This is a genomic window from Mucilaginibacter sp. SMC90 (assembly GCF_022811725.1).
In the GTDB taxonomy this organism is placed as follows: Bacteria; Bacteroidota; Bacteroidia; order Sphingobacteriales; family Sphingobacteriaceae; genus Mucilaginibacter.
Genome location: NZ_CP094527.1, coordinates 7,147,288 through 7,262,630 on the forward strand (window position 1 = coordinate 7,147,288; position 115,343 = coordinate 7,262,630).

Annotated in this window: 89 protein-coding genes, 3 tRNA genes and 3 rRNA genes (2 of these 95 only partly in view); 46 read left to right on the forward strand and 49 right to left on the reverse strand. The window is 42.5% G+C overall.

Annotation, left to right across the window (positions count from 1 at the left end):
* The 10 genes from MTO98_RS29785 to upp all read right to left on the reverse strand — a co-directional run.
* Positions 1–1,310: the 5' portion of a hypothetical protein gene (locus MTO98_RS29785; protein ID WP_243482722.1), read on the reverse strand. It extends 13 nt beyond the left edge of the window; the window shows 1,310 of its 1,323 coding nt (coding positions 1–1,310); its start codon is at positions 1,308–1,310; its stop codon lies beyond the left edge, outside the window.
* Positions 1,303–2,046 (reverse strand): type III pantothenate kinase, encoded by a 744-nt coding sequence (locus tag MTO98_RS29790; protein ID WP_243482724.1) that lies wholly within the window; start codon positions 2,044–2,046, stop codon positions 1,303–1,305. The genes MTO98_RS29785 and MTO98_RS29790 overlap by 8 nt, the downstream gene beginning before the upstream one ends.
* Positions 2,046–2,738, reverse strand: a complete 693-nt coding sequence (gene purQ, locus MTO98_RS29795; protein ID WP_243482726.1) for a phosphoribosylformylglycinamidine synthase subunit PurQ — start codon at positions 2,736–2,738, stop codon at positions 2,046–2,048. The genes MTO98_RS29790 and purQ overlap by 1 nt, the downstream gene beginning before the upstream one ends.
* Before the next feature lie 101 nt (positions 2,739–2,839).
* Positions 2,840–3,826: a DUF6427 family protein gene (locus MTO98_RS29800; RefSeq protein ID WP_243482728.1), complete on the reverse strand. Its 987-nt coding sequence runs from the start codon at positions 3,824–3,826 to the stop codon at positions 2,840–2,842.
* Between the two features lie 260 nt (positions 3,827–4,086).
* Entirely contained in the window at positions 4,087–5,076 is a 990-nt protein-coding gene (locus MTO98_RS29805; RefSeq protein ID WP_243482730.1) for a glycosyltransferase family protein, read from the reverse strand.
* A 121-nt stretch (positions 5,077–5,197) separates the two neighbouring features.
* Positions 5,198–6,052, reverse strand: coding sequence for a UDP-2,3-diacylglucosamine diphosphatase (locus MTO98_RS29810; protein WP_243482733.1), 855 nt, complete (start codon positions 6,050–6,052; stop codon positions 5,198–5,200).
* Positions 6,053–6,301: 249 nt separating this feature from the next.
* Positions 6,302–6,835: a DinB family protein gene (locus tag MTO98_RS29815; RefSeq protein ID WP_243482735.1), complete on the reverse strand. Its 534-nt coding sequence runs from the start codon at positions 6,833–6,835 to the stop codon at positions 6,302–6,304.
* A complete protein-coding gene (locus MTO98_RS29820; RefSeq protein WP_243482737.1) occupies positions 6,832–7,527 on the reverse strand; it encodes a YjjG family noncanonical pyrimidine nucleotidase in 696 nt (231 codons plus the stop codon). Before MTO98_RS29820 ends, MTO98_RS29815 begins: the two co-directional genes overlap by 4 nt.
* Positions 7,528–7,641: 114 nt before the next feature.
* Positions 7,642–9,930 (reverse strand): M60 family metallopeptidase, encoded by a 2,289-nt coding sequence (locus MTO98_RS29825; RefSeq protein ID WP_243482739.1) that lies wholly within the window; start codon positions 9,928–9,930, stop codon positions 7,642–7,644.
* A 111-nt stretch (positions 9,931–10,041) separates the two neighbouring features.
* Positions 10,042–10,686: a uracil phosphoribosyltransferase gene (upp, locus tag MTO98_RS29830; RefSeq protein WP_243482741.1), complete on the reverse strand. Its 645-nt coding sequence runs from the start codon at positions 10,684–10,686 to the stop codon at positions 10,042–10,044.
* A 133-nt stretch (positions 10,687–10,819) separates the two neighbouring features.
* Here upp and MTO98_RS29835 point away from each other — a divergent pair, with 133 nt between their 5' ends.
* The 8 genes from MTO98_RS29835 to MTO98_RS29870 all read left to right on the forward strand — a co-directional run bounded on the left by MTO98_RS29835 (position 10,820) and on the right by MTO98_RS29870 (position 19,400).
* On the forward strand, positions 10,820–11,317 hold the full coding sequence (locus tag MTO98_RS29835) for a GNAT family N-acetyltransferase (RefSeq protein ID WP_243482743.1): 498 nt from the start codon (positions 10,820–10,822) through the stop codon (positions 11,315–11,317).
* A gap of 10 nt (positions 11,318–11,327) precedes the next feature.
* Positions 11,328–11,807 carry a MarR family winged helix-turn-helix transcriptional regulator gene (locus MTO98_RS29840; protein ID WP_243482746.1) on the forward strand — a complete coding sequence of 160 codons (480 nt, stop codon included), beginning with the start codon at positions 11,328–11,330 and terminating at the stop codon, positions 11,805–11,807.
* 408 nt (positions 11,808–12,215) lie between these two features.
* Positions 12,216–14,240: an excinuclease ABC subunit UvrB gene (uvrB, locus tag MTO98_RS29845; protein ID WP_243482748.1), complete on the forward strand. Its 2,025-nt coding sequence runs from the start codon at positions 12,216–12,218 to the stop codon at positions 14,238–14,240.
* 236 nt (positions 14,241–14,476) lie between these two features.
* Positions 14,477–15,061: a Uma2 family endonuclease gene (locus tag MTO98_RS29850; RefSeq protein WP_243482750.1), complete on the forward strand. Its 585-nt coding sequence runs from the start codon at positions 14,477–14,479 to the stop codon at positions 15,059–15,061.
* A gap of 196 nt (positions 15,062–15,257) precedes the next feature.
* Positions 15,258–15,512, forward strand: coding sequence for a DUF4834 family protein (locus MTO98_RS29855; RefSeq protein WP_243482753.1), 255 nt, complete (start codon positions 15,258–15,260; stop codon positions 15,510–15,512).
* Positions 15,513–15,527: 15 nt separating this feature from the next.
* Complete coding sequence (locus tag MTO98_RS29860) at positions 15,528–15,821, forward strand: hypothetical protein (protein WP_243482755.1); 294 nt, start codon at positions 15,528–15,530, stop codon at positions 15,819–15,821.
* Positions 15,822–15,906: 85 nt separating this feature from the next.
* Positions 15,907–18,387 carry a hypothetical protein gene (locus MTO98_RS29865; protein WP_243482757.1) on the forward strand — a complete coding sequence of 827 codons (2,481 nt, stop codon included), beginning with the start codon at positions 15,907–15,909 and terminating at the stop codon, positions 18,385–18,387.
* Between the two features lie 149 nt (positions 18,388–18,536).
* On the forward strand, positions 18,537–19,400 hold the full coding sequence (locus MTO98_RS29870) for a hypothetical protein (RefSeq protein WP_243482759.1): 864 nt from the start codon (positions 18,537–18,539) through the stop codon (positions 19,398–19,400).
* Positions 19,401–19,675: 275 nt separating this feature from the next.
* Here MTO98_RS29870 and MTO98_RS29875 read toward each other — a convergent pair whose 3' ends face one another.
* Positions 19,676–20,428, reverse strand: a complete 753-nt coding sequence (locus tag MTO98_RS29875; protein WP_243482761.1) for a glycosyltransferase family 2 protein — start codon at positions 20,426–20,428, stop codon at positions 19,676–19,678.
* Positions 20,421–21,704 carry a glycosyltransferase family 4 protein gene (locus tag MTO98_RS29880; protein WP_243482763.1) on the reverse strand — a complete coding sequence of 428 codons (1,284 nt, stop codon included), beginning with the start codon at positions 21,702–21,704 and terminating at the stop codon, positions 20,421–20,423. Before MTO98_RS29880 ends, MTO98_RS29875 begins: the two co-directional genes overlap by 8 nt.
* A gap of 37 nt (positions 21,705–21,741) precedes the next feature.
* On the opposite strand from MTO98_RS29880, the gene MTO98_RS29885 reads away from it, so the two are divergent.
* The 4 genes from MTO98_RS29885 to MTO98_RS29900 all read left to right on the forward strand — a co-directional run bounded on the left by MTO98_RS29885 (position 21,742) and on the right by MTO98_RS29900 (position 29,476).
* Positions 21,742–24,930 (forward strand): S41 family peptidase, encoded by a 3,189-nt coding sequence (locus MTO98_RS29885; protein WP_243482765.1) that lies wholly within the window; start codon positions 21,742–21,744, stop codon positions 24,928–24,930.
* A 336-nt stretch (positions 24,931–25,266) separates the two neighbouring features.
* The gene (locus MTO98_RS29890; protein WP_243482768.1) at positions 25,267–27,534 is read left to right on the forward strand and encodes an aconitate hydratase; all 2,268 of its coding nucleotides are present in this window, start codon (positions 25,267–25,269) and stop codon (positions 27,532–27,534) included.
* 287 nt (positions 27,535–27,821) lie between these two features.
* On the forward strand, positions 27,822–28,259 hold the full coding sequence (locus MTO98_RS29895) for a hypothetical protein (protein WP_243482769.1): 438 nt from the start codon (positions 27,822–27,824) through the stop codon (positions 28,257–28,259).
* Between the two features lie 41 nt (positions 28,260–28,300).
* Positions 28,301–29,476: an aspartyl protease family protein gene (locus MTO98_RS29900; protein WP_243482771.1), complete on the forward strand. Its 1,176-nt coding sequence runs from the start codon at positions 28,301–28,303 to the stop codon at positions 29,474–29,476.
* 129 nt (positions 29,477–29,605) lie between these two features.
* On the opposite strand, the gene nagB is transcribed toward MTO98_RS29900, so the two are convergent.
* Complete coding sequence (nagB, locus tag MTO98_RS29905; protein WP_243482773.1) at positions 29,606–31,525, reverse strand: glucosamine-6-phosphate deaminase; 1,920 nt, start codon at positions 31,523–31,525, stop codon at positions 29,606–29,608.
* A 740-nt stretch (positions 31,526–32,265) separates the two neighbouring features.
* Complete coding sequence (locus MTO98_RS29910; protein WP_243482775.1) at positions 32,266–34,764, reverse strand: kelch repeat-containing protein; 2,499 nt, start codon at positions 34,762–34,764, stop codon at positions 32,266–32,268.
* 452 nt (positions 34,765–35,216) lie between these two features.
* On the opposite strand from MTO98_RS29910, the gene MTO98_RS29915 reads away from it, so the two are divergent.
* The 6 genes from MTO98_RS29915 to MTO98_RS29940 all read left to right on the forward strand — a co-directional run bounded on the left by MTO98_RS29915 (position 35,217) and on the right by MTO98_RS29940 (position 43,993).
* The gene (locus tag MTO98_RS29915; RefSeq protein ID WP_243482777.1) at positions 35,217–36,563 is read left to right on the forward strand and encodes a TolC family protein; all 1,347 of its coding nucleotides are present in this window, start codon (positions 35,217–35,219) and stop codon (positions 36,561–36,563) included.
* Positions 36,564–36,574: 11 nt separating this feature from the next.
* Positions 36,575–37,900 (forward strand): efflux RND transporter periplasmic adaptor subunit, encoded by a 1,326-nt coding sequence (locus MTO98_RS29920; RefSeq protein ID WP_243482779.1) that lies wholly within the window; start codon positions 36,575–36,577, stop codon positions 37,898–37,900.
* The gene (locus tag MTO98_RS29925; RefSeq protein WP_305852737.1) at positions 37,900–38,649 is read left to right on the forward strand and encodes an ABC transporter ATP-binding protein; all 750 of its coding nucleotides are present in this window, start codon (positions 37,900–37,902) and stop codon (positions 38,647–38,649) included. The genes MTO98_RS29920 and MTO98_RS29925 overlap by 1 nt, the downstream gene beginning before the upstream one ends.
* Before the next feature lie 11 nt (positions 38,650–38,660).
* Positions 38,661–39,878 (forward strand): ABC transporter permease, encoded by a 1,218-nt coding sequence (locus tag MTO98_RS29930; protein WP_243482781.1) that lies wholly within the window; start codon positions 38,661–38,663, stop codon positions 39,876–39,878.
* 526 nt (positions 39,879–40,404) lie between these two features.
* The gene (locus MTO98_RS29935; protein ID WP_243482782.1) at positions 40,405–43,206 is read left to right on the forward strand and encodes an outer membrane beta-barrel family protein; all 2,802 of its coding nucleotides are present in this window, start codon (positions 40,405–40,407) and stop codon (positions 43,204–43,206) included.
* A 7-nt stretch (positions 43,207–43,213) separates the two neighbouring features.
* Entirely contained in the window at positions 43,214–43,993 is a 780-nt protein-coding gene (locus tag MTO98_RS29940) for a GLPGLI family protein (RefSeq protein WP_243482784.1), read from the forward strand.
* A 178-nt stretch (positions 43,994–44,171) separates the two neighbouring features.
* Here the strand turns inward: MTO98_RS29940 and MTO98_RS29945 are convergent, their stop codons facing one another.
* From MTO98_RS29945 to MTO98_RS29965, 5 genes are all read right to left on the reverse strand, one after another.
* Entirely contained in the window at positions 44,172–44,960 is a 789-nt protein-coding gene (locus MTO98_RS29945; RefSeq protein ID WP_243482786.1) for an SDR family oxidoreductase, read from the reverse strand.
* 18 nt (positions 44,961–44,978) lie between these two features.
* Entirely contained in the window at positions 44,979–46,259 is a 1,281-nt protein-coding gene (gene fucP, locus MTO98_RS29950; RefSeq protein WP_243482788.1) for an L-fucose:H+ symporter permease, read from the reverse strand.
* A gap of 32 nt (positions 46,260–46,291) precedes the next feature.
* Positions 46,292–47,428 carry a DUF6786 family protein gene (locus MTO98_RS29955; protein WP_243482790.1) on the reverse strand — a complete coding sequence of 379 codons (1,137 nt, stop codon included), beginning with the start codon at positions 47,426–47,428 and terminating at the stop codon, positions 46,292–46,294.
* 83 nt (positions 47,429–47,511) lie between these two features.
* Positions 47,512–48,363, reverse strand: coding sequence for a fumarylacetoacetate hydrolase family protein (locus MTO98_RS29960; protein WP_243482792.1), 852 nt, complete (start codon positions 48,361–48,363; stop codon positions 47,512–47,514).
* Positions 48,363–49,535 carry a glycoside hydrolase family 172 protein gene (locus tag MTO98_RS29965; RefSeq protein WP_243482794.1) on the reverse strand — a complete coding sequence of 391 codons (1,173 nt, stop codon included), beginning with the start codon at positions 49,533–49,535 and terminating at the stop codon, positions 48,363–48,365. The genes MTO98_RS29960 and MTO98_RS29965 overlap by 1 nt, the downstream gene beginning before the upstream one ends.
* A gap of 285 nt (positions 49,536–49,820) precedes the next feature.
* Between MTO98_RS29965 and MTO98_RS29970 the strand changes: the two genes are divergently transcribed.
* From MTO98_RS29970 to MTO98_RS29980, 3 genes are all read left to right on the forward strand, one after another.
* On the forward strand, positions 49,821–50,405 hold the full coding sequence (locus tag MTO98_RS29970) for a Crp/Fnr family transcriptional regulator (RefSeq protein ID WP_243482796.1): 585 nt from the start codon (positions 49,821–49,823) through the stop codon (positions 50,403–50,405).
* A gap of 201 nt (positions 50,406–50,606) precedes the next feature.
* A complete protein-coding gene (locus MTO98_RS29975) occupies positions 50,607–51,323 on the forward strand; it encodes a pirin family protein (protein WP_243482798.1) in 717 nt (238 codons plus the stop codon).
* 4 nt (positions 51,324–51,327) lie between these two features.
* On the forward strand, positions 51,328–51,630 hold the full coding sequence (locus MTO98_RS29980) for a hypothetical protein (protein ID WP_243482800.1): 303 nt from the start codon (positions 51,328–51,330) through the stop codon (positions 51,628–51,630).
* A 9-nt stretch (positions 51,631–51,639) separates the two neighbouring features.
* On the opposite strand, the gene MTO98_RS29985 is transcribed toward MTO98_RS29980, so the two are convergent.
* The 6 genes from MTO98_RS29985 to MTO98_RS30010 all read right to left on the reverse strand — a co-directional run bounded on the left by MTO98_RS29985 (position 51,640) and on the right by MTO98_RS30010 (position 58,365).
* The gene (locus tag MTO98_RS29985; RefSeq protein ID WP_243482802.1) at positions 51,640–52,461 is read right to left on the reverse strand and encodes a hypothetical protein; all 822 of its coding nucleotides are present in this window, start codon (positions 52,459–52,461) and stop codon (positions 51,640–51,642) included.
* A 344-nt stretch (positions 52,462–52,805) separates the two neighbouring features.
* Positions 52,806–52,917: ribosomal RNA gene (gene rrf, locus MTO98_RS29990) — 5S ribosomal RNA — on the reverse strand.
* Between the two features lie 256 nt (positions 52,918–53,173).
* Positions 53,174–56,053: ribosomal RNA gene (locus tag MTO98_RS29995) — 23S ribosomal RNA — on the reverse strand.
* Between the two features lie 272 nt (positions 56,054–56,325).
* Positions 56,326–56,399 (reverse strand) — tRNA-Ala (locus tag MTO98_RS30000).
* Between the two features lie 92 nt (positions 56,400–56,491).
* Positions 56,492–56,566, reverse strand: a tRNA-Ile gene (locus MTO98_RS30005).
* A gap of 278 nt (positions 56,567–56,844) precedes the next feature.
* Positions 56,845–58,365: ribosomal RNA gene (locus MTO98_RS30010) — 16S ribosomal RNA — on the reverse strand.
* The 16S, 23S and 5S rRNA genes sit together here with 2 tRNA genes alongside, the layout of an rRNA operon.
* A gap of 764 nt (positions 58,366–59,129) precedes the next feature.
* On the opposite strand from MTO98_RS30010, the gene MTO98_RS30015 reads away from it, so the two are divergent.
* A complete protein-coding gene (locus tag MTO98_RS30015) occupies positions 59,130–60,536 on the forward strand; it encodes an RNA methyltransferase (protein ID WP_243482803.1) in 1,407 nt (468 codons plus the stop codon).
* Positions 60,537–60,653: 117 nt separating this feature from the next.
* Here MTO98_RS30015 and MTO98_RS30020 read toward each other — a convergent pair whose 3' ends face one another.
* Positions 60,654–61,337 carry a porin family protein gene (locus tag MTO98_RS30020; RefSeq protein ID WP_243482805.1) on the reverse strand — a complete coding sequence of 228 codons (684 nt, stop codon included), beginning with the start codon at positions 61,335–61,337 and terminating at the stop codon, positions 60,654–60,656.
* Between the two features lie 198 nt (positions 61,338–61,535).
* On the opposite strand from MTO98_RS30020, the gene MTO98_RS30025 reads away from it, so the two are divergent.
* Entirely contained in the window at positions 61,536–63,248 is a 1,713-nt protein-coding gene (locus MTO98_RS30025; protein ID WP_243482807.1) for a glycoside hydrolase family 3 protein, read from the forward strand.
* A gap of 34 nt (positions 63,249–63,282) precedes the next feature.
* Here MTO98_RS30025 and MTO98_RS30030 read toward each other — a convergent pair whose 3' ends face one another.
* Complete coding sequence (locus MTO98_RS30030) at positions 63,283–63,846, reverse strand: hypothetical protein (RefSeq protein ID WP_243482810.1); 564 nt, start codon at positions 63,844–63,846, stop codon at positions 63,283–63,285.
* 95 nt (positions 63,847–63,941) lie between these two features.
* Between MTO98_RS30030 and MTO98_RS30035 the strand changes: the two genes are divergently transcribed.
* The 4 genes from MTO98_RS30035 (at position 63,942) to MTO98_RS30050 (ending at position 71,034) form a co-directional block, all read left to right on the forward strand.
* Entirely contained in the window at positions 63,942–67,112 is a 3,171-nt protein-coding gene (locus tag MTO98_RS30035) for an ATP-dependent DNA helicase (protein WP_243482811.1), read from the forward strand.
* A 343-nt stretch (positions 67,113–67,455) separates the two neighbouring features.
* Positions 67,456–68,802 carry a M28 family peptidase gene (locus MTO98_RS30040; protein ID WP_243482813.1) on the forward strand — a complete coding sequence of 449 codons (1,347 nt, stop codon included), beginning with the start codon at positions 67,456–67,458 and terminating at the stop codon, positions 68,800–68,802.
* 111 nt (positions 68,803–68,913) lie between these two features.
* Positions 68,914–69,462, forward strand: coding sequence for a hypothetical protein (locus MTO98_RS30045; protein ID WP_243482815.1), 549 nt, complete (start codon positions 68,914–68,916; stop codon positions 69,460–69,462).
* 93 nt (positions 69,463–69,555) lie between these two features.
* Complete coding sequence (locus MTO98_RS30050) at positions 69,556–71,034, forward strand: rhomboid family intramembrane serine protease (RefSeq protein ID WP_243482817.1); 1,479 nt, start codon at positions 69,556–69,558, stop codon at positions 71,032–71,034.
* A 1-nt stretch (position 71,035) separates the two neighbouring features.
* Here MTO98_RS30050 and MTO98_RS30055 read toward each other — a convergent pair whose 3' ends face one another.
* The 3 genes from MTO98_RS30055 to MTO98_RS30065 are packed head-to-tail and all read right to left on the reverse strand — an operon-like array spanning position 71,036 to position 72,945.
* Positions 71,036–71,836, reverse strand: a complete 801-nt coding sequence (locus tag MTO98_RS30055) for an ABC transporter permease (protein WP_243482818.1) — start codon at positions 71,834–71,836, stop codon at positions 71,036–71,038.
* A 3-nt stretch (positions 71,837–71,839) separates the two neighbouring features.
* Complete coding sequence (locus tag MTO98_RS30060) at positions 71,840–72,739, reverse strand: ABC transporter ATP-binding protein (RefSeq protein ID WP_243482820.1); 900 nt, start codon at positions 72,737–72,739, stop codon at positions 71,840–71,842.
* Positions 72,733–72,945, reverse strand: coding sequence for a hypothetical protein (locus MTO98_RS30065; RefSeq protein ID WP_243482822.1), 213 nt, complete (start codon positions 72,943–72,945; stop codon positions 72,733–72,735). The genes MTO98_RS30060 and MTO98_RS30065 overlap by 7 nt, the downstream gene beginning before the upstream one ends.
* A gap of 387 nt (positions 72,946–73,332) precedes the next feature.
* On the opposite strand from MTO98_RS30065, the gene MTO98_RS30070 reads away from it, so the two are divergent.
* From MTO98_RS30070 to MTO98_RS30100, 7 genes are all read left to right on the forward strand, one after another.
* Positions 73,333–74,241 (forward strand): sensor histidine kinase, encoded by a 909-nt coding sequence (locus MTO98_RS30070; protein WP_243482824.1) that lies wholly within the window; start codon positions 73,333–73,335, stop codon positions 74,239–74,241.
* Positions 74,242–74,259: 18 nt separating this feature from the next.
* Positions 74,260–75,594, forward strand: coding sequence for a DUF1080 domain-containing protein (locus tag MTO98_RS30075; RefSeq protein ID WP_243482826.1), 1,335 nt, complete (start codon positions 74,260–74,262; stop codon positions 75,592–75,594).
* A 54-nt stretch (positions 75,595–75,648) separates the two neighbouring features.
* On the forward strand, positions 75,649–76,386 hold the full coding sequence (locus MTO98_RS30080; RefSeq protein ID WP_243482828.1) for a LytTR family DNA-binding domain-containing protein: 738 nt from the start codon (positions 75,649–75,651) through the stop codon (positions 76,384–76,386).
* A 645-nt stretch (positions 76,387–77,031) separates the two neighbouring features.
* A complete protein-coding gene (locus MTO98_RS30085; RefSeq protein WP_243482830.1) occupies positions 77,032–79,254 on the forward strand; it encodes an ATP-binding protein in 2,223 nt (740 codons plus the stop codon).
* A 2-nt stretch (positions 79,255–79,256) separates the two neighbouring features.
* Positions 79,257–79,676 (forward strand): response regulator, encoded by a 420-nt coding sequence (locus tag MTO98_RS30090; protein ID WP_243482832.1) that lies wholly within the window; start codon positions 79,257–79,259, stop codon positions 79,674–79,676.
* A complete protein-coding gene (locus tag MTO98_RS30095; protein ID WP_243482834.1) occupies positions 79,666–80,037 on the forward strand; it encodes a response regulator in 372 nt (123 codons plus the stop codon). The genes MTO98_RS30090 and MTO98_RS30095 overlap by 11 nt, the downstream gene beginning before the upstream one ends.
* A 14-nt stretch (positions 80,038–80,051) precedes the next feature.
* Positions 80,052–80,660, forward strand: a complete 609-nt coding sequence (locus MTO98_RS30100) for a biliverdin-producing heme oxygenase (RefSeq protein WP_243482836.1) — start codon at positions 80,052–80,054, stop codon at positions 80,658–80,660.
* 138 nt (positions 80,661–80,798) lie between these two features.
* Here MTO98_RS30100 and MTO98_RS30105 read toward each other — a convergent pair whose 3' ends face one another.
* The gene (locus MTO98_RS30105; protein WP_243482837.1) at positions 80,799–82,559 is read right to left on the reverse strand and encodes an ABC transporter ATP-binding protein; all 1,761 of its coding nucleotides are present in this window, start codon (positions 82,557–82,559) and stop codon (positions 80,799–80,801) included.
* Between the two features lie 73 nt (positions 82,560–82,632).
* A complete protein-coding gene (gene frr, locus MTO98_RS30110; RefSeq protein WP_243482839.1) occupies positions 82,633–83,196 on the reverse strand; it encodes a ribosome recycling factor in 564 nt (187 codons plus the stop codon).
* A gap of 152 nt (positions 83,197–83,348) precedes the next feature.
* Here frr and MTO98_RS30115 point away from each other — a divergent pair, with 152 nt between their 5' ends.
* Entirely contained in the window at positions 83,349–83,732 is a 384-nt protein-coding gene (locus MTO98_RS30115) for a hypothetical protein (protein WP_243482842.1), read from the forward strand.
* Positions 83,733–83,917: 185 nt separating this feature from the next.
* Here MTO98_RS30115 and cdaA read toward each other — a convergent pair whose 3' ends face one another.
* The 3 genes from cdaA to MTO98_RS30130 all read right to left on the reverse strand — a co-directional run bounded on the left by cdaA (position 83,918) and on the right by MTO98_RS30130 (position 86,333).
* Positions 83,918–84,709: a diadenylate cyclase CdaA gene (cdaA, locus tag MTO98_RS30120; protein WP_243482844.1), complete on the reverse strand. Its 792-nt coding sequence runs from the start codon at positions 84,707–84,709 to the stop codon at positions 83,918–83,920.
* 102 nt (positions 84,710–84,811) lie between these two features.
* A complete protein-coding gene (locus MTO98_RS30125; protein ID WP_243482846.1) occupies positions 84,812–85,282 on the reverse strand; it encodes a group II truncated hemoglobin in 471 nt (156 codons plus the stop codon).
* Positions 85,283–85,361: 79 nt separating this feature from the next.
* Positions 85,362–86,333, reverse strand: coding sequence for a polyprenyl synthetase family protein (locus MTO98_RS30130; protein ID WP_243482849.1), 972 nt, complete (start codon positions 86,331–86,333; stop codon positions 85,362–85,364).
* 259 nt (positions 86,334–86,592) lie between these two features.
* Between MTO98_RS30130 and MTO98_RS30135 the strand changes: the two genes are divergently transcribed.
* From MTO98_RS30135 to MTO98_RS30150, 4 genes are all read left to right on the forward strand, one after another.
* Positions 86,593–86,680, forward strand: a tRNA-Ser gene (locus MTO98_RS30135).
* A 250-nt stretch (positions 86,681–86,930) separates the two neighbouring features.
* Complete coding sequence (locus tag MTO98_RS30140) at positions 86,931–88,145, forward strand: site-specific integrase (RefSeq protein ID WP_243482852.1); 1,215 nt, start codon at positions 86,931–86,933, stop codon at positions 88,143–88,145.
* Between the two features lie 45 nt (positions 88,146–88,190).
* Positions 88,191–89,198: a YhcG family protein gene (locus MTO98_RS30145; protein WP_243482854.1), complete on the forward strand. Its 1,008-nt coding sequence runs from the start codon at positions 88,191–88,193 to the stop codon at positions 89,196–89,198.
* A 157-nt stretch (positions 89,199–89,355) separates the two neighbouring features.
* On the forward strand, positions 89,356–89,619 hold the full coding sequence (locus tag MTO98_RS30150; RefSeq protein ID WP_091220957.1) for a helix-turn-helix domain-containing protein: 264 nt from the start codon (positions 89,356–89,358) through the stop codon (positions 89,617–89,619).
* 328 nt (positions 89,620–89,947) lie between these two features.
* Here MTO98_RS30150 and MTO98_RS30155 read toward each other — a convergent pair whose 3' ends face one another.
* From MTO98_RS30155 to MTO98_RS30185, 7 genes are all read right to left on the reverse strand, one after another.
* Positions 89,948–91,237: an HlyD family secretion protein gene (locus MTO98_RS30155; protein ID WP_112575063.1), complete on the reverse strand. Its 1,290-nt coding sequence runs from the start codon at positions 91,235–91,237 to the stop codon at positions 89,948–89,950.
* A 1-nt stretch (position 91,238) separates the two neighbouring features.
* Complete coding sequence (locus tag MTO98_RS30160; protein WP_243482856.1) at positions 91,239–93,422, reverse strand: peptidase domain-containing ABC transporter; 2,184 nt, start codon at positions 93,420–93,422, stop codon at positions 91,239–91,241.
* A 10-nt stretch (positions 93,423–93,432) separates the two neighbouring features.
* Entirely contained in the window at positions 93,433–94,467 is a 1,035-nt protein-coding gene (gene gwsS, locus MTO98_RS30165; RefSeq protein WP_243482858.1) for a grasp-with-spasm system SPASM domain peptide maturase, read from the reverse strand.
* A gap of 128 nt (positions 94,468–94,595) precedes the next feature.
* Positions 94,596–95,561, reverse strand: a complete 966-nt coding sequence (gene gwsG / locus MTO98_RS30170; protein ID WP_243482860.1) for a grasp-with-spasm system ATP-grasp peptide maturase — start codon at positions 95,559–95,561, stop codon at positions 94,596–94,598.
* A gap of 64 nt (positions 95,562–95,625) precedes the next feature.
* A complete protein-coding gene (locus MTO98_RS30175; RefSeq protein ID WP_243482862.1) occupies positions 95,626–95,805 on the reverse strand; it encodes a bacteriocin in 180 nt (59 codons plus the stop codon).
* Positions 95,806–95,858: 53 nt separating this feature from the next.
* Positions 95,859–96,278 carry a hypothetical protein gene (locus MTO98_RS30180; RefSeq protein ID WP_243482864.1) on the reverse strand — a complete coding sequence of 140 codons (420 nt, stop codon included), beginning with the start codon at positions 96,276–96,278 and terminating at the stop codon, positions 95,859–95,861.
* Between the two features lie 11 nt (positions 96,279–96,289).
* Positions 96,290–97,222 carry a DUF6624 domain-containing protein gene (locus MTO98_RS30185; protein ID WP_243482866.1) on the reverse strand — a complete coding sequence of 311 codons (933 nt, stop codon included), beginning with the start codon at positions 97,220–97,222 and terminating at the stop codon, positions 96,290–96,292.
* Positions 97,223–97,488: 266 nt separating this feature from the next.
* On the opposite strand from MTO98_RS30185, the gene MTO98_RS30190 reads away from it, so the two are divergent.
* From MTO98_RS30190 to treY, 4 genes are all read left to right on the forward strand, one after another.
* Entirely contained in the window at positions 97,489–97,920 is a 432-nt protein-coding gene (locus MTO98_RS30190) for a hypothetical protein (protein ID WP_243482868.1), read from the forward strand.
* Between the two features lie 196 nt (positions 97,921–98,116).
* Positions 98,117–100,261, forward strand: coding sequence for a glycogen debranching protein GlgX (gene glgX, locus MTO98_RS30195; protein WP_243482869.1), 2,145 nt, complete (start codon positions 98,117–98,119; stop codon positions 100,259–100,261).
* A complete protein-coding gene (treZ, locus tag MTO98_RS30200) occupies positions 100,251–102,074 on the forward strand; it encodes a malto-oligosyltrehalose trehalohydrolase (protein WP_243482871.1) in 1,824 nt (607 codons plus the stop codon). The genes glgX and treZ overlap by 11 nt, the downstream gene beginning before the upstream one ends.
* 55 nt (positions 102,075–102,129) lie before the next feature.
* Positions 102,130–106,200 carry a malto-oligosyltrehalose synthase gene (gene treY, locus MTO98_RS30205; RefSeq protein ID WP_243482873.1) on the forward strand — a complete coding sequence of 1,357 codons (4,071 nt, stop codon included), beginning with the start codon at positions 102,130–102,132 and terminating at the stop codon, positions 106,198–106,200.
* Positions 106,201–106,307: 107 nt separating this feature from the next.
* Here the strand turns inward: treY and MTO98_RS30210 are convergent, their stop codons facing one another.
* The 5 genes from MTO98_RS30210 to MTO98_RS30230 form a co-directional block, all read right to left on the reverse strand.
* Positions 106,308–107,051, reverse strand: coding sequence for a DUF72 domain-containing protein (locus MTO98_RS30210; protein ID WP_243482875.1), 744 nt, complete (start codon positions 107,049–107,051; stop codon positions 106,308–106,310).
* A gap of 589 nt (positions 107,052–107,640) precedes the next feature.
* Positions 107,641–108,219 (reverse strand): cupin domain-containing protein, encoded by a 579-nt coding sequence (locus tag MTO98_RS30215; protein WP_243482877.1) that lies wholly within the window; start codon positions 108,217–108,219, stop codon positions 107,641–107,643.
* Positions 108,220–108,366: 147 nt separating this feature from the next.
* On the reverse strand, positions 108,367–109,353 hold the full coding sequence (locus MTO98_RS30220; RefSeq protein WP_243482879.1) for a cytochrome-c peroxidase: 987 nt from the start codon (positions 109,351–109,353) through the stop codon (positions 108,367–108,369).
* A gap of 7 nt (positions 109,354–109,360) precedes the next feature.
* Entirely contained in the window at positions 109,361–109,753 is a 393-nt protein-coding gene (locus MTO98_RS30225) for a hypothetical protein (RefSeq protein WP_146750121.1), read from the reverse strand.
* A gap of 252 nt (positions 109,754–110,005) precedes the next feature.
* Entirely contained in the window at positions 110,006–110,320 is a 315-nt protein-coding gene (locus tag MTO98_RS30230) for a hypothetical protein (protein WP_243482880.1), read from the reverse strand.
* Between the two features lie 314 nt (positions 110,321–110,634).
* On the opposite strand from MTO98_RS30230, the gene MTO98_RS30235 reads away from it, so the two are divergent.
* On the forward strand, positions 110,635–110,784 hold the full coding sequence (locus MTO98_RS30235) for a histone H1 (protein WP_243487961.1): 150 nt from the start codon (positions 110,635–110,637) through the stop codon (positions 110,782–110,784).
* Between the two features lie 314 nt (positions 110,785–111,098).
* On the opposite strand, the gene MTO98_RS30240 is transcribed toward MTO98_RS30235, so the two are convergent.
* Complete coding sequence (locus MTO98_RS30240) at positions 111,099–112,607, reverse strand: PAS domain-containing protein (RefSeq protein WP_243482883.1); 1,509 nt, start codon at positions 112,605–112,607, stop codon at positions 111,099–111,101.
* 490 nt (positions 112,608–113,097) lie between these two features.
* On the opposite strand from MTO98_RS30240, the gene MTO98_RS30245 reads away from it, so the two are divergent.
* The gene (locus tag MTO98_RS30245) at positions 113,098–113,556 is read left to right on the forward strand and encodes a DUF1003 domain-containing protein (RefSeq protein WP_243482885.1); all 459 of its coding nucleotides are present in this window, start codon (positions 113,098–113,100) and stop codon (positions 113,554–113,556) included.
* Positions 113,557–113,923: 367 nt separating this feature from the next.
* On the opposite strand, the gene MTO98_RS30250 is transcribed toward MTO98_RS30245, so the two are convergent.
* Entirely contained in the window at positions 113,924–114,454 is a 531-nt protein-coding gene (locus MTO98_RS30250; protein ID WP_243482887.1) for a hypothetical protein, read from the reverse strand.
* A 330-nt stretch (positions 114,455–114,784) separates the two neighbouring features.
* Here MTO98_RS30250 and MTO98_RS30255 point away from each other — a divergent pair, with 330 nt between their 5' ends.
* Positions 114,785–115,343, forward strand: partial view of a ParA family protein gene (locus tag MTO98_RS30255; protein ID WP_243482889.1) — the 5' portion only. The gene runs 47 nt beyond the window's last position; 559 of the gene's 606 nt are visible here — the first part of the coding sequence; its start codon is at positions 114,785–114,787; the stop codon falls past the right edge of the window.

Here is a 115,343-nt window from a genome sequence, read left to right on the forward strand (position 1 = left end):
TACCTGGTAAACCACTTATCGTTAAGTGTAAAACCAAGATGGATGTTTACGTAGTTTTCTTTAACTAAACCGTTAACCAATGAACCACGCTGGCCAACTTCGGCAGCGATATTGATTTTGTAGTAGCTTCCGTTATTTGAACGCAACGGTAAACCTAAACCTACAGTACCGGCATAGCGTTTAATTGTTGTGCCGTTGATGTGCATATAGGTTTGATCATATATTGCACCTATTCGATAATCAACTGTTGCAAGATAGTTTCTGATAGTTGAGATGTTTGGGGTATATGAACCACCGATATTGAAAGTTTTGCTATCCTGTAAACCCTGGTTTACACCGGCAATTGATAAATCAGACCATTTACCCATTGAATAATCGGCACCAACAAGAAACTTGCCGTCGCTTTGAAAAGAGATACCAAACCTGTTGATCTGCGGTAATTTCAATTTTGATTTGGGCCCGGTTGTGCTAACCACACTATCAGCAGCTATATCCTGATTTCCGTTTGAATCATTAAAATACTGGCTTACAACAAAGCTGCTTTGCGTGTGCAGCTTTGTACCGGCCGAGGCCGAATAGCCTAAAACAAGGTGCTTGGTTTCAGAAAAATCAAATGAATACTGCAAACCATAATCATAGTTAATGCCGCCTATAGCGTTGCTTGATTCAATTTTCGAATTTATAGCGCCTGCAAGGCCTGGTATTTCGGTAGTGGCAATATCTTTTATATTACCAAATATGTATGATACGTTTGCACCTAATAACAGGTGTTTGCCTATGCCAAAACCATATCCCAAATATGCTTTTGATAAGCTACCATCACCGCTATAGCTATAATTGGTTACGTTAGTATCGGCAGGTGAGCCGGATGTACCTAATTTATTTACCGATTTTGTATAGTTATAACCACGCTCGCTGTATGGCAATAAACCAAAGCTCAAGGCCGAACGTTTTGAAGTAGGAATAGCAAATGCAATATGGTTAAGCCTGAAATTGCTGTTTTTTTGGCTGGCCGAACCTGTTTGGCTCAGGCTTAAAAAGTTAGCATACAAACCAACATCAATAGTTGTTAAATTAACTGCACCGTATGAAGCAGGGTTTACAACGTTGATATTATTAAAAAAACCTATCCTATTGGTAGCTACGCTAATGCCGCCCATACCTATATTTTGGCCCATTAACTGAGGATCAATATCGCCTATACCGTAACGTGAATATGGAGAGCTTGAGGTTGCCGTTGATTGCGCATGTGCTGAAAAAGCGGCAACAGCCAATAAAAGTGTTATAAAAAACCGGGTATATTTAATCATTATGCTTTTGTATAGCTTCGTTTAAACCTTTTAAAACCAAATATGGTTCAATTTTTATGTAGCGGGCAAAGATGCTATTTTTCAGTAGAGTATCAAAAAAAATGCTGTCGCCCCCGCTTAGTATAATATTCAGTTGTTCGCCCATGGTTTTATAGCTTTCAATAAAACCGATAAGCTCATATTTTACTCCGTTTTGTACTCCCGAACGGATAGCGGTTGTTGTATTATTTCCGTATGGCGTATTAAAATCCGTATCCGCCTCAATAAGCGGCAAACCCGCCGTATAATTATTTAAAGCCTTATAACGCATATTTAAGCCCGGCGATATACTGCCGCCAAAATAATTTCCACCGGCATCAACACCATCATAAGTGATGGCCGTGCCCCCGGTAATTACAAGGCTATTTTGGCCGGGGAACATATTATATGCGCCGATAACCGCAGCTAACCTGTCAGGCCCAAGGGTTTCCGGTGTTAAATAGTGGTTACTTATTCCGCTGGTCATTAAAGTATTAAAATGTATCAGCGGAATTTTTTTTCCCAGCATGGCCTGCCATGCTTCTGTATGTTTCTTTACCGACGAGATGATTGCCTTAACAGGATTGTACTTGTTAAGCAAAGCATCCAGTACCGGCATATCAATGGTTTCATACTGGTTAGCCTCAAGCATTTCATCCAGTTTAAAAACTGCGATTTTGATGAGCGTATTACCGATATCAATAACCAGACTGGTCATCAAGCCCTAACTATTGACAATATAGATTCAAAAATAGCTAAACCATCCTCATTAGCCAGCAAACCATCGGCAGCACGCTCAGGGTGCGGCATTAAGCCAAATACATTCCTGGTTAGGTTTGTAACGCCTGCTATATTTTCCAATGATCCGTTAGGGTTTGAGTCGGCGGTGATATTACCTGCCTCGTCGCAATACCTGAACATTACCTGGTCGTTATCGTTAAGGGCTTTGATCACATCGGCATCAGCAAAATAGTTGCCTTCGCCATGTGCAATCGGGATCCTTAATGCCTGCTGCGGATCAAGCTGCGCAGTAAGTAATGAATTTGATGTTTGCGGTTTTAAGTAAATGTTGCGGCAAATAAATTTACGGTTAGTATTATGCAATAAAGCACCAGGCAACAAACCGGCTTCGGTCAAAATCTGGAAGCCATTGCAAATACCCATTACATAACCACCTTTTGCAGCAAACTGGACAACCTCCTGCATAATTGGCGAAAAACGGGAAATGGCACCTGAACGCAGATAATCGCCAAATGAAAAACCACCAGGTAAAACAACAAAGTCAACACCTTGCAGGTCATGATCTTTATGCCATAACCTCACTACTTGCTGACCCATTACCTTTTCTAATACGTATATGATATCTTCATCACAATTAGAACCGGGAAATATAACTACTCCAAACTTCATCAGAATTATTTAAAAAATTGGCGTTGAACCTAAATAGCTTATTGTTATAGTTTCAGGCTACAAAACTAACATAACCGCCGAAATAAGGACGAATGTAAAAGTTAAAATTTGTTAAACTGAAAGTAAATGATGCTGATAAACAACAGTAAATACAGGATTTCATAAAACCAGCGCCTGGTTGCGTACAAAAAATAATAGGCAAAAAACACGGTTGCCGGCACCGCACAAAGCAAAAAATGGCTCAGGCGAAATTCCGAATTAAGATAAAATGAGAGCGCTGTGATCAAAAAAATAAAAAACAACAGCTGAAATGTTTTGCGGATCTGCACGTAACTTTTAAAGAAATTTTGCTGCAGCTTAAAAAAACAAAGTACCAGTATCAAAATAACCGGCGCCAGCAACAGGTAATTGTAAGAATTTATGCTGATATGATCCGGAAATTTTTTGCCCAAAGGCGACCAGATATGGCTAAACCTGGGCAGCATATCATTCATAAAATAAATAACCGCCAGGAAAAAAAACACGGTTACATAACCCAATATTGAAATAACCCATTCGCGCCAGTTGAATGGCCTGTATATAATAAGTGCCACCCATATAGCCAGGAACAAATAAATAAAAGGGAAATAAACAAGCGAACCTACCGCTACGATCATGCCCACATCATAAGTTGCTGATTTAACATCATCGCCTTTATAAAGGTTAAACAATTTATACAGCATCCAAATGAGCAGAAAATTACAAATGAGTGGGGCGCTTAAGGTTAAAAATGGTGTAAACAAGCCCGACAGTGTGATATACATCAGCGCCGGCAAAAACGTTGGCTTGCCTAATAAGTTATGATGATTGATCAATGAGTTAAGCAGCAAGGCCTGTGCAAATACAAGTCCGCCGGCCAGTATCACATTAAGCAGGGGCGAAAACGCGTATTCATATTTTACGGGGACCAGCAGCCTCGCAAATGGTTCTACAAAAATAAACTCAACCTTTTCAGGAATTTGCACCATGAAACCTATCCGGAGCACAAGCAGCAAAATGGCCAGCCACACGATATTGAAGGGATTATAGTTCCGGAAAAGATTGATCATAATGTGCGGCCGTATTTGCGGTTGCAAAATTAGCAGAAAAATCTATCTGAATCAGAATTTACGGAATTAGAAGATTACCAGAACCTAATGTATTTTCACCGCATTAGCTCAAGTCCTGAATAAAGGCCTCTTTACTTTGGGGATTTGTGCTTTACGTAGGCTCATTGATCCATTACTTAAGCCCTACCCACAACACTTGCGCCAGAATGGGGGCTTGTGCTTGTTGTTATCATTAAGTGATCTGTTACTTTAGCCCTACCCTATCTTGCATATTGCTTTACCAATTTATCAACTATGGCGGCAGTTTCATCCGGAAAATCAACTACGATCTTTTTATTATCGTTGATCCAGTTATTTAAATGACCATTGAACTTATCATTTATTTCGCTCACCACCGGAACTCCCAGCTTAGAGGCCGAAAGCGCATTACACTGCTGCTCGTATTGCCCTTTCATGGGTATCATCATCACTTTTTTCTGTAAAAACAAGGCTTCGGCCGGGCCTTCAAAGCCGCCGCCGGTAAGCAGGCCGGTGCAGCTGGCCAGGCTTTTGTTAAAAGCTTCATTATTTACCGGGAAAATCTCTACGTTTCCGGATTGATAAGCTTGTTTTTGACGTTTCGAAAATACCTGCCATTTAACTTCTTTTTGAGCGCTCAGATATTTTACAAGGGTTTTATCATCATATGCCGGCAGGTAAACAGTGTAATGCCCCAAATCCGAAGTTTCCATCCTCCTGATCTCACCGCGGATCACCGGGGTATTGATAAAAGTATCATAGCGCTCAAAATGAAAGCCCACATGATAAGTAGTTGGCGAATAGTTTTTTAAAAGCCACTGTGCAAAGGGATCCTTTTTTTCGGGCCGCGGCGTGTTGGGCGATACAAATGAACATTGATGGCTTAAAGATACCGATGGTACACCGCGCAACTTACAGGCCCAGGCACTTACTGGTTCAAAATCATTGATGATGAGATCGTATTGTTTTAAGGGGAGACTTCGCAGATCGCGCTGAAACTGGCGCAGGTTCATGATTTTCCAGGTAGCCCAGTTATCTACCCCGCCATTGGTGCCAAATACAAAACTTACGCCATGAAAGCGATATTTGAGGGGCTGCGATAATGACACCTCGGCTTCGGTGCCGCTCACCAGCAGATCTACCTCGCCGTATTGCTGCAGCAAAGGAACAATTTCTCTTGCCCGGCTTATATGTCCGTTACCTGTTCCCTGTATACCAAACAGTATCTTCATTAAAATAATTTCTTTTCAAAAAGGATGATGCTTGTGCGGCAAAACATGTATTGACATGCTGATTTATCCGCACCAATATTAAGGGGGTTAATTTAGCAAAGAAAAACGTTTTCGGTATTAATTAATCATTTTCGTGCTTAAAACGCTCCAATAAATTTTTAACATCGAGCATCGCATTCAGGTCTTCCGAATCGGTTTTATCGTCTTCATCAGTATCTGTATTAAAATCGTCTGGTTTATATTTAAACACCTCCCATTTGCCATTGTAATATTCCAGCGCGCTTAAGCTTTCTACCCAATCGCCCGAATTGAGATAAAGTACTGAGCCCGTGTTTTGGGTTGATGTAATTTCCCTGATCTCGGCATGGTGAATATGCCCGCAAATCACATAGCCGTATTCCTTATCTACAGCCAGGTCGGCCGCTGTTTGTTCAAACTGGTTAATAAATTTTACGGCCTCCTTAAAACGGGCTTTCACTTTTTGCGAAAAACTCATTTTTTGCCTGCCGATAGCTGTTAGGAACCAATTTACAAAACTGTTGATCAAAATTAATGTATCGTACCCTACCGCACCTAATTTGGCCAGCCATTTGGAGTGCTGCATGGTAACGTCAAATACGTCCCCGTGAAAGATCCAGGCTTTTTTGCCATCGATATTTAACACCAGCTTATCAAGCAGCTGAAAAGTGCCCATGTTAAAATCGGTGAACTTACGCAGCATTTCATCGTGGTTGCCGGTTAAATAATAAACCGGGATGCCGTCGGTAACAAACTTAAGAATGCGGCGCACTACCTTCATATGGGCTTCGGGCCAGTACGATTTACTAAATTGCCAAATATCAATAATATCGCCGTTAAGGATAAGGATTTTGGGCTTGATGCTTTTTAAATATTTAAGCAATTCTTTTGCGTGACAGCCGTACGTGCCAAGGTGCACATCAGATATTACTACAATATCAACTTCGCGTTTTGCCATTAAATTAAGGGGTTATTTTACAGGCCGGCAAGGTATGCCGGAAAACAACATTTTTAATAAAGCAACGATTACTCGTCGTCCTCATCTTCGTTAACTGTCAATTCATATGGGCTGGCATAGAAGCAGCCGACAAGTATCAGCAACCCTATAACTACCAAGTAAGCATACTCAAAATTCATTACAAAGATTTTTACAAATGTCTGAAATTTAACATTATCCTACTGTTAAGACTACATTAAATATAAAAGGTTACTTTGCTGTGTTAAATTTATTTTTTGTTCTGTCGAGCTGTTTTAGGTGGTGCTGTAAGTGGATGCGGATAAACTTAAACCATTGTTTGGCATTAAGCATTCCCAGCCGCGGATGCTTGTATTTGCTTGCGTTAGAAGACGCCGGGATGAGCGGTGCGGTAGTATCAACACGCTTACGGCATTTAATGATGAGGTTTTTGGCATCCTCTTTACTGATCTTATTGGCAGCCATTTTATCATTAACCGCATTGGGAACTTTGGTTTTAACCGGCGGAAATTTACCCAGCAGCAACAAGATCCTTCCTTCCCAGTTAATACCCTTTTTAGTGGGTTCGCAATTACCATGTGTACAACGTTCAAGCGCTATTGACGAGCCAAGTGTAGCCTGCATGATATGACTATAAACTTCGGCGAACGACCAGCTGCCATCCGGAGGAGTAACGTCAAAGAGCTCATCCGGAATCAGGTCCAGTTGCCTGCGGTATTCATCAAGGGCTGCATCAATAGCTTTACGTTCGTTGGCAATACTCATAAAAGTAAAGTTAACTCTTTTAGATGAGCAATCTGCACGGGTACATCTTGGGGCTTTTCGGCGTTGAACGGGTTAAAATAAATGGCGTCTATACCAAAATTCAATGCCCCCCGAATATCGGCTTCAATGCTGTCCCCTATCATTACACTTTCTTCTTTTAATGCCCCGGCCAGGTCAAGTGCATGTTGAAATATGGCTTTATCGGGTTTATTAACACCCACATCCTCAGAAATAATGATGTTTTGAAAATACTTTGCCAAATCCGTTCCTGCAATTTTTATGCGGGTTGAATCTTTAAACCCGTTCGAGATCAGGTGCAGTGTATATTTTGATTGCAGGTATTGCAGCGTTTCATGCGCATGCGGAAACAAGTTGGTTTTGGTAGGGCAAAGTTTCACATAAGCATCCTCAAAATCAGCCGGCATCAAATCAGGGTGCAAACCAAGGTCAGTAAAAGTTGATTTGAAGCGGGCTTCCCGCAATTCATCTTTAGTGATTTCGCCAACGTGATATTGCGCCCAAAGGCGGTGGTTGTTGCGGGTATAAGTTTCAATGAATAACTCGGCGGACTGCAGGCCTATTTCAGCAAGCTGATGGATAACATATAGTTCATGCAGGGCCTCTTCGGCATTTTTATCAAAATCCCAAATGGTATGGTCAAGATCAAAGAAGATGTGCTTGTATTGTTTCATGTCGGATTTCGGAATTTCGATTTCGGATTGTTTATTTTTTGATTTAGAAATCGAAAATTCAAAATTAAAAAATCTTAATTGCTAAATCCGAAATCGAACATCCGAAATCCCAAATCAATATCCCTTTAATTCTTCCGGGAACCAGGGCTTAAAAGCCACAACCTGTTTTTTTGCAGTATCCGAAACCGGAATTTTCCATACATCAAAAAAATGGGTAAGGTTACTGTTAGTGGTTTTGCAAATGGTAGTAAACCATAGGTCGCGCTTATCCTGATCGGTTTTAGGATATTGACTTTTAGGTAAATTGCGGTAAACCGTATTGGCTTTTTTTATGGCATCCCATCCAAATTTGTCAATGATCTGGATATACATGCTTAAAGCAAGAAACGGATCATTGCTCCATTTATCGTAACTGGGATTATCTGCAAGGTATGCCTTGATCTTAGCCACTACATCGCCCATATTATTCATATCCCTATGGTTATACAGACCTTTATGTAAAACCTTATCAAAAACATACATGGTAAATAAATTCACTGTAACTTCTGTAGTGCCGGGAAAATCAAGTTCAAAGAATTGGTGCCGGTGACCTAACTCATGAAAATGGCCCCATAATCCTATAGAACGCATAAAGGCTTCATCAAGCATCTGTGCGCAGCTTTCATCATCGGGTGCAACTATCTTCTGCGGAATGGTAAACAAAGAGCCATATGCTGGCTGGACATCAATAATGATGCGCTCCTGGTGCACACGTTTCCGCGAAATAATGGCCAAATCGGCATCGGCATCCATTACCTCATCCCAAAACTGCATCAGTTTAACCGGATTGTTTAAATAACGAATCCGGTAAGACGGTACCGTAAACACAATATTATCTGTAGCCAGCTCGGCCCATGGGGCCGGATTATTACGAATGCTGTTGTTCCACTCCTGCTCGCTGGTTTCGCCCAGTTTAAAATAAGGGGATTTAACTGCGCCGTCAACTTTTATGCTAACTGTTTTCTGTTTAGTGGTATCACCAATGTTAATCAACAGCAAACCTCCATAAGGCGAATAAACTTCGGTAGTGTCTTTATCCAACTCAAAGATTTTGGTAAGAGCAACCGGGATACGCCTTATTTCATCAAGATGGGTAAGATCATCGTCATGAACACCTATCTGGGCCTTTAAATGTTGCTTAATGTCGTCATGGTTAATGACCACTTTAACTTTTTCACCAGCCGGTACATATAAGCCAGTACTATGTGGCCTGTAGTAAACAGATGGCATATCTAAAAGCCCCTGAGTGCCGACCCTTACAGGTATAGTGACGGTTTCATTTACCCTCGGCGCATTTTCAGGAACATCGCCAGGAAATGTTTTATAGCCCGCTGCTTTGGCTTCAGGATGATTATAAAAATCCTGCTTCACAGCGTATAACTTATAAGCTACGCGGGTTCTTGTTTTAAGCGCGGAACTATACGTTGGCACAGGCTTATCTGCCGACGGAACAGGCATTTCATCGGGCAGATTAAAAAATTCGTGGATATGTTTAATAACCGGCGAACCAGGCGGGCTATATTTATATATCAGGTAAAGGGTTGGATCAACAAAATACTGCCCTACATAAGGATCATACTTCTCTGTGTATTCGCTGAATAATCGTGGCAACATGCTATAAACACGCAGATAATCAGGTACGCTATCGGTAACAAGTTTATTATTGGTAGGTGCTTGTATGATTAAAGTTTGAGGATTAACCACTCCTGCTTTGGCAAGCAGTTTATTTATCCCCATAGTATAATACGGAAATTGTTTTGTTGTATCCCGATGAAGGAACATATCCGAATATGGCGATCCGAATATCAGCGTGCCACCATCAACAATAAAAGTTTCAATTTTATTCAACTGCACTGAATCGGTCACATCCGTATTCAATATTAAAACGTCTGTTTTCTTTTTAAAATCAAAATTTTTAATAGTGTAAACCGATGCCTTTTGCTTAATTAAAAAATCTCGAAAAGCACGATCTGTAGCTTTGGTGATAGCAACTTGAGGCTTTTTAACATTAGCACTGCTCCACTTCAGTCCATTGGTTAGCAATTGCGCCACGTTATTATTTTTCAGCATTCCATTCTTAAAATAAGCTGTAGCTCCAATTGCCAGTACCTTTCCTTTACCCAGAGTAGATGCAACGATCACGTTGGCTTTCAGATTTTCCCCTATCTCAAATTTGGTCATCGCTATAATTTCGGGCTGTTCATCAATCAGCGTAAAAAGCGAAACGCCTTCCGGCACAGGCGGCATAGGAATAGTGTCAACATTTTTTAAAAGAATAGCTTTTGTGGTTTGCGCCTTTGAGTGTAGGGTAACAGACAGGAGTAAGAAAAAAACAAACAGGTTACGGAAAAACTTGATAAGCATAAGGTAAATGGTTTTACCATAAAGTAACGGAATTAAAGTTTTAGATGTACTTCAATTCTATCATTTTAACATTTATTAACCAAATAGCATGCTTTTTTAGTAAACCAATCCTTACGCTTTTTCTCCGAAAGCCAAATCACCGGCATCTCCTAAACCAGGAACTATATAAGCTTTGCTGGTCATTTCGTCGTCAACGGCGCAAACCCAAATTTTGGCCTTGGGCAGGTTTGCTTTCACGTGTGCCACACCTTCGGTACTGGCAATTACAGCAGCAATGTGCAGCTCTTTTATTTTGTATTGGGCCATGAGCTCTTTACAAACGGCAACGATGCTTTGCCCGGTGGCCAGCATGGTATCGCACAAAATAAAGATCTTGTCATCAAGATTGGGAGTAGAAATATGATCAACCTGGATCAGAAAGCTGCCGTTGCGTTTCACCTTGCGATAGGCGGTGACAAATGCAGATGAAGCCTTGTCAAATATCTGCATAAAGCCCTGGTGAAAAGGTAGGCCGGCACGTAGTATGATCCCCAATACGGGTTCATCGGCAGGCATGTTAATGCTGGCAGTGCCCAGCGGGGTTTGAATTTCTTTGGTTTCGTAATGTAATGATTTGCTAAGCTCATAAGCCAGTATGGCACCCAGTTTTTCCTGGTTTCGCCTAAAACGCGCCTTATCCTGCTGAATAACGGCATCCCGCAATTCGGCCAGAAACAGGTTGGCAATAGTATCGGTTTTATTGAGAATGAAAATCATGCTTAAATTTAAGCGTTTTTTGAGCAATAGCATCACTATTTGTTTATTAAATGTCATATCGCTTTGCCAAATGAAAAACAAACTTTGAATATATGTAGTTAACTACGTAGATTTGTACATAAATATCAAAACAATGAATACAATACCAGTCATAAGTTCACTCAACAATACCTATTGCCAGCAAATCATTGACATTATATTACCGATTCAGCAAATAGAATTTAATGTCCCTATTACGCTTGAAGCCCAACCCGATTTGCAGGATATTGAAACAAACTACCATCAAACCGGTGGCAACTTCTGGGGAGCAATGTATAATGAGCAGCTTGTGGGCACTATAGCCCTAATTGCCTTCAATAATAACGCCGCCGCAATACGCAAAATGTTTGTGCGTAAGGAATACCGGGGCAAAGAATTGGGCATTGCGCAGTTACTGTTAGACAATCTTATTGCCTATTGCAGGCAAAACAACATTACAGACATTTATTTAGGCACAGTTGAGATGCTGAAAGCTGCCCATCGCTTTTATGAAAGAAATGGATTTACGCGCCTGGCGAAACATGATTTGCCAAAATCATTCCCGCTTATGGCTGCAGATACTATTTTTTATGAGTTACATTTGAAAAACTAACAGCGGGATAATGAATGTTATTGACGAATCGGGAATTTTAGCGATTTCAACAAGATTGCAACGCCTGGCCGAGCAGTTGCGAAAAGACGGCGTGCTCATATACAAGGCCAACAATATTGAATTTGAGCCCAAATGGTTCCCGGTTATTTACACTTTACATTTTAAATCAGTATTAAGCGTGGTGGAAATTGCCGCCGAAATTGGCTACACCCACCCTTCAACCATAAGCCTGTTAAAGGAGCTGGAAAAAGAGAAACTGATCCGCTCAAAAAAAGACAAAGCCGATGAAAGGAAGCGGCTCATCGTGTTGACCACAAAAGGCCAGGAGCTTATTGAACGCATGAAACCTGTTTGGGAAATCATGAAAGCCGCCGCCGCAGAAATTGCCGACACCCAAAATAACCTGATGAAAGCTATTACCGAAGCCGAAGAAAAACTAAAACAACAAAGTTTTCTTGACCGGGCCCTGCGTTTAAAGGCTGAGATGTAATTGATTTTAGTTTATGATCGTTGTGATCACACCGGCCAAAAGCCAAAAAAACGCCGCCGCTCGGCTCCAGCCGAGTGGCAACTATCCCCCGGCCTCCGGCCGTATACGCCAGATTCCAGCAAACTACCAACAGATTTGCTGCTTAATGGCCGTAGCTTAAGCATAACATATGAGCTTTGGCAAGCATTCGGCGGCCAGAGGCCGTGAAATAGCTGCCACTCGTCAGGAGCCGAGCGGCGGCGGGGGACTCTGTATAGCATGCGATTGCCACGCTATCGCTCGCAATGACATAACTTACTATTTTATTCCCCCTCATCCCAACAATGTTGACATACGGTTGTCATTACCATGTACTTATTTTGATTTACAAACCCTGTTCATCGATTATTTGTATTTTTACATAACAACATGGATTTTCAATTAACATCTCAATATAAACCTACCGGCGATCAGCCTGAAGCTATACGGCAGCTGGTTGAAGGTATCAACAACGGCGACCCTTATCAAACCCTTTTGGGGGTTACCGGGTCGGGTAAAACATTTACTGTTGCCAACATGATTCAGCAAACGCAAAAGCCTACGCTGATCCTGAGCCATAATAAAACACTGGCGGCACAATTGTATGGCGAGTTTAAGCAGTTCTTCCCCGAAAACGCGGTGAACTACTTTGTATCTTACTATGACTATTACCAGCCGGAGGCCTTCATCCCTACCACAAATACCTACATTGAAAAAGATCTGCAGATAAACGAGGAGATTGAAAAACTTCGTTTACGCACTACTTCGTCATTAATGTCCGGGCGGCGTGATGTGATCGTGGTATCGTCCATATCCTGCATTTACGGTATGGGTAACCCGGACGACTTTGCCGATTCGGTTTTCAAGTTTGCCGTAGGTACCCGCATCAGCAGGAATGCTTTTTTACATCGCCTTGTCGAAATTTTATACGCCCGCACCACCGCCGATTTTAAACGCGGAACGTTTAGGGTGAAGGGTGATACTGTTGATATTTTCCCGGCTTACCTGGATTACGCTTACCGCATCTCCTTTTTTGGCGATGATATTGAAGAGCTCAGTGCCTTTGACATCGGCACCGGTAAAACCATCGAAAAAATGACGCATATGGTGGTTTATCCCGCCAACCTGTACGTTGCTCCGCGCGAGCGTTTCCTCCAATCTATCTGGGCCATACAGGAAGAGCTGGAAATGCGCAAAAAGCAATTTATTGACGATGGCCGTTTTCTGGAAGCTAAACGCCTGGAAGAAAGGGTTAATTACGACCTGGAAATGATCCGTGAGCTGGGTTACTGCTCGGGTATCGAGAACTATTCCCGCTTTTTTGACGGTCGTAAACCAGGTGCAAGGCCGTTCTGTTTGCTTGACTATTTCCCTGATGATTACCTGATGGTAATTGATGAAAGCCACGTAACAGTTCCACAGATCAGGGCCATGTATGGCGGTGACAGGTCGCGCAAAATTTCATTGGTTGATTACGGCTTCAGGTTACCGGCCGCTTTGGATAACCGCCCGCTTAATTTCCAGGAATTTGAAAACCTGGCACCTCAAACCGTTTATGTAAGTGCTACACCCGGCGATTTTGAGCTGGAAAAATCTGGTGGCGTAGTGGTTGAACAGGTGATCCGCCCTACCGGTTTGCTTGATCCTGTTATCGACGTACGCCCGGTGATAAACCAGGTGGATGACCTGCTTGATGAGGTTGATAAAACCATTAAAATGGGCGACCGTGTACTGGTGACCACCCTCACCAAACGCATGGCTGAGGAATTAGCTAAATACATGGACAGGCTGGGCATTAAATGCCGTTACATTCACTCGGAGGTTAAAACCCTGCAGCGTGTCGAAATTTTACGGGGCTTACGCCTTGGTGAATTTGATGTACTGATAGGTATCAACTTACTGCGCGAAGGGCTGGATTTGCCGGAAGTATCATTAGTTGCCATTTTAGATGCCGATAAAGAAGGTTTTTTAAGATCGGAGCGTTCGCTGATCCAAACCATTGGCCGTGCTGCCCGTAATGACCGGGGCCGGGTGATCATGTATGCCGATAAAATAACCGATTCAATGCAGATCACGATGGATGAAACCAACCGCCGCCGTGATATTCAGATAGCTTATAATACACAGCATGGTATTACACCATTAACAGTAGGTAAATCTCGCGAAGAGATCATGGAGCAAACGTCGGTGGTCGACTTTAAGGGCGGCGTACAACAGGCCTATGTGGAAACCGATACAATTACCCTCGCCGCCGATCCGATAGTTCAGTACATGACCAAAGCCGATTTGAAAAAATCGATAGACAATACAAAAAAAGATATGCTTGCCGCCGCCAAGAACATGGACTTCCTGCTGGCTGCTAAGCTACGCGACGAAATGTTTGCTTTGGAAAAAATGATGGAGGAGAAGTTTTAGATTACAGATTTTAAATGTGCAGATTCCAGATGTGCAGATGAGTGGATTTCAAATGTGCAAATTTTAGATGTGCAGATGATAAATTAAAGAATTATGCCTTTCCTTTATTTGCATATCTGCACATCTGAAATTTGCACATCCTAAAATTATTTTTCATTTGCATATCTGCACATCTGAAATTTGCACATATAAATAATTTGCACATCTATCATTATCTTTGATTTAAAGTGAAGCTTATGCAATTATCAGATCTTGATCTTTCAAAAACTTATTCATACGCCGATTATCTTCAATGGACGTTTGAGGATCGGCTTGAATTAATTAAAGGGAAGATCTTCAAAATGACGCCAGCCCCGGCATCGAAACATCAATATATTTCATGGATCATTGCAAGTGAATTTTATGGGTATTTGAAAGGAAAAAAGTGCAATGCCTACCCAGCCCCCTTTGATGTAAGATTACCCCGGAAAAGAAATGATGACGACAAAAAGGTTTTCACCGTAGTTCAGCCGGATATTTGTGTGGTATGTGATCCATCAAAAATTGATGCGCGAGGTTGTACCGGTGCACCTGATATTGTGGTAGAAATACTTTCGCCGGGAAACAATCAAAAAGAACTGCGTAACAAGTATGAGGTTTACGAGGAGGCCGGTGTTAAGGAATATTGGATTGTATCGCCGCAGGATAAAACGTTTTTGAAATATACATTGATATCCGGTGCATATCAACCCTCAAGACTGATGACAACCGGTGATATCATCACTACAGAAATATTACCAGGCTTTGAATTAAACCTGGATACTGTTTTTGCCGATAATTGAAAGGGTGAGGACTTCTATAAATCTGAAATTTGCATATTTGTCTGTACCTGGAATTTTGGGGACTAATGGATTGACGGCTTTTTGATAGGTAAATCACCTGCACATTTGCACATCTAAAATCTGCAATCTACCTCAAATCATAATAAAACATTTTTAACGTTATATACCTTATATTTGTAAGCTCAAAATCATCAGTATGATTCTTATTCGTTTCCTGATCATATCTATTTGTATATTATACATTGTACGCAGCCTGGCGCGATACCTGCTGCCATTTCTTTTTGAAAGTGTTGTAAATAAAGCTCAGCAACAATATCAGCAACAAAAGCACAATTACAACGAAGGCCCAAAACCTGACGGACGCATCAGGATTGACCATATTCCACAGCCCAAAAAAGGCAGCGTGCCCGATAGTGAAGGTGAATTTGTTGATTACGAAGAAGTAAAATAACCATATCGATAAATTATGGACACCAACCCGGTATTCAACAGGCGTCATAATCACAATAATACGCCCGCTTCCGTTACCCTTATCATTACCAACTTCATTGTATTTGGCCTGTCCACCCAATTATTTACCTCATGTGCAGGCATCAATGCTTTTTTTTGGGTGGTTTTGGCCGCTTTGGCTATTTATAACTACTTTACCATTCGTAAATACCGCGAAGATTATGACAAACCCCAGGTCATAGCTTACGTGTTGAGCCTTGTTATAATGATAGGGTTATATTTCGTTTTGCGTTACTCCCAGCATTGCTAACAAATTCCGTAACAAAACTTATAATTCCTATTCTCATTGTAATTTCTATTTTTGAGGAATATAATATCCATTTCAAAAAATTTAAATGAATAACTGGTTTAAGCGTAACGGCATTCATTTTGCCATAGCTGCAATTTTCTTAGTGATCTGCTTTATATTTTTGACCCCGGCGTTCCAGGGAAAAACATTAGGCGGCAATGACGTTACAAGGGCACAGTCCACCCAAAAAGAAATTAATGAATATAAGGCCAAAGACACCACCATATTATGGACCAACCAAATATACGGCGGTATGCCTACCTACCAGGTATGGGCCCCTTATAAAGCCAATTTAACTACATGGGTGGTTACTGCCATAAATTATACTTTCCCAACCCCGGTTGGTACAGTATTGTTATTCTTATTAGGTACTTACTTTTTATTTATTGTATTAAAGGTTAACCCATGGCTTGCTGCAGCAGGTGCGGTGGCGTTTACTTTTTCATCGTATAATATTATCCTGCTCACTGCCGGGCATGCCAACCAGGCGTTTGCAATAGCATTTTTTGGGCCGATACTTGCAGGTATCATTCTTACCCTTCGCGGTAAGCATTTGTTAGGCTTTGCTGTAACCGCCTTATTCCTGGCATTAGAGATCAGGGCAAACCACGTGCAGATGACCTATTACCTGATGCTGGCCCTGCTTATCATGGTTGGTATTGAGCTTTACCATGCTATCAAAAACAAAACATTAAATGCCTTTTTAAAGTCGGTAGGTTATATAGCAGCCGCGGTTTTATTGGGTGTGGCAGTAAATGCATCTATACTTTGGAGCACTGCAGACTATGGCAACGAAACCATTCGCGGTAAATCCAACCTTACCCAGCATACTACCGAACCCAGCAATGGCTTACCAAAAGACTATGCTTATGAATGGAGCCAGGGTGTTGGCGAATGTATCACCTTCCTGATCCCGAACGCATATGGCGGCGGCGAACAAGGTTCTACCGATCCTGAATCTCATGTAATAAAAGCTTTAAATGCAAGCGGTGCCGATCCTAACCAGGTTACCGGTATTTCTGCCAACTATCTTCCGTTGTACTGGGGTAACAAACCTTTTACTGCCGGGCCGTTTTACTTCGGTGCAGTAATTTGCCTGCTGTTTGTATGGGGTTTAATGACTGTTAAAAACCGCATTAAATGGTGGTTGCTTGGCGCAGTGGTCTTAACCATGCTGCTGTCTTTCGGCCGGAACTGGCCTTATATCTCCGATCTGTTCTTTAACTATTTCCCGCTTTACAATAAGTTCCGTGCAGTTGAATCAATATTGGCTGTTGCAGGTTTCTGCTTCCCTATCCTTGCAGTGCTGGCGGTTAACGAAGCCATTGTAAATGAAGACAAGGCAAGCCTGTTTAAAAAATTAAAAATCGCACTTTACATTACCGGCGGCATAGTATTGATTGTAGCTGCAGTACCTTCCCTGCTTTTATCTTTCAGCGTAAGCGAGCAGCAGGCGGGTGTTATTACGCAAATAAGCCAGGCACTTAAAACTGATAGCTCGGCTATTACCCGCGCCTTAATTGCCGACAGGGAATCAATGGCCCAGACCGATGCTATCCGTTCACTGATATTCATTGCTATCGCATTTGGAATTGCATGGGCTTTCCTTAAAAAGAAAATCAACCCAACTGTTGCCTCACTTGCTTTCTTAGCCTTGATCCTGGTTGACCTTTGGGGTATCGACAAACGCTATTTAAACCATGACAGCTTTGCGCCAAAGCAGGATAATGAAACACCACAACCACGCGAGGTTGATCAGTTTATCATGAAAGATACTGACCCCGATTTCAGGGTGTTTGACGTTACACAATCAATAAAGGGCGATGGTTTTACTCCATTCTTCTACAAATCATTGGGCGGTTACTCGGCTGCAAGGTTAAAACGCTGGGAAGAACTTGTTGATAACCAATTTTCAAAAAGTATAAACCACGATGTATTGGATATGATGAATGTTAAATATATCATCACATCTGATCCTAAAACACAAAGCGTAGGCATGCAGAAAAACGAGACTGCCTGCGGCCATGCATGGTTTGTAAAAAGCATCAAATATGCTGATAACGCCGACCAGGAAATGGTAGCCATCAGCAGCTTTACACCAAAAGACGAAGCTATTGTTGATAAACAGTACAAAAGTGTTGTAGATGAAAAAACATTAGGAGCAGGAGCTGGCGAAGGCAAAATTGAGCTTACCAGCTACTCGCCAGATCATATGGTTTACCAAAGTGGTTCTACGGCCTCTCAAATTGCTGTGTTCTCTGAAGTATACTATAATAAAGGATGGAAAATGTATATCGACGGAGTTGAAAAACCTTACTTCCGCGCCGATTATCTTTTACGTGCCGCTCAAATCCCAATCGGTAACCACAAAATTGAGTTCATTTTCCACCCGGCATCATATTACACCGGCGAAAAAATTTCGTTAGCAGGTTCAATCCTGCTGGTACTTGCTTTAGGCGGTGCTGCATATACCGAAAACAAAAAGAAAGCTCTGGCTGCAAAACCGGCTGATAAGAAAAAAGCTTAATCAAAAGCATATTTTAAAGAAAAAGCGATGGGTTAATACTCATCGCTTTTTTTGTGGGCTATTATGCGCCAATACATGGTTATCAGAACAATATCATCCGTACGTATGCTTAAAAGATTGTAACTTTGAAATAACCATATCACAAAAAGATGAAAGAATTAATTCAGCAAAGCAAATTTGATGAGCTCAAATATGTTCTGCAAAGTTCCAATAGCCAATTAAAAATACATCAGGTCCTCTTGCAGTGTTTAAACGGTACCCATTTGGAAGAAACCGATTATGGTTTTGAAGCAAACATGTACCAGGAAGAATTTCTGGAAGGCTTTAATTTGTATAAGGCATTAAACACATCTGAAATTCCCCAAAACCAGCTTCAGGAGTATAAAACCGCATTAACATTCCTGGTATTCAAAATGGGAGGGTTTATCAAACTTTTGGCTGATAAAACCATGCAGCAAGGATTATATCTTTCACAAGTTGAAAACGTTTATAAAGTTAGCCCCAATTTAAGAAACGAACTACAGGCATTTATTGATTTGTTAAAAGAAACAGGTGATGTACAATCAATTGCAAATGTATCTGCCGCAAAAGCGCAGATCAGCCTATCGGTAGGCGACCTCCTTGAAAAGCACGAAATTGGGCAGGACATGCTGCAGTTTGCCAGGGGATATGAAAATGCCGGGTTAAAAGACCAGGCCGCCCGTATTTACCAAAACATACTATCGGATTTTGAATGTGAATCTGTAAGGGCATCAAGTAATTTATTTCCGGAGATCACTCACATCGATACCCGCAGCGATGAGGAGATAGCAGTTTTTGAAGCCGCTAAAAATGGCTTTGAAGCAATTACCGGCACTGATCTCCCCCTCGTAAAAAGAGTTAAACCTGATGCTGATGTTAATGCTGAAAAATTAGCCGGGAAGATAGATAAAACTGAAATACCGGCGGAAGATGAAGAAGAAGAAAATAATACTGTCAGCTTTTGGGGCAAGCTTAAAAGATTTTTTGGATAAGCAGAAGTAGCCATTACTCACAGGCCTCCCCTACATACCAATGTCATTAAGTTAGGGAAATCCCCCAGAGGGGGAACAGGTTTGTAGTAATATCATATACCGAAGATAACCGTGCCAGAGGTACGGAACACTCGGAGTTGTGTACCTCTGGCACACCAAGACAAACAAATCTTTAATTTCTACAAACCTTTTGCACCTCTGGTGCAACCTGTCAATCCCTTAACTTAATGACATTGCCCTACATACTTGTGCCAGATTTTTGATTTATTGATTATTTAATCATTCGTCCGTCTGTTTTTCAACCAATACCAGCCTAAATTAAAGGCGATAATAAAGTGATTAAAAACAGTAGGGATCAAGCCATAATTGCGCTTCATGATATCAAAACGCTCCATCAAACTTTGGCGATGTCTTTTCTTTGACATGCCGCCTACCAGGTATTTGGCCACATAACGGTTAACGTTAACTATCTTTTTGGCGTTTTTCGCAGCGCGGATTATCCAGTCGATATCCGAGCTCAATTGATAGCTGCGATCATATGGTTCGGCCAGTGAACGCCTGATGTAAATGGCCTGGTGACTAATACTCATACCATACTTAAAGCCTCTCCATGTAAACTTTGCCGGTGCTTTATGCCTGCGTTGCCCTAAACTGGTGCCGTTATCGGCAATCATTTCAGTTTCGCCGTAATAAATGTCAGCGTTATCTGCCGAAGCAAAAACCGTTGCAACAGTTTGATGATCGTAAAACTCATCGCCCGAGTTCATGAAAATCACGTAGTCGCCCGTTGCCAGGGCAAGGCCTTTATTCATAGCGTCGTAAATGCCCTCGTCTTTCTCGCTGATGAATTTAGCTATCCGGCTTTTATGCCGATCAATTACCTGCAAAGTACCGTCGTTAGATAAGCCATCAACAATGATATATTCAATATTGGTATATGTCTGATTAACTACTGAGCGAATAGTGCGCTCAATATCCCTAACGTTATTGTAAACAATGGTGATAACGCTTAACCGGGGATTAAACATTGCTACCTCCCTTGCTCAATAACTTTTGATATACCTCGATATGTTTTTGGGCAATTACTTCCTCCGAAAACCTATCCATAATGGTTTGCCGGGCCTGCTGGTTTAGCTTGTCTTTTTCAGGATGTTTAATGATCCACTCCATGCCATCAGCAAAACTTTCGGCCGAACGATAGGTAGCGAGGTAGCCACTATACTCATGCTGTACCATATCCGGGATGCCACCGGTTGTAAAAGCAATAACCGGCGTGCCGCAACTCAGGCTTTCCATTACGGTATAAGGCAAATTATCCTCAAGCGAGGGGATCAAAAAAGCATCGGCCGCGGCGTAATGCAGGGCCAGTTTTTCGTCGTTATTGATGGTTCCTAAAAAACTGGTTTTAAAAGGGAAGTCGGGCAGGTTTTCTGTACCACGGTTGCCAAACACCACCAGTTCTACCTGATCTGTATCTGCTCCTAAACGCAGCTTAAGTAGTTCCATACTTTCCAGCAGGTACTGGGTTCCTTTGTGCAAATCCTTACGCGATGGCATAAACCCACTTAAAAAAATAAATTTGTCTGTCGGCAGCCCGGCCTGTTGTTTTGCCTGTTGCTTATCAATGGGCTTAAAAACATCCGTTTCAAGCGTATTAGGGATATTATTAACGACCCTCCGCTGCATCAGGCTGCTTTTTTTTACCGACGCCTGCATCCACAAACTTGGTGCAACCACATCAAAATCAAGTTGCTGGTAGGCCTTATTTTTTTGCTGCCAGATACGGTGAGAAATATCATTGTCCCCGGCATTGATAAGCAGCGGGCAATTACCACATTCCTGCAGGTAGTGATCGCACGTATAACGCACATGGCAGCCGCCGGTAAAGGCGTTACTATCGTGAAAGGTCCACACCACAGGCTTTCCCAGCTTTTTAATTTCGGCTATATGTTTTGGATCTAAAAAACCATGATTGATCCAGTGCAGGTGAATGATATCAGCGTTTTTAACATCAGGGTGCTTAATTACCGAACGACCAAACCAGCTGAAAGAGAAGGGCGTACGGCTGTCGGACTTTAGAAACCGTTTGGCTAATATCCGCTCCAGGATAATGGTTGCCGCCGTATAAGATTTTTGAATAATACTACGGTTAAAAGTCTTTATCTCAGGATTATTTCCAAATTTATAATGTACTATAATTTTAGAATCGATATTTTGGCTAAGTAATGCACTATTAAGGCGTATGCAGGCCCTGCCTGCGCCGCCATTGCCGTCATACGTATTGAGGTGCACCACTTTTAACATGGCTCAAAAATACATTTATTCATAAAACTTAAACCATATGAAGAAACTATACATTGTATTGTTTTCGGCAGTATTGTATCAAACAAACCTTAAAGCCCAAACTACCGGAAACTATTTTACCTCCAACCCAACCCTTACCCCGGATGGTAAAACCGTAATTTTCAGTTACGAAGGCGACCTCTGGAAAGCCGATATCAGCAGCCCGGCTGCAACAAGGCTAACAGCTATGCAGGGCGAAGAAACCAGTCCGCGGGTATCGCCCGACGGGCAATGGCTGGCGTTTTCATCAAACCAGTTTGGTAATAACGATGTGTATGTGATGCCGCTTGCAGGCGGCGATATTAAACAGCTTACCTATAACGATGCCGGTGATAACGTAGATTCATGGAGCTGGGATTCAAAATCCATCTATTTTAACTCGTCGCGCTATAATGGTTTCAGCGAGTATAAGGTAGCGGCAACCGGCGGCACACCCGTACGGTTGTTCGGGCACTATTTCAATACCATACATGGCGTTGTTGAGCACCCGCAAACCGGCGAACTGTTTTTCAGCAATACCTGGGAGAGTATCTTTTTCCCTACGCGCAAGCATTATAAAGGCGCTTATAACCCCGATATTCAATCATACAATCCCAAAACCAAGGCTTATAAAAAATATACCGACTGGCAGGGGAAGGATTTCTGGACTACCATTGATCAGAAAGGGAACATCTATTTCGTATCAGACGAAGGTAACGAGGAGTATAACCTGTACACTTTTATCGATGGCAAAAAAACTGCGTTAACCCAGTTCCCTACATCTATCAAACGTCCCCAGGTTAGCGCCGACGGCAGCAAGGTTGTTTTTGAAAAAGATTACCAGATTTTTGTTTACGATATAGCATCCAAACAAACGCAGAAATTAACCTTAAACCTGTTCCGCAATAATGTACTACCTAAAGATCAATCATTTGAGGTAAGCGGCAAAATTGGATCGGCTGCGTTATCACCCGACGGTAAAAAACTGGCATTTGTATCCCGCGGCGAATTGTTTGTAAGCGATGCCGAAGGTAAATTCATCAAAAAACTGGAGCGCAACACCAGCGAACGCGTTACCGAAGTAAGCTGGATGAGCGACAATAAAACCTTGATTTTTGGTCAAACACTGGGTGGTTTTCCTAACTGGTACACTATAGCTGCCGATGGCACAGGTGATGAAAAACAACTTACTGCCGATAAAGGCAGTAACCGCTCGTTAAGCATAAATAAGGATGGTACACAGGCTATTTATTTGAGCGGCCGAAACGAGTTGAAGCTTTTGGACATGAAAGGGCTTACATCAAAAACTATCGTTACCGACGAGTTTTGGGGCTTTGAGAGTACCGCGCCAAGGTTTTCGCCAAATGGCGAGTATGTGATTTATAACGCATATCGGAATTTTGAAATGGATGTTTTTGTTTATGAGATAAAAACCGGAAAGATCATTAACCTGACCAACAGCGGTGTTACCGAAGCCGCGCCATTTTGGTCGCCGGATGGTAAGTATATTTATTTCACATCGTCACGTACACAGCCCGAGTATCCTTATGGCTCGAAGGATGCCCATATTTACCGCATGCCTTTGCAAAAGTATGATGATCCGTTTAAGATGGATAAGTTTACCGATTTGTTTAAGGATGAGAAAAAAGACTCGGACGATAAAAACAAAAAGGATAAGGATAAAAAAGTATCTAATAAAAAGAAACCTCTATCTGAGCAGCCAACTCCAAAAGCGCCTTCAGATATTACCATAGATACCGAAGAACTGATGAAACGGTTAGAGCGGATCAGTCCGGAGTTTGGTCAGGCACAAGGTTCTTACGTAATTCAGAAGGGTGATAAAACCCTGGTGTATTATGCATCCAACCACAGCGAGGGCAAAGCAGCACTTTACCGCACCACGCTTGAGGCATTTGAGCAACCTAAAACTGAAAAAGTTGGCGGCGGCGACTTTGGCAACTTTGATATTTTTGGCAATGGCGATAAATATTTCCTTACAGCTGGCGGCAATGTTTACACTTTAAATATTGATGCCAACAAAGTAGACAAGGTAGAGCTCAATTACAGCTTTACCCGCAACATGGCCGGTGAGTTTGCGCAGATGTTTGATGAAACCTGGGCCGGCCTGGATGAAAACTATTATGATGGCAGCTTCCATGGTGCCGACTGGAAAAAAGTTCATGATACCTACAAAACCTTTGTACCATACATTACCAACCGTGCCGATCTGCGCCTGTTGCTGAACGATATGCTGGGCGAGCTGAACTCGTCGCACCAGGGTTTTTACTCAAACGGCAGCGAGGAAAAGAAAACCATCTCCTACCGTACCATGGAAACCGGGATCATTTTTGACAACGATTCGCCATATAAAGTTAGTGGCATAGCTACCCGAAGCAATGCTGATAAAGCCGGGGTAGATGTAAAACCCGGCGATATATTGAAAGCGGTAAACGGCGTTACCGTTGACGAAAAGCAAGACCGTAACTACTACTTCAGCAAACCATCGCTTGATAAGGAAATTGAGCTCACCTTTAACCGCGGCGGCAAAGACATTAAAGTGAAGCTGCATCCAGAATCTACCGGCGATTTGTCAGGCAATCTTTACGACGACTGGATCAAAGCCAATGCTAAAACTGTTACCGAAAAAAGTAAAGGCCGCATTGCTTACTCTTATATGAAAAACATGGGCGACGGGGCCCTTGAAGATTTCCTGGAAGACATGGTTGATGATGCCTATAAAAAAGACGCACTGATCCTCGACCTGAGATATAATACCGGCGGTAACGTACATGATAATGTTTTGAAATTCCTGTCACAAAAACCTTATCTGCAATGGGCTTACCGCGACGGCAAAAAAACTCCACAACCAAACTTTGCACCGGCGGCTAAACCCATTATTTTGCTCATGAACGAGCAAACCCTGAGCGACGGCGAAATGACTTCGCAGGGATTCAAGCAATTAGGGTTAGGCAAGATCATCGGCACCGAAACCTACCGCTGGATTATTTTCACGAGCGGCAAAGGCTTGGTTGATGGTTCGTTTTACCGCATCCCGGCTTGGGGATGCTATACCCTTGATGGCAAAGACATCGAAAAAAATGGTGTATCACCCGATATCTATGTAAAAACAGATTTTGTTGACAGGATTGAAAACAAAGATCCGCAGCTGGACAGGGCTATTGAGGAGATTTTGAAGCAGTTGAAATAGCAAAGCTTATAAAACCGTCATTGCGAGGTACGAAGCAATCCCCGACTTACAGAGCCGCTCTGCATAGTTCGCGATTGCTTCGTACCTCGCAATGACGTTTTCATATTATACTTCTTTTTCGATTCGTCAACCACAACTGCCACTCTAAACTGCAACTGCTGCTAAACCACTCTCTAACCACTAACCTGCAATCACTTATTTAGAACATATCCAAATAACATTTGTATAAAGCACTAACCGCTTTCAAATGTTATTTTTTGTAAATTCGCCGCTCTAAGGCCAGTTAATGGGCTTAACGTCAATTTCTTTTACTTTTCACCTAAAAATCAAATACAAATGGCTTTTGATTTAGATATGATCAAAAAGGTTTACGACCGCTACAGCACACGTGTTGATGCTGCCCGTAAAGCGACCGGTAAACCCCTAACTTTAACCGAAAAGATTTTATATGCCCACCTTAGCGAAGGCGATGCCCAAAAAGCATTCGGCCGCGGGGTAGATTATGTTGATTTTGCACCAGACCGCGTAGCTATGCAGGATGCTACTGCGCAAATGGCCCTTTTGCAGTTTATGCAAGCCGGTCGCCCGCAGGTTGCCGTTCCGTCTACCGTACATTGCGATCACCTGATCCAGGCTAAAATTGGCGCTGTTGAGGATTTAAGTACTGCTGTTGACGTTAACCGTGAAGTTTACGATTTCCTGGCTTCAGTATCTGATAAATATGGTATTGGTTTCTGGAAAGCCGGTGCAGGTATCATTCACCAGGTAGTGTTGGAAAACTACGCTTTCCCTGGTGGTATGATGATCGGTACCGACTCACATACACCTAATGCAGGCGGTTTAGGTATGATTGCTATTGGCGTTGGTGGTGCTGATGCCTGCGACGTAATGGCCGGCTTACCATGGGAGCTTAAATTCCCTAAACTGATCGGTGTTAAATTAACCGGTAAACTTTCTGGCTGGACTTCAGCAAAAGACGTTATCCTGCGTGTTGCTGGCATCCTTACCGTAAAAGGTGGTACCGGTGCTATTGTTGAATACTTTGGCGAAGGCGCACGCTCAATGTCTGCAACCGGTAAAGGTACTATCTGTAACATGGGTGCCGAAATCGGTGCTACAACCTCTATCTTCGGTTACGACGAAAAAGCTGCTGCTTACTTAAAAGGTACTAAACGTGCCGATATCGCTGACTTAGCCGACGCTATTGCTGAACACTTAACCGGCGACGAAGAAGTTTATGCTAACCCTGAGCAATATTTTGACCAGGTTATCGAGATTAACCTGAGCGAGCTTGAACCACATGTAAACGGTCCGTTCACTCCGGATTTGGCATGGCCTATTTCTAAATTTGCTACAGCTGTTAAAGAAAACGGCTGGCCTACCAAATTAGAGGTTGGTTTGATTGGTTCATGTACCAACTCATCTTACGAAGACATCACCCGTTCGGCTTCTATCGCTAAACAGGCTATCGATAAAAAATTAAAAACTCAGGCCGAGTTCACCATCACTCCGGGCTCTGAGCAGGTACGTTATACTGTTGATCGTGACGGTTACCTTGCTACCTTCGCCGAAATGGGCGGTGTGGTATTGGCTAACGCCTGCGGACCATGTATCGGCCAGTGGGCCCGTCATACTGACGATCCTACCCGCAAAAATTCTATCATCACTTCGTTTAACCGTAACTTCGCTAAACGTCAGGATGGTAACCCTAATACTCACGCTTTCGTAGCGTCACCGGAAATTGTTACCGCTTTCGTTATCGCAGGCGATTTAACTTTCAACCCGCTTACCGACACTTTAACTAACGAAGCAGGTGAGCAGGTTAAATTTGACGAACCTCAAGGTATCGAATTACCGGTAAAAGGCTTCGCGGTTGAAGATGCAGGCTACCAGGCACCAGCCGAAGATGGCAGCAAAGTTGAAGTGATTGTTTCTCCAACTTCATCACGCTTGCAATTGCTTGAGCCATTTAAAGCTTGGGAAGGTACCGACATTACAGGCCTTAAATTGCTGATCAAAGCCAAAGGTAAATGTACTACCGACCACATTTCGATGGCCGGCCCATGGTTGAAATTCCGTGGTCACCTGGACAATATTTCAAACAACATGTTGATCGGTGCTATCAACTACTTTAACCTTACTGCCGATAGCGTTAAAAACGAATTAACCGGCGAGTACGGTCCGGTTCCGGCTACTCAGCGTGCTTACAAAGCAGCAGGTATCGGTTCGATTGTAGTAGGCGACGAAAACTATGGCGAAGGTTCATCACGTGAACACGCAGCTATGGAGCCCCGTCACCTTGGTGTACGTGCCATACTGGTAAAATCATTTGCCCGTATCCACGAAACCAATCTTAAAAAACAAGGTATGTTGGGTATCACTTTCGCTGATAATAATGATTACGACAAAATCCAGGAAGATGACATCATCGATATCACCGGCTTAACTACTTTTGCTCCCGGCAAACAGTTAACCGTTGTATTACACCACAAAGATGGTTCAACCGAATCATTCCCTGTAAACCACACTTACAATGCTCAGCAAATTGAGTGGTTTAAAGCAGGCGGTGCATTAAACATCATCCGCAAACAAATGGCATCTTAATTTCGGATATCGGAATTTTGATTTCAGATTTAATATTTGAAAGCCTTCCCTTTTGGGGAGGCTTTTTTTGTTGAACGACGTTTTACATATATACGTACTTGGACAATGAAATTAACGTTTCAACTACAAACCAATTCCTTATGAGATCAATAGCGTTAATCTTAATTCTTTTAATTATTTCGCCAGTTTGCGTAAGTGCACAATCGGCCCGGAATCAAAAAAATACATATAGCCAGCATCGTATTTCAAGCGTAAAACAACTCGGCGATTCATTAGCAATTAATCAAATGATCATTCTTGAAAACAAGAACCTTGATGCTTTTATACTCGATCTTAAAAAGTCTCACATAATATTAGATAAAAGCATAAAAGGAGTCCCTCCTGTGGTTAAGGATTTCTTAGCCTCTTTCAGCAAGGACGAGTTTTCCATAACGGATCCGGGCAAGGACTGGAATTGTTGTGATGGTAGTTGGGATGAACACCTCCCTCGTCGTCAACTGATCAGCGTCGGTGCAGACAGCAAGCTTTTTATAATTACCTACAAAACAGGAGGAATAGGCGTAGTGACGCATCTTATTCTGATAAGATATAACAATGATAAAATAATTGACTTTTGGGCGGGTATTGGGAGAGATGGTTTAAAAACTACCGCAGACATTCTTAAATACCTGGTTGCTAACAAGAACAAACATTGGAAGCTAAATACAAATATCATCAGTGTGTAGCGTTTAAAATTTTTCGCTAAATTTAAAGCCATACACCTAATATGAAAACAATTCTAACCTCAACCTTACTTTTATTAATCAGCACTTTTGCCTCTGCTCAGCAACCGTTTACCTTTAACCAGGGAGGAACAAGCGCTAAAAACTACTACGAAGAAATCCCCTACGAAAAACTATCCGGCAAGATGTTTATTACTGTAGAAATTGCAGGTAAACAACACCGCTTTTTATTTGATACCGGCGCACCTGTACAAATTACTCCCAGTCTTGCTGCCGAATTGAAGTCGCCCGGTATCAACCGCATGAACATATCTGATGCTACCGGAAGAAAAGACTCATTAAACGTAGTTAGCCTGGCCGAAATTAAGCTGGGCAGTACCACCTTTAATAATGTCCCAAGCCTCGTAACAAACTCTGATGCTTATACCTGCTGGCATATAGATGGTATATTGGGTAGCAATATTCTGCGGAAATCTATTGTGCAGATCGATCCTGAAAAACAGATAATCGTTATCACCGATAATACTAAAAAGCTATCACTAAGTAAAAAGAATGCAGCTCAATTAGTTGTCGATCCTATACAAAGCTACCCTTACATCCTTATAGGGAGCAAAGATCAGCTTTATTTTATGATTGGTTTTGATAGCGGGGAAAGCAGCCTCTTTGTGCCGGCCGAAAAAGACCTGGCGACGTCCGAAAAAGCCAACACTTTTACTACCATCAGCGCCGGCTACGGAACAGGTACCCGAAGCCTTTTCGGTTTACAGAAAAGCGACAGCACAAGGCGCATACTTTTTCCTGCCATTAAAATAGGAAAACATATATTCACCAATTTTACCGGCGAGACCAATAAAAGCAATATGACACGAATGGGCACCAAACTGCTCGACTATGGAGGCCTTACCTTAGATTTTATTCACCACCAGTTTTATTTCGATACAAAAGCAGATACCATACACGTCGAAAAAAACAGCTGGCCAATTAAACCAAGTGTATCGGGTAATCATTTTGTAGTTGGAACAGTTTGGCAGGAGTTAAAAGGCCAGGTTGAGCCGGGCGACCAGATATTGGCTGTTGATGACCAGAATACCGAAACCATAGATATTTGCGAATTGCTTAACAGAAAAACAGGAATACTTGATGGAAAGCTATCGACTGTTTTGACAATTAAAAACAGCAAGGGTGAAGTAAAGAAGATAATGATGAAGCGGGAGCTATGATCATTAGCAATTGTCATGAAAACGCCTCAATTTACGTTATAAAAAAAAGCGCCCGTGAAGACACGGGCGCCGGGGGAAATATAGTTTGTTGATCTATGAACCATCAACTATGATCCATGAACTAAAATATTAGAATTTATACCTTACAAACGCTTCCATAGCTTCATATTCGGCAAGGCCAAGGCGGTCGTAGCGTTGGGCGGTGTCGCGGGTGCGGTCTTCTGCCCTAACCCAAAACTCTCTTGCATCATCGCCTGGGAATACAGGTGTATCCTTCTGCGATTGGTGCTTGAAGATGGCGTTACGTTTACGGATCACTTCCTGTGGCGATAATGGTACAGCCATTTCTATCTCATAAGTTTCAAACTCATGCCATGCACCACGGTACATCCATAACCAGCAATCTTCTACCCAGGCTTCTTTACCTTTTAACCTATCCAGTGCTGCCAATATGATCTTGAAACATACCAAATGCGTTCCGTTAGGATCTGCAAAATCACCTGCCGCAAAAATTTGTTGTGGCTTTACTTTTTGAAGCAATTCTATTGTTAACTGGATATCTTCCTCGCCTACCGAGTTCTTCTTGGTTTTACCCGTTTCGTAGAATGGTAAAGCCATAAAGTGGATATGATCATCTTGCAGGCCTGCATATCTTGCGCCTGAAATAGCTTCTGTTTTCCTGATAAAGCCTTTTACATTCCTGATCTCCTGTGTATCGATCTCGTTTGGCTGTTTATTAGGGAAAAAGGCCCTCATATCTTCATATGATTGTTTCAGATGCGTGGTATCTTCACCAATACTATTGGTAAAATCTATCGCAAATTCCATATACCTCAGCACATCATCATCCCATACCGCGGTATTGCCCGAGGTTTGATAAGCTACATGTACATCATGTCCCTGATCTACCAAACGGATGAACGTTCCGCCCATGGAGATCACATCGTCATCAGGGTGTGGTGAAAAAATGATGCTTCTCTTTTTGGCAGGCAATGCCCTTTCCGGTCTTTGTGAATCATCCGCATCTGGTTTGCCGCCCGGCCAGCCGGTGATGGTATGCTGGATCTGGTTAAAAATATCTATGTTGATATTGTATACCGGCCCTTGCTCTACCGCCAATTGCGCCATACCATGGTTATTGTAATCTTCTTCGGTTAGTTTCAGTACAGGTTTATTAACCTCGCTGGCTAACCAAATAACAGCCTTTTTCTTTAGCTGGTTATTCCATACACAATCTTTTACCAGCCATGGGGTATCAAACCTTGTTAGCTCCGATGCGGCATCAGCATCCAGTACAAACTCCACATGCTGAGATAATTGCAGGTAAGTGGCTGGTACCTCACCCGAGATCTCTCCTTCTACCGCCTTTTTAATGATCGGGGCTTTCTTCTTATTCCAGGCCATCAGGATGATTTCCCTTGCTTTGAAAATAGTACCGATACCCATCGTGATTGCTTTAGTTGGTACATCAGCTTTACCGCCAAAGTCACGTGCAGCATCACGCCTGGTCAGGTCATCAAGCGTTACCATCCTGGTACCCGAGTTTGGTGCAGAGCCCGGCTCGTTGAAGCCGATGTGACCTGTACGACCGATACCTAAGATCTGAAGGTCTAAGCCGCCAAGTTCTTCAATTTTCTTCTCGTAGGCCAGGCAGTAGCCTGCCACTGCATCTTTATCCAGCGTACCGTCGGGAATATGCACATTGGCTTTCTCAATATCTATATGGCTGAACAGGTTTTCGTACATAAAGGTCACGTAGCTTTGTGCTGCTGTTGGCTTCATCGGGTAGTACTCGTCCAGGTTGAAAGTGATCACATTTTTAAAACTAAGTCCCGCTTCTTTGTGCTGCCTTACCAGTTCGGCATATACACCTATCGGTGTTACACCGGTGGCAAGACCCAGTACCGCTTTTTCGCCTTTTGCTTGTTTCGCCCGGATCAGATCTGATATCCGGTTCGCTACTGCAACCGAGGCTTCATGCTGGTTGTTATACACGCTTACAGGTAACTTCTCGTAACGCGTCTCTTCCAATAAATTTAATCGTGCCATAATTTGTTCAGAACCTATATGTTATATGTTAAAGTTTAAAAAGTCGCTATACAAAAAACCCCCGCCAGGGGCGAGGATTTTTATCAAACCAATTAACAAAAATGTTTATCCTCACCGACATGAGAATAAAGTAAAGTGCGTATAATAATATGCTGTACATTATCAATACAAACTTAATAAAACAAAGTCTGAATCAAAAGAACTTTTTAAATTATTTTAATAAGTATCTTATCCGCTAAAGTAGGATTTAAAGTCTGTTTAGGTTAAAATTTGCTTCCTGACTGTTGCTTATATAAAAAAATGTCGTTTATAGACAGAGCCGAAGGGTCTGAGCACCGGGGGCGAAAGAGAAATGCTGTACGCTTTTCTAAGTTGCTATGCACAGTTTATTGTTAAGGCATACAAAGGTTTCTCACTCGTTCCTCGTTTCAAAATGATACTTTGCTTATTTTTAAAGTTGAATAAAAAAGGCAAAAGAGCTCCTGATGGGCAGGAATACTCTTTTTGCTAACCAATTATAAAACATAAATCATGAGATGAGAAGAGATGCAGGGGCGGAATCGAACCATCCTTTTGCTGCCGGCCAGCTCCTGCCATTTAGTTTAAAATGAACCCCATTTGCAAACTAATCTGTTGCAAATATATAAATATTCTATTAAATCTATATATTTAGTAGAATTTATTCATAAAAGATTCATTTTACTTAAAAACGCGTCAAGAATAACCTATTAACGCTATAGTTAGCGTTGATCCGACTTATTGGAACAGATCTTTTCGAAAGGAACAGGGTATTCCTCGCCTAATGACTTCTCGTACTCGGCACTAAACTCTTCATAAATTTTACGCGCATGCTCAATGCCTTTAGTGCGGCGCAAGGATTTAAGTTTAAACTTGATCCCGGTATCGTTAAACGGATCGATGCTCAACACAATACGCGAAATTTCCAAAGCTTTTTTATAATCAAAGGCATCGTAAACCTTTTTTATCACGGGTAAAATAACGGGCATCAGCGTCTCTTCATAATCCTGTTTAAAATCGTCGAGCCACATTTCGGGAATATGCTGTAGCAGGCCGCCCCGGGCTACCAAATCAAAGTGGCTTAACACAGCCGGTTCATTGCCATTGTTTTGTTTTAGAGAATCCCTCACCACAAAATAATCACAGTAAAAATCATCAGTAATGATAAAACTATAAGTATCATTCAAAAAGGCAAGTTCAAGCCCGTCAATATCAGAAAGGATGTTACGCAGGTGGTTGATAGTTACTCCGCGGATATTTTTGGTTTTAACCACATCCTTATCAGGCCACAACGTAGTAGAGATCTTTTTTGATACCACACCGTTTTTTTCGCGGCTGTTTAACAAAATGAGGATAAAAAGTTGCTTAATTTTAGGGCTAAACAAATAGGTAACATCGCGTTTGTTTTTATCACAAACGGTAAAGTCGCCTAACAGGTAAACGGCATTAGCCTTGTTATCAACTACTTTTTCCTCATCTTGTGGTATCATTGATTGGTCACTGATAACAGGCACCGGTTCTTCATCATCATTTTTCCGCCGGAGGAAAAATACCACAATGCCAAATATCAATAGCAGTGCAGATGCGCCCCCCAATATCCTGTATAAAGTAAAGGAATGCTTCCTGGGCCCATGGGCATTCATATAAGCTTCCTGGCTCACAGGCGGGGCAGTAAGCGCGAAAATCTTTATGGTAGATTGCTCCGGAGTTTCAAACTCCTGCGTGGCACAATAAAATACGTCTTGCTTCGAATTGTAAAACAGGTTGTGGTCGGTCTCAATACGTTCGGATATTACAGGGATGGTACCGCTTACAACCTGATATGAGCCATCCTTTATCGAAAATTTATACAGGCGCAAACTTGTTTTTGGCCGTTCATGCGGATAGCATAACACGTAAAGAAATTGCTTATCCTTTGAAACAATGAGGTTATTGGCCGGCACAAATGCCTCTTCATCCGGTTTTATCTCCCAAAGTTTTTTAATGGTATGCTTATCGAGATTAACCCTGTACAGATCATAATAGTGCATCCCCCCTACTACCTGGTTACCCGACTGGTTGCCATATCCGCCAAAAATGTAAACATCATTATTTTGGTCGGCTGTACTTGCAGCCGAAAAAAACCTGGGATTGATCACATCGCCGGTAAAATTTTGTTTCTGCCAGTTATCCGTTGCTTTATCGTACTTAAAAAAGTTGTTATAGTACTTAAAAGAACCGTACCCGCCAAACAGGTAAAAGCTGTTAAAATCTTTATCGTAAAAAATATTATGATGGTGCCTTTGCTCCATTATGGTTGATTTACCATAAAAATCCCAGTTAAGGCTGTCGAGATTAAAAGAAGCAATACTTGGGGCAGGCTGCGGCGCCCTCAGTACCTCATATAAGTAACATTTATTCTCTTTCAGGTTTATGATACTTTTGCCGAGATGCAAAGGCACCTCTAACCTGTTTTTAAATGGCTTTGACCAAACCGCATCACGTTCTGTGTCGTAGAGCATAAGTGAATCCCTTTTGAAGATAAAAAACTGCTCCGTTTTTTCATTAAAGTTGATACCTGCAACTTCATTAAAGGTGTGTACAAACTTTTGCTTCCAGAAATATGATTCGTTAATAAGCCAGGCCGGGTTGTCAACATGCCCTAAATTATCGCCATCGTTTGTAAAAACATCATTTCCGGCCCATTCATTAAGCGGAAAATTATAGGTTTTATCACTGTTAGTAATAACCAGGTTTTTAATGGCCATATTTGGCACATCTGAATAATGCTCGTTTTTTCCGAAAGCAATTTTAGCCGTTATCTTACCTGTAAAACCCAATTCTGTTGCGCGGTACCATTTTCCGTTTATCGAAATTCCAACCTTATCACCTTTCAGGTCAAGATCCACGATCACCTTAAACCATTTTCGCCTTTTCAGCATGGCATCGGCAAGAGGGATGCTAAGCTTATTACTGCGGCTATCAATATTAAAATTAAGAAACGAGCCCTGGTTATAAATGGCGCTCAGGCTGTATGAGTTGCCTTTATCGTCGGTTAAATTTAAAATGTAGCCAAGATGCTGGTTATCCCACAATGACAAATCGAAACTTATAACAAGGCGATCATAGAAAGTTGGCAAATCCTCCTTGAAAACCTGGTAAGAGGTACGTTTGCTCATCAGGCTATCATTTGAGCCAAATTGCAAGCCCTGTCCGCTGCTTTTAATTGCGTGAGACAACATAATAAAAAGCAATACAAGCTTATATGCCCTTTTTGAAAGCATTAAAACCCTACTCTTTTTTACCATTTACAATACATGTTTAAACTCGCTGATCGGGCAGCGCTGCAGGTTAGAATAATATGCTAAATTATGTAATTTTTAGGTACCACACGAGGGAGATTTTCATTCATTATACCCCAACTTATTGTACCGGGATCCTTTAAATCAAGCCGCGTTATGTTTGATTAAGTTAATCGTAAAAAACTTTTTACACAAGTACATTAAACCCGCTTCAAATGCATGCCAGGGTACATTTCAACTTATAAACCTACCTGTCAACCAGTTACAGTAATAAAAATAATACATTACTTAAGGCCTTAAGCGTAGTCATACCAAAACATTTTGCCCATGGCAGGTATTCTTACATGCACTAACAAGTACATACCAGCCGCTACGGGTATAACATTAAAACTATGCCATTGAAAGTAAAACATATCATAACGTTCTTTTTTTTGCTCACCGGCAGTTTGCGCCTCAGGGCACAGGATAGCACACTTGTGGGGAAATCACTACAGTGGGACCTGGCTAAGTGTATTGACTATGCAAAAAAGAACAACATCCAGATCAATTCTCTGCGCCTGTCACAACAAACCAGTCAGCAGGAGTTTTTGTTAGCCAAGGCCGCCCGCCTGCCTGATCTTGCCGCTACAGGTTCACAAACCTTTGCCCACGGCAATAACTTCAGTAACGGCGATAATGGCAGACATTCGGGTTATAATGTATCCGGTTCATATGGGGTAAGTTCAAATGTAACCTTGTATAATGGCAGTTATATCAACAATAATATTGCTCAAAAAAACCTGCAGCTACAGTCGGCCAATCTGAGTATTCTTCAGCAGGAAAACGATATTGTACTTCAAATAACCCAGGCCTACCTTACCGTATTGCTCGATAAGGAATCTGTTATTTATAATACCGACCTGCTCAGTACTACGCAGGCACAGGTTAAGCTGCAGCAACAACGATACAACGTTGGCAGCGTGGCCCGTAAAGATCTGATTCAGTTACAGGCTCAGCAGGCTACAGACCAATACACCCTGGTAAACTCGCAAAACGCAGTTCGTAACGACTTACTAACTTTAAAACAATTACTGGTATTGCCTACCGACTTAAGCTTCGACATTATGAAGCCTGATACCGTAATAGCCCCTATAGATAGTATTTCATCTTTCCGCGAGGCAGAGCAAACGGCCCTGCAAAACCGGCCCGAGGTTAAAAATGGTGAGTTGGGCGTTAAGATAGCCCAGTTTGATGTAGAGAAAGCAAGAGCCGGCTATAAACCTACACTTACGGCAGGTGCATCGCTCAATACGGGTTATGCTAACGGACAGGGTGTTTCATTCGGCAACCAGATCAATAATAACTTTTACCAGCAACTGGGGTTAAACCTGTCTATCCCCATATTTACCAAGCGGGTAGTAAAAACACAGGTTGAAGAGGCAAAGATCAACGTAAAACAATCGCAGCTTGATCTTAAAAACACAAAGATCACTTTATCACAAACAGTTGAGCGCGCTTTTATCAACGTGCAGAACGCGCGCAGTCAATTTGATGCCGCCGCCGAAGAATATAAATTCAGCAAGGAAAGTTATCGTATTGCCAGCGAACAGCTTAAAGTTGGTGTTGCCAACACAGTTGATTTCCTTTTACAGAAAAACTTATTTGTACAGGCGCAGCAGGCATTTGTGCAGGCCAAGTACAACGCGTTGCTCACACTAAAGATCTATGATTTTTACAGGGGCCTACCTATTACATTATAATACCGGTTATCATGAAAAGCAGTTATAAAAAGATCCTCATTATTGCAGGCATAGTTGTGGCACTTGTGCTCATCTGGTTCCTATTTATCAGAAAAAAAGAAGAGCCCATTGTGCTGCAAACACAAAAACCAACTAAGGGCTATATAGCCCAAAGCGTAACCGCCACAGGCCGGATCGAGCCGGTTGATACCGTAACGGTAGGTACGCAGGTATCAGGTATAATCAAATACGTGTATGCGGATTTTAACTCGAAGGTTAAAAAAGGACAGCTTATTGCCGAACTGGATAAATCGCTGCTGCAGGCAACACTTGACCAGGCAAGAGGTACACTGCTCAACGCACAAAGCCAGCTGGTATTTGCACAAAACAACTTTGGCAGACAAAACCTGTTGTTTAAAACAGATGCTATTAGCAAATCTGATTATGACACAGCTCTTAACACCCTGAACTCAGCAAAAGCCCAGGTTAAAAGCGCCGAAGCACAGGTACGGTCGGCAGAGAAGAACTTATCTTATGCGGATATTTACTCGCCTATTGACGGTGTGGTGCTTAACCGTAATGTAAGTGTAGGCCAAACAGTAGCGGCAAGCTTCAGTACCCCAACCCTGTTTGTACTTGCTAAAGATATCACCAAAATGGAAGTTGAGGCCAATGTGGATGAAGCCGATATCGGTGATGTAAAATCGGGCGAGCGCGCTTCATTTACCGTCGATGCATTTATTAATGATCAGTTTGCCGGTACAGTTGAAGATATCAGGCTGCACCCTTCAGTATCATCAAACGTAGTTACATATACTACCATTATCAATGCCCCTAACGATGATATGAAGCTAAAACCAGGTATGACCGCCAGTATTATCATCTATACCAAAGAAGTTAACAACGCACTGTTGATACCTACCAAAGCATTAAGCTTTACGCCCGATTCGGTATTGATGAAGGATTATGAAATAGTAGGAAAAGTGGGGCACAAAGGAGGTAAGAGAAAAGGCGGCAGCCAGGGAGGAGGCGGTGCTGCAGGCAGCGCAGGAAACGGAGGGCCTAATGATAATTCACAGGCATTACATACCGCTAAGAGCCGTAAAGACAGTAGTGGTATAAATAAACAAACTGCCATTGTATGGGTATTGCAGGGCAAAAAGATTGTCCGCAAAAAAATTCAGACAGGCTTGAATGATAATACCCAGGTTGAAGTACTATCGGGTTTGACAGCCGATGATGCTGTGATCACCGGCGTTACCGGCGGAGCCTCAAGCTCATCAACGGCAGCAGCCAAACCAACAGGCAGTCCGTTTATGCCGCAAAGGCCGCGCGGCGGAGGGGGAGGACGCCGGTAATGAGCAAGAAAATTTTAGATATACGCGAGCTAAAACGCGAGTTTCAAATGGGTAGTGAAACCGTCCGCGCGCTTAAAGGGATCTCCTTTGATGTAGCGGCCGGTGAGTTTGTAACCATCATGGGCAGCAGCGGGAGCGGTAAAACCACACTGCTCAATATTTTAGGTTGTTTAGACAAACCATCCATAGGCGATTATTTTTTGGACGGAGTAGATGTAAAGAAGTTGTCGCGCGATGAACTGGCGCAATTACGTAACCGCAAAATAGGTTTCGTTTTCCAGGCCTACAACCTGTTGCCCCGTACATCCGCACTGGAGAATGTGGAGCTCCCTCTTTTATACAATAAAGAGATCAGCGTAAGCGAACGCCGGGACAGGGCTATCCACGCGCTGGAAGCGGTAAAACTGGCCGAGCGTTTGGATCATACCCCAAGCCAGCTTTCGGGCGGGCAGCAGCAGCGTGTGGCCATTGCCCGCGCCCTGGTGAACGAACCGGTAATGATCCTGGCCGATGAAGCTACGGGTAACCTGGATAGCCGTACATCGTACGAGATCATGTCATTAATGCAGGAGTTAAACTCGCAGCAGGGCAAAACCATTGTGTTTGTAACGCACGAGCCGGATATCGCCTCGTTCAGCAGCCGCACCATACAACTGCGTGATGGCAGGATCCAGAAGGATACTCAAAACGCAAATCAACGGTCGGCAAAAGAAGTGCTTGCGGGTTTACCAATTACTGATGATTATTAATTTAAGCAACCATGAATTTATTTAACCTGATCCGGATAGCTTACAAAGCCCTGCAACGTAATAAACTGAGGGCCTTTTTAACTATGCTCGGCATCATCATCGGTGTGGCATCGGTAATAGCAATGGTGGCCATAGGCCAGGGATCAAAACAAAGCATCCATGATCAGTTATCAAGCATGGGCTCAAACATGATCACCGTATTGCCGAGCAGTAACCTTAACGGTGGTGTACGTATTGCAGGTTCAAGTTTTCAAACCCTTACCCAAAAAGACATCGTAGCCTTAAAAAAGGCCCAATATATTACCGAACTGTCCCCATCAATAACCTCAAAGGGACAGGCTATTAATGGCGCACTTAACTGGCCAACAAGTATCCAGGGCGTTAGTCCGGATTATCTGGATATCCGTAAACTGAGTTTGAAGGATGGCATCGCTTTTACTGAAGATGATATCCTTACCTCGGCAAAAGTTTGTTTGATAGGGCAAACGGTTATCGATAACCTGTTCCCCAACGGTGAAAATCCGATAGGAAAAGTGATCCGCTTTAACAAGATCCCTTTTCAGATCATCGGTATCCTAAACCCCAAAGGTCAAAACGCTTTTGGGCAGGATCAGGACGATATCCTTATAGCTCCATATACAACTATTCAAAAAAGGATCCTCGCCACTATCTATTACCAAAATATTTATGCATCAGCGGCAAACGAGCAAGTAACCGATGCCGCCGTATCCGAAATGACCCAGATCCTGCGCGACTCGCACCGCCTGCGTGACAGCGAGGATAATGACTTCACGGTACGTACCCAGGCCGAGCTGATCAATACCCTGAGCTCAACCAGCGGGTTGCTTACCGTGTTGCTTACCGTAATTGCCGGCATCTCATTGGTGATAGGCGGTATCGGCATTATGAATATCATGTATGTTTCGGTAACGGAGCGTACCCGCGAGATCGGTTTGCGCATGTCTATAGGTGCACGCGGAAAAGATATTATGCTTCAATTTTTGATGGAAGCTATCCTGATCAGTATCACCGGTGGTATTATTGGTGTTATATTGGGTATTGTATCATCAAACCTGGTTACGCTTACACTGTCATGGCCAACCATCGTTTCAGAATCGTCGGTAATGCTATCGTTTGTAGTTTGCGCTATTACGGGGATCTTTTTTGGATACTACCCGGCTCAGAAAGCGGCAAGGCTTGATCCTATTGAGGCGCTGCGATATGAATAAAAAGCAATAATCGGCGGCCAGAGGCCGTGAGATAGTTGCCACTCGGCTGGAGCCCATAACCGTTAACTTAAGGTAAAAACCTCTCAAAAGCAGGGGAATGTGCGATTCCCCTCTCGAGAGGGGTGGAGGGGTGTGTTATTCTACGTGCGGCTTATCGCTTGTATAACACACCCCTGCTCCCACTCGTTCCATCGCGCCCCCTCTCGAGAGGGGATTTTAAAACACTTACACCAAATTTATTCCCTTAAGTTAACGGCTATGGGCTGGAGCCGAGCGGCGATGTAACATTTGGGTTTATTACTTATAACAAAACATAAAAAGACGGCCGCCGCTCGCGTCCTCGCGAGTGGCAACTATTCCCCGGCCTCCGGCCGGTCTGTGCTATGTTGTCATTACGCCATTTCACACTTACAATCGCGACCAAATGTTAAAATTTAGCGATGAAATGTTAAATCTACAGTATAAAATGTTAAATCGTTTGCATAACTAACCATTTAGTTATATTTTGGCTTTCATAATCGACCTTATGAAAATCACAATTATTGGAATACTCCTGTTTCTCATGGGCGCAGCAAACTTATCCGCCCAAACCAATTACAGCATTAAAGGAACGATAGCCGATACCGTTTCAAACTCAAAATTGGCGAACGCCAGTATCAGCGTTATTACCGCTAAAGACTCCATCCTTCAGAAATTTACACGCGTTAAGGATGACGGCACTTTTACTATTAACAATTTAAGCAAAGGTAAATTCATTGTATTGGCTACCTACCCCGGCTACGCCGATTTTGTAGAGCGTTTTACTTTAGATTCTGCACACACCTCGCATGATTTTGGCAGGATAAGCATGCTGCTCAAAGAAAGGCTTTTGCAGGAGGTTATTGTAAAAGGCAAGGCAGCAGCCATCAAAATAAAGGGAGATACTACCGAATTTAACCCGGCAGCCTACAACATCCAGCCTAACTCAAAAGTTGAGGACCTGTTGAAACAACTCCCGGGTATTGAGGTGGATAAAGACGGCAAGATCACTGCGCAGGGACAAACAGTAAAAAAAGTATTGGTTGATGGTGAAGAGTTTTTTGGTGATGACCCTACCCTGGTTACCAAAAACCTGCGCGCCGATATGGTGGATAAGGTGCAGCTGTATGACAAAAAAAGCGATCAGGCGGCATTTACCGGTATTGACGACGGCGTAAAGGATAAAACCATTAATATTAAACTTAAGGAAGATAAAAAGAACGGCTACTTCGGTAAGCTTGATGGCGGTATTGGTACTGATGGATACTACCAGGGACAAGCCTTGTTTAACCGTTTTCAGGGTAAACAGAAATTTTCTGTTTATGGTACCCTCGGCAACACCGGCAAAACAGGCTTAGGCTGGGAAGATAACAACAAATATGGCGGCGGCGGCAACATGGAATTTGGCGATGACGGTGGCATTTATATCTTCGGCGGTGGCGACGACCTGGACAGTTTTGATGGCAGGTATAACGGCGAGGGTAAACCTTTGGCACGTACCGGTGGTGTACATTATGATACTAAATGGAATAATGATAAAGAATCGTTAAACACCAACTATAAAATAGGTTCGCTTACTGTTGACGGTACCAAAAATACCCAACAACAAAATAACTTCCCTGGCAACATATCAAACGTTAACAGCGATCAGAGCAATCATAATTATATGTTCCGCCAAAAACTGGATTTAAATTATCAGTTAAAGATCGATTCGATGCAGAACCTGAAAATTACTGCCGATGGAACCTTAAGGAATAGTGATACCCGAAGCAATTTTTCTACACAAACCCGTCGTTTAGATGGTAGCTTCATTAACAGTAATGATCGTGAAAACAGCGCCAACGTTGATGGTAAGGTATTTAACGCAAATGCATTTTACACCAAAAAATTTAAAAAGAAAAGCCGCACGCTATCAGTAAATTTAAGAACGGCTTTTAATGAAAGCGACTCGAAAGGTTTCTTGAAATCACACACACAATTCTATGATTCGGTTGGTACTTCTGTAAATAAACCGGATACTATTGATCAGTACAAAGTAAATAAAACCAAAAGCACCAATATCAATACCAACATTACCTATACCGAGCCCTTAGCAAAGGATTTCACGCTTGCCATTAGCTATGCATTGGCTGTAAACAACTCAACAGCCGACAGGCGTACGTTTAACAAGGACGCCGGTACAGGCCCTTACAACATGCTCGACAGCGTTTACAGCAGCGACTACAAACTGAACCAGCTTTCAAACCAGGGAGGGGCCGTATTTAACTTACAAAAACAAAAATACTCGTTCAACATCGGTACTAAGGTAGCCGGTGTAAGGTTTAAGCAAGTTGATGAATTTGGACGCGTTGAAGATCTTGTACGCAACTTTACTAACTGGTACCCGCAGGCTACCTTCCAGTACAAGTTTACAAAACAATCAAGCATCCGTATAAGTTACAACGGCAATACAACGCAGCCAAATATCGACCAGATCCAACCTGTGAGGATAAATACCGACCCGCTGAACATTCAGGTAGGTAACGAAGGGCTTAAACCATCGTTCACCAACAGGTACAACATCAGTTATAACTCCTACAAGGTGATCAGTAACCAGTATATCTGGATCAGCGGCTCATATTCAACCACCAGTAACCCGATTGTAAGTAACGTGACGCGCGATACAACAACCGGTATCAGTACGTACCAATCATCAAACCTTAAAAATAAATCAACCAGCAATTTCTGGGTGAACAGTTATTTTGAAAGAAAAGTTCCGGGAATAGATATAAATGCAGGGTTTGAACTTTCGGGCAATGGCAATACTTACTACAACCTATCAAACGATGTGCTCAACGAAACAAAATCATACAGCTATTCGGGCAGCATCAGGCTATCTAAATACAAGGAAAAGAAATACGATGCATGGGTTTCGGCAGGGCCCACCTATACTATCAACTCATCATCGCTTAATACGGTACTAAACAATAACGGCCGCGGGTTTAATGCCAACGGAGGGTTTAACATCTACCTGCCCGGCAAATTCCAGATTGGCTCAGATGGAAACTATACCTATAACGCACCAACAAAATCATTTCCGCAGGATTTTAGAAGGTTCCTGCTTAACGCCAATATCTCGAGGACTTTCATGAAAGATGCCTTGAAAGCTACAATATCAGGAAATGACCTGCTCAATCAGAACACTGGCTACAACCGTACCGGATCGGCCAATGTGCTTACACAGGAACGTTATACTACTATCAGAAGATACTTTATGTTTTCCTTAACCTGGGATTTTAACAAAGTTGGAGGCGGTGCACCTAAAAAATAAACCTATCATGAAAAAGATCTTAACCATAACAACCATACTGTTACTAAGCGCAAACCTTTTGCTGGCACAGGGCAATAAGCACTTCACTTTTCACGGCACTATTGAGTATGATAAATCATCAAATATGTGGGCCATGCTTCAAAAACTAATCAACAAGGATAATGAAAGCTGGTATCAGCCCATGTATGATCAGTACAAAAAAAGTAAGCCGCAGTTTAAGGTTTTAAAAAGCACCTTAAAATTTGATAATAATCAAACCCTCTTTACCCCTATCGAACCCGAATACACACCCAACAATTTCGGCGACGAACTGCCAATGGCCATACAAAATAATACGATCTATACCGATTTTAATACAGGACTAAGTACCAGCCAAAAAAAGGTATTTGAAGAAACGTTCCTGGTAAAAGATACCACAAGGCATATCAAATGGAAGCTAACCGGCGAAAGCAGGGAAATTGCTGGTTATACTTGCCGCCGGGCAAATGGCTTGATCCTTGATTCTATTTATGTAGTGGCTTTTTATACCGATGAAATTCCTGTTTCAGGTGGGCCGGAATCATTTAACGGTTTGCCAGGCATGATATTGGGAGTTGCATTACCGCACGAAAACATAACCTGGTTTGCCACCAAAGTTACCGAACAACCAATAGATGAAAAATCACTTGCAGCTCCTAAAAAAGGCAAGGCCGGTAATACCAAAAGTTTCCTTACCGTACTGCAAAATGCCATGAAAGACTGGGGCGAAACGTATGCGAAGCAATATTTAAAAGGGTTTTCGTTGTAACACAAATTATCTGAAGTAGAAATCAGACTTACGAAGTTTTAAAAACTTCGTAAGTCTTTCCAAAGCAGGTCTTCTAAAATCATCCTGGCGTCCGTGTCATCACGGACGCTTTTTTATAAACAAGTTGACCGTGAGGACACGGTCAACGGGAGTTAAATTCGATTATTATTTAAATTCCTTACGCGTTGGCCAGTGCCCTGTCCAGGTGCACATAGCCGCCATCCACATAAATTAACTGACCGGTAGTGTGGCTTGATACCGGGGATAATAAAAACGCCACAGTGTTCGCAATTTCTTCGGCGGTAGTCATTCGGTTACCCAGCGGTATTTTTGATTCAATTTCCTTCAGCTTAGCTTCCGGATCGGGCAGGGTTTTGATCCAGTTGGCGTAAAGCGGTGTCCAGCATTCGGCCACTACAAGTGCATTTACGCGGATGCCGTATTTTAAAAGCTCAACCGCCCACTCGCGGGTAAGGGCATTACGGCCTCCATTTGATGCTGCATAGCCCGAGGTGTTGCCCTGACCAGTATCAGCAGTTTTTGAAGTAATGTTGAGGATAGCGCCTTTTGACTTTTTTAATTCAGGCAGGGCATGATGTGCCATCAAGTAATAATGCACCACGTTTTTATGTAACGATGCCATAAATCCCTCATAATCGCCGCCTTCCAGGCCAACGCCGTCGTTTACGCCGGCATTGTTCACTAATCCGTCAATTCGGCCATATTTGGCTATAACTTCTTTCACGGCGTTTTCGCATGCACTGGGCTCGGTAAGTTCGGCAATAACCTGGTGGGCCCTGTGCCCGGCTGCTTCAACAGCAGCAATAGTTTTCAGGTTATCCGCTTCGCTGCGGCCTATAATAACCGGGATAGCGCCTTCAGCTGCCAACACTTTCACTATGCCCTCGCCTATGCCTTTGGCACCGCCGGTAACTATAATTACCTTATCAGTAAGTTGTAAATTCATTTTTTTATGATAGATATATTAATGACTGCCGGCCATAACCAGCTTTTTAACTTTATGATTATTAATAGCAAAAAATAAAATACCCAGAAAACAGAAGCCAGGTACAATATATGCCATCTGAATATTATGTGTAGCATCTGATACCCTGCCCATTATTACCGGAAATATAGCACCGCCCACAATGCCCATGATTACCAATGATGAACCAAGCTTAGTTTTGGCACCCAGGCCGCGGATACTTAATGAAAAAATAGTAGGGAACATGATTGACATGAAGAACCAGGTGCACATTAATGAATAAACAGCAACATTACCGTGAAGTGTAACGGTCATTGCTATTAAACAAATATTGATAATGGCATAGGTAATAAGCAGTTTAACCGGGTTGAAGTAACGCATAAGCAATGTACCGATAAACCTGCCTGCCATGAAACCTGCCGAAGCGATGGTAAGATAAAACGATGCCGGTTTTTCGGCAAATCCGGCAACTTTTTCAGAATAACGAATAAAGAAACTGCTTATCCCGGCTTGTGCGCCAACGTATAAAAACTCGGCAAAAATACCGGCCCTTAAGCTTTTCACCTGCAGCAGTTCTGCTATTCTTACGCCAAGTGAACGATTATCATTAACAGCCTCATCACTGGTTTCTTCAACAATTGGCGGGAAATGTGTACGGTAAATTAAGAATGCCACAACAAGCACCACCGCTCCAATTACAACAAAAGGAATTTGTACGGATGCTGCTTCATGGTTAAGATATTGGTTAAGCTGATCGGGTGACATTGCGCTCGATTCCTGATCCGTTAATACTTTACCCGATAAGATATAATTACCGCCAATCAAAGGAGCTAAAGTAGCAGCCAGGCCATTAAACGATTGCGAAAAATTGATCCGACGTTCGGCACCTGCCGGATCACCTAACACTGTGATATAAGGGTTGGCAGCTGTTTCCAAAAATGCTGCACCCGAAAACACAATGAACAATGCTGCTAAAAAAAACGTATAGTTACGCACCGCAGCGGCCGGAAAAAACAGGAATGCACCGGTAGAAAACAGGATCAAACCTAAAATGATCCCGCCTTTGTAGCCATATTTTTTCATAAACTGGGCGGCAGGGATAGGTAGTATAAAATAGGCTATATAAGAAGCCGAATCAATCAGCGAAGATTGTAAGTCATTGAGCTGACAAGCTTTTTTTAAGTGCGGAATTAATATCGGGTTAAGATTAAGTGCAAATCCCCAGATAAAGAACAGGGAAGTAATTAATGCTACTGCGAACAGGGCGTTGTTTTTTGACATTAGAATTTATTGGTTGATTATATATTGATCTGTTATTTAAATACCGCGGAGATATCATCTAAAGATATCCCCAGTGTTTTTAATGCTATTTTATTTAATGCGGCTTTGTTACCGGTAAAATGGAATACGCTATGTTGATGTGTGAGTTTTTCGCCCGGCTTCAGGAATGCGGCAGGAGATACACTTTCTATCTCATAAAACGGCCCCATCTGTTTACCATCTGCCAGCGGGCCATCATTATAAGCATTTACTGCATCACCGCTGTAAGGAGCAGTATCCGTTTTCCATTCCTGGTTTAAATACGATGCGGTGCTATCCACATCAAACATCGTTATTGTTAAAACGTCGTTCTCGGCGTCGTAGCTACCGGCCATATTTTTCGCCCGGTTAGGAGGAATGCCCAGTTTGCCCCGGCTTTTACCATCAGCTTTAAATAATAGGATCCCGTTTTTATAGGAGATCCTGTCTTTGGGTATCTCGCCGAAATAATTGGTTGTGGCTACTTTACCGGTAGTACCCTCATTGTATGGCACTACGATCACCACCCTGGGCGACGGTGTAAACATATCCAAATTCCATAGGCACGGAGCACCTGTAGTTTTATCCCAGGCTTTGTCGCCGGTATTCCTGATCGAATTTACTGTGCTAAACCCAACCGATCTTACTGATGTATCAGCATCAATACGCAGCAACTGTTGTATTGCCTTGGGTTCCATGATCTCTATATCACGCTCAAGCTTAATTGATAAATTGGTACCAGCATAATTTTGCAAGTGTGTGCTTTTGCTTAAGGAAACCTTTTTACCAGATTTGGCTATCAGCTCCCAGCTTTCGCTATCAACAGCGGCTGGCGTATGCCAGTTGTCGAATTCCATTTTGGTACCAGGCTTAAAAAAAAGCGAAAATTGCCCGCCTTCCGGCCCAAGCCACAGGCGGTCTTCGCCTCCAAAAGCATTCATGTGCGGATCCGGCTGTTTCAGATCAAAAGTTTCATATTTGATCCAGCCAAAACTTTTACCGAAAGAACCGTCAGCCGTTGATGTAAAAACCTTGCCCTGATATTTTGGCGATACCAGAACCATCCCTAAGCCACCGTCACTTAAAACTATCAGACTATCGTCCCGCTTCCGCAGAAACTCCTCGTCGTATTCAAAACTTCCTTTTTTCACAGGCGGTTTATACATAGTGCATGCAGCCAAAGCGCTAATCAACAAAACTAACCATGACCTTTTTAAAAGCTGCATATACCGGGTTATTTATGTTTAGTGTTTAAGCCGATCACGTTTACCATAGTACCAATATGATCGATGCTGATCTCAACCACATCACCAATTTGCAAAGTAAAGCTTGGCGGCGGTACAAGGCAAGTACCTGTCATCAAAAAGCATCCGTAAGGAAAATCACATTCGCTGTATAAATAGCCGGTAAGCTCTGTAAATGAACGTTTAATGCGCGATACCGTGGTTTCATCTTCAAAAACAAGTTCACCTGCGCGTTTAATGTTCATGCTGATCACGGTATCACCGGGGATTGGCCCGGTGGTTATATATAAGCAAGGTCCGAGGGCGGCGCTCTTTTCGTATACTTTGGCCTGAGGCAGATATAAAGCATTTTCGCCCTCAATGCTCCGCGAACTCATATCATTACCGATAGTATACCCCTGGATATTACCATTGCTGTTAACAAACAGTGTAAGTTCGGGCTCGGGCACATTCCATTCCGAATCTTTGCGGATATAAACCTCGCCGTTATGGCCCGACACACGATGCGCAAGTGCCTTAAAAAACAGCTCGGGTCGTGGTGCATCATAAACCTTATCGTACAAACTTGCACCCGTTTCCGATTCCTCCATCCGGGCATCCCTGCTGCGCAAATAAGTTACACCGGCAGCCCAAACTTCCTGATTGCCTATCGGTGGTAAAATATTGCCATTTAAATGCTCAGCTTCCACTTCAGCATTTAAAGCTGTGGTATCTGTAGTTACCGATTCCAGGTAAGCGGCCAAATCATTACGATTAATTAACTTATCCCATTCATCATCAATAATATATGATGAGCCATTATGCCGCAGTAAGCTGCCTTTTGCCAGTTTATATAATTTCATCAGTTTACTTCCAATTCGTCTTTTGAGGGAAATTTAGGGAAAGGGCCATGCTCGCCGGTTTGATACCAAAACACGGTTGAAGCGATATCATCCTGCAAAGGCATATACCGGCCATCATGCCGCCAACCCAACGCCTGTATAGTAACCTTTAAACTTTTTTCAAAGCGGATGGGATCAACAATATGCCAGCGGTATAGCCCGAAGCGTTGAGCAATGTTATAATGTCCGTCGCCGCGGATCACTTGCGGTAGCCCACTGTAAGGACTGCAAAATTCAGTGTATTCGGTGCCCGGTTTTTCTTTCCCGTCTGCATCCTTTTGGTGGGTATCAAAATCATACGATCCGCAAAAGTAATCCTCGGTGCCGGTCCCGTTTATGGTAGGAAATTTGGTGTCTCCATCCATAAAAAATTTGATCTCGCCTTCGCCCCACCAGCCATTTTTGTTAGACCCGTAAGCTATATAGGTGCCAACGTATTGCCCTTTACCTTTAATACTATCTACCAAAACATAATCTTTTTTATATGGTAATGGGTTTACCCTGCGAAACTGTGCGTGGAAATAGCCTGCATCTTCGGGTACATCTGTTAAAGTATAATCAACCTGGTAATATAACACCATATCGGCATCATCTATGTTTTCCATAGTAATGCGGCATTTTTTGCGGAACGGCATTGGCCAGTAACAATTGAACGCACTACCTGGATTAACAGCTACAGCCAGCGATTGAACAGCTGCATATTTGCCCCATCCCATGCAAAAGAAATCACCTACGGGTACTTCAACCGAAGGGGTAGTTTCATCATCCCAATAAAAACGAAGGATAGAATAACGCCAGTTTCCGGTAGGTGTCATCCAGATGTGCTGAATAGCACCAGAACCATTGATTTCGGCAACAGTGAAAGTTGTATGTTTTTTGATAACAACACTCGGGCTCACTTTCCAGGTCTGTCCCAGATCGCGCGAGGCATTAGCGCCGGTGCCCGTTGTGGCCATGCCACCTTTACCTTTCTCGCCGGTAAAATTTTCCGGACTGATAGACCTCGTCTTAGCATCGGAGGTACGGTAAAGATTTCCGAGCCCTACATCAAGGCCATTAAATTTCTGCTGCGCATTAACAAACGAAGCAACAATAACACACAGGCAGATCGTTAAAAAATAATTTTTCACCATAAAATTTATCTTTAAAATCAATTAACGCAGTAATTGGTAATGCGCTCCAGGTTTATTTGTTTATGCTTCAGGCTATCTTTAAAAAGCCATTCACAATCATATTGATAATTTTTCGCTATCCATACCGCTTTATAAGCATAACATGCGCATATTTTGGCATGGCTTATTTGACGGTTGATAAAGCTAATTTAAAATTTATTAAATAAATGCCCTAACCTGTAAAAAACAGGATAGATTAATTGTCCATTCTTCGGTAAATAAGCTAAATAAAACACATTTTTGTATATGCCGCTTGATCTGATACTTAACAATCTTGAAAAACACATCCACTTAACCCGCGAAGAGCAGGAAATTTTCACTGCCTATCTGCAACCCAAAAAAATAAAACGCAAGCAATTTTTACTCACCTATGGCGAGATATGCAAATACTCAGCCTTTGTAACAACCGGTTGTTTGCGAGGCTATACGGTTGACAAAAGCGGCATCGAACATGTGCTCAGCTTTGCCCCTGCCGATTGGTGGATAGCTGATATGTACAGCCTTATTTCGCAAAAACCGGGGATACAAAATATCGAAGCATTGGAAGACACCGATGTACTGCTACTCTCCAAAGCAAACCAGGAAAAACTTTATACCGAAATCCCCAAGTTTGAGCATTTTTTCAGGATCCTGACCGAGAACTCTTTGGTAGCAAGCCAGCAAAGATTGATTGATAGCTTAAGCCTTACCGCAGAAGAACGTTATAATAACTTTTGTAAACGTTACCCCACCCTGATCGATCATCTGCCTCAAAAACAAATTGCCTCGTACATAGGCGTAACCCCTGAGTTTTTTAGCCGGATGAAGAGCGAGATGGTAAGGAAGAGATAGGTGAATGGTTGATTGAGTGAGTGGTGAGTAGTTAAATTGCAACGATATTGATGCTCTCCACCCACTTAATCAACTACTCTCCAATTTTTCAACCACTCACCACTCTCCCAATCAACTACTTTCCAATTTTTCTTAACCTACATCAAGTGCGTCCGGACAATGCCCCTTTAACTTTGTAACACAATTTAAAGGAAGCACACCATGGCACAAACCATTTTACATAAAGCTAACACCCGCGGGCATGCAGACCACGGATGGCTGCACAGTTTTCAATCATTTAGTTTTGCTGGTTATTATAATCCTCAACGCATGAACTTCGGCGCTTTAAGGGTATTGAACGATGATACGGTTGATCCGGGAATGGGTTTTGGTAAACACCCGCATGATAATATGGAGATCATTTCCATTCCGCTGGAAGGTGACCTGGAGCATAAGGATAGTATGAATAATGTTGCTGTAATTAAAAACGGCGATATCCAGGCCATGAGTGCAGGTACAGGAATTTTCCACAGCGAATACAACTTCGACCGCACCAGCGAAGTGAAATTTCTACAGATCTGGATTTACCCCAATAAACGAAATGTTGAACCACGCTATGATCAGATCTCACTAAATCTTGAAGACCGTCATAATAAACTGCAACAGGTATTATCGCCAAACCCTGATGATGCCGGCGTATGGATCCACCAGGATGCATGGTTTCATCTGGGCAAATTTGATAAGGGGATAAGTACTGAATATACCATTAAAAAAGAAGGTAACGGCGTTTACGCGTTTGTTTTAAGCGGCGAAGTTATCATCAACGGCGAAACATTAAGCAGTCATGATGCTTTAGGAATTTGGGATACTGATAGGTTCACGATTGAAGCAGGTACCGATGCCGAGTTTTTATTGATTGATGTACCAATGAAATTTTAAGATCATGGAAAAGACGCAAATACTGGTAATTGGCCGGCACCCCGAAATATTGGCCACGGTAGTGAGACTGGTAAATAATAATCCTGACTGGAACGCAACAGGCTGCCTCAGCGATGAGGAAGCCATTGCGGCGTTCACTACACAAGACTTTAAAGTGGTTTTGATGGGAGGCGGAGTTGATGAAAGATCGGAAAATAAATTGAAGAAACATTTCTATACTCAAAAACCAGAGATTAAAATAGTTCAGCATTTTGGCGGGGGAAGCGGGCTGCTTAGTGCCGAAATATTTGAGGCTTTAAGCTGGTAGCTTCAGTCGTCAATGCCCGCTACCACATCCGGATGACGAACACCCCGAGCACCCGCCATGACTGCTACAACCACTGTCACCACCGCTATGACATCCATGACCAGAATGGCTATGATGGCCTGAATCATTACCATCATTTACGTTGAAATCAGTAGCACCGCAGCCGTTACTATCATCGCCAACACTATAAGTGCTTTCCCCACTCTCCCACTTAAAAACAGTTATCAATAGCACCACAAAAAAGGCTAAAAGACATAAACTAAACAGGGCACCATCTCCTCCTTTTAATGCTATTATAAGTGGAACAAAAGTCCCAAACAATAATAACGATAACACTTTATTAGTTCTGGGTTTACTGATTATCCAATTACGCCTTTTGTTAACCCTTTCAAAATCGATATCTGTAAAACGCTTAGTATTTTCCGGCCATATATCAGCAGGTGGCAACTCATCAAAAAACTGATGGTATAAATAATTTGTATCGGTATAAAACTCATCGTATTTAATAGCTTCATCCGCTCCTCCTTTTGTTGGATTGTGATGTAACTCCCGACCCAGCGTGTCACGGCAAAGATCTATCCAATACGAACGGGTAAAAGTTAAATGCAAGTGCCAGGCCTGGTCGACAGCATCAGATGGGGTAACGCCCTTATCAGATATACAACAAAGAAAAATGAACTTCTTATATTCGGAAATCACCCGGAGGGTATAATGGAGGTTCCATCCATTTTCGCGTGCGAGGCGTTCTGAAAATTTAAAAGCAGCTTCAGCGTCATCCAACTGAAAATCGAGGATCTTTTGCCAAAGTGTGGCGTGTTCTGCGCTAAGCATACGTTTAGGTATATAAGCTAAGGTAGCAAAATTACATGCACAAATAAAAATAAGTGAGCGGTTGATTGTAAGCGGTGAGTAGTTAGTTGTTTATAATATCTTAACAACTAATATATTAAATAGCATTACCCTAATATCATCCTGAGGAACTAAGGATCATCTTCGCTCTGTATAGCTGTTCTGCACGACGCAGAAGGTCCTTCATGACAGATGGTTTGTAGTGTATGGAGAACAAAGAATGGTTTCCGGTTGATATGCAGGCAGGAGAAAAAAGCCATTAAACGCAAAAAGCCTTAGGTATTAGCTAAGGCTTTTGCATTTGTTGCACCATTAAAGGTGATAAAGGGTGGCACCGACCTACTCTCCCACGTTTTACCGCAGTACCATCGGCTCTGGCGGGCTTGACTTCTCTGTTCGGAATGGGAAGAGGTAGACACCGCCGATATAGGCACCTGAATTTCTTTAAGTTAGTGGTTGATTGGGTGAGTGGTGAGTGGTTCTTGCATGGTGTACAGCTTTTCAACTACTCACCTAATAAACCTAATCAACTATTCACCCCCATTAACATGACATATTATTGAAAGAAGTACTTGAATTTAAGAGAAAACAACAGCATTTGTTGTTTATCTGTTTGTTTTGTTTCGGATGAGTGATTGGCTTCGTTTGCAGTTTTGCAACTACTCACTTAATCAACCACTCACCTTAATCCGTCACGAAGAAAGCTTCGGGCAATTAGTATTACTCGGCTATGATGTCACCACCTTTATACCTGTAACCTATCAACGTAGTAGTCTCCTACGACCCTCAATGGAAGTCTCATCTTGTGGCTAGTTTCGCACTTAGATGCTTTCAGCGCTTATCTATTCCCAACGTAGCTACTCTGCAGTACACCTGGCGGCATAACAGATTCACCAGAGGTTAGTCCAACCCGGTCCTCTCGTACTAAGGTCAGCCCCACTCAAACTTCCTACGCCCACAACAGATAGGGACCGAACTGTCTCGCGACGTTCTGAACCCAGCTCGCGTGCCACTTTAATGAGCGAACAGCTCAACCCTTGGGACCTTCTCCAGCCCCAGGATGTGACGAGCCGACATCGAGGTGCCAAACCTCCCCGTCGATATGAGCTCTTGGGGGAGATCAGCCTGTTATCCCCAGCGTACCTTTTATCCTTTGAGCGATGGCCCTTCCATGCAGAACCACCGGATCACTATATCCGTCTTTCGACCCAGCTCGACTTGTCTGTCTCACTGTCAAGCAAGCTTTTGCTATTGCACTCCGCGTACGGTTACCAAGCGTACTGAGCTTACCTTTGAAAGCCTCCGTTACCTTTTTGGAGGCGACCACCCCAGTCAAACTACCCGCCAAACAATGTTCTCCTCTTTGAAGAGTTAGACACCAGATACAGAAAGGGTGGTATTTCAACGTTGACTAAATGACTCCTGGCGAAGCCACATCACAGTCTCCCACCTATCCTACACATCCTGTATCCGATATCAATGTTAAGCTATAGTGAAGGTGCATGGGGTCTTTCCGTCCCGTTGCGGGTAACCGGCGTCTTCACCGATACCACAATTTCACCGAGCTCATGGCTGAGACAGCGCCCAGATCGTTACACCATTCGTGCAGGTCGGAACTTACCCGACAAGGAATTTCGCTACCTTAGGACCGTTATAGTTACGGCCGCCGTTTACTGGGGCTTCAATTCAATGCTTCGCCTTGCGACTAACATCCCCTCTTAACCTTCCAGCACCGGGCAGGTGTCAGGCCATATACGTCATCTTTCGATTTTGCATAGCCATGTGTTTTTGTTAAACAGTCGCCTGGGCCTTTTCACTGCGGCTGACATTGCTGCCAGCGCCCCTTCTCCCGAAGTTACAGGGCCATTTTGCCGAGTTCCTTAGCCATGATTCACTCGAGCACCTTAGGATTCTCTCCTCGACTACCTGTGTCGGTTTACGGTACGGGTTTTTATTACCTGAAGCTTAGCGGGTTTTCTTGGAAGTCTGATTACCTGAACTATCACCTTGTCCGAAGATTCGGTGTACTATCAGCTTTCAGCATAGTCTGCGTACTTAACTACAAACTATATACCTACGGCCTTTAACGAACTATTCCGTCAGTTCGCGTCAGTGTCACTACTCCGTCACCGCATCGCAGTAATAAAAAGTACTGGAATATTAACCAGTTGTCCATCGGCTACGCCATTCGGCTTCACCTTAGGCCCCGACTAACCCTGATCCGATTAGCGTTGATCAGGAAACCTTAGTCTTTCGGTGGGCGGGTTTCTCTCCCGCCTTATCGTTACTTATGCCTACATTTGCTTTTCTATTTCCTCCACAGTCAGTTACCTTCCTGCTTCGCCGGCAAATAGAATGCTCCCCTACCAGTCATATTAATATGAATCCATAGCTTCGGTATACTGCTTGATGCCCGTTTATTATCCATGCCCGATCGCTCGACTAGTGAGCTGTTACGCACTCTTTAAATGAATGGCTGCTTCCAAGCCAACATCCTAGCTGTCTGTGCAATCGGACCTCGTTAGTTCAACTTAGCAATAATTTAGGGACCTTAGCTGATGGTCTGGGTTCTTTCCCTCTCGGCCATGGACCTTAGCACCCATAGCCTCACTCCAGCGTATATTATAAAGCATTCGGAGTTTATCTGGATTTGGTAGGATTTGACTCCCCCGCACCCAATTAGTAGCTCTACCTCTTTATAACTCAACCGCCAGGCTGTTCCTAAAAACATTTCGGGGAGTACGAGCTATTTCCCAGTTTGATTAGCCTTTCACCCCTACCCACAAGTCATCCGGAAACTTTTCAACGTTTATCGGTTCGGTCCTCCAGTACCTGTTACGGCACCTTCAACCTGCCCATGGGTAGATCACAAGGTTTCGCGTCTACCTCCCCTGACTATACGCCCTTTTCAGACTCGCTTTCGCTTCGGATCCGTGTCTTAAACACTTAACCTTGCCAGGGAAGAGTAACTCGTAGGCTCATTATGCAAAAGGCACGCCGTCACAGATTGCTCTGCTCCGACCGCTTGTAAGTACACGGTTTCAGGTTCTATTTCACTCCCCTGTTCGGGGTTCTTTTCACCTTTCCCTCACGGTACTGGTTCACTATCGGTCTCTCAGGAGTATTTAGCCTTACCGGATGGTGCCGGCAAATTCCCACAAGGCGTCTCCGACCTCGCGGTACTCAGGATACCACTATCCTACTATTCATTACCCGTACGCAGCTCTCATGCTCTATGGCCAGGCTTCCCATCCTGTTCCGGTTCTGTTTAATATTCATGTTGTGGTCCTACAACCCCCATATTGCCGTAACAATATAGGTTTGGGCTTCTTCCATTTCGCTCGCCACTACTCTGGAAATCACTATTGTTTTCTCTTCCTCTGCTTACTTAGATGTTTCAGTTCGGCAGGTTAGCGCATTTATGCAATTATCCTTCAGATAATTAGGTTTCCCCATTCGGAAATTACCGGATCAAGTCCTATTTGCAGATCCCCGGTACTTATCGCAGCTTATCACGTCCTTCTTCGCCTCTGAGAGCCAAGGCATTCCCCGTGTACCCTTTCTTACTTTCTTCTACTCTTGCGCCTTTTGCGCCGCAAGGTATGTCTTTATTTTAGATTAGTCGTATTTGTTCATTAGTTCATTGGTTCATTAGTATTGCTACTTATTTACCTTTGAAGCTTTTGTTCAAGATACAACGTCTCTATCTGTTGTTTTCTCTTGTTTTCAATTACTTCTTCCAATATGTCAAAGAACGTTTTGATCCTCCGTCATTCTTTCATTAAGTCATTATGTCATTTTTCAATGACTCAATGACCTGATGACTTAATGACTTCCGGTTCAATGTGGAGAATAACGGATTCGAACCGTTGACCCCCTGCGTGCAAGGCAGGTGCTCTAGCCAGCTGAGCTAATCCCCCGTTAGATGGGCTCGTTCATTTGTTCATTCGTTCATTCGTTTATTGGTGCTTTACCAATCCACTAATGAACCATTGAACTAATGAACCCTGTGTAGTCCCGAGCAGATTTGAACTGCTGACCCCTACATTATCAGTGTAGTGCTCTAACCAAGCTGAGCTACAGGACTGTGTTATTTCGGATTTCGGATTTTCGATTTTAGATTTTTTTATTCTTCAAATCGCAAATCGTAATCTCTTACAATCCCGCCTCTCAGTTGTTCGCACAACTTGATGGCTTCATCTTCTGGGTTTTCCTTTTGTTTGTGTGTTATTAGTATATGATTGCTCTCGCTTTGTGATCTTCGCTTTTCAACTACTCACCACTTAACTTAATCAACCATTTAACTAAATTTAAGAAATATCATGTAGGTAACAGTTCCAAGCTACTTCGCGGAAACTGCTCCAGAAAGGAGGTATTCCAGCCACACCTTCCGGTACGGCTACCTTGTTACGACTTAGCCCCAGTTACCGACTTTACCCTAGGACGCTCCTTGCGGTTACGCACTTCAGGCACTTCCAGCTTCCATGGCTTGACGGGCGGTGTGTACAAGGCCCGGGAACGTATTCACCGCGTCATTGCTGATACGCGATTACTAGCGAATCCAACTTCACGGGGTCGAGTTGCAGACCCCGATCCGAACTGTGAACAGCTTTAAGAGATTGGCATCCTGTTGCCAGGTAGCGGCCCTCTGTACTGCCCATTGTAGCACGTGTGTAGCCCCGGACGTAAGGGCCATGATGACTTGACGTCGTCCCCTCCTTCCTCTCTATTTGCATAGGCAGTCTGTTTAGAGTCCCCACCTTAAATGCTGGCAACTAAACATAGGGGTTGCGCTCGTTGCGGGACTTAACCCAACACCTCACGGCACGAGCTGACGACAGCCATGCAGCACCTAGTTTCGTGTTCCGAAGAACTGTGACGTCTCTGTCACATTCACTAACTTTCAAGCCCGGGTAAGGTTCCTCGCGTATCATCGAATTAAACCACATGCTCCTCCGCTTGTGCGGGCCCCCGTCAATTCCTTTGAGTTTCACCCTTGCGGGCGTACTCCCCAGGTGGAACACTTAACGCTTTCGCTTAGACGCTGACCGTATATCGCCAACATCGAGTGTTCATCGTTTAGGGCGTGGACTACCAGGGTATCTAATCCTGTTTGATCCCCACGCTTTCGTGCCTCAGCGTCAATCATACTTTAGTAAGCTGCCTTCGCAATTGGTGTTCTGTGACATATCTATGCATTTCACCGCTACTTGTCACATTCCGCCTACCTCAAGTACATTCAAGCTCTTCAGTATCAAGGGCACTGCGATAGTTGAGCTACCGTCTTTCACCCCTGACTTAAAAAGCCGCCTACGCACCCTTTAAACCCAATAAATCCGGATAACGCTTGGATCCTCCGTATTACCGCGGCTGCTGGCACGGAGTTAGCCGATCCTTATTCTTACCGTACATTCAGCTTGATTCACGAATCAAGGTTTATTCCGGTACAAAAGCAGTTTACAACCCGTAGGGCCGTCTTCCTGCACGCGGCATGGCTGGTTCAGACTTCCGTCCATTGACCAATATTCCTTACTGCTGCCTCCCGTAGGAGTCTGGTCCGTGTCTCAGTACCAGTGTGGGGGGTCATCCTCTCAGATCCCCTAAACATCGTAGCCTTGGTATGCCGTTACCACACCAACTAGCTAATGTTGCGCATGCCCATCTTGATCCTATAAATATTTGATTATATTGCGATGCCACAACATAATGTTATGCGGTCTTAATCTCTCTTTCGAGAGGCTATCCCCCTGATCAAGGTAGGTTACATACGTGTTACGCACCCGTGCGCCACTCTCACAGGGAGCAAGCTCCCCGATCCCGTCCGACTTGCATGTATTAGGCCTGCCGCTAGCGTTCATCCTGAGCCAGGATCAAACTCTCCATTGTAAAATGTTTTGTTTTAATCACTGACCCTATTATTAATTAATAGAATCTGTTTTTATTATTTCTTATTACAGATTCCGCTTTTTATTGTAACTCTTCAGCTCCTGTTAGCCTTAGCCTTCAGTCGCCTCCCGTTACGCTACATGATTTCCATTTCTTAAAAGAACTTGCTCGCCTCATCATCCGAATCAGCTATATAATCTTTTGGTTGTTACACCGCTTTGATTTGTCATTTTTATTAAGCCTTGAGAATCGCTCTCCTCAGCCTAAGAAAACTAATCACTCTCGCTTTCATTTCCTTCGTTTTTTCGATCCGAAATACTCGTTTAAAACTTTCTTCCTTTTCTTTATTCTTATCAGCTAAACTCGCTTAGCCTCAACTTTTTTCGCTTCTAAAAGCACCCTTCCGTTTGGGTCTGCAAAGGTAGAAACCTTTTTCTCTTTTCCAAAACTTTTTTTTATTTTATTTTCTAAAGTTTCAGCCCCTCGTTTCCTCTCTACTTCTCCCTCTTGCGGGGCGCAAAGATGTGAATTATTTCTTGATCTTACAAGTGATTATTTCACTTTTTTAAATCTCTTTTATTCACTCTTAACTTTCAAAAAACAACGCCTCTTTTTCTGAGGCGGATGCAAATGTACACAGAAAATTAGCTTCTAACCAAGATATATTTTCAATTAATCGATGCATACACTGCAACTCATTGTAAATTAAGGTTAAATAAACATGAAGTTACTGTTATAATTAGGTAAGTGCGGGCATTTAGCTAATGCGTATATTTGAAATGTATATGAATGAGCTCAATTTCCCACCATATTTCATCGCATCATTAGCTGCAGAAAACGGTTTTGACGAAGAGAATTTTGTAAAGGCACATCAGCTTGAGGATGCTCCAACCTCTATAAGAGTGAATCCGTTTAAGCCATCAGCCTTAAAAAGCACCCAAAATGTACCCTGGTGTACCAATGGATATTACCTGGAAAGCCGCCCTTCGTTCACTTTTGATCCGCTTTTTCACGCTGGTTGCTATTATGTACAGGAGGCATCGTCGATGTTTATTGATCATATTTTTAAAACGATCCATCAAAATAACAAGGATCAGATAAAAGTACTTGATCTTTGCGCAGCGCCCGGCGGCAAAAGTACACTGCTTAATTCGGCCCTGCAACCTACCGATTTGTTAGTGGCAAATGAGATCATTAAAACCCGCGTACCTATATTAACAGATAATTTGAACCGTTGGGGTACAGCCAATACCATTGTTACCAATAATGACCCTAAAGATTTGGGAAGGTTAAAAAGCTTTTTCGATATTATTCTGGTTGATGCACCCTGCTCCGGTTCGGGCATGTTTCGTAAAGATCCGGATGCGATGAGCGAATGGTCGGAAGGGAATGTGAACCTTTGTCACCAGCGGCAGGAACGCATACTGGCAGATATTTACCCCGCCTTAAAAGAAGATGGCTACCTTATATACAGCACATGTTCCTATTCGCACCAGGAAAATGAAGATATCCTTGACTGGCTGTGTACCGAGTTTGGCATGGAAAGCATTCGTATACCTATTAATAATGACTGGGGAATTGTAGAAACCCTATCGCCTGAGAAAAAAGCCTGGGGTTATCGTTTTTATCCGGGTAAAGTAAAAGGAGAAGGATTATTTGCTTCCTGTCTTCGCAAAAAAGAGGATAGCGGCGATCTGGCATCATTTAAAAACAATACCCAGCAAAAATTGCCGGGCAAAGAACTTGATCAGGTGCGCTCATATATTAATAACCCCGAAGATTTTTACTACTTTAAAGTAAACGACGACTGGATGGCCATTAACCGCGTACATAAAGAAAGCCTTAATATACTGCAAAGGCATCTTTATATTAAAAAATCAGGAGTGATTATTGGCAAGCTTGCCGGTAAGGACCTGATTCCTGATCATGAGCTGGCCCTAAGCCTCATCATTAATAAGGATGTTGTTTTAGAAACACCCCTTAATAAGGAGCAGGCCATTCAATACCTGCGCCGGGATAATATAAGCCTGACCACAACAGATAAAGGCTGGACACTGATGACCTACGAAGGACACCCGCTTGGCTGGGCTAAATTATTGCCAAACCGCATTAATAATTATTATCCTAAAGAAATAAGGATCTTGTCGGCTCATCCGCCAAGGGAATGGTAGCTTATAAATACCTATACAGCGTTGAGGCTTAATCTCACGCAAAAGCGCTGAGCCGCAAAGGGAAGATATTTCCAAACTTTGCGGCTCAGCGCCTTTGCGTGAAAAATAGTTATACCACTATTGAAATTTAAACCCTAAACCAATTTGCCATACCTGGTTATGATAATTAGGCAGGTCCTGATCGGCATAAGGGCGATTTTCGCCGAGGTCGAAATTATAACGACCGCGGATCTCCACATTACGGTTAATATCAAAACTTACACCCACCACACCGGCAACATAGCTATGATCTGCATCATTGTCGATATGATCGATACTGGTGCCCAAGCTGCTTTCGTAGGTGTTTTTAGTTGATGTTAAAAAGGTAAGCTGCGGACCAACCAACAGGTTAAAGCCACGTACCACCCTAAACTTAGCCAATAACGGCACATCAATATAATTGGTTCGCTGTGTAAATTTCCCGTCCCTATCATTCACCTCATATCCTTTTTGCGAAAACAACACTTCGGGAGCAAACGATAGCGGGTAGATAATAGGCAAATCGAACGTTAAACCAGCATGCCAGCCCGCAATTGAGCTCGAACTGTAATTGCTGTTATAAGAATCAACCGTATTTGCAACGTTTAAACCTACTGCCACACCAACTTTTGGGGTATAAAAATCATCATAACGGCGTTGTGGCTGGGACCGTTCAACAACCCGACGGGGCGGGCGGCGATGGCGAGGGCCGTAATAATATCCCTGCGCGCTAACTGTACCAACGGTAAAAAGGCATATCGCCAAAAAAAGTAATTTTTTCATCGTCTTTCTCTGTTTTAAATAAGTGGCGGGAAAAACCTTCGGCCAATTAATTTACCGGTTGCCGCCGGCTGTTCCCTGTATGTATGTTAATAACGTGATAGATTAATAAAAAACGCAAAGGTTTATTAGCGGTTTGATTTTTGTAATAGTTGTAACATCATTTTCATCAAAAATTCAGAATAACGCTACATTTGACCTATGCAAGCTTCTAAAACCCGCATTTTTTACCCGCTGATTATCATCTTCACATTTTTAACTGCCGATGCTTTTGCCCAAAAAGAAAGCTACATCCAGTTACTGGGAAAACAAAACCGCTGGGTTGACTCGGTGTATAATAAAATGAGCCGCAAGCAGCGGATTGCACAATTGCTATTTGTGAGGGCACATACCAACAAAGGAAAAATGTATGAAGATTCGGTTGGGCAGGTAATTAAGGAGCAGCAATTAGGTGGTGTGGTCTTCTTTCAGGGAGGGCCGGTACGCCAGGCCACTCTTATTAATAAATATCAGAAGCTGGCTAAAGTACCTTTAATTATAACGATGGATGGCGAATGGGGATTAGGCATGCGTCTTGACTCTACGATATCCTATCCATACCAAATGACACTTGGTGCCATACAGGATAATAACCTGATATACAAAATGGGACAACAAGTGGCTTATGATTTTAAGCGATTGGGCATGCAGATGAACCTCGGGCCTGATATGGATGTAAATAATAACCCCAACAACCCGGTTATCAATTACCGCTCTTTTGGCGATAATATGTACAACGTGGCTAAAAAGGGAATCGCCTACTTTAAAGGTATGCAGGATGCCGGTATGCTTACTTCGGCTAAGCATTTTCCCGGCCACGGTGATACTAATGTCGATTCGCATTTTGACTTGCCATTACTACCGTACAGCCGCGCACGGTTAGATTCATTAGAGATGTATCCTTTTCGGGAGGCTATCAATGCCGGAGTTAGCGGCGTGATGATAGCCCATATGAATATCCCTTCGTTAGATAATACCCCCAAACTTCCGTCTACACTATCCCGCCCTATTATTACCGGTATCCTGAAAGATTCGTTAAAGTTTAAGGGACTGGTAATTTCAGACGCGATGGAAATGAAAGGTGTTACCAAATACTTCCCCAATGGTGAAGCCGACGTGAGGGCGTTTATTGCAGGTAATGATATCATTGAACTATCTGAAAACTCCGACCGGGCCATCAGCCTGATACGTAAGGCTTTAAGGCACGGCAGTATTAGTTCAACAGAATTTGAAGCAAGGATTAAAAAAATCTTAGTTGCCAAATATTGGGCCGGACTTAATCAGTACAAACCAACCGCTTTAACCAATATAAGCCAGGACATTAATAGCGATGCCGCTAAAGTATTAGTACAACAACTAAGCGATGCCGCGGTAACACAATTAAAAAACAATAGCGCAAAGCTTAACCCCTTTTTGAAAACAGCCATAGTGAGCATAGGGGTTAGCTCTCCAACTGTTTTTCAGATGGAAGTAGCAAAAAGCTTCCCGAACAGCCGCATATTTATAGTTAATAAAGATGCGCCGGCCCTTGAAGTTACCAATATCCTGAACTGGCTTAAACAATATCAGCAAATTATTGTGGGCATACATGATACCCGCCTGCGCCCGCAAAGCAAACTTGATTACAGCAACGATGTAAAACTGATGATATCCGAGCTGGCTTCGCGCAAAAATACAGCGTTCAGCGTGTTTGCGAATGCCTATACCATAGCTGGCTTGCCGGGGCTTGAAAAAGCAGGCAATTTGATAGTTTGCTACCAGATGTCGCCGGAGCTGCAGCAGTCTGCCGCTAAAGTGCTAAACGGTCGTTTAAAACCTACCGGGAAATTGCCTGTAACTATAAATCCGCTTTTCACCACGGGGACGGGATTGTAATTAGATACTCGAGGTTGTAGAGCAATTAATCTTCTCAATCAAAATTTTTCTCGGTTAGGAGCCTTTTACTTTTCAACTTTTCAAGCAGGTATTTTGCTTCGGCCTCGTCAACAGCCTCGCCAAAACGTATAGTTTTGTAACCATAGTCAAACACAAAGGTTCCTATGTTTTGGTCTTTATTAAAAAAACGAAAATTAGCATATCTGTTAGCATTGCCGAATATAGAACCATCCTGGACTCTAAAGCTTTTACAACCGCTAAGATCATAGGTTTTGGGCTTATCGAACCAATCACCCTTTTTAGTTATAACAAGGGTGCCTTTTCCAACTTCAATGATCTCCTTTCCCGCAATCTGCCATGCCAATGTTCTAAAAACCATAAAACCGCCAAATGTCCAGCCAATTACCCATATCAATAAAAATAACTGGGCACCACCACCAGCAAGCTCGCGCAGTACTGACACCTCGCCAAAAAGCCATCCGCATAGCCAAACACATGAAAATACAATGGTAAACTGTTGTTTTTTTGCTGGGATAATGATCTTTATATGATCAAAATTATCCTCGACAATTGTCCTTCCTTGATAAGGTATTTCCATGGTTTAATAATAGTGATATAAATATCAAACTTATTTTCCCGTTTGCAAATTATAAGCAATGGGGTATAATGCTTTTTGTAATTTTACTAAATATTATGCAATCTACTTTCAATAAATATAACGCTAAGTTTCAAGAAGCCTTAGCCGGGTTAAATCCCGAACAACTGGCAGCAGTTAATAAAATGGATGGCCCGGTGCTTGTGGTAGCCGGCCCCGGTACAGGTAAAACCCAAATCCTGGCGGCCCGCATAGGCAAGATCCTGACTGATACCGATGCTTCGCCCAACGAGATACTTTGCTTAACTTATACCGATGCGGGTGCGGTAGCCATGCGCAAGCGCCTGTTTGAATTTATTGGCCCGGATGCTTACCGTATTAATATATATACTTTCCACGCCTTTTGTAATGAGATCATCCAGGAAAACCTGGAGTATTTCGGCAAGCTGAATTTGGAGTCACTGTCTGACCTTGAATCGGCCATGCTTTTTCGCGAGCTGGTTGATGAGTTTCCAAACGACCACCTGCTGAAGCGCTTTACCGGCGATATTTATTATGACGTGCCCCGCCTCAAAAGCCTGTTCAGTACCATGAAACGGGAAAACTGGGATGCCGATATGATTGAGCAGGCGGTAAACGAGTATCTTGAAGACCTGCCCAACCGCGAGGAATTTATTTATAAGCGGGCCAATGCCAAAGCGGGCATCAAAGTTGGCGACCCTAAACAAAAAGATATTGATGCCGCGCATGATGTAATGAAGAAACTGCTGGCGGCTGTTGGTGAATATCAGAATTATACCGAAAAGATGAAAAGTCGCGGCCGATATGATTATGATGACATGATCATTTGGGTACTGCGGGCTTTCCGCGATAACGAAGAGATATTGCGTCGTTACCAGGAGCGCTATCAATACATTTTGGTGGATGAGTTTCAGGATACCAGTGGCTCACAAAACGAGCTGCTGCGCTTCCTGCTTAATTATTGGGATACGCCGAACGTTTTCGTGGTTGGCGATGATGACCAATCCATCTTTAAATTTCAGGGAGCGAACATGAAAAACATCCTTGATTTTGCCAACGATTATGTAGACACGCTGCACACGGTGGTTTTAAAACACAATTATCGCTCCAGCCAGCAGATCCTTGATATTTCAAAAGCGCTGATCGATAATAATTTTGAGCGATTGACCAGCCAGCTTAAATTAGATAAAGCTTTAAAATCATCGCACCCCCGCTTTAACAATTTGTTGATTGAGCCCGTGATCCGCGAATATGAAAATCCGGATAAGGAATTAGTTGACGTATCCCTGATGATCAAAAAGCTGGTGGCCGAAGGAGTGCCGCCCGGCGAGATAGCTGTTATTTATCGTAACCATAACCAGGTTGAGGAAATGATCAAGTTTCTGGATGTGCAAAAGATCCAGGTAAACACCAAACGTAAAATAGATATACTCACCCAGCCCTTTGGCGAAAAGATCATCAATATATTACGTTACCTCGCCATGGAACTCGATTCGCCATACAGTGGCGATGAGCTATTATTCGAGATCATGCATTATGATTTCTTCAGCATCCCTCCTATTGAAATTGCCAAAGCAAGCGTGGCTGTATTTAAAGAAAACTTTGGTACGCTGGCCTACAATCAGCCTAAAACATCCATTCGCCGATATGTGAGCGAGATGAAGCCACCTGCGCAACCCGATCTTTTTAAGCCCGATCAGCAGCAGGAGATGCGTTACCTTGTCAACAATATTGATTACCTGTTAAAGGAGGCTGTAAGCGTTACGCTGCAACAGCTTTTTCAAAGCGTTATTGCTAAAATGGGGATCCTGAAATACATCATGCAACAGCAGGATAAGGGTAGCTACATGCAAATGCTCACCAGCTTTTTTGATTTCCTGAAGGATGAAAGCCGCAAAAGGCCCGACATCAGCCTGAATGATTTGATCCAGACCATTGAGATGATGAAGAAACACCTGATCCGTATGGAGCTGAACCAAAGCATTTTTTCGGAAAATGGTGTTAACTTCCTTACTGCTCACGGTTCCAAAGGCCTTGAGTTTGAATATGTGTTTTTTATAGGTTGCGATAAACGTACATGGGATAGCAAAGGCCGCAACAGTGGTTTCAGTTATCCGGATACGCTCACTCAGTCAACATCAGATGATATCGCGCAAAAAGAGGAAGCCCGTCGTTTGTTTTACGTGGCGGTAACCCGCGCTAAACAGCACCTCATGATATCTTATGCAGGCAAGGATAAAAAAGATAAAGATCAGGAAGCAAGCCAGTTTGTAGGTGAGATATTGGCAAGCACTCATTTGGAAGTGCAATATCCTAAGGTAGATGCTGATGCCATGATAGATTTTCAGGCTACACAGTTCAGCGAAACTGATAAACCTAAAGTTGAACTGCTTGATAAAAATTATATTAACCAGTTGCTACAAAACTACACACTATCGGTAACCCACCTAAGCAATTACCTTGATTGCCCGCTGCGGTTTTATTTTCAATGCCTTATCCGCGTACCGGCAGGCAAAAGCCCTTCGGCCACTTTTGGGCAGGCCGTGCACTGGGCGCTTAACAAAACATACAGGCAACTTAAGGATAACGACAATGAGTTTTTAAGCACAGAAAACTTCATGCGCGAATTTAAGTGGTATATGGCCCGCAACCGCGATTCGTTCACCAAGGATGAATTTAAGCTGCGTTCGGCCTATGGCGAAAAGATTTTGCCGCCCTATTACGAACAAAATGTGCCGCACTGGAATAAAATAGCGGTAACCGAACGGTCAATTAAAAATATTGAAGTAGTTGGCGTGCCTATTAAAGGGAACCTGGATAAGATTGAATTTGATGGCAAGCAAGCCACTGTTGTTGATTACAAAACTGGTAAGCCTAAAAACGCAAAGGACAAACTATTGCGCCCAACCAACGATGCGCCAAACGGAGGTGACTATTGGAGGCAGGCCGTTTTTTATAAAATACTGATAGATCATGACCGCACCACCGACTGGCAGGTGATCAGCACTATTTTTGATTTCGTTGAGCCCATAAGCGACGGTGAATATTATCGCGAAAAATTTGTGATAACACCCGAAGATGTGGAAATAGTAACCGGACAGATCAAAGATACATACGAGCAGATCATGGCCCATAATTTCAGTACCGGCTGCGGTAAAAAAGAATGCGACTGGTGCCATTTTGTAAAAAGCAATTTTAAGCAGGCCGATGAGATTTTAGGGATTGTTGCGGAGGATGAAGGGGAATAAAAAGAATATTTTCAAAATCCCCTATCGAGAGAGAATTATAGCCCATAAAAAGACAATAGAGCAGTTTAAGGTGTGGAGGGCTGTGCGATTCCCTCCCTTGGGAGGGTGTAGGGAGGGGTTTAAGTGCGATTCCTAATCAATAGCAAGGCGTATAACCCCTCCCTGCCGATACACAGCCCCAACGCGCCCCTCCCGAGGGAGGGAATTATCGATTCACGGGCTCAAAAGGGAGGATTGCTTAGGACTTGTAGAGATATTAAAAAAACACCATCACGGGATTATTACAATGCTTTTCATTCTGTAAATTCTTTAATTCCATAAATTCGGGTTCAGACATCATTTTATGAAACACATCTTTACGTTCATCCTCCTGATCCTAACCTTACCCGCCATCGCCCAAACCATCGTAAAACAGGATGCGGGCATTAAACAAATGGTTGATGAGGTATCGGCAAAAAACATCGAGGCTACCATCCGCAAGCTGGTAAGCTTCAAAAGCAGGCATACGCTGAGCGATACCACCAGTAAAACAACCGGCAGTGGTGCGGCACGTAATTGGATCAAGGCCGAAATGGAGAAATATGCCATGGAATCAAACGGAAGGATGACTGTTCAGTTTGACACTTTCACCCAGCCCAAAAGCCAGCGTGTTGACAAACCTATTAAATTAAAAAATGTGTTGGCTATATTAAAAGGTACCGATCCTAACGATAGCCGCGTGTACCTGGTTTCGGGGCATTATGATTCGCGCATTAATGATGTGATGGATGCCAATGGGGTTGAACCAGGAGCCAATGATGACGCCTCGGGCACTGCACTTTCTATGGAACTGGCCAGGGTAATGGCCAAACGAGCATTTCCGGCTACTATAATTTTCATGACAGTGGTTGGCGAAGAACAAGGCCTTTATGGATCGGCCAATGTAGCCAGGCGGGCCAAAGCCGAAAACTGGAATGTGGATGCTATGCTGAATAACGATATTGTAGGAAATACTTATGGCATGGAAACCGACCTGAAAGATAATCGCAGCGTACGGGTTTTTAGCGACGGCGTACCAACTGCGGCTACTGATAAACAGGTAGCAGCGCTAAAATCATTAGGGGGCGAAAACGATAGTCCGTCGAGACAGTTAGCGCGATACACCAAAGAAATTGGCGAACGTTATGTTGATCAACTGGATGTGAAGCTTATTTACAGACGCGACCGTTACCTGCGTGGCGGCGATCATCTGCCATTTTTAGAGCAGGGCTTTACGGCTGTAAGGGTTACCGAAATGAATGAGAACTTTAACCGCCAGCACCAGAATATCCGCACCGAAAAAGGTATTGAATACGGCGATCTGCCCGATTTTGTTGATTTTAATTACGTGCAAAAGGTAGCGCGAATGAACCTGTCGGTATTGGCCAACCTCGCTTCGGCCCCCGCCGAACCGCAAAATGTAGGCGTTATTACCAGCGATCTTACTAACCGGACCAAACTTAAATGGGATGCTCCGGCCGCGGGCCAAAAGCCCGCAGGTTATTACATATTAATGCGGGAAACCATCAGCCCATATTGGGAAAAGAAATTTTATGTTACCGATACTGCTGCAACGCTCAATTATTCAAAGGATAATTATTTCTTCGCAGTGCAGTCGGTTGATGCGGAAGGACATGAGAGTTTGCCGGTATTTCCAAAACCAGTAAGATAGTTTATTAATCGCAATATATTAGTATACTTGCAATAATAAGTATTACTACACCGCTTTAAAATATTGAAGCAGTACAGTAATATGTTTGCAAACGCTAAACCTTTTTAATTTATGCCCGCTATATTGGCATTTACTGATACGATTTTTCTAAGTTTAAAATTCTTCATCCCACTGCTTGTATTGCTGAAATTCAGCAAAGTATCCATCAAAGCAATTGATATAAAAACCCTCATTAACGCTACAAATTGGTTGCTGCTGCTTGCGGGATCAATCTACCTCATCGTCCTTACCTCAGAAATATTTATTGCATATTATTCCCAAAATGAATATGAGCAGTATGCAGTAAGCAATAAGATTTTTGGGCCCTATTGGTTTGAATTTGCAATCCAGGCCTTTGTTTATATGCTGCTGCCGCAAATGATGTGGTTTAAAAAAGTCCGTACGTCAGTTATTGCAACCATTATCTGGGGCTTATTCACCTACATTTTAACGGCTTTTATTTTTTATGCCGAGCATGCAGGTTACATAGCAGGTTTTAACCCAGCAACAACCTGGCTCAACTATTTAAAATCGCTGACGATTTTTATATCATTGTTAAGCATAGTTTATTTTATACTTCTGAAACAGGACCGTTATTTTTATAAAAAAACAACAGCATAAGCTGCACAGATCATTCTGCCTGGTTTTGTGCAATATTGTTTTTGACGGATAATAGATTAATTATCATCTTTATCATTAAAACTCCTAAACTTTATGGCATTTAGTTTTAAGCCCTCATTTAAAAAAGAAATTGACACAAACGGGACCGATCCTAAATACGTTCTGGTAATTGCGCTCGAAACCGCCCGGCAACTGAACTGGAAGATAATTTATACCGGAAAAAACGGATTAATAGCAATTGTGGGTGGCGGGCTTTTCTCGCCGGTGCACGAGTTTCGGCTTGTTATCAATCGGTTCACTACTTTAGTAAGCAGCAGCAATGCTGACGGAAAAATCAGTGACTGGGCCGACTTGAATGAAGAAAACGTTGATGCATTTATTGAGAAGTATGATAAGCTTAAAACATCTCTAAGCACGGAATTTATCGAGGAAAAACTCACCGGGCTTGCTCCCCTATTTGAATCAGATGAGGAAGATATTTTAAACGCTCCCGCACCAAAGGCAAAAGAAAAAATCCGGGGTTTCCTCAGCTTCTTTATTCCGCGGCCCGGATATTTTATCACACCAATAATCATTTATGTTAACATCGCCATTTTTATCATCATGGCAGTATGTGGTGTATCCATATTAACACCATCTGTTAGTGATCTTATTAACTGGGGTGCCGATTTTGGGCCACTCACTTTAGAGCATCAATGGTGGCGGCTGATTACCGGGGTTTTTATCCATATTGGCCTCATGCACCTGCTGTTAAACATGTACGCGTTGATGTACATTGGCCTGCTGCTTGAACCTATACTTGGTAAATTAAAATTTGCAGCTACGTATTTATTAACGGGGTCAGTTGCAAGTATTGTTAGTGTTGCCATACACGGGTTTACAGTTAGTGCCGGCGCATCCGGAGCTATATTTGGTATGTACGGCGTGTTTCTTTCCATGCTCACAACAAATATTATCGAAAAAACTGTACGCAAGCAACTTTTGGCAAGCATAGGCTTTTTTGTTGTTTTCAATTTAGTATACGGAACAAAAGAAGGGATTGACAACGCGGCGCATGTCGGCGGCTTACTAAGCGGATTTCTTATCGGCTATCTTTACTATCCAAGTATCAGCAAGCCTGATAATAAGGGATTGGAGGTACTATCAGTAATGTCGATAGCCGCTCTCACATTAATATGCAGTGCTGTTACCTATTATCGCATACCAAATGTATTTGCCATGTACGATAAAAAAATGAAAGATTTTGCTATCAAAGAGTCAATGGCTTTAGAGGTAATGCAGATGCCAAAAAACACAGCAAAAGATGTTATAATGTCAGAACTGAAAGACAGGGGCTTATATTACTGGAATGAAAACATCAAGGTGATCAACTCTGCCGATTCACTTGACCTGCCCGAACCGTATAAAATCCATAATAACATGCTTAAAAAATACTGCCTGCTACGCATCAACAGCTATAATTTATTGTATAAACAATTGCAGGACAGCACATCGGTTAAACCTGCTTCAATTGATTCAATTAACCTTGAAATAACACAGGCTCTTGATGATCTTAACAAACGCAATAACTGATTTACTTGACACTCTTTCGTTGTACAATAAAATATCCGGCAACAAATACTACAAGGGCGATAGCAAGGCTTACAAATACATCTTTGGTAAAAACATCAATTTGTAACTGTTGAGATGGGTTATTCTGATCCTTGCGCAACATGCTGCTTATGGCAACCATAGGATGAGCATAGGGAAACAGATAACTGTATTCCCAGCTTTTTGAGGCCGCCACAACACCCGCTATGGTACATATAAAACCTATTCCCATTGGTTTTAAAAAATCGGACCAAAACAGGCTCAATAAAAACTGGATAGACAGAATGCCTAACGATGATAAAAACAATTTGAAATAGATCTGTGCCAGTTCCTTTTCCATATGGAAATTATCGAACCGCAATTCGGGCTTTACTATGCTTAGCAGATTGCCGAAACCAATGGTAAACAGCACGAACAACGAAAGACATATAAACACGAGAAAAACTGCGTAAAAAAACTTGGCAGCATAAACCGACCATCGTGGGATCGGCAGGTTAAATAAGGTCTTCCAGGTGTCGGCCCTATGCTCAATACTATTCACTGAATAGGCTATAAAGATGATGTACATCGGTAACACCAGCGAGCCCATAATACCTAAAATAGCGCCTGCAAACTGCAGCCAAAGCATCATTGGCGGCATTGATACCATCCTTTCGCTTTTTGTATAAAAACCAATAAACAGCAAAACACCTATCAGCAAAGGAAGCATAACGGAAGCCCAAAAGCCAAGTGTTTTACGGCTTTTGTAAAATTCCGAACGGAATGACAATATAAATCCTTTCATGGCTTAGGCGCTTTGAGTGATATCTAAAAATAGTTTCTCGAGGTCTTTTTGCTGCTTGCCAATGCTGTACACAGTTTGACCATTTTTATTAAGCAGGGCGTTGATCTCGCCCATTTGTTGTTTGGAGATGTAGGGTATCAGTAAATGATCGTCGGTTACTTCGGTAACATTAATATGGCTACGGGTTAACAGGTTAGCGGCATCAACAGTATTTTCTGCTTCAACGCGTACAAGCGGCTTGCTGATAGCCTGCAAATCGGCTATACTGCCCTGAAAAAGCATTTCGCCATTATTAATGATGCCAACATGGGTTGCCATTCTTTCTATTTCGGCCAACAGGTGGCTTGATATAAAAACAGTTTTTCCGTGTTGTATAACCAGTTTTTTTAATAGCTCGCGTATCTCGATAATGCCGTTTGGATCGAGGCCGTTGGTGGGCTCATCTAAAATCAACAATTTGGGATCGGCCAGCAGGGCCAGCGCAATACCAAGACGCTGCTTCATCCCTAATGAATATTGCCCGGCCTTTTTATTGGCAGCGTTGCTTAGCTGTACAAGGTTGAGCATATCTTCAACACGTTTTGCAGGCACCTGTAACAATAAGGCCCTGTTTAATAAATTTTCCCTCCCGGTTAAATGCTGGTATAAAGCAGGCTGCTCAATAAGCGCCCCTATTTGTGAAAGTATGCTGATGCGGTTTGTTTTGATATCCTGCTCAAAAATATTGATGTTACCCGCATCGGGCTTAAGCAGGTTGAGGAGTAGCTTGATGGTAGTGGTTTTCCCGGCACCGTTGGGGCCAAGAAAACCATATATACTTCCTTCAGGAACTTGCAGCGCCAGTGATTTAACAACCTGCTGCTTACCAAAGGTGAAGGAAAGGCCTTCGGTACTAATTACCATATGTTATTGTTTTTTGCAACTGAGCAAACGGCTTTAACCATTACAAAACCTTTATGAAACAATGATGTAGCATGTACTGCTGTGCGGCCAATTATTGCTGTTTCCTTTTTTTGCTCGAACTGGTAGCTTACACCTAAAATAAGGGCAAACATTACCGGGATCAATAACATGATAAAAGGATTTGAATTTTTGATAAGCGTTTTCATTGTGAGTGGTGATTTTATACAACAAAGGAATATCAAAAAATTAACCTGCTAAAATCATTTAGACCAACACACTTTGTTTATAGATGAACGGTTTCCTACACCTTTTAACCGGTTCATCGATAATAAAAGCCAGTTCATCGAAAAAAAGGGCGGTTACATATAAATGTAACCCACATATGGTTATCAAAATACTAAATTAGATGCCATACCCTACAACATAAAAGGTATTACAAATAGCGAATGGAAGCTTCCTTACCATTACAAACGCGGTCGCGAACATTAAAAATTGCATGGCAAATATTCTGGCATATGTTTGTTTGGATGGGAATTATCTCATTTTTAATTTTCCTCGCACGACTGAATGACGCTCATATAAGCAATAAGCAATTGGCAATAGTATTGGTGTTATACCCGGCCATTAACATAAGCTTGTTTTATTTAAACTACCTCCTCTATATCCCGCAATTTTTGAATAAAAAAAAGTATGCCATATACTTTATAATTATCATACTCACTATTATAGCATATGGCATCATCAAATACGCTGTAGGCTTATTGTTTGAGGATATCGTATTGAGAGGCATGAAAAAAGAAGTGATAAGTTTTACCACCTATTTTTTCAGGACATTTTTCATGAGCCTGATCTTTGTTTTTTTGAGTACGGTTTTTAAATTTTCGGTAGATTGGTTTCTGAATGAACGGATCCAGCGCGATCTGGAAAACCAGCGCCTTATTGCCGAACTGGCTTTTCTGAAATCGCAGATCAACCCGCATTTTTTGTTTAATTCATTAAACAGTATTTATTCCCTGGCCTATCAGCGTTCGGAAACTACGCCCGAAGCTATTTTAAAGCTTTCGGAAATTATGCGTTACATGCTGTATGAATGTAATGATAATAAAGTGGACCTTGATAAGGAGCTCCAGTACCTGCAAAACTATATCGACCTGCAAAAAATCCGTTTCGGCAGTAAAGCATTTATTGATTTTAAAGTAGATGGCAATATCACTGATCAAAAAATAGAGCCATTGCTATTGATTGCTTTTATTGAAAACGCTTTTAAACATGGCGTTGCCAATGACATCAACTCGCCTATAAAACTACTTATCAATGTGGCCGGCGGTAAACTGCATTTCTACATCCAAAACAAAAAACATAATAACAACCGCGATGCCGTTGGAGGCATTGGATTGATAAACGTACAGCGACGGCTCGACTTGCTTTACCCCAACAGATATTCTTTAAAAATTAGGGACGAAGAATATACCTATACCTGCGAATTATCAATAGATTTATAGTTATAACCCATTATAACCATGACCTATCTGAAAAAATTGCTCCCCGCCCTGTTTTTAGCAGCACTGGCCATCAAGGCATCTGCACAAACCGACCCAAAAGCAACCGAAGTTTGGGATCCTGAACCGGCATTGGTTTTACCCGGTGCAGGCAATAAAGCCCCGTCTGACGCTATTATCTTGTTTGATGGCAAAAACCTGGATAAATGGACAGATCAGAAAGGTAATAAACCGGGCTGGACAGTAAAGGATGGCATTGTAACCGTAAAACCGGGCAGTGGCTCTATCATCACCAAACAAAACTTTGCCGATTGCCAGCTGCATATTGAATGGCGTACCCCGGCCATTGTTAAGGGCGAAGGCCAGGAACGCGGCAACAGCGGCGTCATTATGCAAAGCCACTATGAATTACAAATCCTTGATAGCTATAAAAACCGCACTTACTCAAACGGGCAGGCCGGTTCTATTTACAAACAATACGTACCACAAGTAAACGCATCGCTTAAACCAGGCGAGTGGCAAAAGTATGATATTATTTATACAGCCCCACGCTTTAATATTGACAGCTCGGTTAAAACACCTGCTTATATTACGGTATTGCATAATGGCGTACTGGTTCAAAACCATGTAGCTATAAAAGGTACAGTAGCCCACGTTGGTCAGCCTAAATATCAAAAACATCCCTTCGCGCTACCGCTGTTACTACAGGAGCATGAGTTTCCGGTATCATTCCGCAATATCTGGATCAGGGAGCTTGGTGTTCAAAAACTGTTGAACGGCAAGGATAAAAAAGGCTGGTATACTTACCTGGATACTTTGGGTAAGGATAATGATGTGCATAATAACTTTGCTATTGAAAACGGCATGGTGCACGTTATGGGCAAATACTTTGGTTACCTGGCCACTCAAAAATCATACGATAATTATTACCTTAAAGTGGTTTTTAAATGGGGAACCAAGCAATACCACCCGCGCGAAAAAGGTGCACGCGATGCGGGTATTTTATACCATTTTGGCGAGGGAGACAAAGACATTGTGTGGCCCCGATCAATAGAATGCCAGATTCAGGAAGGTGATTGCGGCGATATCTGGTGTGTACAGCATACCAGCGTTGTTACCCCCAATAAATCGGCCATTGAGTGGGACCAGCAGCGCGTTTACCGCACCGCGAATTTTGAAAACCCACGCGGCGAATGGAACACCATTGAAATTATTTGCAACGGTAACCAGATTGAGCACTATGTTAACGGGCACCTGGTGAACTGGGGAGTGGCCTCGCTATCGCATGGCCGGATCCTTCTGCAGTCGGAAGGGGCCGAGATCTGGTATAAATCAGTTGAATTAACGCCGTTATAACAAAACGGCACATTAAAAAATTTAGAATAACCATTATTACATTATTTTTACGCTATGATCAGATGTTTGGTAGTTGACGATGAGCCTTTGGCGCTGCATATTTTGGAAGATTATATATCCAAGATGCCTTTTTTGCAATTGGTTAAAGCCACAACCAACCCTATCGAGGCGCTTACCATGGTTCAGGCTGCCGAAGTAGACCTGGTTTTTTTAGATGTGCAAATGCCTGAGCTTACCGGTATCCAGTTTCTAAAAATAGCCAACGGCAAAGCCAAAGTTATTTTAACCACAGCCTATCCGCAGTACGCCCTTGAGGGTTATGAGCTTGATGTGGTTGATTACCTGCTGAAGCCTATAGCATTTGACCGCTTTTTTAAATCTGTACAAAAAGCTCAGGGTATTATCCAGCCGGTGGTAGCCAAACCGCAGCAAGTGGTTGTACAGGCCGAACCGGTGCAACAGGACGATTTTTCGACCGATTTTATATTTGTAAAAACCGAGCATAAAATCCAAAAGGTTTACCTTCATGATATCATGTTTATTGAGGGTTTGAAGGACTACATCAGCATCTTCACCTCGGCCGAGCGGATCATTACCTTACAAGGCATGAAAAAAATGGAGGATGCCCTGCCCGAAAAACATTTTGTACGGGTACACAAATCATACATCGTAGCCCTCAATAAAATAGATAGTATTGAACGAAGCCGCATCCAGATAGGCGACAAGATCATTCCAGTAGGTGATACCTACCGCGACGAATTTTTCAGGATGATCGAGAATAAGAATATTTAAGCTAAAGCAGCTTTATCCCCGCACTCGTCATTGCGAGGAACGAAGCAATCGCGAACTGTACAGAGGCGCTTGCATAGCTACTCTCCAAGTCGGGGATTGCTTCGTTCCTCGCAATGACGCTTTTTTAATACCTACTCTCTTACAACTTACCTATTTAAAAAATACATTTAGCCTGTGGTCGGTGTTTTCACCGCACCACTTTTGCCTTACAACCCGGCGGTAAACTTCCGATATTCGCAGTCATTAGATTGAACAATCGACCACTAAATCATATGGTGCGGTGAAAACACCGACCATAAGCTGAATGGCACTTTTTTAAAACCTACTCTCTTTAGCCTGTGGTCGGTGTTTTCACCGCACCACTTTTGCCTTACAGCCCGGCGGCAAACTTCCGATATTCGCATTAACCAGATTGAACAATCGACCACTAAATCATATGGTGCGGTGAAAACACCGACCACAAGCTGAATCGCGAACTGTACAGGGGCGCTTGCATAGCTACTCTGCAAGTCGGGGATTGCTTCGTCCCTCGCAATGACGCTTTTTTTAATACCCCGCCCTTTACAACTTACCTATTTAAAAAATATATTTCATAGAAGTGTATTTTTTGTATTTTACACGGTCATTCATCCTATAAAACACACTATGAGTTACCAGGTAGACCTGACCAATTGCGACAGAGAACCCATCCACATTCCCGGAAAGATCCAATCGCACGGTTTTTTGATCGCTGTAAACAGCAAAACGTACAATATCTCCTACATCAGCCAAAATATCGAAAGCTACACCGGTGTTAATGCAACAGGGCTATTAGGCAAAAATATTACCGAGTTTGAAGAGCAGTTAGCCATAGCGAATGATACCACATCATTGCAGCAATTGTTAAACCTTGCAAAGGGTTCAAAAAGTTCTGACACCATCAATCCGCTGGCTATTGATGTAAATGGGGGTAATTACAATCTCATTATCAGCCATTCAACCAATGATCTGGTGCTGGAATTTGAGCCAACCGAATCAGACCTGGGCTATGATATTCAAAAAACTATCGGCCGTTCGGTAGCTGAGATATTGAGTGGTAAAAATTTATCCATTCTGTTGCAAAACGCGGCGTTTGAAATAAAGAAGATCATCAATTACGATAGGGTGATGATCTATAAATTCAATGAAGACGGCCATGGCGAGGTAACCGCCGAGGTCAGGAACGACGATCTGGAGCCATTTTTGGGCTTACATTACCCGGCATCAGATATCCCAAAACAAGCCCGTGAGCTTTATAAAATCAACCTTACCCGGATAATAGCCGATGTAAATTCAGAAAGTTCGGCCATTATTACTTTTGAGGAAGGAGCAGCACCACTTGACCTAACTCATTCGGTATTGCGGGCCGTGTCACCCATTCACATCCAGTATTTAAAAAATATGGGCGTCGAGTCGAGCTTTAGTATTTCGCTCATCGCCCATGGGGAACTTTGGGGCCTCATTGCCTGCCATAACTATTCGCCAAGGTTTATTGATTATAAATCGCGCGATGCATCTAAACTGATCGGCCAGATCCTGTCGTCTGCATTAGAATACCGGCAGGACGAAGAAGACTCGGCAAAGCTTCATGAACTGGGCGACGCAGCTAACACCATTGCCGATTATATTAAAAAAGACACCGATTTCACCTTTGCATTAACCCGCAATAAAGTTACAATTAAGGATGTTACCACAGCTACCGGAGTGGCCCTGGTGTACGACGGTGAAATAAACACCATAGGTCAAACGCCAACCGAAGCTCAAATTACCGATATTGTTGAATGGCTTAAGGTAAACATGGTTGATACTGTTTACAATACTTATCGCTTCCCTGAAATATTTCCGGCGGCAAAAGATTACAGTGATGTTGCCAGCGGCATTTTGTCCTGCAGCTTGTCGCGTGAGCTTGGTGAGATGATCATCTGGTTTAAACCCGAGCAAATAAAATCCATTACCTGGGCAGGCAATCCCGAAAAACCTGTTGAAGAAACTGCCGACGGCCTGTTACAGCTATCGCCAAGAAAATCATTCGACAGCTGGACAGAAATTGTTAAAAACACCTCAGAAAAGTGGAAGCATGATGAGATCACCGCGGTTTTAAAAGTACGGGAAGATATTATTTACGCCATAAACCGCAAAGCCAACGAGATCAGGATCCTGAACGAACGCCTGCAATTAGCTTATGACGAGCTGGACACTTTCAGCTACACGATATCGCATGATCTGCGTACCCCGCTGTCTTCTATTAAGAACTATTCGGAGTTGTTATTAGCAAGCAATAAAAGCTTAGATGACCCGGCAAAAAAAATGCTCGACAGGATCATCAAGGGTACCGATAAAATGCACATGCTGATTAAGGAGATCCTCCACTACTCGCGCGTGGGCCGGACTGAAATAGAAGCAGCACCAATTGATATGGGGATCTTGTTAAATGAGATTAAAAGGGAAGTATTATCAGCCCTAAACCCCGAAAACATTGAATTTACCATGGGCGAAACACCCTCAATTGAAGGCGATAGTGTAATGATAACCCAGGTTTTTACCAACCTGATCAATAACGCTGTTAAATACTCGTCAAAGTCAACGCCATCAAAAGTAAAAGTTGAAGGCGTGGTCAGGACTAACGAGATCGTTTATTCGGTATCTGACAACGGTGTTGGTATTGATGTTAATTACTATAACCGTGTGTTTGAATTATTTAAACGCATGGATAACGCACTTGAATTTGAAGGCACCGGTGTTGGCCTTGCCATAGTAAAGCGTATTGTTGAAAAACACAAGGCACGTATTTGGTTTGAGAGCAAGTTAGGATTTGGCACAGTTTTTTATATATCTTTTAAAATTAGTTAATTGTGAGTTCGCCCGATATATTTTATGTTGAAGATGACGAGGATTTTGCATTCATAATGCAGCATGCCGTTCAGGAAGTGAAAGACGGACTTACCGTAAAGATCATTGATAATGGGAAAGATGCGCTTGAGCAATTAAAGCAGCTTACCGAAGCCAGGGTAAAACCGAAGCTGATATTGCTCGACCTAAATTTACCTGGGCTTTCGGGCCTCGACCTGGTAAAACGCATCCGCGAAATTCCCTTTTTGAAATATACTCCTGTGGTATTCTTTTCAACCTCGGATAATCCTAAAGACGTTAAAGCATCGCTTGAATTTGGCGCTAATGCCTATTTAACCAAGCCTGCCGGCTATTTGAACCTGGTAAGCTGCGTTGAATCACTTTATAACTTTTGGTTCACTAAAAATCTGAATGTCAATTAAAACGCTGAAAAAAATATTAGTCATCGAGGATGATGCGGATATAGCCGACATTATGGGCATTGCATTATGCGATAAATATGAGGTTGAAGTAAAACGCGATGGTTACGAAGTTGTAGCGCAAATTGAAAGCTTCGGCCCCGATTTGATCCTGCTTGATAACTATATTGGTCAGCGGCAGGCCCGTGAGATCATTAAAGAGATCCACGAGGTTGATGACCACAGAACTATACCATTTGTATTATTTTCAGGCCACGAAAACATTATGCAGCTTGCTGAAAATCTTAATGCTACATCGTATTTGGCAAAACCCTTTGCACTCGACGAACTTTATAAGTGCATTGACAGTATCTTAGCCGCGTAAAAACACGCATACCTATGCTTCATGAAAAAATAAAACAAGCTACTGCTCATCTGCATGATCAGCTTGAGCAAAAAATGTTTGTTGGACAAATTATGGATGGTTCGCTTACATTTGAACAGTACCTATCCCTATTAAACGTTAACTACGTTACCCACTTCGCTGTAGAAGATTTTTTATTTTCAGCGCTTAGTGAACATCTGCGTCAAAAACTGCATATAGAAAGCAGGATAAAGCTGCCTGCATTGCTGCGCGACTTTGAAGAAATCAACTCGGCAGTAGGGGTATCTCCAAAAACCACTCCCGCCTTTATTGACTTAAGCAGCGATGCCGCTGTTCTCGGCGCAATGTATGTGCTGGAAGGTGCAACCCTCGGTGGCAACGTCATAGCAAAACGACTGAAAACTAATGATCAATTGTTACCCTATAATTTGAATTACCATTATTATCAGGTTTATGGTGATCAGCTTGGTTTAAAGTGGAAACAGTTTTTGGAAGTGCTTAATGCCATTCCCAAGGTTGAGCATGAGGCAACTATAAAAAACGCGGTAAGCCTGTTTGAATATATGGCAAACACAAAAGTGGCAAGTACTACGGTAACGCTTGTACCGCCAGAGATATCTTAAAAAATTCATACCATTGCGAGAAGCGGAGGGTAACCGTGCTTTTGGGCGACGAAGCAATCTCGTAGCCATACAAAGCGGATCTGTATAGCTACGAGATTGCCACGCTACGCTCGCAATGACATATTTTAAAAAATTTGATTAATCCAGCGCGTCTGCTGTATCCTTCTCTCCTATTTGCTGCCTCCACATGGCGTAGTACAAACCTTTTTGAGCAATCAGGTCGGCGTGTTTGCCACCTTCAATGATGCGACCTTTTTCCAGTACGTAAATACTGTCGGCATGCATAATGGTTGACAGGCGGTGGGCAATCAATATGGTGATATGATTTTCCTTTTCGGATACATTACGGATGGTTTCGGTGATCTCCTCCTCTGTGATAGAGTCAAGCGATGAGGTAGCCTCGTCAAATACCAGGATATCCGGCCGGCGCAATAAAGCACGGGCTATAGATAGGCGTTGTTTTTCGCCGCCAGATACTTTTACGCCGCCTTCGCCAATTACAGTGCTTAAACCTTTATCAGCACGGGCCAGTAAAGTTTGACAGGCAGCACGCTGAAGTACACCCATACATTCCTCGTCGGTAGCACCGGGGCGTACAAATTGCAGGTTTTCGCGGATGGTACCCGAAAACAACTGCGTATCCTGGGTTACAAAACCTATTTTTTCGCGCAGCTGGTCAAGATCAATTTCCTTGCTTAATGTACCATTATATAAAATATCACCCTCCAATGGCTGATACAAGCCAACTAATAATTTCACCAGCGTTGTTTTGCCCGAACCGGACGGGCCAACAAATGCAATCGTTTCGCCCGAATTGGTTTCAAAGCTGATATGATTAAGTGCGTTGCGGTTTGCCGTTAAATGCTTAAAACTAACATCGTTAAAGGTTAGGGTATTTACTTTTTCGAGCAATACAGGCTTTTCGGGCTTTTTATCAATAGGGATGCTCAAGATCCTGTTGAAGTTGCCAAGAGAAACCTCGGCCTCGCGCCATGAAAGTATCACGTTGCCCAGCTCCTGTAACGGGTTAAATAAAAAGAATGAGTAAAACAAAAAGCTAAAATACTGGCCCGGAGAAATAGTGCTCCTGAAGATAAGCATTAGCAGCACCACAACCATTACACTGCGTACAAAGTTTACGGTAGTGCCCTGTACAAAGCTCATGCTGCGCACATATTTAACTTTCTTCAGTTCCAGGTCGAGGATCTTGTAGGTGGTATTATTTAGCCTTGCTATTTCCTGTTTGGCCAAACCCAAACTTTTTACCAGCTCGATATTTCTTAGCGATTCGGTAGTTGAACCTGCAAGGGCAGTTGTTTCAGCTACAATTGTCTTCTGGATTTTCTTGATCCTCCGGCTCATGGCCATACTCACAAAAGTGATGACAGGTATCGCCGCGAAATATACCAGCGTAACTTTATAACTTACACTTACCGAATACACGATAACAAAAACCATCCCGATGAGTGATACAAAAAGGATGCTTATAAAAGAGGTGATAAACTTTTCGCAATCCAGGCGCACCTTTTGCAATATGCCCAAGGTTTCGCCGCTCCGCTGATCTTCAAATACCTGGTAAGGCAGCTCAAGTGAGTGCTTCAAACCATCGGCATACATTTCGGCGCCTACTTTTTGGGTAATAATGTTGGTAAAATAATCCTGAAAGTTTTTAGCTATCCGCGATACCATGGCAACACCAATGGCCGCGCCAACCAGCATCAGCACCTTATTAAGGTATTCATCGTAATGGAGCGAGGTACGTTGTTCAATAACGCGGTCAACAATACGACCGGTTATCCATGGATCCAACAGCGAAAAGCCTATATTCATTGCCGCCAGGAATAATGCGAATATTACAATCCAGCGGTGTTTTTTTAAGTAAGAAATTAATACATTCATGTTTCAACAGCAAACATAAAAAAAGGGAATGGCTAAGTAGCTCATTCCCTTTTAATTTGACATAAGGTTAATATTAAACCGTCATGATATCTTTTTCTTTAGCTTCCGAAAGCTGGTCAACTTTAGCGATGTAAGCATCGGTAAGTTTTTGAACTTCAGCTTCACCTGTTTTTATTTCGTCTTCAGAAGCACCTTCTGACTTTAATTTTTTGATCTTTTCGTTAGCGTCTTTACGGATGTTGCGGATAGCAACTTTGCCGGTTTCGGCTTCGCCTTTAGCTTTTTTAACCAGGTCTCGGCGGCGCTCTTCGGTAAGCGGCGGTACATTGATACGGATAATGATACCGTCGTTTTGTGGGTTAAGTCCTAAATTCGCTTCCTTGATGGCTTTTTCAATTGCGCCCAGTAATGATTTTTCCCATGGCTGAACAACAATAGTACGAGCATCAGGCGTGTTTACACTACCAATCTGGCTTAGCGGAGTAGGTGTACCATAATAGTCAACCTTAACATCATCTAATAATGATGGACTTGCTTTACCTGCGCGTATTTTATTTAATTCGCTGTCCGCATGCTCAATGGCCTTTTCCATATTAGCCTTTGCATCGTTTACTTGTTTTTTAATGAGTTCGCTCATCGGTTTTTTAAATTTTCAACAAAAATAATAAAATCTATCAGTTTACGGCTTTGGTATTTGGGTTCAATTAAAAAGCATTTAACAATAAATAACATTATTTAACATTTAAATATTATTTAAGGATAAGTATATTAGCATAAAATATTATCGCCATGAAAAAAATCTTATTTTTTGTTATGCTGATAGCCTGCGCAGGCCAGCTAAAAGCGCAAAATCTCAATAAGCAAGCCAATAATAATTCTGTCGATAAGCTTTTTAAACTGAAACCATTAACGGCGGATAGTAATCTGTCAAAGCTAATCCCGGTGCTTCCGCAAAACGGACTTTTAAATAACAGCACATTGCTGAATACGAGGGAGCTTGTAGACAATGTAACCGTATACAGCCGGATGCCGATTGTTAAGACTTATCCACGCGACAACATGCCGATTGTTAAAACAAGCGAACCGGGGATGAAATATCATATGCTGATTAAAAGAATAGATGTAGTTAATCCGGATACTGTTGGAGTGAAGAAAGATAAGGTTACTCCGTAGTGTTTTGTGTTAAAGACATAAAGGTAGATGACTTGTGCTTTCCTATTTATACTGTAAATTTTTTTAGAAATATACATTAAATGCGGCGTCACAAGTCAGCCCAGCGCTATTCTACACACAAGACTTGCGCCGGTTAAGAAGTAGAGCCCCTTTCGACAGGATCAACATGACCTCCATTTTATCATTTAAAAATCCTTATTCAAAACTTTTTCAAGTTCTGCAAAGCTGATATTCATTTTAACCCTGCCCTGTTTGGCATAAGAGATCTCGCCGGTTTCTTCGGATACAATGATAGCCGTAGCTTCGTTAGCTTCTGTTACACCAATACCTGCCCTGTGGCGCAGGCCGAACTGTGCAGGCAAGTCTGTTTTTTCGGTAAGTGGCAAAATACAGCTGGCCGATTTAATTTTATTTTCTGAGATCACCACTGCCCCATCATGCAGCGGACTTGTTTTTTGAAAAATACTTTCCAACAAGCGCTTTGAAATTTTAGCCTCCACAACCTCACAGCTGTTTTGGTAAAACTGTTCATCGTAATACTTGGCGAAAACGATAAGTGCCCCGGTTCGGGTTTGTTTCAGGCTTTTGCAGGCATCAATTATAGGCTTGATACGGGCATAGTTATTTTTTTCTACTTCCGTTTTTCCGAAGAAATATTGCCACCAGGCCTTATTGCGCTGCAACGATGCATTTTTACCCACCAGCAATAAAAACCGTCTCACTTCCTGCTGAAAAACCACAATAATGGCAATGATCCCTACATCAACAAACTTGCCCAGTATAATGGTAAGCAATTTCATATCCAATGCCTTCACCACAAAATTAAGGGCAAAGATCACCGCGAAACCTATAAAGATATTAGCCGCTATGGTACCCCTGATGAGGTTATATAACTGGTAAATGATCAATGCCACCAGCAATACATCAAGGATAGAAAAGAAACCTATTTTTGGAAAGAGGGATTGTAAGGACTGCATTTACGAAGTTAATAAGTTTACCCGAACATAAACACCGGAGAAATGGTAAATATGATAAGCCTGGCCCAAGTCAGTTTCATTTTACATGCTCGTGTTACTATTTCAGGGGATGTACGGCCCTCCCGGCACACCCCAGCCCCATTCCGGCATAGGTGTATCCGGGCTCTCTGTTGTACTATCTATTTGGGAATTTAATACCGCTATCCGTGTGCCCCACTCCAGGTAAGCCATAAATGCCGAACGAAATTCAGGGTCATCGGGTAAAGATAGTTCGTCGGCAGTTTGCAGCAATAGTTCAATCCAGCGTTTGCGGTGCGCTTCGGTTAAATGTTTTTGCAAGTGTTTATTGATCATGGCATAATGACTGCCTTCGGTTTCGCTATAGGTTTTAGGGCCGCCAAAAACTTCGCCCACAAAATGCGCCACATGCATCCGGTGTTGCGGCGACATATGTTTAAATACAGGTTCCAGCAGCTCGTCTGCCAAAACCTTATCATAAAATTGATTAAAAAGCTGTTCAAAAGCAGGTATACCACCCGCCCATTCAAACAGTGTGGGGATTGTTGCTGTCATAATAATAAAAACCGGTTATGATAAAGATAGGTACCCTATCTTAAAAAAGCCAGTGATTATCGAAAGCAATAAGTTTGAATTATTTGTTACGCTCGGTAGTAAACCTAACCAGTTGTTCCAATGCCCGGTGCGAATCGCTGTCGGGAAAAGTATTAAGGATCTCGAAAGCCTCGTCCTGATATTTTTTCATCTGGGTTTCGGCGTATTGCAAACCACCGGTTTCCTGCACAAAACGAATGATTTCGGCAATTTTCTTCGGATCTTCATTGTGGTTTTTCACCAGGTTAATTACCCGTTTTTTCTCTGAACTGCTGCAATTGGCCAAAGCGTAAATAAGAGGCAGGGTAACTTTTTTCTCTTTGATATCGATGCCTAATGGTTTGCCCACATCGTCGGTACCAAAATCAAACATATCATCCTTGATCTGGAATGCAATACCAATTTTTTCGCCAAAGAGACGCATTTTTTCAATCACCTCATCGCTTGCTCCGGCAGATGCTGCCCCGCAGGCACAGCATGATGCTATAAGCGATGCCGTTTTTTGCCTGATCACATCGTAATAAACAGGCTCGCCAATATCCATACGGCGTACCTTTTCAATCTGCATCAGTTCGCCCTCACTCATTTGCTTAACGGCATCAGATACAATTCGCAATAATTGAAAGTCGTTATTATCGATAGAAAGCAGCAAGCCTTTCGAAAGCAGGTAATCACCTACCAAAACAGCTATTTTGTTTTTCCATAAGGCATTGATTGAGAAAAAGCCGCGGCGCTGGTAGGAATTGTCAACCACATCATCATGCACAAGCGATGCTGTATGCAAAAGCTCAACCAATGCAGCCCCACGATGCGTTGCCTCATTGATGCCCCCGCAAATGCTGGCCGAAAAGAACACGAACATAGGACGGATCTGCTTGCCTTTACGCTTTACAATATAATGCGTGATACGGTCAAGCAGGGGAACGGAACTTTTCATCGAGTTCCTGAATTTCTCCTCAAACGCATCAATATCAGCAGCAATAGGTTTTTTAATGTCGTTGATGCTCAGCATTGCAACCAAAACAGTATTTTATGTTAACCACCGCCATGTGACAGTGCGGAGCAAACATAAGCTAAAATTATTTATCTGCATTAAAGCCTACTATTTTTTACTCAAATTAAACCAAAACATATAATAACAGTCATATTTATGTGAGTGCAATTTTATAAGTAGAGTTAAGTTTTTGTGAAAGCGGGGCCTGCCAAAACGGGCTTCGCTTTTTTATTGATAGTAAGGGCAAATATTTTACCTTTGCAATCCACTATTACACGGAGAGGTGTCTGAGTGGTCGAAAGAGCACGCCTGGAAAGTGTGTATACTCCAAAAGGGTATCGAGGGTTCGAATCCCTCCCTCTCCGCTGATTTTCATACCAAAAATGACTGAAAGCCTGTTTTTCGCACGAAAACAGGCTTTTTGCTTTAAACCAACAAGCTGTTTTATACGCCGTTTCGCATGATTCTGGTGAGTAATTCGGTGAGTAAAGTTAATCAATTGATTAACTCACCAGAAAGGGTTTAAAACACTGATTGACAGCCAGTTCAAAAAATGAACATCTTGTCAGAAAATGGCCGCAAACCGATATTTGTTTAACCATTTAGTGAGTCATTATGAAGACAATTTTCAGTGTGCTCTTTTATTTGAAGAGACCAAAGAGCTATCAGACAGGTCCTATGCCTATCTACATGCGCATTACGATTGACAGTAAGCGCACAGAAATCACCACCGGTCGTGAATGTGAACCTTCGCAGTGGATCCCATCAGCAGGGCGAATGAAGGGAACGAAAGAAACCGTAAAATCGCTCAATAATTACCTCGACACCCTACGCGCGAAGATCGATGACGCGCATTCGGCAATGATCAAAGCGGGAGATGACATTACCGCAGAGAGTTTGAAATGTCGTTTCCTGGGCAAAGAAGAAAGCCCGAAAATGCTCATCGAAATCTTTGAAAATCACAACCAGAAATTCGGTAAGCTCGTCGGCAAAGAAAATTCAAAAGGTACACTAAGCCGGTATAAAATATCGTTGAGCCATACACAGCGATTTCTCAAGTGGCGTTTTAATCTTTCAGATATTCCTGTCAAAAAAGTAGATCACCAATTCATTACGGATTATGATTTCTGGCTAAGATCAGAGCGCAATTGCGGCAATAATTCGGCCGTTAAGTACATGAGGAACTTTAAAAAGATCATCACCATCTGCCTGGATAACGGCTGGATTGATCGCAACCCATTCCTGAAATACAAAGGCAAAACGAAACGGGTTCACCGGGTATGCCTGGAACAAGACGACCTGAACCGTATTGCCGAAAAGAACTTTTCGTCTGCACGACTTGAACAGATCAGGGATATTTTCCTGTTCAGCTGCTACACGGGCCTGGCGTACATTGACATTAAGAATCTGCACCGTGAGCACCTGACTAACCGCTACGACGGCGAAATATGGATCATGACCAATCGCCAAAAAACCGATATCCCAACCCGGGTCCCGCTTTTACCGCAGGCTATTGAGCTCATACGAAAATATGAGTATCATCCGAAGTGCGCCAATACCGGGCTGCTCTTCCCGGTACCCTCCAATCAAAAGGTCAACGACTACCTGAAGGAGATCGCTGAACTCTGTAAGATCAAGCAGACCCTTACCTTTCATATCGCACGACATACTTTTGCTACTACGATAACGCTGGCCAACGATGTGCCTATAGAAAGCGTGTCTGTTATGCTGGGCCATGCGAGTATCAAAACCACACAGGAGTATGCTAAAGTGCTAAATCTGAAACTAAGCAGGGACATGAGCGCCCTTCGATCAAAAATTGGCTCATGAAAATTGATGCCTGTCTACCAACAACTTAAAAATACAAAATATTATATGGAAGCATCGAAATCGATCATCGGTGATATACAATCGATAATAAGTACGGCGAAAGAATCGGCAGTTCGCTCTGTAGATTTTGAACGTGTCAGGATGTACTGGTACATTGGCCGACGTATCTTCGAAGAAGAGCAAGATGGTCAGGAACGCGCCATTTATGGCGAACGCCTGATCCCATACCTTTCCGAAAAACTCATGCCTCAATTCGGGACTGCGTTCTCTGCGAGGAACCTTAATCACTTCAGGCAATTTTACAGGAACTTTCCAATTGTGAACGCACTGCGTACACAATTGACATGGACGCATTACCGCTCCCTTTTAAGTATGGAAACAGCGGAAAAAAGAGATTTCTACATAGGTGAAACAGTTAAGAACAACTGGACATCAAGGCAAATGGAGCGTCAGATCAATAGCCAGTTGTATGAACGTCTGCTGTTAAGCACGGATCAAGACAGAGTCCTCTCGGTAGCCCGAAATGAAAAGCAATCCGAAGCCCCACAGGAGATCATCAAAGACCCGATGGTTTTAGAGTTCCTGGGCCTCAAACAGGAAGCAGCTTACTTTGAAAGGGACATCGAGTCCGCGCTGATCACGCATCTTCAGGAATTTATGCTGGAACTCGGAAATGGATATTCTTTTGTAGCGCGTCAAAAACGGATACATCTGAACGGTGATGATTTTTTTATCGATCTGGTTTTTTACAACAGGCTGCTTCAATGTTTCGTGATCGTTGAACTGAAGACACATAAAATTACACATCAGGATATAGGGCAGCTACAGATGTATGTAAATTATTTTGACCGGGTTGAAAAGCTGGCACATGAAACGCCTACGGTCGGTATACTTTTATGCCTGGAAAAAAACGATACTGTCGTCAAATTTTCTTTGCCGGAAAACAGCAACATTTTCGCGACCCGTTATCAATTATATCTGCCTACTGCGGATCAGTTACTGACAGAAGTTCAAAAGGAATTGAAGAAGCAGCAAAGATTAAATGACCAATAAATGCTATGTAATCCCTCGAATTTGATGTGGTTGTTTGCGGCATCAAATGTTTAAACCTAAAATATACTTTAAAGAAATCACATCCGACTCGGATAACATCGGATAACAGGAACGGTCACTGCTGCGATTTTTGCTTCATAATTCTTAATTAAATATTATGGCGGCAATCGAGTTACTTACCAGAGACGACTTGCAGCAATTTCGGCTGCAATTGTTAGAGGATATTAAATCCATCATCTCGGCACCAAAAGTACAAGCAAAGCAATGGCTTAAAAGCGCGGAAGTCCGTAAATTGCTCAGTATATCTTCAAGCACATTGCAAACGCTTCGCATTAACGGAACTATCCGGTTTTCACGTGTCGGCAAGATCATGTATTATAAAAATGACGATATTCTGAAATTATTGGAGGGCGAGAATTGAGTCAAGCATTCAGGCAATTGCAGCGCTTTTATGACAGGGCCAACCGGGACAGTCGACTTCTGCCAAGCCATATCAGTTTATATTTCGGACTGATATGGCTTTGGAGCATCAATGAGTTTTCACCAAAATTAAAGATAGCAAGGAAGGAACTCATGGCGCTTTCACATATCAACTCAATTGTAACGTATCATAAATGCATAAAAGATTTAACTGACTTCGGATACTTCGAATATCGCCCTTCTTTCAATTCTTATAAAGGCTCTGAAATCCGCCTGCTGCTCTAACGGTGCAACCAAATTGAAATACAATTTTGAGGGATACCTTCTTTTTAGCGAGTGTTTGTACTTTTGATAATGTTATATTTAAATCTTTGAAATAAAGACGCTTCCTTAGTAATAATCTCCGCATCTGCAAGCATACCTTGCTTCAACGTGATCTCATTGCCTTTTTTGTCAATCTTATCAATATCAACAAAGGCGGAATAGAGACTGTCTTTTAACGGAACATCTCCAATTGACTTAATTTTTCCTTGCAACATGCCATATTCTTCAAACGGATAGCTCCTTAGTTTGATTAATACCTGTTGCCCTATATGGACTTTCCCCATATTGTATTGTGGAATATACATTTCCCCTAATGTTTCTTGACCTTGGTTATATATATAAAATAGGGTTTGTCCGGAATTTAGGATTTGATTTTCCTGCAAAAGTCCATTGAAAATTACCGTGCCGCTTTCAGTTGAGCATATCACATATTTAGCTCGCCAGTCCTCACATTGACTGATCATACTGTTAATCGCCAGTAAAAATTTAGTTTTTCCTTCAGAGACTTGATTATTTAATTCCAGAAGCTCTTTTTGTTTAGCCGCTAATTCAGCGTTGCTACTAATTAAAGAGCTCTCTGTTTGCATTAACGGCATCTTTTTATTGAGGTATTTGCTCTGCTGCTGCCTGAATTCTGATGTGGCCTCAACCTTTTGGTTCATCAGCTTTTGGTGCATGACGAATTCCTCTTCAGCAATCTTCAAATCTTGCTGTTGAACCTTTTTCTGATCTTCCAGATGATTTTTTTGAATGGCCAGGTTTCTCAAATCCTGATACAATAAATTTCTTTTCTTTAAATATAAACCTTCCCCAATTGAGGCCTTATATAACAGTACTGCTTCCTGAAATGATTGATAGGCCCCTTCCAATTCCCCCAAGTTTTCGGTATTTGAAATGGTATTGAGGCGCTTGTTGTCAACGATCCCATTTAGTAAGCAATTGCGCGATTGTTTCAATTCGCCAAGTAATTTCAAAACTTCGTCATGGCTTGCTATACTTTCTAAGTATGCCATGACCTGGCCTTCAAAAACCTGATCATGATCTTTGACAAATAGCTTCACGATTTTACCGTTCACTTTTGCAGCAAGCGGCTTAGCATTGTTTTCCGATGAAACTTTTAAGCTCGTCCTAATGACATCGGGGTAACTGATAACTGTAGAAAGAATCAGCAGTCCAATTATAATAAGCCAGAAAACAGTAGTACCCCAGCGCACAATCCATGAAGGTACTTTGAAAATGATGTCATTTATGTCTTCGCTGTAGACTGGCCGGTGATTTTTTATGATTGATTCCATATCAAACTCCAAGTTCAAGTTGATTTTTGACAAGATTAAAATAATGCCCTTTCATTAAAGTCAGTTCATCATGGGTACCCTGCTCTAAGACCTTTCCCTTATCCATAAATATGATGTTGTCGGCGTCTCTGACGGTGCTTAAACGATGAGCAACAATTACAACCGTACGCTTTTCGAAAAATTCCTTTAAGTTATTGGTGATTATTCGTTCATTATTGGCATCGAGCGCATTTGTCGCTTCATCAAAAAAAAGGTAGTGAGGATCTTTATAGACAGCTCTTGCAATCAGGATTCGTTGTCGCTGTCCCTGGCTAATGCCGTTACCCTCCGCACCAATTTTAGTATTTAGCCGCAATGGGAGGCTGTCGATAAAATCGCTGATATTGGCTATCTTTAAAGCGTGTTTTAGTTTATCATAGTCGGGATACTGATCACCTACAGCAATATTTCTTTCTATGGTATCGGAAAATATAAAACCATCCTGCATTACAACGCCACAGCTGCTGCGCCAACTTTTAAATGCAATCTGGTTAAGTTGCAGGTTTCCGATAAGTATTTCACCTCTTTGTGGTTCATAAAAACGGAGTAACAATTTCAATAGCGTTGTTTTGCCGCTTCCGCTCGTCCCCACGATGGCCGTGGTTTTTCCTTCAGGGATGATCAGGTTAATATTTTTCAATACAGGCTCATTACCCGCCGACGGATAGCAAAATGTTAAGTCATTAATAGAGAGACTTTTATTTTCCGGTAGTTCATTATTTAATGCGCGGTCTATTGGTTCTTCGTCTGATAGTTGATGAATTTCGTTTAATCGCTCTAAGCTGATTCGGGCATCCTGAAACCCTTGTATAAAACCCAATAATTGGTCTACCGGGCTATTTAATTGTCCAACAATATATTGAATAGCTACCATTGCGCCTAATGATAACGAGCCATTAATAACGGCTTTGGCGGTAAGGAATGTGATCAGTAAGTTTTTGCTTTCATTGATCAATGTAGCCCCGCCTTGCTGGTACTGGCTCAATGCAAGACTTTTGACATTAAATTTGAACAATCTCGCCTGCAGGTGCTCCCATTCCCAACGCTTTGCCTGCTCACAATTATTCAGCTTTATTTCCTGCATTCCGTTAACCAACTGGACAACATTGCTTTGGTTTTTCGAAGCTACTTCAAATGACTTATAATTAAGTAAACGGCGTCTTCCGAGGAACGCCGTGATCCAGGCAATGTATAATGCACTCGCTAATGCAAAAACTGAAAAAATGGAAATCTTGTAGTAAATGAGCACAAAAGAGAACAACAATAGGTTTACCAGTGAGAAAAGCGTAGTGAGCGCGGAACCGGTTAGAAAACTTTCAATTTTCTTTTGATCGTTCATGCGTTGCATAATATCTCCGGTCATTTTCGTATCGAAGAAACTTATCGGAAGTTTCATCAATTTGATCAAAAAGTCCGTTAGGATGGAAATATTTACGCGCGTACTAATATGCAGCAATATCCATGACCTGATAAATTCAACTGATACCCGACCGACAATCAGAAATATCTGGGCGAGCAATATGACTTGTATAAAATTCAGATTACGTGTATTAACACCGATGTCGACAATTGATTGAGTAAGAAACGGTACAATGAGCTGTAACAAACTAGCTAGCGCTAGCCCCAATAATAATTGAAAAATCAACTTTCGATAACCGATCAAGTATAAAAAAAGCGAAGACCAACTCACGGCGTGTTGGTCCCTGTCTTCCTGTTCGTAAAATTGTGGCGAAGGACTTAGTAAAAGCGCAATTCCTTCAAGTGTATTTGGATCGCTGATCCAATTTTCTTTTACATCGGCGCCGGTAAGTTTAATTAAGCCCACTCCCGGATCTGCAATCCAATATGTTTCTCTCTGAATTCTATACAGAATTACAAAATGGTTTTGCCTCCAATGCAAGATCGCTGGCAACTCAATATCATTTAACTGCTCGAAGGTCAATTTTACACCCAATGTACGGAAGCCAATTTTTTCCGCTGCTTCACTAACTCCTAATAAGGAAACCCCGCTCCGGCTGATCTGGCAAAGGTTCCTCAGTTCCTGTAGTTGGATAGTGCGGCCATAGTGCTTAGCGATCATTCTTAAACAGGTTGGCCCGCAGTCCATCTGATCATGCTGCTTGAAAAAGCTGAATTTTTCCGCCATACAAATTGATTTAGGTCCATTCGCAGGTTATGGGGTTATACCTGCATTTTAAAGGTTTATCAGTTGCATCCGAAACAAATGCTCTGCAATCAGTGCACATATATCTGAATTCGCACATCCGGCATATGCTAATTTTATCTTTGCTAATTGTCCAACATTCTTTAAATGCGTCTGACTTAACTATGTCCTTCAAACTGATAGAATTTATCTGGCCGTAACTTTTGGTCAACGACGGGCAGTTTTTGATATTTCCGAACTGATCAACAGCTACCTTTCTGTTAAGGCAGGAATTAAATTGTAAGCTTTCAGTGAACATAGGTATGTTGACCGAAAAGTAAGCAGGTGATATGATACCGCAATGCGATTGATCAGTGACAGCCTCCGATGTAAAATGAACATGTTGACTAAATGGCCGGTAATCTTCTTTTTTTAAGAAGTCCAGCTCCTGGTGGAAATCAAAAACGGTAATACTGTGTATCTTCTGATAGTGCTGGTAAAGGTTTATATAATAGCCAGGCGGCCGTGCAGTATCATAAGGAATCACTACCTCACATAACATATCGAGGTCATTTAAAAACTCGAAGAGCCTGAGCGCCATGTTATGATTGTATCCTGGGAAAAAACGGACTTGTAAATGAGTACATCCGAGATCATTTAGATCCTTTAGAAAGCGGGAATAATCCTTCTGGTCAAACAGTGGCTGCCTGATATCAATAATGGCGTTTGTTATCGTGGCTGGCGCATCCCATTCCAGGTTTAAATCTGGAAAACATGCTAATTCATCCGGTCTGTTTGTCAATAACACATATTCTTTTTCAAGTAAAAAATCAAAATATTCGTCTAAAACATGATGAAATTCTTTCGGCGTATCGCCAAATACCGTAGTTAATTCTCGCTTGTTATATTTACTTAATATATCATACAAATCGTTTGGTATAAAATCAAATGTTTCTCTGTACAGGTCATAAATGATCGACCTGCTGTATCCTTTTACGGGAATGCAATTAGCTACCATAACCATATGGTCATTCAGGTCATACTTCATGTGTCCGGTGTTTTAAGATTTTAGAAATGGGTTTATAAAATCGTCCGGCGAGCAGCTCTCCTCTGTAATTCAAAAGAGGTATTTTCTTTACCAACACCGGCTTGTCAATGACCTTTACGTCAATGACCTTAGTTGAGAGTAACATCATATCCTGCTTCATGGGTAATAAGATGGTTAGCAAGTATTTTTTCTAAATGATAGTTGCAAGGTTTGGATACCATTCCGAATTGGCCAATAGGATTGATCTCCAGAAAAATATAGTTATGATTTTGATCTAAAATCAGATCTGCTGATCCCGAGTTTAGGTTCAATTTAGCGAATACTGTTTTTAAACGATTCTCAACTTCATCTGGCAGTTGATAAGGTATACCCCGGTTAGGCAGCTCACTATCATATTTTCTATAGTCGGTTTCTGTTCTTTTATTGCCCTGAGATAAAATTGCCATCGAATAAAAGCGGTCATTAAAATAAAATGCTCTTATTTCGTAACGTTTCGAAATCTTTGTTTGCAGCAAGCTCGGAAAGAAGGAATCATCGAACTCATTTATATCCCGGTCATTTACCTGCTCTGTGTAGGCCATTTTAACAGTTCCCGGATTTCGAATCAGGAATTGTGATCCCATAATCTTTGTGATTACTTCTGTCTCATTTTTTAAGAAGTTCAAAGCGTATTGCTTATCTCCCGTAATCAATGTTCGCGGAATATCCAGCCCGGCATCCTGTGCCAGTTCCAGGACATAAAGTTTATTCACAAAGGCGTATAAAAAGTTATTAATGCAATATTTCTGAGTATCCAGATACTTAAAAAGGTAATTGTTAAGTACCTTGGATTCCGCATCTACTATTTCCTTGTAGTCCTCTGCCACCGGTTTTCGGAAATTAAAACTCCCCCGTCTATACCAAAGTACTTTAACCTTTTTAAGATCAATTTCATTTCCCTGTACATCAAGGACGATTTCTTTATTCAGGTCGAGATGTCTAACGTTGACCAGATCTTCTCCGTTTACCCTAAAATGTGGAACATGATTTTTTTTCAGCCATTGCATCACTTCATATGTTGACTGATCGTTTTTTTCGGAAACAATAAGTATCATAGAAAAAGAGCTTTTTATTTAAGAAGAAATAAGAAAGAAGGTACTGCAAAGCAGTACCTTCTTTTTAAGTGTAGATAGGGCCGGGAGGCGCGTCTTCCGACACGGAGTTGTCCCAATGTGAAGGTACTTCATCGTAACCATAAGTCCAGATAGACTGGTTTGTTGGTTGCTGAAGGCCTCCCATAACATTTTTTAATTCTGCTTTTTCTAAAGTCTTAAACTTTTTAGAGTTTAATGCTTCCATGAATAAATATAAATTAAAATTATGCCTACTCTTACAGGTTTTCGGCTTCCCCTTTACAAGTTCTTATCTATTAGTTGAAATCCTGATTTAATGTCCTTGGTTTTGATTAAGTATTTGGTTTCAGATTTGTCCCGGTAGTTGATGACTAACTTTATTTCATTTGGCTCAATGAAGGTGGCGGTAAACGGGTATTTATCAGCAATAGTGATGGAGCCGTCTACATAATCAATTTTATCATTATGAATTTTAAAAAAACCGATATAATTATTTAATTTACGGATTACATTAACTTTTCCGCCCGGAAAGAAAATCATTCTAAATGTCCCGGCGGAATCGGTTTCATTTTTCTTTTCCCTCCATTCCCCATATATTGAATTAGCTTTATTCATTACACCATCCTTGTTGTTATAATTGTTGCCGTATAAAGACATGCCGGAAATTCCCAAAAAGCAAAACATCAATATCGTTTTCATAATAAATTAATTTAATAACTCGTTATACCCCACTGCTTAGCATACGCCTCGATTGGCGGCAGGCCAACGGCAGCACGGCGCTCATTCACGTGCTCCTTATCTTTTATCGGTACGAATGAAAATTTGTTAGTCTTTTCATCCTTATCTAACTGTGTACCGTAGGTTTGATAGTGGTATCTGGCAGATTCGATCTTGTCCTGCAACAAAGCGAGGTTACCTTTTGATGCTGCGTTCTTATCTGCCGCATCTTTAAGCAAAGGGAAATATTTCTCCATGGTAGGAAGATCTGCATGGACGATCACCGCAAAAAGTGCCAGGTTGGCGATGTTTCCCACTTTATCGGGGCCCAGCCAGCCATATTTGTCCAGTATTGCTGTTGTTTTCTGCAGGTTGATCTTGTCCTGCGTTTTCATGCTGTCTAACAACGACTGCATTTGAGGTGATTTGAAACCGAATCTGTTCTGAATGCTGTCCGCTTTCCGACGGTAATACTGATCGGACGCGAAAATATCTTCTAATTGTTTTTTGACCGGTAGGTTGTATTGTGCGTCCAATGCAGTTTTATTATTACGAACGATAGTCATTAAATCTGCCCATCGGGAATCCTTATGAATGGATGCCAGATCAGAATCGATAGCGAGGTGCTGGTCATCGGCATATTTTCCGGCATTGGCAACTTTAAATAAATGAAAAAACGCGCTGTCCGCCTTACCGGATCTCGCCCAGGCGCAGGCTGCATTATAACGGTCATTCAGAATCGCGCGTCCGTTAAATGTGTTGAAAGCTGCACTGTAAGTTGATGCTGATTGTTGATATTCCTTTTTTTGAAATAAGGTGTCGGCTTTTTTTACCAATTGAAAATATGCTGGCGGAGGGCCGGTCTGAGCGAAAATATCGCCGGAAAATAATAAAGCCAAGCCGATGAGATATAATTTATACTTCATATGACAAACCTTAAAATTTAACTAAATAAAGAATATTATTTTTTTATCAACGAATAATTAATAAGTCAAAAATATTTGAATGGAAATTTCACGTCAATAGTTTTAACATTTTTTAACAATTCTTTTTAGCCATAGAAATGCAAAACCATATCCTAAAGATAATTCCAATTCGGAGATGTTTTGCGCACGCTCTGCCCACTTTTCCTGAACATTTGTTCACTATTGCATTTGAACAAATAATCACTTGCAGCAAACTGAAATGTATAATGGCAAACATCATCACGCTAGCACATCAGAAAAGTGGCGGTGCGAAAAGCAAGTTAGCTTTGATCCTGCCCTTGTGCTTCCAGGATGAGTTAAAGATTACCCCTATCAACTCCTATCTTCAGGGAGATTTATGCAACCTGAAAAAATGTTACCTAAAAGGAAAACGCCGCGCATTAGTACGAGAGGTTGTCTCACAAGTCTATTATGTGGATATTTTGGAAGGCTTGGCCAGGCTATTCCGTGCGACTTTGAGCACCGGGTTGTATAAGCAATTAAGAAAATTGAAATTAGTAATTAATAAACTATTATGGTCAAAGTGTTACGGAACTAGCTGTTTGCTAGTCCGCAACGGGGTGATCAGTGACTCCGGAATATCCACAAACCCTTCGCATAACTTGCTCTCACTGCTAACTGTCAATGCCCCCCTTTAAATGGGGAAAATTTATAGAAAATCAATTTTGAAAAATATTCCTGCGGCATCAATAGCATTTCTACCTGTTTCACGCTAATCTCATTTACGGCGATGTCACAGCTCGCAGCCCGTAAGTTTTGTAGAGTAATTGTTCTTCAAATAAAAACTTTTTCCCCTCTAATTAATTTAGTATTCAACAATTTGAATAACAATTAATGGAATCTAATATACTACCCGGAAAACCTTTCCCACTCGGTCCCACCTGCGACGGCAACGGAGTTAACTTTACCCTATACTCAGAAAACGCAACTGCAGTAGAACTATGCCTGTTTGATTCGGAGAATGATCAGCATGAAACAACCAAAATTTCCGTAACGGAAAAAACAAATTTCATCTGGCACATCTATATTGAAGGAATTGCCCCCGGCCAGCTATACGGTTTTCGCGTGCATGGGCCGTACGAACCTGAAAACGGCCATCGTTTCAACCCCAATAAACTGCTGATTGATCCCTACGCTAAGGCAATTTCAGGTAGTATCAAATGGAATGATGCCTTATACAGCTATAAAGTGGGAGATGAGGCGCAAGACCTGAGTTTCAGCGATAGCGACAGTGCGCCGTTTATTCCAAAATCTGTAGTCATCGATCAGCACTTCGACTGGGAGGGTGACACTTCTCCAAGTTACCAATATTATAATACAGTCATTTATGAAGCCCACGTCAAAGGCTTTACGCAGCTTAATCCTGAAATACCGGAAAACTTACGTGGGACCTATGCCGGAATCGCCCACCCTGCGAGTATCAAATATTTACAAGATCTGGGAATTACGGCGATCGAACTGATGCCTGTACACCAGTTCATTTCCGATCGGCATCTGAAAGAAAATGGATTGAGTAATTACTGGGGTTACAACACCATTGGTTTTTTCGCTCCTGATTCGAGATATTCAGGCTCGGGCACCAAAGGCGAGCAGGTTACTGAGTTCAAAACGATGGTAAAGGAACTACATAAGGCCGGCATCCAGGTCATCCTGGATGTGGTATACAACCATACTGCAGAAGGGAACCAGTTAGGGCCAACTTTATCTTTTAAAGGAATTGACAACGCTTCTTATTACCGGCTCACTGATGATAAACGCTATTATAATGATTATACGGGTACGGGCAATACCTTGAATGCCTACCTTCCAAACGTTCTGCGCCTGATGATGGATAGTCTGCGCTATTGGATTACAGAAATGCATGTCGACGGATTCAGGTTCGATCTGGCGGCAACCCTCGCCCGCGAGCTACATGAAGTAAACCGCCTGGGCGCATTTTTCGACATCATTCACCAGGATCCGGTAATATCACAAGTCAAACTGATAGCCGAACCATGGGACGTTGGTGAAGGCGGTTACCAGGTAGGTAAATTTCCTCCGGGCTGGGCGGAATGGAACGGAAAGTACCGCGATTGCATAAGGGACTACTGGAGCGGCTCGGAGAACACCTTACCAGAGTTCGCGGATCGCGTAACAGGCAGCGCCGACCTTTATAAAGATTACCGCCGCCCTACAGCCAGTATCAATTTCATCACCGCGCATGATGGCTTTACGCTTAACGACCTGGTATCCTATAATGAAAAGCACAACGAGGCTAACGGGGAAGGTAATAAAGATGGGGAAAGCCATAACAGGTCCTGGAATTGCGGCGCCGAGGGACCAACTGACGATCCGGGCATTATCAGTTTAAGGCAGCGTCAAAAAAGAAATCTCTTGACTACGCTCTTCCTGTCCCAGGGCGTGCCCATGCTCGTCGCGGGTGACGAAATCAGCCGTACCCAGCAAGGTAATAACAATGCTTATTGCCAGGACAACGAAATCTCCTGGATCAACTGGGAATCTGCAGATCATGAACTCCTGGAATTCACCAGAAAACTGATCAGCTTACGGAACAGCCACTCCGTCTTTTCCAGAAAAGAATGGTTCAAAGGCGTTGCTGTTAATGAATCGAACATAGAAGATATAGCCTGGTTCCTTCCGGACGGCACACAGATGGAAGAAAGCCACTGGCAACAGAACTATGCAAAGTCTGTGGCCATATATCTCAACGGCAATGGAATTCATGGCGTCGGTTCCGATGGTAAACAAGTTGTAGACGATACTTTTTACCTGGTCTTTAACGCGCATGACCTGGGATTAGATTATAAACTTCCCCATGAAACTTATGGCAGGCAATGGAAAGTCGTCCTCGACACGAGCACTTCCGATACAGCCCCGGACAGAATTTATAAACCGCAGGAAACGGTTCATGTTGAAGGCCGGTCTGTGGTATTGTTAAAAGACGATACAATCAGACAAAATCAGGGTCATGACGAATAGAAGGACTTTAGGCGTAAATTTTGAAGCCGGCGTAGCCGAGATTTTGCTATGGGTGCCGCAGGCAAAGCAGGTATCAATTCGCCCGGATACCGGCAACGATCTGTTACTTGAGCAAAAAACGCGCGGCTATTGGCAAATGCGCACAGGAGAGCTTCGCCCCGGAATGAATTATCACGTGGTTATCGACGGTGAAATATGGCCTGACATTTATTCTCTGTACCAGCCGGACGGCGTACACGGAGCCTCATCCGCATTCGATGTATCGGGTATGAAATGGACGGATCAGCGCTGGGGGAATATCCCGCTACAGAACTACCTGATCTATGAGCTGCATACCGGCACATTTACACCTGAGGGCACTTTTGATGGTATCGCTAAAAAATTAGATTATTTGGTGTCGCTGGGTATCACAGCCATCGAGCTCATGCCTGTAGCGCAGTTTCCCGGTGATCGCAACTGGGGTTATGATGGCGTTTTTCCTTATGCCGTACATAATTCCTATGGCGGCCCGGCCGCGCTGCAGCAACTCATTGATCAATGTCACAGGAAAGGCCTTGCCGTGATTTTGGATGTAGTTTATAACCATTTAGGCCCTGAGGGTAATCACTTCGGAAAATATGGCCCCTTTTTTACAGACAAATACAAAACGCCATGGGGAAATGCCATCAATTTCGATGATGCAGGATGTGACGAGGTTAGGCGCTATTTCATTGAAAACGCCTTGATGTGGTGCCGTGATTTCCATGTCGACGCCTTGAGATTGGATGCCGTTCATGCCATGAAAGATTTCAGCCCTGTACATGTGCTGAAAGAATTAAGACTCGCGCTGAATGATTTGATGCAAAGTACCGGGAAGTCACATTACCTAATCGCGGAATGCGATTTGAACGATCATCGATTTATCGATCAGCTCAAAGAGCGGGGCTACGGACTGGACAGCCAATGGATCGATGAGTTCCATCACGCGTTGCGGATTAGTGCAGGTGGCAAACCAGAGGGCTACTATCGCGACTTTAATGGCATTGAAGATTTCGGCGCTGCATTTGAACATGCTTATGTATATTACGGCCGCTATTCTGAACATCGCCAAAAAACATTTGGCACCGATCCGGTTGAAAATCAAGGTCAGCAATTCGTGGTATTCTCGCAAAACCATGACCAGGTCGGTAATCGTATGCTTGGGGAAAGGTCATCGGCCTTGTTCAGCTTTGAAATGCAGAAACTGATGGCGGCATCTGTTATGGTCAGCCCCTTTTTGCCGATGCTGTTCATGGGCGAAGAATATGCTGAATCCAATCCCTTTCTATATTTTGTGAGTCACACGGATCCGGAACTGATCACAGCGGTACAAAAGGGACGAAAAGCAGAATTTGAAGCTTTCCATACGGAAGGCGATGCGCCCGATCCGCAAGATGAAAACACCTTCTATCGCTCTAAATTGCAATGGGAAAAAGCCGGGTCTGGGATCCACCGGACCATGTTTAACTATTACCAGGCACTGCTCAACCTTCGCAAATCCCATCCTGTTTTGCGTGTACCGGACAGGCGAAATATGGAGGTTATCTCCAATAAAGTCAACAATACGTTGCTTTTAACCAGGTGGAGCGACGAAAAAAAGATCCACTGTCTGCTCAACTTCTCAACCCGGGAAAGGGAATGTATGCTGCCTGCATTCAAGGAGAACGTCTCGATCATTTTCAATTCAGCATCTGCACAATGGGCCGGACCAGTCATTAACAATGATGCTTTTCTAACATCTTCCCTGATTGTCATCCCAGCTCAAAGCATTTTAATATTTGAAGAATATGTTTAATCCTGTTTCCACATATCGCATACAATTCCACAAGGATTTCAACTTTAAAAATTTCATGAAGATCATTCCCTACCTTCATGAGCTAGGCGTGGTGACCATTTACGCCTCGCCGATTTTTGAGGCTACGCAAGGCAGTATGCACGGCTATGATGTAATTAATCCTCACAGGATCAATCCGGAAATAGGAACATTGGATGAACTTCAGGCAATACGCTCGAAGCTGAAAAGTTTCGGCATGAATTGGCTGCAGGACATAGTCCCTAATCATATGGCTTTTGATCCCGGTAACCCCTGGCTTGCGGACGTTTTGGAAAAAGGTCAATCTTCCGATTATGTTAGCTTTTTTGATATTGACTGGAAAAACCCCGCTTTTGACGGAAAACTGATGGTGCCTTTTCTGGGCGAACCGCTTGATGAGGCGATTAATAGCAATATGATTCAAATCAAATACGCAGCCGGGAATTTTACGATCGATTATCTCGGGCAAGGCTATCCGTTGAATCGGGAATCAGTTCTAAAAATACTGGAATCGGAAGATGCTAAACCCGTTGAATTGGTACGATTGCTGTCCGATTTTAGCAGCAGAGATTCGGTTCAGCCATTGGGAAATGCGTTACGGGCTCTAAATAATGACTTGCAAGCCTATGTTGAATCCGTTACAGATGGGATCAATCGCGATCCTGAACGGCTGAGAAAAGTCATTGATCAACAGCATTATTTGCTAAGCTTCTGGCAGGATACTGACCATAAAATTAACTACAGACGCTTTTTTACGGTCAACGGTTTGATATGCCTAAATATACAGGACGAAAATGTTTTCCAAACCTATCATAGTTTTTTGAAAACTCTGCTTGAACAGGACCTGATCCAGGGTTTGCGCGTCGATCATATTGACGGCTTGTTCGATCCAACAGCTTATCTGGACAGGCTGAGGACACTCGCAGGCGATCAGGTTTACATTGTGGTAGAAAAGATACTTGAACAGGGTGAACACTTTCCACAGCAATGGCCAGTGCAGGGCAATACGGGTTATGACTTTCTTGGTATTGTCAATAATCTACTTACCGAGACCGGAAGTAAAAAAGCGTTTACCGATTTTTACAAGAGCTTCGCGACCGACAGAAAACCGGTCAGCCGGTCGATAATCGAAAAGAAAAGCGAAATACTTTACCGCCACATGGCAGGGGAACTCGACAACCTGTACCGGCTATTCAGTAAAATCCCAATAACCCAACCAAATCTGCAAACTATTAAAGAGGAAAAATGGAAAGCGACAATCGGCGCTTTTCTGATCCACTGTCCGGTATACCGTTACTATAGCAACCGATTTCCACTCCAATTTGCTGAGGCTGATGTTTTGAAGGGAATATCCCGGCAGGTAGCAGCGGCGAACCCGGAACTTGAAGAAACAGCGTCTTACCTGAGCGAACTCTTTACCACCTTTAATCCCATTAATAACCAGGCTGATATCTCGTTCTTCTTCCAGCGTTGCATGCAGTTTACTGGGCCTTTGATGGCTAAGGGTGTTGAAGATACGCTGATGTACACTTATGACAGATTTATCGGGCATAACGAGGTTGGCGATTCCCCAGAGGAGTTTGGAATAAACGTTAATCAATTTCATGCCTGCATGATCGAGAGACAGGCGAATTGGCCGCTTTCGATGAATGGAACTGCCACACACGACACTAAACGCGGCGAAGATGCCCGGGCCAGGCTGAACGTTTTAACCTATATTCCCGAAAAATGGGTTGAACAGGTGAATGCCTGGCAGATTGCAAACCAGCAGTATAAAACAGGGAACATTCCAGATAATAACGATGAATATCTGATCTATCAAACCCTGGTCGGTTTTATCGGCCTCAACAATGAGCCGGATGATCAGACGGTCACCAGGCTGGAGGAATATCTTACGAAGGCACTTAGGGAAGCCAAATTGCACACCCAGTGGGCAGAACCGGATGATCAATATGAACAAGGGACGCTGCTATTTGCACGCAAATTACTTGGCAGCGCGGAATTCTTGAAAAGCCTGAGGAAGTTCCAGCACAGAATATCCGACGCCTTCATCAACAATTCACTCACACAGGTATTATTAAAATTCACATCACCGGGTGTCCCGGACACTTACCAGGGCTGTGAACTTTGGGATTTCAGCCTGGTAGACCCCGATAACCGGAGACCTGTTGACTATGAGCGTCGCGCATCTTCACTCCGCAAGATCAAAAGCTTTAAATACGAAGCAATTTGCCAAAACAAGGAAAATGGCTTATTAAAATTATGGCTGACACAAAAGCTTTTAGCAGAACGGAAGCTTAATCCGTCTCTATTTAACCTCGGCACTTACATCCCACTCCAAGTGGAAGGTAAATTTAAATCCCATTTCGTCGCATTTGCACGGGTATACCAGCGGCAATGGATCATCAGCATCTCGGCTCTCCATACCGCGGCGATAAGTCGGGTGGATGAAGGTTGGGCGGATACTAAAATCATGCTGCCGCCCGATGCGCCTTTACAATGGACTTCTGTTTTAACAAATGAAAAGGTATTGTTGGACACTGCAATTCCTTTAAACGAAAGTTTGCAAACTGTGCCTTTGCTTTTATTAAGATCAGAGCCTGTTTCAGAAAAACGCAGTGCGGGCATTATCCTGCATATCACCTCGCTCCCATCTCCATACAGCATCGGAGACATGGGCCCTGAAGCGCGAAGATTTATAAAATTCCTTGGACATTCGCACCAACGTTACTGGCAGTTGCTTCCGGTAAACGCTACCAGTAAAGCTTCCGGCAATTCTCCTTATAGTTCGATATCGAGTATGGCAGGCAACACTTTGCTGATCAGCCCGGACGATTTGGTAAACGATGGCTGGTTAACTGCAGAGGAGACAGCAAAGTTCAGGCGATTGGGTAATTCCATGGTTAATTACGATCGGGCAGCTTTGATCAAAAACGAATTGCTCAACGTAGCTCATACACGTTTTAAGCAGACCACTGATAATCCATTTCAAAACCAATATGAAGATTTTAAGGTAAAGGAACGGGCCTGGCTACATGACTTCGCATTGTTTGAATCCATTAAGCACTATTATAACGATAGCCCCTGGTATGAATGGCCTTATGAGCTTAAATATCGTAAAAAAAAGGCTATTGAATTATTTCAAGGCCAGCATGTGCACGAGATCGATAATTCGATGTGGCGGCAATTTATTTTTTTCCGCCAATGGCAGGCATTGAAATTATTGGGACATCAAACAGGTTTAAAGTTTATAGGTGACCTTCCCTTTTATGTAAGTTATGATTCCGCCGATGTGTGGTCCCATCCTGAACTGTTTAAGCTGGACCAGGATAAAAACCTGGCCGGTGTAGCTGGTGTACCTCCCGACTATTTTAATGCAGGCGGGCAATTGTGGAATATGCCGGTTTATAAATGGCCGGAACACCGGGCAACCGGATATGCCTGGTGGATAGCAAGAATAAAAAAGAATATGGAATTCTTCGATTTGATCAGATTAGATCATTTCCGGGGATTCCAGCGTTTTTGGGAAATTCCGGCTGGCGAAAAAAATGCCATTCACGGTAGTTGGGAACTCGGTCCCGGGGCAAAGATCTTTCAGGCTTTAAAGAAAGAAATCGGAGCTATCCCCTTTATTGCCGAAGATCTCGGAGATATCGACCAAAACGTTTATGAGCTTCGTGACCAATTTGCTTTTCCGGGAATGAATGTTTTACAGTACGCTTTCGGAGGAGATATGCCGGTCTCCGTACATGCGCCCCACAATCACTTGTCAAACAGCATAACCTATACCGGCACCCATGATAATAATACATTACTTGGCTGGTTGAAAAACGACGCTACCGCAGAGGAACGCCGGCATCTCAACGAATACTTCAGGACTAATGTCAATAGGAGAAATATAAATCGGCTGATGCTGGAAACCTGCTATGCCTCAGTGGCAGCCTTAGCCATTAGCCCATTACAGGATATTCTGGGCCTTGATGAAAAAAGCCGGATCAACGTTCCCGCGTCAAAAACCGGTAACTGGCGGTGGAGGGTAGATAGGAATATGCTGTCTGATCAAACAGAAGGGTTCCTTAGATTGCTGGTCAAACAATATAACCGGTAGTTAGCCATCGTGATCAATCAAGATGCTGCCGGAGGAAACCGCATTTAAAGGGCATGTCATAATTATCTGTATACAGAGCCGATAAGCTTATCAATTCTTTGACCAGCTTATTTATAGTGATCCGCAAGGCATTTTTTTAAGGATTGAAGATTCTCAAGCGCAGCGCCCGCGGTATTGTTGAAATAAAGATAAATAGCTTTGCCTTCTTCCTGCCATTCTTTAATATATCCGGCGTATTCATTAAGAAAACTATCGCTGTAACTTCCTTTGTAATTTCCCGACGGACCATGGAAACGCAGATAAAGAAACTCGTCAGATGTGACTTCGATTGGTGTACCCGACGCCGGCATATCCTGTATGACCATCGCAACTTGATTTAGGTTCAACAGCTCATAAGTTTCATCCTGATACCAGGAAGAATGACGAAATTCGATTGCAATCGGCCATTGAAAGGACTTTAAAGATTCTATGAGTTCCCGTAATTGGGACATGGCGTTTACATGAAGCGAGGGCGGAAACTGAACGAGTAAGCATCCCTTGTTGACCTCGGGAATAATATGGATTGTTTTCATGAAACGGCTTAAATCTGCCGCATTGAAAATAAGATTTTTCTTATGCGAGATTTCACTCCATAGTTTAAACGTAAAAAGAAAATCAGGTCCCACCTCCCTGACCCACCGGGTGAGGGTGTTTTGCTGCGGTACCTTGTAAAAAGAACTATTAATTTCGATACTGTTCTCGTGCAAGGCATAGTAACCCAGTCTGGATAATTGAGCATAGGCCAGTGGAAAATCCCGTTTTGACAGGTCTATCTGCAGACCACTTGTTCCTGCAAAAACTTTTTTCTGCATATCTAAAAAGCTGATGACAGTCTAACAAACAACCGTTAAATTGTTTGGGATAACTTGATAAAACAAATATTTATCTGGCTGCAAAGAACAATAGTATCTATTTAACTGTCTGACAATTTAAAGGGTTTACAGATGGAACTTCAAAAACGAATACAAGTCAAACGGCAGCAATACGAAGAGTACCTTAAATCAATGATCAGCAACAAAGCTTTCAAAGTAGGCTATTCCTACAATACCGAAAGCGTTTTCCTATGGGGAGACGAAACCGTCATTAATCAATTAAGACAACTCGCCCGGACAGGAGTCTAATTTACGATGTCTACATTTTTCTCATCTGAATAAGTTACCGGTCGGCTGTCTATCATAATTCTATGATATGTGCGAAGGCAAATTCAGCGTTATTATTTGTAACCTCGGATAAGGACTACGTCAGCTGCTTTTTCCGCACTTTACGGAATTAGAATCCTGATATTTCAAAATTGAACTATTAATAATTTTTATATTACCGATATATAGCATGCGCAGAATAACTATCTATATAAAACTGCCAGTTTCCATAACCTGCTATCTGGCGAACTTTTTTTTATCCTTAAAAGGCCTTTAATATATCGATTGGCGGCCCCACGCGTTCAAAACCATGTTGTTTTCTAAACTCATCCTGCTCCGCCTCGGGTTTGCCTTTCATTTGCCCTTTACTAATCGCTATAAAACACTCTTCCATTTTGCCTGCTGGTTGAAATGTTGTGAGCATCCGGCCAACTCCTTCGCCTATTTTTGAAAACGCGTGTGGTACACCCCGCGGACCGAAAACACTATCACCTGTTTTAACGTGGTGCATTTTGTCGCCTACTTTAATTATGAACTCACCCTCCAAAATGTACCACCATTCGTCTTGCGCATGGTGTACGTGCAGGTTGGGGCCACCTTTTTTTACCCGCGACGATTCGTATACATACAAATCGCCGTCCGTATCGTTTGTTGATACTTTGGTATAAAAAGTGTCCCCATCAAATAAGCTGATCGGTTTTTCAAAACGGTCTGCTCCCGCATCGGTTTTAAAACCTGTTTTCTCCCTGAACTTGGAATGGATCTTGGCAGTTAAACTAAGAGGGCTGGCCAAAACAGCACCGCTTAGGGATAAAATCCGTAAAAAGGCGTCTCGTTTCATTGTTTTAATTTAAGCATAAATAGTTTCAAAACTGGTCGCAATGCTTAGCGCATTGCTTATATGATAAAGTAAATGCATTTCAAAGCCGACCAGATAGCGAACTTTCGATATCTTGCCGGATCAGGCCCGCCAAAAAGCCATAAACTCTCATAGTCTATTTAAATGGTTTGACGCTCCCTTGTTTTTCAATTTCGCTGCGAAACGTTTATCCGTTAAGGAAATCAGGAAATTTTCCAGGTCGGTTTTCTCCTGCTCTGTTAAACCCATTGGCGTATTGAGCAGCGTATCACGGTTAATGGAGCGGGAAACTATTTTATCCGGATCATTATAGTAGTCAATCACCTGCCGTAATGTTTTGAACATACCGTTATGCATATAGGGCGCCGTAATCGCCACGTTACGCAAAGCACCTATCTTAAACCTGCCTACGTCACTCTCTTTTTTAGTTACACAGGCGCGGCCGCTATCTCGTAATGCCTTGCCGTCGTAGAGACCAATGGAACGAAATTCTACATCGTTGAAGTCGGGGCCAAAATGACATTGGATACAACGACCTTTGGTATTGAAGATAGCAAAACCACGTTTTGCCGATTCGCTGACGGCCGCTTCATTATCATTTAAGCGCCAGTCATCAAATGGAGAATCACCGGCTTCTAACGTTCTTTCAAATGCGGATAATGCTTTGGCTAAATTAGCACTATTGGCTGCCTCATGGAAAACAGTTTGAAAAGCTGCCTTATAAAAAGCATTGTGTTGCAACCTCGATACGGCTGTCGCTACCGGTAAGTCCATTTCGATAGGATTTTGAAGCGGAATCAGGGCTTGCTGTTCCAGGGTGGTGGCGCGCCCATCCCAAAAAAATGCGACCTGTAGGCTCATATTCATGGCTGATGGGGTATTGCGCACACCTTTCCGCCTGTGCACTCCTAAACTAACGGCAGAGGTATCAGCAAAGGCGAACTCTTCTTTATGGCATGACGCGCAGCTGATCTTTTTAGTACGGGACAGGATCGGATCAAAAAACAATTTTTGGCCAAGTGTTGCCTGCGTTAAAGAGTCGGGGGATTTAAATGCGCTCTGCGAGATAACGAGGACAGCGCCAAGCGCCAGGATAATCATGCAAAGCTTTTTCATTTGATGATCATTTACCTGCTGTAACCAGTTTTTTAAACACCTTTCCGTCTGTAGCCTGCCTGCGGCCTACGCACGTGTCCTGAATAACATGGAATTTGAGGGAATCAAGCTTGCCGAAAAACTCCATCTTATAAGTCCCGTTATATTTGTCATTACAGGTGGCGTCGGCAATGTATAAGGTATCATGATTCATATGATAAACACCACTTACAAATTCTTTTTTATTGATAAAACCATCATACGTTCCGTTAGCCCTGAAAATTGCCATTAAATTAAAAGGCTGTCCCTGAGATTTGCCGGAATGCTCCCATTTTCCCAGAAGCGGATTATCATCAATGGTAAAGGCCGTAACGGGCAGTAGTACAGCAACAAATATGCTAAGGCAGAGAATTTTTTTCATAATCATGGTTTAGATTGTCAGTTTCTCACAAAACAAACATTTTTTATTTTATAATACTTTCGGGAATGTTGCAAATACTTTAGAGTTTGTAACATTTGATCTTTCAGCTACTCACGCAGGATAATATGTACATCGTGTTGAAACTCGGTTTGAGAAAGCCAGGCGTTCATCGTGGATGCAAAATTTGTAAGCTTTCTTATAATTAAACACGCTGGCAACAGCGATCAGCCATATAAGAAAATTGCTTTCAAATCAAAAAAGGCTATCCCGGATATATTGCGGAAAAATTTCTTTGAATATTTTCTCTTCATAAATTACCACAATAACCTCAATGGTCTCTTGACCATATGTTGTTTGCAGGCGTTGTGCATAGAAAACATTGCCGTCCTCCAGGTCTTCAAACTTCCTGATCACCTTTTTATCCTCAAAATAATCTTTGATTTTAAAATTAACGGGATCGCCTGTTTGGGGAATATGTAATGGATTTTCCATAATAATATTCCGAGGCCCATTATATTCGGGATAGAAGAATTGGAAATCAAACTCAAAGCGGAGGATCGTTTTCATAGCAAATGGCTTTACTTATTAAATTTCGACATTAACTATCAGAAAAACAAGCTAATATCTATCACCAGATAATTATTCGACTGAGTTATATATATTGGCAATAAATAACCATTAAACGAAATAAGACTTCAGTAAAATTGCTTGAGCAACGGAGTATTGGCATTTTCAAAGAGAACTTTAGAAATCTTGTAACAGCGAATATGTTTTTGCTAAGAATGCTGGGTTTAAACAAAATACTGTATTTGAAGCCTGCGGCACTGCGCTTCACCAATTAAAAACATAGAAATGGAAAAATTAGCCGAACTGAAGCATTAATAGAGACCGCAGAAAAAGAGGGAACTGGGTTTTATGAGAAAAACAACAAAGCAGCAGGAACACGCCTTCGCGACGCGTTACAGCAAATCAAGGTCATTGCAACGGATTTGCGTAAAGATGTTACCGATAAGAAAAACGCCGCACATTAGCAATAGGCCCGCATAGGCGGGCTTTTTTTATTAGTCATTATTCAGTTAATTGGTTTTACCTCAGCGCTGAGATTGCAAGGGGTATGAGGGCAGGGTTTGAGTAGAATCTGAAAAAAAAGGCTCCACATTTAGGTTTGCTCTTCCACTGTAAATAACCAGCAAACACAGGGAAATATACGATTGTTGGGCAATTGTAGATCCGGAGAAGCAGGTATTGGTTGCCATTCACCTGTTTAATCTTATTAATATCTTTGGCAATATGATTTGTTTGATGCTGCAGCTCAATGCTTGGAAATTAATGACTGCACCAATTATCAATCTTTCTCAACAATTTTTGGCATTTGCCCCGCCCGGTGAGATTGATGTATGACTGAACTAACGATTTTGTCAAGTTCTGTTATCGATTCCTCCAGGTATTTAAGCGAGGCCTGGTAATCCTCATCGGTGTCAGGGTTTCGGATTAATGGCAATAAACCTAGTAATCGTGCGATCGGAGCCCGGACAACGTGAGATTGCGTCCAGGCAATCTCACGGAAAAGGTCATTCTGCTGTTCGATCTTTGTAACATAAGTTTTTACCGGAGTAATATCGCGACCTGTGATGCAAACACCCGTAACTTTATCATCGGTGTATACGGGACTTAAAGAATAATGTACCCACATCATAGCCTCCGATAGCCGGTACTGCCGGTCATATTGTACGGTTTCACCGGACTGCGATCTTAATAGCAACTGTGCAAAATCATCGTGCAGCAAACTTGATACATAGCAGAAAATATCCCGACCAATTTCAAATTGTTTGGGCATTTGCTGAAATCGGATATAATCTGCCGCTTTGGCGTTAAATTGCTTTACGCGGTTGTGTTCGTCAATTAATACGATCCCGTCGACCGTGCTTTCAAAGATCGCTCTTAAGTCAGACTCAGATCTTCGGGTACGCTCATTAGCAGCGGCCATTTCCTTTTCATTCCTAATTATCTCGGTTATGTCCGTAGCAAGAACCAACCTTAGCAGCTTGCCTTCCACTTCCAATAAACTGCTTTCTATTCGCACATCTATCAATTCCCCGTTTTTTTTATAGTGACGGGCGTATTGCTCATAAGGTATGCCCGATTTGCGATTCGCCTGTACCGTTTCTGCCAACGCGAAATTATCAGCAGCAGGTCGAATATCAGTTATCTTTTTATTGAGAAATTCTCTATGAGAATATCCGTAATGCCTTGTCGCGGCTTCGTTGACATCTTTAAATTGAAGTGTTTCCGTATCAAAAAGCCACATGGGCAATGGACTCTTTTCAAATAACATCTGATAGCGCTGTGTCAATTGCTGCTTGTTAAGCAAGGTTTCCCCGAGCCGGTCAATAATGCGATGGATCAGTATAACCGCAATTCCGCTTAGGAAAAGGAGGTTGGAAGTAAAAGCAACCCAGCTTCCTGAACCAGTGACTTGCTGAGGGCCGTATTGGCCGGCACCTTGCGGAAGCAGAACAGCAATAGATATTAAGATCGCCGAGCTCAACAAAACCGACCAATAGGCGAAATAAACAGGAAGGATCAGCGTCGTGATTACAGTTAAACCGAAAAGGTAAAATATGCCTGGTCCAATATAGCCGAAGGCGATGATCAGGTATATCGCCAGCGGGTAAAATAATCCGATCAACAATAGTTTACGGGCGAAAAGGGCTAACCTGCCGGAAAACGTAATTATTGCGAAGCCAAGAAATGTGGTGATATCGACAACACCCATGGTTATATCACGGTTTGCGATTGAAAGATAAATGCCTGGAAATGCCGCAACGAAGCTGATTGGCAGGCCATAGAGCAATAAGGTAAAAAAAAGCTGCGTTTTCCAATACTCGATGGACGATTCATCTTCGGCCGCAAGGGGCGTCAGTCTGCTTTTAACAAACTGTTCATATTTGATAAGCCATTTTTTTAAAATGTATTGGCCGGCGTCCATAAAAGTAGGCTTAATTTTTATAAAAGGGAGTTTCTTAGAAAGGTAAAAACTTTTTTATAAGTTACACAATGTTTATTAAAAATAAACAGATCGCGCAGTTTTCAATGCTCGCCGCCTCTCTATGTCTACATATGGAAAAGATTCCCTAATCGTTGACCACCTTGTTTCAGTCGCATTGGCTCAATTCATAGGTTATTCGATCAGGCTCTTGAATTCCGCTGTTGATTTTGCAGTGCTCAAATTTATCTTAGCATCGCACATTTAGAATAAAAGCGACTGCTGCTGTACTAATCTATTTACATAATGTACTTCAAGGGCAAACCATTATAACCTGCTATTGTTGACTTTAGACCATATGCCGCGAAAAGCAAAAATAAAATCCAATAACCAGGTTGAGCGTGGAAATTTAGAAACACCGTTCATATCGGACTTTCTTGGCAGCGTCTGGTTCCTTGGCATAATCCTGATATTGATCATTCTTTATATCATCTGGAATGCCGGATTCATCCCGTGGCTGCATCCTTTTGATCCATCGCCATTTAATATATTGGACACCATCCTATCGGTATTCGCCATCATATTGTCAATAACTGTGCTGATCAGTCAAAAACGACAGCGGCAAATGGAAAAAGTCCGGGAACAAGTGGAATTTGAAGTCAATGTCAGAGCGGAAACTGAAATTACCAAAATATTGGAGATGCTTGAACAGGTACAGCAGAAACTGGGAATCAACACTGCCGACGAAGACCTGAAACAGATGAAGAAAAAACTTGACATTCGCAAATTGCACGAACGTATCAAAAAAAGCGACTAAAGCGTGCAACCGAACCGTTCAAGCTGCTAATCAGACCCAGAATAATTTTGCAGGCTATCGAGCATTCCGATAATTCAACATATATCGCTGTAAACACTAATCCCATGCGTAATGGCTCCCCAACCTGTAACCTGCTTCGTTCGGTCTGAAAGCCCGGATGACGACCTGGCAATCATAGTAGCGAGGTGCTTCGGCTCGCGAAACTCCTCTTTAAAAATCATTGACAAGATATACCTGTCTGCTGTCATAAAAGGAGGCGCCGGTTGTTGCTGACAATGCGACTTTAAATGCTTTGTTCATAATTGAAAATTAATGTTTTGACGATCATTTGCTGGTTTCGAAATGTGGTGCATGGACCGCTTCCGATTCAGGCGAACCTTTCTGACTCAGATATATCAGCCCCTTGTTGACGAACTCCCAGGGATTCAAAACATAGAAATTCCGTTTCTATGTGGTTTCTGACCTCCATAATGGTAAGCGCATTTCTTAGCACATCGACGTCCTGCGCTGATGAAAATGATGTCATGAAAATAAAAATGCCGGACGTTATACCGAAGCTTATAACAGTCATATCATAATACGCGTCAAGAAAGGGAAAATATTGCAAAACAAATGCATTGGCAACAACCATTGCGACAGCTAATAAGAGCAGGGTCACGGCAATCGACGCGTGTACCCAGCGCTTTAGAGTCCTTCCTTTCCTGACCACCTGAATGGATTTATTCATTTTAAACACGGAATCTCGTATCTCATAGAGTTTTTGAATTTGCTCATGACATATCGTTAAGCCGCGGCCTTCGTGGTTTGGTATCGAAAGGGTATCACAAATTTCCGGTGACAAGTAAAAATAATGCTTGCTTGTAAATCTATTAAAGCTGATTGTTGGCAGGTCATTCATAAGGCTTACTGACAAATTTAGATATTTGGCTTGCACCTGTCAAATACAATAATTAAACCAGAACGCCGGTAGAATTTTTTTTTATTAAGTATTGGTTTATGATTACGATGCAGTTGATTTATTTACCTTACTTTTTTTCGCTTTCAAGCCAACTCACCGATAGCCCGCAATGTTGTTTAATGCTATCTGATAGTCTTATGCCTGGGAAAAAAGCTTCCTCCGAGTCGGAGCAACTCGGACTTTTCCTGATCACGCTCTGACGACTTTTGCTGAACAAATATTGATAACTGCATTTGAACAATTGTGCATTTGCAGCAAAATTGAAATAATATGGCAAAGATCATCACATTGGCACACCAGAAAGGGGGCGTCGGGAAAAGCACTTTGGCATTGAACCTGGCCCTGTGCTTCCAGGATCAGTTAAGGGTTGCCCTTATTGATTCCGATCTTCAGGGAAGTATATACCACCTGAAGGAAGATTTCCCCGACATGGAAATCCTCTCCCCCGATAAAATAAGCGAGCTTCCGGACCTGAATTATGACCTGATTATTGTGGATACCCCACCTTATTTATCTAACCGCCTGAATGAATTATTTATTCATTCGGATTTCGTGTTGATCCCGACCAAGGCCGGTTTTTTTGATGTCATGGCGGTCAAATCTACCCTGACATTGGTCAAATTTGCCCAGGCCCGGAATCGAAATCTGAAGGCGGGGATTGTCCTCAACATGATCAAGCCGAGGTCAGGCATAACTGGTGAAGTGGTGGATTTACTGAGTTCCTTGGGAACTCCGCTTTTAAAGTCCCGTGTCTTTGATCGGGTTAGCCTTGCAAGGTCGTCGATGACCTCCGGGATCCTCAAAAGCGCCGACCAAAAAGCAATTGAAG

What these genes read in the sequence shown, in the direction of transcription:
- MTO98_RS29835 (WP_243482743.1), top strand. Translation starts at nt 10,820, where the DNA reads ATGAATACAATACCAGTCATAAGTTCACTCAACAATACCTATTGCCAG.
- MTO98_RS29935 (WP_243482782.1), top strand. Translation starts at nt 40,405, where the DNA reads ATGAAAATCACAATTATTGGAATACTCCTGTTTCTCATGGGCGCAGCA.
- MTO98_RS29960 (WP_243482792.1), bottom strand. Translation starts at nt 48,363, where the DNA reads ATGAAATTATATAAACTGGCAAAAGGCAGCTTACTGCGGCATAATGGC.
- gwsS (WP_243482858.1), bottom strand. Translation starts at nt 94,467, where the DNA reads ATGAAGTATGACCTGAATGACCATATGGTTATGGTAGCTAATTGCATT.
- fucP (WP_243482788.1), bottom strand. Translation starts at nt 46,259, where the DNA reads ATGTCAAAAAACAACGCCCTGTTCGCAGTAGCATTAATTACTTCCCTG.
- MTO98_RS29940 (WP_243482784.1), top strand. Translation starts at nt 43,214, where the DNA reads ATGAAAAAGATCTTAACCATAACAACCATACTGTTACTAAGCGCAAAC.
- MTO98_RS30080 (WP_243482828.1), top strand. Translation starts at nt 75,649, where the DNA reads ATGATCAGATGTTTGGTAGTTGACGATGAGCCTTTGGCGCTGCATATT.
- MTO98_RS29910 (WP_243482775.1), bottom strand. Translation starts at nt 34,764, where the DNA reads ATGTTGTCTCACGCAATTAAAAGCAGCGGACAGGGCTTGCAATTTGGC.
- MTO98_RS29885 (WP_243482765.1), top strand. Translation starts at nt 21,742, where the DNA reads ATGAAGAAACTATACATTGTATTGTTTTCGGCAGTATTGTATCAAACA.
- nagB (WP_243482773.1), bottom strand. Translation starts at nt 31,525, where the DNA reads ATGGCACGATTAAATTTATTGGAAGAGACGCGTTACGAGAAGTTACCT.
- MTO98_RS30035 (WP_243482811.1), top strand. Translation starts at nt 63,942, where the DNA reads ATGCAATCTACTTTCAATAAATATAACGCTAAGTTTCAAGAAGCCTTA.
- MTO98_RS29920 (WP_243482779.1), top strand. Translation starts at nt 36,575, where the DNA reads ATGAAAAGCAGTTATAAAAAGATCCTCATTATTGCAGGCATAGTTGTG.
- MTO98_RS29975 (WP_243482798.1), top strand. Translation starts at nt 50,607, where the DNA reads ATGGCACAAACCATTTTACATAAAGCTAACACCCGCGGGCATGCAGAC.
- MTO98_RS30075 (WP_243482826.1), top strand. Translation starts at nt 74,260, where the DNA reads ATGACCTATCTGAAAAAATTGCTCCCCGCCCTGTTTTTAGCAGCACTG.
- uvrB (WP_243482748.1), top strand. Translation starts at nt 12,216, where the DNA reads ATGGATTTTCAATTAACATCTCAATATAAACCTACCGGCGATCAGCCT.
- MTO98_RS30185 (WP_243482866.1), bottom strand. Translation starts at nt 97,222, where the DNA reads ATGAAGTATAAATTATATCTCATCGGCTTGGCTTTATTATTTTCCGGC.
- MTO98_RS29790 (WP_243482724.1), bottom strand. Translation starts at nt 2,046, where the DNA reads ATGACCAGTCTGGTTATTGATATCGGTAATACGCTCATCAAAATCGCA.
- MTO98_RS29985 (WP_243482802.1), bottom strand. Translation starts at nt 52,461, where the DNA reads ATGCTTAGCGCAGAACACGCCACACTTTGGCAAAAGATCCTCGATTTT.
- MTO98_RS30125 (WP_243482846.1), bottom strand. Translation starts at nt 85,282, where the DNA reads ATGACAGCAACAATCCCCACACTGTTTGAATGGGCGGGTGGTATACCT.
- MTO98_RS30085 (WP_243482830.1), top strand. Translation starts at nt 77,032, where the DNA reads ATGAGTTACCAGGTAGACCTGACCAATTGCGACAGAGAACCCATCCAC.
- MTO98_RS29870 (WP_243482759.1), top strand. Translation starts at nt 18,537, where the DNA reads ATGAAAGAATTAATTCAGCAAAGCAAATTTGATGAGCTCAAATATGTT.
- MTO98_RS29800 (WP_243482728.1), bottom strand. Translation starts at nt 3,826, where the DNA reads ATGATCAATCTTTTCCGGAACTATAATCCCTTCAATATCGTGTGGCTG.
- MTO98_RS30065 (WP_243482822.1), bottom strand. Translation starts at nt 72,945, where the DNA reads ATGAAAACGCTTATCAAAAATTCAAATCCTTTTATCATGTTATTGATC.
- MTO98_RS29855 (WP_243482753.1), top strand. Translation starts at nt 15,258, where the DNA reads ATGATTCTTATTCGTTTCCTGATCATATCTATTTGTATATTATACATT.
- MTO98_RS29980 (WP_243482800.1), top strand. Translation starts at nt 51,328, where the DNA reads ATGGAAAAGACGCAAATACTGGTAATTGGCCGGCACCCCGAAATATTG.
- MTO98_RS30020 (WP_243482805.1), bottom strand. Translation starts at nt 61,337, where the DNA reads ATGAAAAAATTACTTTTTTTGGCGATATGCCTTTTTACCGTTGGTACA.
- MTO98_RS30155 (WP_112575063.1), bottom strand. Translation starts at nt 91,237, where the DNA reads ATGGAATCAATCATAAAAAATCACCGGCCAGTCTACAGCGAAGACATA.
- MTO98_RS30250 (WP_243482887.1), bottom strand. Translation starts at nt 114,454, where the DNA reads ATGAATGACCTGCCAACAATCAGCTTTAATAGATTTACAAGCAAGCAT.
- MTO98_RS30175 (WP_243482862.1), bottom strand. Translation starts at nt 95,805, where the DNA reads ATGGAAGCATTAAACTCTAAAAAGTTTAAGACTTTAGAAAAAGCAGAA.
- frr (WP_243482839.1), bottom strand. Translation starts at nt 83,196, where the DNA reads ATGAGCGAACTCATTAAAAAACAAGTAAACGATGCAAAGGCTAATATG.
- MTO98_RS29945 (WP_243482786.1), bottom strand. Translation starts at nt 44,960, where the DNA reads ATGAATTTACAACTTACTGATAAGGTAATTATAGTTACCGGCGGTGCC.
- MTO98_RS29810 (WP_243482733.1), bottom strand. Translation starts at nt 6,052, where the DNA reads ATGGCAAAACGCGAAGTTGATATTGTAGTAATATCTGATGTGCACCTT.
- MTO98_RS29900 (WP_243482771.1), top strand. Translation starts at nt 28,301, where the DNA reads ATGAAAACAATTCTAACCTCAACCTTACTTTTATTAATCAGCACTTTT.
- MTO98_RS29930 (WP_243482781.1), top strand. Translation starts at nt 38,661, where the DNA reads ATGAATTTATTTAACCTGATCCGGATAGCTTACAAAGCCCTGCAACGT.
- MTO98_RS29875 (WP_243482761.1), bottom strand. Translation starts at nt 20,428, where the DNA reads ATGTTTAATCCCCGGTTAAGCGTTATCACCATTGTTTACAATAACGTT.
- MTO98_RS30230 (WP_243482880.1), bottom strand. Translation starts at nt 110,320, where the DNA reads ATGAAAACGATCCTCCGCTTTGAGTTTGATTTCCAATTCTTCTATCCC.
- MTO98_RS29860 (WP_243482755.1), top strand. Translation starts at nt 15,528, where the DNA reads ATGGACACCAACCCGGTATTCAACAGGCGTCATAATCACAATAATACG.
- MTO98_RS29965 (WP_243482794.1), bottom strand. Translation starts at nt 49,535, where the DNA reads ATGGTGAAAAATTATTTTTTAACGATCTGCCTGTGTGTTATTGTTGCT.
- MTO98_RS30150 (WP_091220957.1), top strand. Translation starts at nt 89,356, where the DNA reads ATGGCGGCAATCGAGTTACTTACCAGAGACGACTTGCAGCAATTTCGG.
- MTO98_RS29825 (WP_243482739.1), bottom strand. Translation starts at nt 9,930, where the DNA reads ATGCTTATCAAGTTTTTCCGTAACCTGTTTGTTTTTTTCTTACTCCTG.
- MTO98_RS30215 (WP_243482877.1), bottom strand. Translation starts at nt 108,219, where the DNA reads ATGAAACGAGACGCCTTTTTACGGATTTTATCCCTAAGCGGTGCTGTT.
- purQ (WP_243482726.1), bottom strand. Translation starts at nt 2,738, where the DNA reads ATGAAGTTTGGAGTAGTTATATTTCCCGGTTCTAATTGTGATGAAGAT.
- MTO98_RS30105 (WP_243482837.1), bottom strand. Translation starts at nt 82,559, where the DNA reads ATGAATGTATTAATTTCTTACTTAAAAAAACACCGCTGGATTGTAATA.
- MTO98_RS29840 (WP_243482746.1), top strand. Translation starts at nt 11,328, where the DNA reads ATGAATGTTATTGACGAATCGGGAATTTTAGCGATTTCAACAAGATTG.
- MTO98_RS30030 (WP_243482810.1), bottom strand. Translation starts at nt 63,846, where the DNA reads ATGGAAATACCTTATCAAGGAAGGACAATTGTCGAGGATAATTTTGAT.
- MTO98_RS29925 (WP_305852737.1), top strand. Translation starts at nt 37,900, where the DNA reads ATGAGCAAGAAAATTTTAGATATACGCGAGCTAAAACGCGAGTTTCAA.
- MTO98_RS30100 (WP_243482836.1), top strand. Translation starts at nt 80,052, where the DNA reads ATGCTTCATGAAAAAATAAAACAAGCTACTGCTCATCTGCATGATCAG.
- MTO98_RS30060 (WP_243482820.1), bottom strand. Translation starts at nt 72,739, where the DNA reads ATGGTAATTAGTACCGAAGGCCTTTCCTTCACCTTTGGTAAGCAGCAG.
- gwsG (WP_243482860.1), bottom strand. Translation starts at nt 95,561, where the DNA reads ATGATACTTATTGTTTCCGAAAAAAACGATCAGTCAACATATGAAGTG.
- MTO98_RS29895 (WP_243482769.1), top strand. Translation starts at nt 27,822, where the DNA reads ATGATCATTCTTGAAAACAAGAACCTTGATGCTTTTATACTCGATCTT.
- MTO98_RS29880 (WP_243482763.1), bottom strand. Translation starts at nt 21,704, where the DNA reads ATGTTAAAAGTGGTGCACCTCAATACGTATGACGGCAATGGCGGCGCA.
- MTO98_RS30055 (WP_243482818.1), bottom strand. Translation starts at nt 71,836, where the DNA reads ATGAAAGGATTTATATTGTCATTCCGTTCGGAATTTTACAAAAGCCGT.
- MTO98_RS30225 (WP_146750121.1), bottom strand. Translation starts at nt 109,753, where the DNA reads ATGAAAAAAATTCTCTGCCTTAGCATATTTGTTGCTGTACTACTGCCC.
- MTO98_RS30115 (WP_243482842.1), top strand. Translation starts at nt 83,349, where the DNA reads ATGAAAAAAATCTTATTTTTTGTTATGCTGATAGCCTGCGCAGGCCAG.
- MTO98_RS30220 (WP_243482879.1), bottom strand. Translation starts at nt 109,353, where the DNA reads ATGAAAAAGCTTTGCATGATTATCCTGGCGCTTGGCGCTGTCCTCGTT.
- MTO98_RS29970 (WP_243482796.1), top strand. Translation starts at nt 49,821, where the DNA reads ATGCCGCTTGATCTGATACTTAACAATCTTGAAAAACACATCCACTTA.
- MTO98_RS30190 (WP_243482868.1), top strand. Translation starts at nt 97,489, where the DNA reads ATGGCAAACATCATCACGCTAGCACATCAGAAAAGTGGCGGTGCGAAA.
- MTO98_RS30095 (WP_243482834.1), top strand. Translation starts at nt 79,666, where the DNA reads ATGTCAATTAAAACGCTGAAAAAAATATTAGTCATCGAGGATGATGCG.
- glgX (WP_243482869.1), top strand. Translation starts at nt 98,117, where the DNA reads ATGGAATCTAATATACTACCCGGAAAACCTTTCCCACTCGGTCCCACC.
- cdaA (WP_243482844.1), bottom strand. Translation starts at nt 84,709, where the DNA reads ATGCAGTCCTTACAATCCCTCTTTCCAAAAATAGGTTTCTTTTCTATC.
- upp (WP_243482741.1), bottom strand. Translation starts at nt 10,686, where the DNA reads ATGATTTTCATTCTCAATAAAACCGATACTATTGCCAACCTGTTTCTG.
- MTO98_RS29815 (WP_243482735.1), bottom strand. Translation starts at nt 6,835, where the DNA reads ATGAGTATTGCCAACGAACGTAAAGCTATTGATGCAGCCCTTGATGAA.
- treY (WP_243482873.1), top strand. Translation starts at nt 102,130, where the DNA reads ATGAAGATCATTCCCTACCTTCATGAGCTAGGCGTGGTGACCATTTAC.
- MTO98_RS30245 (WP_243482885.1), top strand. Translation starts at nt 113,098, where the DNA reads ATGCCGCGAAAAGCAAAAATAAAATCCAATAACCAGGTTGAGCGTGGA.
- MTO98_RS29805 (WP_243482730.1), bottom strand. Translation starts at nt 5,076, where the DNA reads ATGAAGATACTGTTTGGTATACAGGGAACAGGTAACGGACATATAAGC.
- MTO98_RS30040 (WP_243482813.1), top strand. Translation starts at nt 67,456, where the DNA reads ATGAAACACATCTTTACGTTCATCCTCCTGATCCTAACCTTACCCGCC.
- MTO98_RS29850 (WP_243482750.1), top strand. Translation starts at nt 14,477, where the DNA reads ATGCAATTATCAGATCTTGATCTTTCAAAAACTTATTCATACGCCGAT.
- MTO98_RS29915 (WP_243482777.1), top strand. Translation starts at nt 35,217, where the DNA reads ATGCCATTGAAAGTAAAACATATCATAACGTTCTTTTTTTTGCTCACC.
- MTO98_RS30180 (WP_243482864.1), bottom strand. Translation starts at nt 96,278, where the DNA reads ATGAAAACGATATTGATGTTTTGCTTTTTGGGAATTTCCGGCATGTCT.
- MTO98_RS29890 (WP_243482768.1), top strand. Translation starts at nt 25,267, where the DNA reads ATGGCTTTTGATTTAGATATGATCAAAAAGGTTTACGACCGCTACAGC.
- MTO98_RS30145 (WP_243482854.1), top strand. Translation starts at nt 88,191, where the DNA reads ATGGAAGCATCGAAATCGATCATCGGTGATATACAATCGATAATAAGT.
- MTO98_RS30050 (WP_243482817.1), top strand. Translation starts at nt 69,556, where the DNA reads ATGGCATTTAGTTTTAAGCCCTCATTTAAAAAAGAAATTGACACAAAC.
- MTO98_RS30015 (WP_243482803.1), top strand. Translation starts at nt 59,130, where the DNA reads ATGCGTATATTTGAAATGTATATGAATGAGCTCAATTTCCCACCATAT.
- treZ (WP_243482871.1), top strand. Translation starts at nt 100,251, where the DNA reads ATGACGAATAGAAGGACTTTAGGCGTAAATTTTGAAGCCGGCGTAGCC.
- MTO98_RS30045 (WP_243482815.1), top strand. Translation starts at nt 68,914, where the DNA reads ATGCCCGCTATATTGGCATTTACTGATACGATTTTTCTAAGTTTAAAA.
- MTO98_RS29865 (WP_243482757.1), top strand. Translation starts at nt 15,907, where the DNA reads ATGAATAACTGGTTTAAGCGTAACGGCATTCATTTTGCCATAGCTGCA.
- MTO98_RS30130 (WP_243482849.1), bottom strand. Translation starts at nt 86,333, where the DNA reads ATGCTGAGCATCAACGACATTAAAAAACCTATTGCTGCTGATATTGAT.
- MTO98_RS30210 (WP_243482875.1), bottom strand. Translation starts at nt 107,051, where the DNA reads ATGCAGAAAAAAGTTTTTGCAGGAACAAGTGGTCTGCAGATAGACCTG.
- MTO98_RS29820 (WP_243482737.1), bottom strand. Translation starts at nt 7,527, where the DNA reads ATGAAACAATACAAGCACATCTTCTTTGATCTTGACCATACCATTTGG.
- MTO98_RS30160 (WP_243482856.1), bottom strand. Translation starts at nt 93,422, where the DNA reads ATGGCGGAAAAATTCAGCTTTTTCAAGCAGCATGATCAGATGGACTGC.
- MTO98_RS30140 (WP_243482852.1), top strand. Translation starts at nt 86,931, where the DNA reads ATGAAGACAATTTTCAGTGTGCTCTTTTATTTGAAGAGACCAAAGAGC.
- MTO98_RS30025 (WP_243482807.1), top strand. Translation starts at nt 61,536, where the DNA reads ATGCAAGCTTCTAAAACCCGCATTTTTTACCCGCTGATTATCATCTTC.